Source organism: Anaeromyxobacter sp. K, from assembly GCF_000020805.1.
Taxonomy (GTDB): domain Bacteria; phylum Myxococcota; class Myxococcia; order Myxococcales; family Anaeromyxobacteraceae; genus Anaeromyxobacter; species Anaeromyxobacter dehalogenans.
This window is the reverse complement of the sequence record NC_011145.1, coordinates 2,298,797-2,409,703: the sequence shown is the minus strand read 5'-3', so window position 1 is coordinate 2,409,703 and position 110,907 is coordinate 2,298,797. Positions and strand designations below refer to the sequence as shown.

Annotated in this window: 101 protein-coding genes and 2 tRNA genes (1 of these 103 running past the window's edge); 37 read left to right on the top strand and 66 right to left on the bottom strand. The window is 74.6% G+C overall.

The window, feature by feature from the left end:
- Position 1: 1 nt before the first annotated feature.
- Together ANAEK_RS10750 and ANAEK_RS10745 are read right to left on the bottom strand one after the other, a co-directional pair.
- Positions 2 to 808, bottom strand: coding sequence for a metallophosphoesterase (locus tag ANAEK_RS10750; RefSeq protein ID WP_012526172.1), 807 nt, complete (start codon positions 806 to 808; stop codon positions 2 to 4).
- Positions 809 to 913: 105 nt separating this feature from the next.
- On the bottom strand, positions 914 to 2,026 hold the full coding sequence (locus ANAEK_RS10745) for a hypothetical protein (protein WP_232288428.1): 1,113 nt from the start codon (positions 2,024 to 2,026) through the stop codon (positions 914 to 916).
- 56 nt (positions 2,027 to 2,082) lie between these two features.
- On the opposite strand from ANAEK_RS10745, the gene ANAEK_RS22785 reads away from it, so the two are divergent.
- The 7 genes from ANAEK_RS22785 to ANAEK_RS10715 all read left to right on the top strand — a co-directional run bounded on the left by ANAEK_RS22785 (position 2,083) and on the right by ANAEK_RS10715 (position 11,383).
- Positions 2,083 to 2,307, top strand: coding sequence for a hypothetical protein (locus ANAEK_RS22785; RefSeq protein WP_012526170.1), 225 nt, complete (start codon positions 2,083 to 2,085; stop codon positions 2,305 to 2,307).
- Positions 2,308 to 2,466: 159 nt separating this feature from the next.
- Complete coding sequence (gene lon, locus ANAEK_RS10740) at positions 2,467 to 4,974, top strand: endopeptidase La (protein WP_012526169.1); 2,508 nt, start codon at positions 2,467 to 2,469, stop codon at positions 4,972 to 4,974.
- A gap of 96 nt (positions 4,975 to 5,070) precedes the next feature.
- On the top strand, positions 5,071 to 6,123 hold the full coding sequence (locus ANAEK_RS10735) for an NAD(P)-dependent oxidoreductase (protein WP_012526168.1): 1,053 nt from the start codon (positions 5,071 to 5,073) through the stop codon (positions 6,121 to 6,123).
- Positions 6,124 to 6,344: 221 nt separating this feature from the next.
- A complete protein-coding gene (locus tag ANAEK_RS10730; protein WP_012526167.1) occupies positions 6,345 to 8,129 on the top strand; it encodes a serine/threonine-protein kinase in 1,785 nt (594 codons plus the stop codon).
- Positions 8,126 to 8,980, top strand: a complete 855-nt coding sequence (locus tag ANAEK_RS10725) for a tetratricopeptide repeat protein (RefSeq protein ID WP_012526166.1) — start codon at positions 8,126 to 8,128, stop codon at positions 8,978 to 8,980. The genes ANAEK_RS10730 and ANAEK_RS10725 overlap by 4 nt, the downstream gene beginning before the upstream one ends.
- A gap of 7 nt (positions 8,981 to 8,987) precedes the next feature.
- Positions 8,988 to 10,814: a sigma-54-dependent Fis family transcriptional regulator gene (locus tag ANAEK_RS10720; RefSeq protein ID WP_012526165.1), complete on the top strand. Its 1,827-nt coding sequence runs from the start codon at positions 8,988 to 8,990 to the stop codon at positions 10,812 to 10,814.
- Entirely contained in the window at positions 10,811 to 11,383 is a 573-nt protein-coding gene (locus tag ANAEK_RS10715) for a hypothetical protein (RefSeq protein ID WP_012526164.1), read from the top strand. The genes ANAEK_RS10720 and ANAEK_RS10715 overlap by 4 nt, the downstream gene beginning before the upstream one ends.
- Here the strand turns inward: ANAEK_RS10715 and ANAEK_RS10710 are convergent.
- The 3 genes from ANAEK_RS10710 to mutL form a co-directional block, all read right to left on the bottom strand.
- Positions 11,380 to 11,913 carry a hypothetical protein gene (locus tag ANAEK_RS10710; protein WP_012526163.1) on the bottom strand — a complete coding sequence of 178 codons (534 nt, stop codon included), beginning with the start codon at positions 11,911 to 11,913 and terminating at the stop codon, positions 11,380 to 11,382. The genes ANAEK_RS10715 and ANAEK_RS10710 overlap by 4 nt on opposite strands.
- A 129-nt stretch (positions 11,914 to 12,042) precedes the next feature.
- On the bottom strand, positions 12,043 to 12,213 hold the full coding sequence (locus ANAEK_RS23015; RefSeq protein WP_012526162.1) for a hypothetical protein: 171 nt from the start codon (positions 12,211 to 12,213) through the stop codon (positions 12,043 to 12,045).
- 461 nt (positions 12,214 to 12,674) lie between these two features.
- Complete coding sequence (gene mutL / locus ANAEK_RS10705; RefSeq protein ID WP_012526161.1) at positions 12,675 to 14,498, bottom strand: DNA mismatch repair endonuclease MutL; 1,824 nt, start codon at positions 14,496 to 14,498, stop codon at positions 12,675 to 12,677.
- Between the two features lie 88 nt (positions 14,499 to 14,586).
- On the opposite strand from mutL, the gene ANAEK_RS23620 reads away from it, so the two are divergent.
- Positions 14,587 to 15,894 (top strand): lysophospholipid acyltransferase family protein, encoded by a 1,308-nt coding sequence (locus ANAEK_RS23620; protein ID WP_049778385.1) that lies wholly within the window; start codon positions 14,587 to 14,589, stop codon positions 15,892 to 15,894.
- A 19-nt stretch (positions 15,895 to 15,913) separates the two neighbouring features.
- On the opposite strand, the gene ANAEK_RS23615 is transcribed toward ANAEK_RS23620, so the two are convergent.
- Complete coding sequence (locus ANAEK_RS23615) at positions 15,914 to 16,777, bottom strand: acyl-CoA desaturase (RefSeq protein ID WP_012526159.1); 864 nt, start codon at positions 16,775 to 16,777, stop codon at positions 15,914 to 15,916.
- 160 nt (positions 16,778 to 16,937) lie between these two features.
- On the opposite strand from ANAEK_RS23615, the gene ANAEK_RS10690 reads away from it, so the two are divergent.
- Entirely contained in the window at positions 16,938 to 17,336 is a 399-nt protein-coding gene (locus tag ANAEK_RS10690) for a hypothetical protein (protein ID WP_012526158.1), read from the top strand.
- Here ANAEK_RS10690 and ANAEK_RS10685 read toward each other — a convergent pair.
- Positions 17,333 to 18,181: a c-type cytochrome gene (locus ANAEK_RS10685; RefSeq protein WP_012526157.1), complete on the bottom strand. Its 849-nt coding sequence runs from the start codon at positions 18,179 to 18,181 to the stop codon at positions 17,333 to 17,335. The genes ANAEK_RS10690 and ANAEK_RS10685 overlap by 4 nt on opposite strands.
- Positions 18,182 to 18,278: 97 nt before the next feature.
- Here ANAEK_RS10685 and ANAEK_RS10680 point away from each other — a divergent pair, with 97 nt between their 5' ends.
- Complete coding sequence (locus ANAEK_RS10680) at positions 18,279 to 18,452, top strand: hypothetical protein (RefSeq protein ID WP_232288427.1); 174 nt, start codon at positions 18,279 to 18,281, stop codon at positions 18,450 to 18,452.
- Positions 18,453 to 18,462: 10 nt separating this feature from the next.
- On the opposite strand, the gene ANAEK_RS10675 is transcribed toward ANAEK_RS10680, so the two are convergent.
- The 15 genes from ANAEK_RS10675 to ANAEK_RS10605 form a co-directional block, all read right to left on the bottom strand.
- Positions 18,463 to 19,215 (bottom strand): molybdopterin-binding protein, encoded by a 753-nt coding sequence (locus tag ANAEK_RS10675; protein ID WP_012526155.1) that lies wholly within the window; start codon positions 19,213 to 19,215, stop codon positions 18,463 to 18,465.
- A 42-nt stretch (positions 19,216 to 19,257) separates the two neighbouring features.
- Positions 19,258 to 19,917, bottom strand: a complete 660-nt coding sequence (gene tmk, locus ANAEK_RS10670) for a dTMP kinase (protein ID WP_012526154.1) — start codon at positions 19,915 to 19,917, stop codon at positions 19,258 to 19,260.
- Positions 19,914 to 20,294, bottom strand: a complete 381-nt coding sequence (locus ANAEK_RS10665) for a hypothetical protein (protein WP_012526153.1) — start codon at positions 20,292 to 20,294, stop codon at positions 19,914 to 19,916. The genes tmk and ANAEK_RS10665 overlap by 4 nt, the downstream gene beginning before the upstream one ends.
- Before the next feature lie 10 nt (positions 20,295 to 20,304).
- Positions 20,305 to 21,663: a threonine synthase gene (thrC, locus tag ANAEK_RS10660; protein WP_012526152.1), complete on the bottom strand. Its 1,359-nt coding sequence runs from the start codon at positions 21,661 to 21,663 to the stop codon at positions 20,305 to 20,307.
- Positions 21,664 to 21,665: 2 nt separating this feature from the next.
- Positions 21,666 to 22,871 carry an aminotransferase class I/II-fold pyridoxal phosphate-dependent enzyme gene (locus ANAEK_RS10655; protein WP_012526151.1) on the bottom strand — a complete coding sequence of 402 codons (1,206 nt, stop codon included), beginning with the start codon at positions 22,869 to 22,871 and terminating at the stop codon, positions 21,666 to 21,668.
- A 50-nt stretch (positions 22,872 to 22,921) separates the two neighbouring features.
- A complete protein-coding gene (locus tag ANAEK_RS10650) occupies positions 22,922 to 23,467 on the bottom strand; it encodes a hypothetical protein (protein WP_012526150.1) in 546 nt (181 codons plus the stop codon).
- Between the two features lie 10 nt (positions 23,468 to 23,477).
- Positions 23,478 to 24,074, bottom strand: a complete 597-nt coding sequence (locus tag ANAEK_RS10645; RefSeq protein WP_049778447.1) for a protein-L-isoaspartate(D-aspartate) O-methyltransferase — start codon at positions 24,072 to 24,074, stop codon at positions 23,478 to 23,480.
- A 122-nt stretch (positions 24,075 to 24,196) separates the two neighbouring features.
- The gene (gene recG, locus ANAEK_RS10640; RefSeq protein WP_012526148.1) at positions 24,197 to 26,911 is read right to left on the bottom strand and encodes an ATP-dependent DNA helicase RecG; all 2,715 of its coding nucleotides are present in this window, start codon (positions 26,909 to 26,911) and stop codon (positions 24,197 to 24,199) included.
- Between the two features lie 27 nt (positions 26,912 to 26,938).
- The gene (greA, locus tag ANAEK_RS10635; protein ID WP_012526147.1) at positions 26,939 to 27,439 is read right to left on the bottom strand and encodes a transcription elongation factor GreA; all 501 of its coding nucleotides are present in this window, start codon (positions 27,437 to 27,439) and stop codon (positions 26,939 to 26,941) included.
- 128 nt (positions 27,440 to 27,567) lie between these two features.
- Positions 27,568 to 30,801, bottom strand: a complete 3,234-nt coding sequence (gene carB, locus ANAEK_RS10630) for a carbamoyl-phosphate synthase large subunit (RefSeq protein WP_012526146.1) — start codon at positions 30,799 to 30,801, stop codon at positions 27,568 to 27,570.
- Positions 30,802 to 30,892: 91 nt separating this feature from the next.
- Positions 30,893 to 31,318 (bottom strand): cyclic nucleotide-binding domain-containing protein, encoded by a 426-nt coding sequence (locus ANAEK_RS10625; protein ID WP_012526145.1) that lies wholly within the window; start codon positions 31,316 to 31,318, stop codon positions 30,893 to 30,895.
- 123 nt (positions 31,319 to 31,441) lie between these two features.
- A complete protein-coding gene (locus ANAEK_RS10620; protein ID WP_012526144.1) occupies positions 31,442 to 32,644 on the bottom strand; it encodes a pyridoxal phosphate-dependent aminotransferase in 1,203 nt (400 codons plus the stop codon).
- 147 nt (positions 32,645 to 32,791) lie between these two features.
- Positions 32,792 to 33,286, bottom strand: coding sequence for a pantetheine-phosphate adenylyltransferase (gene coaD, locus ANAEK_RS10615; protein ID WP_012526143.1), 495 nt, complete (start codon positions 33,284 to 33,286; stop codon positions 32,792 to 32,794).
- Between the two features lie 19 nt (positions 33,287 to 33,305).
- Complete coding sequence (gene rsmD / locus ANAEK_RS10610; RefSeq protein ID WP_012526142.1) at positions 33,306 to 33,845, bottom strand: 16S rRNA (guanine(966)-N(2))-methyltransferase RsmD; 540 nt, start codon at positions 33,843 to 33,845, stop codon at positions 33,306 to 33,308.
- Positions 33,842 to 34,771, bottom strand: coding sequence for a hypothetical protein (locus ANAEK_RS10605; RefSeq protein WP_012526141.1), 930 nt, complete (start codon positions 34,769 to 34,771; stop codon positions 33,842 to 33,844). Before ANAEK_RS10605 ends, rsmD begins: the two co-directional genes overlap by 4 nt.
- A 97-nt stretch (positions 34,772 to 34,868) precedes the next feature.
- Between ANAEK_RS10605 and cysD the strand changes: the two genes are divergently transcribed.
- Genes cysD through ANAEK_RS10575 form a run of 6 tightly spaced genes read left to right on the top strand, consistent with a single transcriptional unit; the run spans position 34,869 to position 40,701 of the window.
- A complete protein-coding gene (gene cysD, locus ANAEK_RS10600) occupies positions 34,869 to 35,795 on the top strand; it encodes a sulfate adenylyltransferase subunit CysD (protein ID WP_012526140.1) in 927 nt (308 codons plus the stop codon).
- Positions 35,795 to 37,108, top strand: coding sequence for a sulfate adenylyltransferase subunit 1 (locus ANAEK_RS10595; protein ID WP_012526139.1), 1,314 nt, complete (start codon positions 35,795 to 35,797; stop codon positions 37,106 to 37,108). Before cysD ends, ANAEK_RS10595 begins: the two co-directional genes overlap by 1 nt.
- The gene (locus ANAEK_RS10590) at positions 37,105 to 37,827 is read left to right on the top strand and encodes a phosphoadenylyl-sulfate reductase (protein WP_012526138.1); all 723 of its coding nucleotides are present in this window, start codon (positions 37,105 to 37,107) and stop codon (positions 37,825 to 37,827) included. Before ANAEK_RS10595 ends, ANAEK_RS10590 begins: the two co-directional genes overlap by 4 nt.
- Entirely contained in the window at positions 37,824 to 38,678 is an 855-nt protein-coding gene (gene cysT / locus ANAEK_RS10585) for a sulfate ABC transporter permease subunit CysT (RefSeq protein ID WP_012526137.1), read from the top strand. Before ANAEK_RS10590 ends, cysT begins: the two co-directional genes overlap by 4 nt.
- Positions 38,675 to 39,613: a sulfate ABC transporter permease subunit CysW gene (cysW, locus tag ANAEK_RS10580; protein ID WP_012526136.1), complete on the top strand. Its 939-nt coding sequence runs from the start codon at positions 38,675 to 38,677 to the stop codon at positions 39,611 to 39,613. The genes cysT and cysW overlap by 4 nt, the downstream gene beginning before the upstream one ends.
- Positions 39,610 to 40,701 carry a sulfate/molybdate ABC transporter ATP-binding protein gene (locus tag ANAEK_RS10575; RefSeq protein ID WP_012526135.1) on the top strand — a complete coding sequence of 364 codons (1,092 nt, stop codon included), beginning with the start codon at positions 39,610 to 39,612 and terminating at the stop codon, positions 40,699 to 40,701. Before cysW ends, ANAEK_RS10575 begins: the two co-directional genes overlap by 4 nt.
- Before the next feature lie 7 nt (positions 40,702 to 40,708).
- Here the strand turns inward: ANAEK_RS10575 and ANAEK_RS10570 are convergent, their stop codons facing one another.
- The 3 genes from ANAEK_RS10570 to ANAEK_RS10560 all read right to left on the bottom strand — a co-directional run bounded on the left by ANAEK_RS10570 (position 40,709) and on the right by ANAEK_RS10560 (position 44,152).
- A complete protein-coding gene (locus ANAEK_RS10570; protein WP_012526134.1) occupies positions 40,709 to 41,887 on the bottom strand; it encodes a porin in 1,179 nt (392 codons plus the stop codon).
- A 43-nt stretch (positions 41,888 to 41,930) separates the two neighbouring features.
- Entirely contained in the window at positions 41,931 to 42,956 is a 1,026-nt protein-coding gene (locus ANAEK_RS10565; RefSeq protein WP_012526133.1) for a sulfate ABC transporter substrate-binding protein, read from the bottom strand.
- Between the two features lie 167 nt (positions 42,957 to 43,123).
- Positions 43,124 to 44,152: a cation diffusion facilitator family transporter gene (locus ANAEK_RS10560; RefSeq protein WP_012526132.1), complete on the bottom strand. Its 1,029-nt coding sequence runs from the start codon at positions 44,150 to 44,152 to the stop codon at positions 43,124 to 43,126.
- Positions 44,153 to 44,280: 128 nt separating this feature from the next.
- Here ANAEK_RS10560 and ANAEK_RS10555 point away from each other — a divergent pair, with 128 nt between their 5' ends.
- Positions 44,281 to 45,252 carry an alpha/beta fold hydrolase gene (locus ANAEK_RS10555; protein ID WP_041454214.1) on the top strand — a complete coding sequence of 324 codons (972 nt, stop codon included), beginning with the start codon at positions 44,281 to 44,283 and terminating at the stop codon, positions 45,250 to 45,252.
- Positions 45,249 to 48,485 carry a BamA/TamA family outer membrane protein gene (locus tag ANAEK_RS10550; protein ID WP_012526130.1) on the top strand — a complete coding sequence of 1,079 codons (3,237 nt, stop codon included), beginning with the start codon at positions 45,249 to 45,251 and terminating at the stop codon, positions 48,483 to 48,485. Before ANAEK_RS10555 ends, ANAEK_RS10550 begins: the two co-directional genes overlap by 4 nt.
- Here the strand turns inward: ANAEK_RS10550 and ANAEK_RS10545 are convergent.
- Positions 48,482 to 50,212: an HNH endonuclease signature motif containing protein gene (locus tag ANAEK_RS10545; protein ID WP_012526129.1), complete on the bottom strand. Its 1,731-nt coding sequence runs from the start codon at positions 50,210 to 50,212 to the stop codon at positions 48,482 to 48,484. The genes ANAEK_RS10550 and ANAEK_RS10545 overlap by 4 nt on opposite strands.
- A gap of 61 nt (positions 50,213 to 50,273) precedes the next feature.
- Positions 50,274 to 50,612: a hypothetical protein gene (locus ANAEK_RS10540; protein ID WP_012526128.1), complete on the bottom strand. Its 339-nt coding sequence runs from the start codon at positions 50,610 to 50,612 to the stop codon at positions 50,274 to 50,276.
- Positions 50,613 to 50,723: 111 nt separating this feature from the next.
- On the opposite strand from ANAEK_RS10540, the gene ANAEK_RS10535 reads away from it, so the two are divergent.
- A tRNA-Thr gene (locus ANAEK_RS10535) sits at positions 50,724 to 50,796 on the top strand.
- 226 nt (positions 50,797 to 51,022) lie between these two features.
- Positions 51,023 to 51,307 carry a hypothetical protein gene (locus tag ANAEK_RS23010; protein ID WP_012526127.1) on the top strand — a complete coding sequence of 95 codons (285 nt, stop codon included), beginning with the start codon at positions 51,023 to 51,025 and terminating at the stop codon, positions 51,305 to 51,307.
- Between the two features lie 109 nt (positions 51,308 to 51,416).
- On the opposite strand, the gene ANAEK_RS10530 is transcribed toward ANAEK_RS23010, so the two are convergent.
- The 3 genes from ANAEK_RS10530 to ANAEK_RS22780 form a co-directional block, all read right to left on the bottom strand.
- Positions 51,417 to 53,651 (bottom strand): S8 family peptidase, encoded by a 2,235-nt coding sequence (locus ANAEK_RS10530; RefSeq protein ID WP_012526126.1) that lies wholly within the window; start codon positions 53,649 to 53,651, stop codon positions 51,417 to 51,419.
- Between the two features lie 6 nt (positions 53,652 to 53,657).
- Positions 53,658 to 54,767: an AAA family ATPase gene (locus tag ANAEK_RS10525; RefSeq protein WP_012526125.1), complete on the bottom strand. Its 1,110-nt coding sequence runs from the start codon at positions 54,765 to 54,767 to the stop codon at positions 53,658 to 53,660.
- A gap of 593 nt (positions 54,768 to 55,360) precedes the next feature.
- Positions 55,361 to 55,798 carry a LysR substrate-binding domain-containing protein gene (locus ANAEK_RS22780; RefSeq protein ID WP_232288444.1) on the bottom strand — a complete coding sequence of 146 codons (438 nt, stop codon included), beginning with the start codon at positions 55,796 to 55,798 and terminating at the stop codon, positions 55,361 to 55,363.
- Between ANAEK_RS22780 and ANAEK_RS23325 the strand changes: the two genes are divergently transcribed.
- Positions 55,746 to 55,964, top strand: a complete 219-nt coding sequence (locus tag ANAEK_RS23325; RefSeq protein ID WP_049778382.1) for a hypothetical protein — start codon at positions 55,746 to 55,748, stop codon at positions 55,962 to 55,964. The genes ANAEK_RS22780 and ANAEK_RS23325 overlap by 53 nt on opposite strands.
- 51 nt (positions 55,965 to 56,015) lie before the next feature.
- Here ANAEK_RS23325 and ANAEK_RS22625 read toward each other — a convergent pair whose 3' ends face one another.
- Positions 56,016 to 56,594 (bottom strand): DMP19 family protein, encoded by a 579-nt coding sequence (locus tag ANAEK_RS22625; protein ID WP_012526124.1) that lies wholly within the window; start codon positions 56,592 to 56,594, stop codon positions 56,016 to 56,018.
- Between the two features lie 205 nt (positions 56,595 to 56,799).
- Between ANAEK_RS22625 and ANAEK_RS10510 the strand changes: the two genes are divergently transcribed.
- The 5 genes from ANAEK_RS10510 (at position 56,800) to ANAEK_RS10490 (ending at position 60,457) form a co-directional block, all read left to right on the top strand.
- The gene (locus tag ANAEK_RS10510) at positions 56,800 to 57,321 is read left to right on the top strand and encodes an NAD(P)H-dependent oxidoreductase (protein ID WP_012526123.1); all 522 of its coding nucleotides are present in this window, start codon (positions 56,800 to 56,802) and stop codon (positions 57,319 to 57,321) included.
- Between the two features lie 119 nt (positions 57,322 to 57,440).
- The gene (locus tag ANAEK_RS23610; RefSeq protein ID WP_304411954.1) at positions 57,441 to 58,940 is read left to right on the top strand and encodes a serine hydrolase; all 1,500 of its coding nucleotides are present in this window, start codon (positions 57,441 to 57,443) and stop codon (positions 58,938 to 58,940) included.
- Between the two features lie 94 nt (positions 58,941 to 59,034).
- The gene (locus ANAEK_RS10500; RefSeq protein WP_012526121.1) at positions 59,035 to 59,565 is read left to right on the top strand and encodes an antitoxin Xre/MbcA/ParS toxin-binding domain-containing protein; all 531 of its coding nucleotides are present in this window, start codon (positions 59,035 to 59,037) and stop codon (positions 59,563 to 59,565) included.
- A 1-nt stretch (position 59,566) separates the two neighbouring features.
- Positions 59,567 to 60,040, top strand: a complete 474-nt coding sequence (locus tag ANAEK_RS10495) for an RES family NAD+ phosphorylase (protein WP_012526120.1) — start codon at positions 59,567 to 59,569, stop codon at positions 60,038 to 60,040.
- A 168-nt stretch (positions 60,041 to 60,208) separates the two neighbouring features.
- On the top strand, positions 60,209 to 60,457 hold the full coding sequence (locus ANAEK_RS10490) for a hypothetical protein (RefSeq protein ID WP_012526119.1): 249 nt from the start codon (positions 60,209 to 60,211) through the stop codon (positions 60,455 to 60,457).
- Between the two features lie 33 nt (positions 60,458 to 60,490).
- Here the strand turns inward: ANAEK_RS10490 and ANAEK_RS10485 are convergent, their stop codons facing one another.
- Entirely contained in the window at positions 60,491 to 60,757 is a 267-nt protein-coding gene (locus ANAEK_RS10485; protein WP_012526118.1) for a hypothetical protein, read from the bottom strand.
- A gap of 228 nt (positions 60,758 to 60,985) precedes the next feature.
- A complete protein-coding gene (locus ANAEK_RS23315) occupies positions 60,986 to 61,189 on the bottom strand; it encodes a hypothetical protein (protein WP_232288426.1) in 204 nt (67 codons plus the stop codon).
- 594 nt (positions 61,190 to 61,783) lie between these two features.
- Between ANAEK_RS23315 and ANAEK_RS10475 the strand changes: the two genes are divergently transcribed.
- Together ANAEK_RS10475 and ANAEK_RS10470 are read left to right on the top strand one after the other, a co-directional pair.
- Positions 61,784 to 62,242: a GNAT family N-acetyltransferase gene (locus ANAEK_RS10475; RefSeq protein WP_012526116.1), complete on the top strand. Its 459-nt coding sequence runs from the start codon at positions 61,784 to 61,786 to the stop codon at positions 62,240 to 62,242.
- 119 nt (positions 62,243 to 62,361) lie between these two features.
- The gene (locus ANAEK_RS10470) at positions 62,362 to 62,763 is read left to right on the top strand and encodes a group 1 truncated hemoglobin (protein WP_012526115.1); all 402 of its coding nucleotides are present in this window, start codon (positions 62,362 to 62,364) and stop codon (positions 62,761 to 62,763) included.
- A 116-nt stretch (positions 62,764 to 62,879) separates the two neighbouring features.
- Here ANAEK_RS10470 and ANAEK_RS10465 read toward each other — a convergent pair whose 3' ends face one another.
- The 11 genes from ANAEK_RS10465 to ANAEK_RS10415 all read right to left on the bottom strand — a co-directional run bounded on the left by ANAEK_RS10465 (position 62,880) and on the right by ANAEK_RS10415 (position 76,794).
- Complete coding sequence (locus ANAEK_RS10465; protein ID WP_012526114.1) at positions 62,880 to 63,914, bottom strand: porin; 1,035 nt, start codon at positions 63,912 to 63,914, stop codon at positions 62,880 to 62,882.
- A 36-nt stretch (positions 63,915 to 63,950) separates the two neighbouring features.
- Positions 63,951 to 65,312, bottom strand: coding sequence for an anaerobic C4-dicarboxylate transporter family protein (locus tag ANAEK_RS10460; protein ID WP_012526113.1), 1,362 nt, complete (start codon positions 65,310 to 65,312; stop codon positions 63,951 to 63,953).
- Between the two features lie 9 nt (positions 65,313 to 65,321).
- Positions 65,322 to 66,749, bottom strand: a complete 1,428-nt coding sequence (aspA, locus tag ANAEK_RS10455; protein WP_012526112.1) for an aspartate ammonia-lyase — start codon at positions 66,747 to 66,749, stop codon at positions 65,322 to 65,324.
- A 239-nt stretch (positions 66,750 to 66,988) separates the two neighbouring features.
- Complete coding sequence (locus ANAEK_RS10450) at positions 66,989 to 68,425, bottom strand: sigma-54 dependent transcriptional regulator (RefSeq protein ID WP_012526111.1); 1,437 nt, start codon at positions 68,423 to 68,425, stop codon at positions 66,989 to 66,991.
- The gene (locus ANAEK_RS10445; protein WP_012526110.1) at positions 68,422 to 70,215 is read right to left on the bottom strand and encodes a transporter substrate-binding domain-containing protein; all 1,794 of its coding nucleotides are present in this window, start codon (positions 70,213 to 70,215) and stop codon (positions 68,422 to 68,424) included. Before ANAEK_RS10445 ends, ANAEK_RS10450 begins: the two co-directional genes overlap by 4 nt.
- Before the next feature lie 106 nt (positions 70,216 to 70,321).
- Positions 70,322 to 70,687 carry a hypothetical protein gene (locus ANAEK_RS10440; protein ID WP_012526109.1) on the bottom strand — a complete coding sequence of 122 codons (366 nt, stop codon included), beginning with the start codon at positions 70,685 to 70,687 and terminating at the stop codon, positions 70,322 to 70,324.
- Positions 70,684 to 71,835: a tellurite resistance/C4-dicarboxylate transporter family protein gene (locus ANAEK_RS10435; RefSeq protein ID WP_232288425.1), complete on the bottom strand. Its 1,152-nt coding sequence runs from the start codon at positions 71,833 to 71,835 to the stop codon at positions 70,684 to 70,686. The genes ANAEK_RS10440 and ANAEK_RS10435 overlap by 4 nt, the downstream gene beginning before the upstream one ends.
- Positions 71,836 to 71,954: 119 nt before the next feature.
- Positions 71,955 to 72,587 (bottom strand): response regulator transcription factor, encoded by a 633-nt coding sequence (locus ANAEK_RS10430; RefSeq protein WP_012526107.1) that lies wholly within the window; start codon positions 72,585 to 72,587, stop codon positions 71,955 to 71,957.
- Positions 72,565 to 74,349 carry an ATP-binding protein gene (locus ANAEK_RS10425; RefSeq protein ID WP_012526106.1) on the bottom strand — a complete coding sequence of 595 codons (1,785 nt, stop codon included), beginning with the start codon at positions 74,347 to 74,349 and terminating at the stop codon, positions 72,565 to 72,567. Before ANAEK_RS10425 ends, ANAEK_RS10430 begins: the two co-directional genes overlap by 23 nt.
- Positions 74,350 to 74,425: 76 nt before the next feature.
- Complete coding sequence (locus tag ANAEK_RS10420) at positions 74,426 to 76,015, bottom strand: multiheme c-type cytochrome (protein WP_012526105.1); 1,590 nt, start codon at positions 76,013 to 76,015, stop codon at positions 74,426 to 74,428.
- A gap of 191 nt (positions 76,016 to 76,206) precedes the next feature.
- Entirely contained in the window at positions 76,207 to 76,794 is a 588-nt protein-coding gene (locus tag ANAEK_RS10415) for a GNAT family N-acetyltransferase (protein WP_012526104.1), read from the bottom strand.
- A gap of 321 nt (positions 76,795 to 77,115) precedes the next feature.
- On the opposite strand from ANAEK_RS10415, the gene ANAEK_RS10410 reads away from it, so the two are divergent.
- Positions 77,116 to 78,642 carry a Glu/Leu/Phe/Val dehydrogenase gene (locus ANAEK_RS10410; RefSeq protein WP_012526103.1) on the top strand — a complete coding sequence of 509 codons (1,527 nt, stop codon included), beginning with the start codon at positions 77,116 to 77,118 and terminating at the stop codon, positions 78,640 to 78,642.
- Positions 78,643 to 78,694: 52 nt separating this feature from the next.
- Here the strand turns inward: ANAEK_RS10410 and ANAEK_RS10405 are convergent, their stop codons facing one another.
- From ANAEK_RS10405 to ANAEK_RS10395, 3 genes are all read right to left on the bottom strand, one after another.
- Positions 78,695 to 80,308 (bottom strand): hypothetical protein, encoded by a 1,614-nt coding sequence (locus tag ANAEK_RS10405; protein ID WP_012526102.1) that lies wholly within the window; start codon positions 80,306 to 80,308, stop codon positions 78,695 to 78,697.
- Positions 80,305 to 81,072, bottom strand: a complete 768-nt coding sequence (locus ANAEK_RS10400; RefSeq protein ID WP_012526101.1) for an ABC transporter ATP-binding protein — start codon at positions 81,070 to 81,072, stop codon at positions 80,305 to 80,307. Before ANAEK_RS10400 ends, ANAEK_RS10405 begins: the two co-directional genes overlap by 4 nt.
- A gap of 93 nt (positions 81,073 to 81,165) precedes the next feature.
- A complete protein-coding gene (locus ANAEK_RS10395; RefSeq protein ID WP_012526100.1) occupies positions 81,166 to 81,537 on the bottom strand; it encodes a PilZ domain-containing protein in 372 nt (123 codons plus the stop codon).
- Between the two features lie 203 nt (positions 81,538 to 81,740).
- Between ANAEK_RS10395 and ANAEK_RS10390 the strand changes: the two genes are divergently transcribed.
- Positions 81,741 to 82,346, top strand: a complete 606-nt coding sequence (locus tag ANAEK_RS10390; protein WP_012526099.1) for a DUF6066 family protein — start codon at positions 81,741 to 81,743, stop codon at positions 82,344 to 82,346.
- 66 nt (positions 82,347 to 82,412) lie between these two features.
- On the opposite strand, the gene ANAEK_RS10385 is transcribed toward ANAEK_RS10390, so the two are convergent.
- The 5 genes from ANAEK_RS10385 to ANAEK_RS10365 form a co-directional block, all read right to left on the bottom strand.
- The gene (locus ANAEK_RS10385) at positions 82,413 to 83,984 is read right to left on the bottom strand and encodes a trypsin-like peptidase domain-containing protein (protein WP_012526098.1); all 1,572 of its coding nucleotides are present in this window, start codon (positions 83,982 to 83,984) and stop codon (positions 82,413 to 82,415) included.
- Positions 83,985 to 84,098: 114 nt separating this feature from the next.
- Positions 84,099 to 84,737: a nucleotide exchange factor GrpE gene (locus tag ANAEK_RS10380; protein ID WP_012526097.1), complete on the bottom strand. Its 639-nt coding sequence runs from the start codon at positions 84,735 to 84,737 to the stop codon at positions 84,099 to 84,101.
- Between the two features lie 90 nt (positions 84,738 to 84,827).
- Positions 84,828 to 85,055 (bottom strand): RNA polymerase sigma factor region1.1 domain-containing protein, encoded by a 228-nt coding sequence (locus tag ANAEK_RS10375; protein WP_012526096.1) that lies wholly within the window; start codon positions 85,053 to 85,055, stop codon positions 84,828 to 84,830.
- Between the two features lie 15 nt (positions 85,056 to 85,070).
- Complete coding sequence (gene ftsH, locus ANAEK_RS10370) at positions 85,071 to 87,188, bottom strand: ATP-dependent zinc metalloprotease FtsH (protein ID WP_012526095.1); 2,118 nt, start codon at positions 87,186 to 87,188, stop codon at positions 85,071 to 85,073.
- Positions 87,189 to 87,366: 178 nt separating this feature from the next.
- Positions 87,367 to 87,756, bottom strand: coding sequence for a (deoxy)nucleoside triphosphate pyrophosphohydrolase (locus ANAEK_RS10365; protein WP_012526094.1), 390 nt, complete (start codon positions 87,754 to 87,756; stop codon positions 87,367 to 87,369).
- 91 nt (positions 87,757 to 87,847) lie between these two features.
- Here ANAEK_RS10365 and ANAEK_RS10360 point away from each other — a divergent pair, with 91 nt between their 5' ends.
- Genes ANAEK_RS10360 through ANAEK_RS10350 form a run of 3 tightly spaced genes read left to right on the top strand, consistent with a single transcriptional unit; the run spans position 87,848 to position 91,343 of the window.
- Positions 87,848 to 89,230 (top strand): MBL fold metallo-hydrolase RNA specificity domain-containing protein, encoded by a 1,383-nt coding sequence (locus tag ANAEK_RS10360; RefSeq protein WP_012526093.1) that lies wholly within the window; start codon positions 87,848 to 87,850, stop codon positions 89,228 to 89,230.
- Positions 89,227 to 90,486 carry a patatin-like phospholipase family protein gene (locus ANAEK_RS10355; RefSeq protein ID WP_012526092.1) on the top strand — a complete coding sequence of 420 codons (1,260 nt, stop codon included), beginning with the start codon at positions 89,227 to 89,229 and terminating at the stop codon, positions 90,484 to 90,486. Before ANAEK_RS10360 ends, ANAEK_RS10355 begins: the two co-directional genes overlap by 4 nt.
- Positions 90,483 to 91,343: a homocysteine S-methyltransferase family protein gene (locus tag ANAEK_RS10350; protein ID WP_012526091.1), complete on the top strand. Its 861-nt coding sequence runs from the start codon at positions 90,483 to 90,485 to the stop codon at positions 91,341 to 91,343. Before ANAEK_RS10355 ends, ANAEK_RS10350 begins: the two co-directional genes overlap by 4 nt.
- On the opposite strand, the gene pheA is transcribed toward ANAEK_RS10350, so the two are convergent.
- Both pheA and ANAEK_RS10340 read right to left on the bottom strand, forming a co-directional pair.
- Positions 91,340 to 92,173, bottom strand: coding sequence for a prephenate dehydratase (gene pheA, locus ANAEK_RS10345; RefSeq protein WP_012526090.1), 834 nt, complete (start codon positions 92,171 to 92,173; stop codon positions 91,340 to 91,342). The two genes, ANAEK_RS10350 and pheA, sit on opposite strands and share 4 nt — an antisense overlap.
- 40 nt (positions 92,174 to 92,213) lie before the next feature.
- A complete protein-coding gene (locus ANAEK_RS10340) occupies positions 92,214 to 92,888 on the bottom strand; it encodes an HAD family hydrolase (RefSeq protein WP_232288424.1) in 675 nt (224 codons plus the stop codon).
- Between the two features lie 54 nt (positions 92,889 to 92,942).
- Here ANAEK_RS10340 and ANAEK_RS10335 point away from each other — a divergent pair, with 54 nt between their 5' ends.
- Positions 92,943 to 93,332, top strand: a complete 390-nt coding sequence (locus ANAEK_RS10335; protein ID WP_012526088.1) for a hypothetical protein — start codon at positions 92,943 to 92,945, stop codon at positions 93,330 to 93,332.
- A gap of 154 nt (positions 93,333 to 93,486) precedes the next feature.
- Complete coding sequence (locus ANAEK_RS10330; protein WP_232288423.1) at positions 93,487 to 95,238, top strand: ATP-binding protein; 1,752 nt, start codon at positions 93,487 to 93,489, stop codon at positions 95,236 to 95,238.
- Positions 95,239 to 95,241: 3 nt separating this feature from the next.
- Here ANAEK_RS10330 and ANAEK_RS10325 read toward each other — a convergent pair whose 3' ends face one another.
- The 7 genes from ANAEK_RS10325 to ANAEK_RS10290 all read right to left on the bottom strand — a co-directional run bounded on the left by ANAEK_RS10325 (position 95,242) and on the right by ANAEK_RS10290 (position 101,953).
- Positions 95,242 to 96,072, bottom strand: a complete 831-nt coding sequence (locus ANAEK_RS10325) for a hypothetical protein (RefSeq protein WP_012526086.1) — start codon at positions 96,070 to 96,072, stop codon at positions 95,242 to 95,244.
- Between the two features lie 156 nt (positions 96,073 to 96,228).
- The gene (locus ANAEK_RS10320) at positions 96,229 to 96,756 is read right to left on the bottom strand and encodes a hypothetical protein (protein WP_012526085.1); all 528 of its coding nucleotides are present in this window, start codon (positions 96,754 to 96,756) and stop codon (positions 96,229 to 96,231) included.
- A 437-nt stretch (positions 96,757 to 97,193) separates the two neighbouring features.
- Positions 97,194 to 97,265, bottom strand: a tRNA-Val gene (locus tag ANAEK_RS10310).
- Between the two features lie 53 nt (positions 97,266 to 97,318).
- Positions 97,319 to 97,654, bottom strand: a complete 336-nt coding sequence (locus tag ANAEK_RS10305) for a hypothetical protein (protein WP_012526084.1) — start codon at positions 97,652 to 97,654, stop codon at positions 97,319 to 97,321.
- Positions 97,655 to 97,663: 9 nt separating this feature from the next.
- The gene (locus ANAEK_RS10300; protein ID WP_012526083.1) at positions 97,664 to 98,074 is read right to left on the bottom strand and encodes an SCP2 sterol-binding domain-containing protein; all 411 of its coding nucleotides are present in this window, start codon (positions 98,072 to 98,074) and stop codon (positions 97,664 to 97,666) included.
- 3 nt (positions 98,075 to 98,077) lie between these two features.
- Positions 98,078 to 99,700, bottom strand: coding sequence for an Hsp70 family protein (locus ANAEK_RS10295; RefSeq protein ID WP_012526082.1), 1,623 nt, complete (start codon positions 99,698 to 99,700; stop codon positions 98,078 to 98,080).
- A gap of 72 nt (positions 99,701 to 99,772) precedes the next feature.
- Entirely contained in the window at positions 99,773 to 101,953 is a 2,181-nt protein-coding gene (locus ANAEK_RS10290) for an ATP-dependent helicase (protein ID WP_012526081.1), read from the bottom strand.
- A gap of 138 nt (positions 101,954 to 102,091) precedes the next feature.
- On the opposite strand from ANAEK_RS10290, the gene ANAEK_RS10285 reads away from it, so the two are divergent.
- The gene (locus ANAEK_RS10285; protein WP_012526080.1) at positions 102,092 to 102,757 is read left to right on the top strand and encodes a CHAP domain-containing protein; all 666 of its coding nucleotides are present in this window, start codon (positions 102,092 to 102,094) and stop codon (positions 102,755 to 102,757) included.
- A 336-nt stretch (positions 102,758 to 103,093) separates the two neighbouring features.
- Here the strand turns inward: ANAEK_RS10285 and ANAEK_RS10280 are convergent, their stop codons facing one another.
- The 4 genes from ANAEK_RS10280 to ANAEK_RS10265 all read right to left on the bottom strand — a co-directional run bounded on the left by ANAEK_RS10280 (position 103,094) and on the right by ANAEK_RS10265 (position 108,197).
- Entirely contained in the window at positions 103,094 to 104,704 is a 1,611-nt protein-coding gene (locus tag ANAEK_RS10280) for an amidohydrolase (RefSeq protein WP_012526079.1), read from the bottom strand.
- A gap of 171 nt (positions 104,705 to 104,875) precedes the next feature.
- Complete coding sequence (locus ANAEK_RS10275) at positions 104,876 to 106,084, bottom strand: glycosyltransferase family 2 protein (RefSeq protein WP_012526078.1); 1,209 nt, start codon at positions 106,082 to 106,084, stop codon at positions 104,876 to 104,878.
- 51 nt (positions 106,085 to 106,135) lie between these two features.
- A complete protein-coding gene (locus tag ANAEK_RS10270; protein WP_012526077.1) occupies positions 106,136 to 107,734 on the bottom strand; it encodes a zinc-ribbon domain-containing protein in 1,599 nt (532 codons plus the stop codon).
- Positions 107,735 to 107,789: 55 nt separating this feature from the next.
- Positions 107,790 to 108,197, bottom strand: a complete 408-nt coding sequence (locus ANAEK_RS10265; protein WP_012526076.1) for a helix-hairpin-helix domain-containing protein — start codon at positions 108,195 to 108,197, stop codon at positions 107,790 to 107,792.
- Between the two features lie 139 nt (positions 108,198 to 108,336).
- On the opposite strand from ANAEK_RS10265, the gene hutH reads away from it, so the two are divergent.
- Entirely contained in the window at positions 108,337 to 109,863 is a 1,527-nt protein-coding gene (gene hutH, locus ANAEK_RS10260) for a histidine ammonia-lyase (protein ID WP_012526075.1), read from the top strand.
- A 49-nt stretch (positions 109,864 to 109,912) separates the two neighbouring features.
- Here the strand turns inward: hutH and ANAEK_RS10255 are convergent, their stop codons facing one another.
- Positions 109,913 to 110,907: the 3' portion of an aspartate kinase gene (locus tag ANAEK_RS10255; protein ID WP_012526074.1), read on the bottom strand. 403 nt of this gene lie beyond the right edge of the window; the window shows 995 of its 1,398 coding nt (coding positions 404-1,398); its start codon lies off the right edge, out of view; it ends in the stop codon at positions 109,913 to 109,915.

Here is a 110,907-nt window from a genome sequence, read left to right as displayed (position 1 = left end):
TTCACTCCGTGCCGGCGACCAGGGCCTCGACGCTGCGGACCCCGGTGCGATCGACCTCGTACAGGTAGGCGCGGGCCCTGCGGACCGGCTCGTCGGCGGTCCGCGACGCCGACCCCGCGCACAGGACGGGCGTCGGCCCGGCCGCGCCGGGGAGGTCCACCCGGAACGCGGTGTGGCGGTGCCCGTGCAGGACCGCCGCCACCGGGACCTCGGCCACCAGCCGGACCACCTGGTCCGCGTCGGCGAGCGGCATGCGGCACACGTGCGCGTCGGACGGCACGCGCTCGGGCGGGAGCACCACGTGGTGGTGGAACGCGAGCAGCACCGCCCGCCCCAGCCGCGCGTGCTCGCGGGCCAGCTCGCGCGCGGCGCGGAGCTGCTCGCCGCCCAGGCGGCCGGGGGTGGTCCAGGGATCGTCGCCGTAGCGTGCGCTGTCGAGCGCGACGAGCACCGCCTCGTCGCCGAGCGGGACCACGTGCGGATACGACGGCGCCGCCTTCTTCATGCCCTTGCCGTCGGGGCCGAGCGCGCGCAGGAACCGGCCGGTCTCCACCGACTCCTCCGTCCACACGTCGTGGTTGCCGGGCACCACCGTGAGCTTGCCCGCCTCGGCGAACGGCCGGAGCAGCTCGGCCGCGCGCTCGAACTCGCGCGGCTCGCCGGAGAACGTGAGGTCCCCGGTGACCACCAGGTGGTCCACCCCGATCTCCCGCAGGGCGTCGAGCAGGCCCTTCGCCAGCCGCGTCGAGTGGCGCTCGCAGTCGCGCGCGGTGAAGCCGTTCCGCGGGTAGCGGCTGCGGTCGGCCACGTGCAGGTCGCTGATGTGACCGAGGCGGAGGATGCGGGCTCCTGGGAGGGGTGCGCGGAACCGGACGGAACGCGCGGTGGATGCTATCGACCCCTCCCCCGTGCGTCAAACGAAGCGCGGGCCGGTCGCACCCGCGGTGGGAGCGTGCGCGGGGGCCGCCGGCGGCGCAGCGAGCGGAAGGACGAGGCGAAGCACGCGTCCACGCCCGGGTGCGGTCTCCTCCTCCACCCTCGCACCCTCGGGGCCGAGCGCCGCACGTGCCAGCGCCGCCGCGCCCGCCTCGCCCGCACCCCGCCCGCCGGCGCGCCCGAGCTCCAGCACCGCCGCGCCCCGCCGCACCGACACGGTGGCGGTGAGCTCGCCGCCGGACGGCAGCGCCTCGCACACGGCGCGCAGCAGCTCGCGCAGCATCGCCCGGAGCCGCGCCTCGTCGGCCAGCACCGGCGCGGGCTCGAGCGCCGCGCGCACCCGCACGCCGGGCGGGAGCTGGGCGGCGATCTCGCCGAAGGCGGCCGCGAGGTCGACCGGCCGGACCGCGCCCGCGCCGGACGTCGCCGCCAGCGCGCCGAGGCGCCGCTCCAGATCGCCGAGCGCGCCCTCCAGCCGCGCCAGCTCCCCGGCGCCGAGCGCCAGCCTGGGCGCGAGGAGCCGCAGCATGGAGGCCGCGGTGCAGGCCCGCGCCAGCGGCTCCCGGAGCGCCGCGGCGATCGCGCCCAGGTCCGCCGGGCACGGCCCCGCGCCCGGGCGCACCGGCGGCAGCGGGAGCGGCGGCGGCGTGGGGCGCGCGACCATCGGCTCGGGGCGCAGCACCGCGAGGTCGCGCGGCGGCCGCGAGGACACCCGCACCACCACCGCGCGCGCCGGCGCCGCGCCGCCGGGCGTGCGCAGGTGGACGCGCGCCGCGCTCGGGCCGCGCGCCGCGCCCCGCTGCAGCACCGCCAGGTCCTCCCCCAGGATCACGGAGGCCCGGGCGCCGCGCAGCCGGTCCGGGGCGAGCCCGGCCAGCGCCGCCGCCTCCGCGTTCCCGGCCACCACGAAGCCCTCCGGGTCGAGCAGCAGCGCCGCGTCGCCGAGCGCCCCCGGGACCTGGGCGAGGAGCGCCCGCGCCTCGGCGGGCACCCCCGGCCGGCGCGCGCGGAGCAGCAGGACGAGCAGCGCCACCGCCAGGGCGGCGAGCGTTCCCGCGCCGATCGCGAGCGCGGTCTGACCCGGCTGCACGGGTGCGAAATTGCCCACGCGCTTGCCCTTCGGGAAGTCGGTCTTATCCAGAGGGCATGACTGCCAAGCGCGCGTGGTCGCCCGCCGATGGACCCGGGGTGGCACCCGAGCAGCTGCCCGCCCGGAGCCGGTACGTGTCGGGCTCGGGCGACGACGAGCGCCGCACCGGCCTGTGGGCGCCCAGCGAGGGCCCGGTCCGACGGGATCCCGGGGGCCCCGGCGGCGAGCCCGACGGGAAGACCCTGTCTCGCCCCGGACGGACGGCCCTGAACGAGCGCTGAGGGGCGCGCGGCCCCTGCGGCTGGACGGGTCGCCGCGCGCGGCGGATCGCGCGCGCGGAAAACGGGCGCAAGCGCTCGGAAGACCACTTGCTTCTTGTTGATAACGGCGCAGTCGACGGGTATCCCTGATCGGTGCGCGAGCGGCGGAAGGAGACGGCGATGTCCGACAAGGAAAAGAAGGGCGCGGGGGCAGGGGCGCAGGTCGCCCCGGCCATGGGACCTCCGGTCCTCATCAACAAGGAGGACATCCCGGCGGTGCTGCCGATCCTCCCGCTGCGGAACTCGGTGTTCTTCCCCGGGGGCGTGCTGCCCCTGGCGGTGGGCCGCCAGAAGACCATCGCGCTCATCAAGGACGCGGTCCGCGACGAGCAGGTGATCGGCGTGGTCACCCAGCGCCGGGCCGAGGAGGAGGACCCGGGCGCGGCCGACCTGTACACGGTCGGGACCGTGGCGCGGGTGGTGAAGCTCCTGAAGATGGGCGAGGACAACTACTCGCTCGTCGTGCAGGGGCTCGCCCGGTTCAAGGTGCTCGAGCTGGTGCAGGAGAGCCCGTACCTCAAGGCGCGCATCGAGCCGGTCGAGGATCGCTCGGTGGTGGACGACGTCGAGGTGGAGGCGCTCGCCATCAACCTGAAGAAGCTGGCGCGCGAGGTCATCGAGCTCATGCCCGAGCTCCCGGCCGCCGCGACCGAGCTGGTCGAGTCCATCACGCACCCGGGCCACCTCGCCGACCTCATCGCGGCGAACGTGGACGTGCCCATCGAGGAGAAGCAGCAGGTCCTCGAGACCGTCGAGCTCAAGGCGCGCATGAAGCTCGTGCTCGAGCTGCTCAACCGCAAGCGCGAGATCCTGAAGCTCTCGAACAAGATCGACTCCGCCGTGAAGGGCGAGATGTCGAAGACGCAGCGCGAGTACTACCTGCGCCAGCAGCTCAAGGCCATCAAGGAGGAGCTGGGCGAGCTGGGCGAGGAGGAGGAGGAGCTCGACGAGCTGCAGGAGCGCCTGAAGAAGGCCGGGCTCCCGCCCGAGGTCGAGAAGGTCGCGCAGAAGGAGCTGAACCGGCTGAAGTCGATCCCGACCGCCAGCTCCGAGTACACGGTCGCGCGGACATACCTCGACTGGATCGCCGACCTGCCCTGGGCCAAGCGCACCGACGACAACCTCGACATCGAGAACGCGCGGCAGATCCTCGACTCCGACCACTACGCGCTGGAGAAGATCAAGAAGCGCATCCTCGAGTACCTGGCGGTCCGCAAGCTGAAGAACGACATGCGCGGGCCGATCCTGTGCTTCGTGGGCCCGCCGGGCGTCGGCAAGACCTCGCTCGGGCAGTCCATCGCGCGCGCCACCGGCCGCAAGTTCGTGCGGCTCTCGCTGGGCGGCGTCCGCGACGAGGCCGAGATCCGCGGGCACCGGCGCACCTACGTGGGCGCCCTCCCCGGCCGCATCATCCAGTCGATGAAGAAGGCCGGGACCGTGAACCCGGTGATGATGCTCGACGAGATCGACAAGCTCGGGGCGGACTTCCGGGGCGATCCCTCGGCGGCCCTGCTCGAGGTGCTCGACCCCGAGCAGAACCACGCGTTCTCCGACCACTACCTCGACCTGTCCTACGACCTGTCGAAGGTGATGTTCATCGGCACCGCGAACCTGCTCGATCCCATCCCCGGCCCGCTCAAGGACCGCATGGAGATCCTGGAGCTGCCGGGCTACACGTTCGAGGAGAAGGTGCACATCGCGCAGAACCACCTGATCCCGAAGCAGCTCAAGGAGCACGGGCTCAGCGCCGACGCCATCGCCATCACCGAGAAGGCGCTCATCAAGATCATCATGGCGTACACGCGCGAGGCCGGCGTCCGCAACCTCGAGCGGCGCATCGCCGACGTGTGCCGCGCCATCGCGGTGGAGGTGGCGAGCGGCAAGATCGGCGCCGCCGCCAAGCGCGCCATCGAGGAGGCCGACGTCCTCGAGATCCTCGGGCCGGAGAAGTTCTACAACGAGACCGCCGAGCGGACCGAGATCGCGGGCGTCGCGACCGGCCTCGCCTGGACCGCCGCGGGCGGCGACATCCTGTTCATCGAGGCCACCAAGATGCCGGGCAAGGGGGCGCTGACCCTCACCGGCCAGCTCGGCGACGTGATGAAGGAGTCGGCGCAGGCCGCGCTCTCGTACCTGCGCTCGAAGTCCGACTCGCTCGGCATCCCGGTCAACTTCCTCGAGAAGACCGACCTGCACATCCACTTCCCGGCGGGCGCGATCCCGAAGGACGGCCCCAGCGCCGGCGTCACCATCCTCACCGCGCTCGTGTCGCTGCTCACCGGCATCCGGGTGCGCTCCGACGTCGCCATGACCGGCGAGGTCACGCTGCGCGGCCTGGTGCTCCCGGTGGGCGGCATCAAGGAGAAGGTGCTCGCCGCGCACCGGGCCGGCATCAAGCGGATCATCATCCCGGCCCGCAACGAGAAGGACCTGCTGGACGTGCCCGAGCAGGCGCGCAAGGAGGTCGAGTTCGTCTTCGCGGCGCACATGGACGAGGTGCTGGCGGCGGCGCTGGAGGAGAACCCGGTCGGCCGCAAGCCGCCGGCGGCGCCCGAGCCCGAGGGCGAGAAGAAGCCCGGGGCGACGCCCACGCCTCCCGCCAAGAAGCCGGACGAGATCCGGGTCTAGGTCCAGGTCCCGCCGGCAGGCCCCCGGGCATGCTTCGACGGGGCCACGGCGCTCGGGGCGGCGCGGTCCGCCCCGGGCGCCTGCTACACTCGCGGCATGGCGGGGGTGGCGCTCATCACGGGCTCCGGCGGCGCCGTGGCCGACGCGGTCGCGGCCGAGCTCGCGCGCGCCGGCTGGACCCCGCGCCCGGTGGCGCTCTCGGCCGAGGGCTTCCGCGGCGCGGGCGAGACGTCCGCCGGCGCGGTGGTCCACCTCGGCGTGCGGACCCCCCGCGACCTGCCCGAGCCCGCGCGCATCGCGGTGGAGGCCGGCGCCGCGCGCGCCGCCGCCGAGCTGGCGCGCCGCGCCGGCGCCTTGCGGCTGGTCCACGTCTCCACCGCCGGCGTGTACGGGCGCCCGCGCAACCTGCCCTGCCGCGAGGGCGAGCTGAAGGCGCCGCGCACCGCGCACGAGCGGGTCCGCTGGGCGGCGGAGCAGGCCAGCTGGGCCGCCTTCCGCAAGGGGGCGCCGCTCACGGTGCTCCGCCCCACCGTCCTCTACGGCCCATCGCTGCGCGGCGGCCCGCTGCGCGTGCTCGCGCTGGTGGCGCTCTTCAACCAGCGGCGGCGGCGCGTGCCCATCATCCGCCGCGGGCCGGTGGCGCACCTGCTCCACCTCGACGACCTCGCCCGGGCGGTGGTCCACGTGCTCGACCACCCGGACGCGGAGGCGGTGCGGGGTCGCGCCTTCAACGTGGCCGACGAGGCGCCGCTCCCGCTCGCCGAGCACCTCGCCGCCGCGCTCACCGCCCTCGGCTACGAGCCGGGCCGCATCCTCCCGACCGCCCCGCGGCTCACCTCGGCGCTGCTCTGGCTGGTGCGCCACGTGCCGGATCGCGCGCTGCTCGCCCGCATCAACGGGCGGCTGGCGCGCGGATGGGGGCGGCTCTCGTCCCGCACCGGCGTGGCGCCGGCGCTCGTCCCGCGCATCGAGCGCGAGGCGCTCCACTGGATGAGCGCGGACCACTACTACGACACCTCGCGCCTCGAGGCCCTCGGCTGGCGCCCGCGCCATCCGATCTCGACCGCCGCCATGCCGGAGACGGTGCGCGCCCTGGTGTCGGATCACCTGCTCCCCGGCTCAGGAGCGGGTGCCCTGCCCGCCTGGTAGGGGGCACGTCCCACCCGCCCCTGACCGCGGTGGACGACTTGTGGCCGGGCCCGGGCGGCCGTGTCATAGTGGCGCCCCTCACCCCGCCACGGATGTCGTGATCCGGCCCTCGAGGCGGGCGCCCAGGAACCCTCTCAGATGCACGTGGTCGCAGGCAACGCGCTCCCGCTCCGCCCGGACCGGCGCTCCCCCACCGTCGGGGGGACGCCGCGGTGATCCGGATGCTGGGCCGGTACGAGCTCCTCGAGCAGGTGGGGAGCGGCGGCATGGCCGTGGTGTACCGCGGCCGCGACACCGCGCTCGACCGCGAGGTGGCGGTGAAGCTGCTCCACCCGCACCTCGCGTCGGCGCCGGACTCGCGCGCCCGCTTCTCGCGCGAGGCGCGCGCGGTCGCGCGCCTGTCGCACCCTGCCATCGTCGAGATCTACGACTACGCCGGCGACGCGGCGGTCGAGAGCTACCTCGTCACCGAGTTCGTGCGCGGCCGCACGCTGCGCGCCTGGGCGGCCGGCGTCGGCTTCGGCTTCCCCGAGCTCGGCATGCTGGTGGGGCGCACGCTCGCCGACGCGCTCGCGCACGCGCACGCGGCCGGGGTCATCCACCGCGACCTGAAGCCCGAGAACGTGCTGGTCCACGAGGACGAGCCGCCCTCGGTGAAGCTCGCCGACTTCGGCATCGCCCGGATCCTCGCCTCCGACGAGCGCATGACCATGACCGGCGCGCTGGTGGGCTCGCCGCACCACATGGCGCCGGAGATCGTGGAGGGGCACGACGCCGACGCGCGCAGCGACGTCTTCTCGCTCGGCACCATCCTGTACTGGCTCGCCACCGGCAAGCTGCCGTTCGCCGCCTCGAACCCGACCGCCATCCTGCGCCGCGTCCTGGAGGGCGACTTCGAGGACCCGCGCCAGGCCGACCCGCGCGTGCCCGGCGCGCTCGCCGCGCTGATCCGGCGCTGCCTGCAGGTCGACCCGGCGAAGCGCCCGGCCACCATGGTCGAGGTGCGCGACGCGCTGGACCGGCTCCTCGCCGAGGTCGGGATCGACCGGCCCGACGAGGCGCTCCTCGCGTTCCTGCGCGACCCCGCCGCGGCGAAGGCCGCCTTCCCGGCCCGCGCCGCCGCCGCGCTCGTCGCGCTCGGCGACGCCGCCGCCGCGGACGGCGCGGCCGCGCGCGCGCTGGCCTACTACGACCGCGTGCTCGCCATCGACCCGGGCAACGCCGAGGTCCCGGCCAAGCTGGCGCGCCTGGCGCGGCGCCGCCGCCTCCGCCGGGCCGCCGCCGTGGCCGGCGCGGCGCTGGCGGTGCTGGCCGCGGTGGGCGCGCTCGCGCTCACCGTCGGGCCGCGGCTGCGGGCCGCCCTCGCCCCCGCGCCCCGGCGCCCGCCCCCGGCGGTGGTCCGCGCCGCGCCGGATCCCGCGCCCGCCCCGGCGCCCGAGGCCCCCGCCGCCCCGGCGCGCGCGCCCGCCGGCGCCCAGGGCACCCCCGCGACCGGCGCCGCCACCCCGGCCGTCGCCGCGCCGCACCCGGCGGCCGCCGCCGTCCCGTTCACCGTCCACGTCCGCCCCTACGCGCAGCGCGCGCTCCTCGACGGCGTCGAGGTCGCGCACGACCAGCAGCTCGTCCGCTTCGAGCTCCCGCCCGGCCCGCACGTCATCCAGGTCGAGCACGCCTGCTGCTCGCCGTTCGTGCGGCGCATCTCCGCCGAGGAGGCCGCGCGCCAGGGCGAGCTGCGCGTGCCGCTCGAGCCGCGCCCGGCCCGGCTGCGCGTCGAGGGCGATCCCGCCACCCGGGTCTACCTGGACGGCCGGCTGGTGGGCACCGCCGGCGAGTCGCAGCGGGCCCCGTTCCTGGTCGCGGTCCCGGCCGGCGGCGAGAGCCCCTACGAGGCGCCCGCCCGCATCCTGCTCGACCTGGCGGGCGCGCCCGCCCGCACGCTCGACGTGAAGCTGCGCGCCGGCGGCGAGGTGACCGTGGCGGCGACCCAGGCCCAGGAGTCCCCGTGAACGCGATCCCCCTGCTGCTGGCGCTCTCGCTGCTCGCGCCCCCGGAGCTGAAGCGGGCCAAGGACCGCTTCGAGTTCGGCGCGTACGGCGACGCCGCCGGCGCGCTCCGCCAGATGCTGGCGGGCGACCCGGCGCTCACCGACGACGAGGCGGTGGAGGCGTACCGGATGCTCGGCATCTCCGAGTTCAACCTGGGCGACCTCCCCGCGGCGCGGGCCGCGTTCGTGAACCTGCTCTCGCACGACCCGGACTACGCGCTCGACCCGTTCCTGGTGCCGCCCGCCATCGTGGAGTTCTTCGACCGGGTGAAGAAGGAGCACGAGCCCGCGCTGGCGCCGCTCCGCGAGCGGCGCCGGGCGCTCCGCGAGCAGCAGCGGCTGGCCGACGAGGCGAAGCGGCGGCTGCTCACCGAGGAGCAGGCGCGCACCGGGCCGCCGACGAAGGTGGTGCGCGTGCAGGAGCGGCTCTACCTGTTCAACTGGATGCCGTTCGGCGCCGGGCAGTTCCAGAACGGCGACCGGGCCAAGGGCACCGCCATCGCGGCCGGCCAGATCGCGCTCGGCGCGGTGAACATCGCGGCCATCGTCATCCACAACCAGCTCGCCGACGACCGGACCCGCACCTGCACCTCCGGCCAGCCCGGCTGCTCCAACCCGCCCTACAGCGACTCCGACCGCCGGGTGCTCCGGAACGTGGAGGTGGTGAAGTACGTCTCGGCCGCCATGTTCTGGGCGCTCTACGGCTACGGCGTGTGGGACGCCCATCGCCACTTCGTCCCCATCGTCGAGACGGAGATGGGGCCGGGCGGCGAGCCGGCCGGCGCGTCGCTGAAGCTCGAGTGGAGGTACTAGGGGACCCGTGGCCACGCTCATCGTGAGAGGACCGGACGGCTCCGAGCGCGAGGTCGCGCTGGTGAAGCGCATCACCAGCGTGGGCCGCGATCCGGAGAACGACGTGCCGGTGGAGGACCCGGCGCTGCCCGCCACCGCGCTGCACATCCACTTCGACGGGAAGGACTACAACGCCGCCGCCCACGACCGCTCCGACATGACGGTGAACGGGAAGCGGCGGGGCGCCTGGCGCCTGGGGCCGGGCGACCGGATCCGGGTGGCGGGCACCGAGCTCACCTTCGAGGCCGTGGCGCGCACGCCGCTGCCCTCGGCGCGGCCCATCGCCGGCCAGCGGCTGCAGGCGCTCGAGACGCTGGTGCGCTTCTCCGAGCGGCTCCTCGGGGCGACCGACCTGAACCGGCTGCTCGACGAGCTGATGGACGCGCTGCTCGAGGTCACCCACGCCGACAAGGGGTTCCTGATCCTGCTCGAGGACGGGGAGATGAGCGTCCGCGCCGCGCGCAACGTGGCGCGCGAGACCATCGAGGGCGCGGTGGAGCGGGTCTCCGACTCGATCATCCGGCGCGTGGTGGAGACCCGCCGCGCGCTGGTGGTGGCCGACGCGCTGCACGACTCGGAGTGGTCGGGCTCGACGTCGGTGGTGAACCTGAAGCTCTGCTCGGTGATGTGCGCCCCGCTCATGCAGAAGGGCGAGGTCTTCGGCGTCATCTACCTCGGCAACGACAACGTGGTCTCGCTGTTCGACGAGCGCGCCCTCGAGCTGCTCGCGCCGTTCGCCGCGCAGGCGTCGCTGCTGGTGCAGAACGCCATGCTGCTCGACTCGCTGCGCCGCGAGAACCTCTCCCTCAAGGAGGCGGTGGCGTCCCGGCAGTACGGCGACCTCATCGGCGCCGGCGCCTCGATGCGCGAGGTCTACCGGCGCATCGACAAGGTGGCCGGGACCGACATCTCGGTGCTGGTGTCCGGCGAGACCGGCACCGGCAAGGAGGTGGTGGCCCGCGAGATCCACCGGCGCTCCACGCGCGCCACCGGGCCGTTCGTGGCGGTGAACTGCGGCGCCATCCCGGAGGCGCTGCTCGAGTCCGAGCTGTTCGGCCACGTGAAGGGCGCGTTCACCGGGGCGGTGGCCACCCGCATCGGCAAGTTCCAGGCGGCCCACGGCGGCACGCTGTTCCTCGACGAGATCGGCGACATGCCGCTCGCGCTCCAGGTGAAGATCCTGCGGGCGCTGCAGGATCGCGCCGTCACCAAGGTGGGCGACAACCGCCCGGAGGCGGTGGACCTGCGGGTGGTGGCCGCCACGAACCGCGTGCTCGAGGACGAGATCCGCAAGGGCACGTTCCGCGAGGACCTGTACTACCGGCTGAACGTGGTCGCCATCCACCTGCCCCCGCTCCGCGATCGCGGCGAGGACGTGGTGGTGATCGGCAAGTACTTCCTGCAGAAGTACGCGAAGGAGTTCGGCGCGCGGGTGCGCGGGTTCACCCCCGGCGCGCTCGTCGCGATGCGCAAGTACGCCTGGCCGGGCAACATCCGCGAGCTCGAGAACCGGGTGAAGAAGGCGGTGGTGCTGGCCGACCGCGCGCTGGTCTCGGCGGAGGACCTCGACCTGCGCCCGGAGATCCTCGAGCCCATCCTCCCGCTGGCCCAGGCCAAGGAGGAGTTCCAGAAGCGGTACATCAACGAGGTGCTGGAGCGGAACGCCGGGAACCGCACCAAGACCGCGAAGGACCTGGGCGTGGACCCGCGCACCGTGTTCCGCCACCTCGAGAAGCTCGAGGCCGAGCGGCGCGGCCAGGTCCTGCCGCCCGACGACGAGGAGACCGAGGCGTGAACCGTCCCCTCCTGCCCGCGGCCCTGGGCGCGCTCGCGCTCGCGCTGGCCGGCTGCCCGCTCCCGCAGCCGCTCCCCGACTATCCCAAGGGCGGCACCATCACGCCGCCGCGCATCCTGGCCGACGGCATCACCGTGAACGGCGTGGCCGCGGCGGGCGTGCCGCTCGTGACCGTGCCCGCGGACTGCGCCGGCGCCGAGCCGCGCTACGAGCTCGCCGCGCAGCTCCTCGACACGAACACGCTCGAGCAGGTCGAGGTCCGCTGGTTCGTGGACTACCAGCCGACGCAGGGCGGCGCCTCGTGGGTGCGGCAGGAGTCGGTGCCGGCGAGCGCCGACCAGACCGTCCTCACCCGCGATCCGTCGCCGTTCACGTTCCTGCCCTACCAGCACGCGCCGCGGACCGCCGGCGCGGTCCACGTGGTGGAGCTGGTGGTGTCGAACAACTTCTTCGCGCCGGCCGACGAGGCCGCGCTGCCGAACCGGAGCGCCGCGTCGGGCTTCGAGACGCAGGTGTACCGCTGGACGTTCCTGCTGGTGCCGGGGACGGACGGCTGCCCCGCGACCTAGCCGCGCTCCGGCGGCCTCGAGACCGCCTCCTGCGCCCGGCGCAGCGCCTGCGCCGCGCGCCGGGCCAGGTCCGCCTCCTCCTGCGCGAAGCGGTTCACCTGGGCCCGGTAGGCCCGGTGCACCTGCAGCACCGCCTCGCGGGCCTGCGCCAGCTCCTCGCGCCCGCCGAAGCCCTGCGGGTCGGGGTCGCGGGCGTCCAGCCGGCAGCGATCCGCGAGGTCGTCCACCCGCTGCTCCCACTCGCGCGCCCAGATCTCCCAGCGCGCGATCGCGTCGCCCTCGCCCACCTCGTCGGCGAGGCGCCAGGCCCGGTGGTTCTGCTCGGCGTGCAGCGCCTCGAGCTCGGTCACGCACACGCGCAGCGCCGCGCGGGTGGGGAGCGCGCCGGTGGCGGAGGGGCGGTGCGGCCCGCGCAGGTTCCGCACGATGCTGGTGAGGACCACCGCCAGCGCGACCGCGATGACGGTGAAGTAGAGCGCCCAGAGGGCCAGCCGGAACGGGCGGTAGCGCGGATCACGCGGGGGCGGCACGCGCCGGACTCTGCCAAAGGGACGGGGGGGCGTCCACCCGGTTCTTCCGCGCGAGCGCGGGACGCCGCGCAGCCCGAGGGTCCGCCGCGCCGGCGCGCGCCCCGCGCAGCGCGAGGGCGCGAGGGTCCGCTAGGCGGCCGGCGGCGCGTGCGGCGGCTCACCGGCGACGACGCCGAGGAACGTGCACTGGCGCCCGCTCACCATGGCGCGGAGGCACCGCAGGTACACCGTCGGCCCCCAGAGCCGGAGGATGGTGAAGGAGTGACGGATCACGTCCTTGCCTGTGATGGTGCCCTGCACGCCGCCGACGTTTGCATCCGCAGTGCCGAGACCGCGCGCGTGGATTTTCCCGCCGTTACGGGCGATCGCGCGTGCGCGCCGGCGCACACCTCGCGCGAGACGGAGCTTTCTTCAGCCCTCCAGCGCAAGGGATGCTGCCGCACCCGATCCGGCCCCCGATCATTTCATTCATGCAATCCGCACTGCACATTTGAAAGGTCCAACCGCCCGCAGGGACGGCGCCCGCCCGGTAAAGTCGCCTGAATTCCTCGACTTCTAGGCACCCGTTCCGGGGCACGGCGATTGCGTAAGGAGCGCGCGGTAACGCTGCGGCGGTGCCTGGATACCCCCCCCTTTCCAGGTTCCGATCGCGCGGTTCACCGCTGGGACGCTCTCGGCGCGGTTCGCTCGTTCATCTCGGATCCGACTTCAGCCGCGCCGAGAGCAGCCCTCTTCCTCGACCCTCCGGACCCTGCGGCGCCCTAGCGGCGGCCGACTCGACGCTCGAGATCGGCGAGCGAGAGCTCGAAGACCACCGGCCGGCCGTGCGGGCAGCGCGCCTTGAAGTCGATGGCGTCGAGCCCGTCGAGGAGCGCGCGCGCCTCCTCCGGCGAGACGTCCTGGTTGGCGCGCACCGCCGCGTGGCAAGCCATGGTGGCGAGCAGGTCGTGGAACGCGTCGTCCACCGCGCTGCCGCGCTCCACCTCCGCGAGCTGGCTGCCGAGGTCGGTGAGCAGCGCGGTGAGGTCCACCCCGGCCAGCGCTGCCGGCGCGCCCTTCACGGCGAACGCCTCGCCGCCGAACGGCTCCGCGTCGAACCCGAGCCGGCCCAGCTCCGCGAGCCCGGCCTCCAGCGCGCGCGCCGCGGCGGGCGGGAGCGTCACCACCTGCGGCAGCAGGAACGGCTGCACCGGGATGCGGCGCGCCCGGAACGCCTCCCGGAGCCGGTGGAACAGCATCCGCTCGTGGCTGGCGTGCTGGTCGATCACCACCAGCGTCCCGCCGGGCGCCTCGCAGAGCAGGTACGTCCGCGCGTGCTGCCCGACGTAGCGCAGCCCGGCGAAGTATCCCTCCGGCCGCGGGCCCGCCTCCGGCCCCGCGCCGGGCGCGGGCACGACCGGGAACGCGAGCCGGCCGGTGGCCCAGGCGCCCGGGGCGGGCTGGACGAGCGTCGCCCCGCTCCCCTCCGGCGGCCGCGCCGCGCGCGCCCAGGCCAGCACCTCGGCGGCCTCCTCGCCGGCCACCGGCACCGGGGCCGGCCCGCCGCCGTCCCCCACCGGAACGCCGTCGCCCGGCTGCGGGCGCGCGCGCAGCCAGGGGGCGGTGCGGAGGGCGCCGGCCACGGTGTGGAACAGCGCGTCGAACACCTCGCGCCCCTCCGCGAACCGGACCTCCAGCTTCTGCGGGTGCACGTTCACGTCCACGCGGTGGAGCGGCAGCTCCACGAACAGGACGCCGGCGGGATGCCGCCCGGGCGGCAGCGTCCCCGCGAACGCGCGCAGCACCGCGTGGGCGGCGGCGCGATCGCGCACGTAGCGCCCGTTCACGAACAGGTAGAGCGCCCGCCCGGTGGCCTCCGAGTGATCGGGCGAGCAGATGAGCCCGTGGACGCGCACCTCGCCGCGGCGGGCGTCCACCGGGAGCAGGTGCCGGTGCGCCTCCCGCCCCAGCGCCTGCCCGGCCCGGTCGGCCAGGCCGCCGCCCGCGCGCGCGCCCAGCACCAGCCGTCCGCCGGAGCGGAGCGTGAACCCCACGTCCGGCCGCGCCAGCGCCAGCCGGATCACCGCCTCGGACACGTGCCCCGCCTCGGTGGAGGCGGCGCGCATGAACTTGCGGCGCGCGGGCGTGTTGAAGAACAGGTCCCGGACCTCGACGGTGGTGCCGCGGGGCCGGGCCACCGGAGCCACCTCGCCCAGCACGCCCCCCTCGATCTCCACCCGCGTGCCCGCGCCGTCCTCGCCGGCCGAGGTGTCGAGGCGGAAGCGCGAGACCGACGCGATGGCCGGCACCGCCTCGCCCCGGAACCCCATGGTCCCGATGGCGGCGAGCCCCTCGGCGTCGCGCAGCTTGCTGGTGGCGTGGCGCTCGAGCGCGAGCAGCGCGTCGTCGCGGTCCATGCCCGAGCCGTCGTCCGCCACCCGGACCAGCGCGAGCCCGCCCTCCTCCACGTCCACGCCGACGGAGGTGGCGCCGGCGTCGAGCGCGTTCTCGACCAGCTCCTTGACGATCGAGGCCGGCCGCTCGACCACCTCGCCCGCGGCGATCTGGTTGACGAGCCCGGGCGGGAGGACGTGGATGCGCGGCATGGCGCCCGTTCGTACCACGGCGATCCGACGCGGCGGCTCCCCCAGCGAACGTTTGACGCCCGCCGCCGCGTGCGTCTATGTGGACGCGATGGCGGGAGGGACCGGCAAGAGGAAGGCCGCGGGTCGGCGCGGGGCCGCGCGCCCGCCCGGCGCCGCGCGGCCGGCCCCGCGCCCGGTGCTCGGCAACGACCCGTTCACCCGCGGTGCGGCGCCGCGCCCGCCCGCTTCGCCGCCCTCCCCGGCGCCTTCGTCCGGACCGCCGCCCGCGCCCGCCGTCGCCACGGTCGCTGCCGTCGCGCCGGCGCCCCCGGCGCCCTCCCCGGCCCCCGCGCCGGCTGCGGCCGCCGGCGCCTCGCCCCCGGCGGCCGAGGCGCCGGCCCGCGCGCCGGAGCGCACCCGGACGCTCCCGGCCGACCGCACCGGCGCGCAGGCGCGGCTCGCCGACGTGGAGCGGCGGCTGGACTCGGCGCTCGACGGCCTGGAGGCGCGCGTGGGCGATCTCGCCGCGCGCGCCGGGCTGGCCGGGGCGCGCCGCGAGGTGACCGAGGCGGTGGCGCGGCTCGCCCCGGCGGTGGCGGCGAAGCTGGGCGCGGCGCTGGACCTGGCGCGGCTGCTCGAGCCGCCCGAGCGGCTGGACCGCCACGGGATGGACCCGCGGCTGGTGGAGCGGGCCGAGCCGCTGGTCGAGCTGCTGTACGCCACCTGGTGGCGCACCACCGTGCGCGACGCGGAGCACGTCCCGGCGACCGGGCCGGTGATGGTGGTCGCGAACCACGCCGGCGTCGTCCCGTGGGACGCGCTGGTCCTGCGGCACGCGCTCCGCCGCGATCACCCCGCGCGGCGGGAGCTCCGCCCGCTGCTCGACGACCGCGAGTGCGACCTGCCGGTGGTGGGCGGCCTGGCGGTGCGGCTGGGCGCCGTGCGCGCCACGCCCGAGGCGGCGGGGCGCATCCTGGCGGAGGGCGGCGCGCTGGGCGTGTTCCCGGAGGGCAGCGCCGGCGCCCGCAAGCCCTGGGGCGAGCGCTACCGCCTGCAGCGGTTCGGCCGCGGCGGCTTCGTCAAGGTGGCGCTGCGCGCCGGCGCGACGCTCGTCCCCTGCGCCATCGTCGGCAGCGAGGAGGCGGCGCCCGGCATCTCGCGCACCGGCTGGCTGGCGGACCGGCTCGGGCTGCCGCTGCTCACGGCGAGCCCGCTGCTCCGGCTCGCGCCCGCGGCGCTGCTGCCCCTGCCCTCGCGCTGGTCGCTCCGCTTCGGCCCGCCCATCCCGCTGGCCGGCCGCTCGCCGGCCGAGGCGGAGGACCCGGCGCGCGTGGGCGAGCTGGCGGAGACGGTCCGCGCCACGCTGCAGGGCATGCTGGACGAGGACGTGTCCGCGCGCGGCTCGGTGTTCCTCTAGCGCGGCGCGGCCGGCGCCGTCAGAGCGCCTCGGCGCGCGCCGCGGCGGGCGGGATGGCCGTCCGGAGGTGCGCCAGGCGGACCTGCGGCGGCGGGACCTTCAGGTCGCGGACCAGGCGCACCGCCGCGAGCGCGCGCAGCGCGTACCAGGACAGGTCGATCTCCCACCAGAAGAAGCCCTGCCGCGCGCTGGCCGCGTAGAAGTGGTGGTTGTTGTGCCACCCCTCGCCCAGCGTCACGAGCGCGAGGACCAGGCTGTTGCGCGAGCCGTCGTCGGTGGCGTAGCGGCGGCGGCCGAACACGTGCGCGAGCGAGTTGATGACGAACGTGCCGTGCCAGAGCGCGACGGTGGAGACGAAGAACCCCCACAGCAGCGCCGGCAGCCCGCCCGCCAGGAACAGCCCGGTGGCGAGCGCCGCCGGCGGCACCAGGTGGTGGCGGTCGATCCACCGCAGCTCCGGGAAGCGCGCGAGGTCGCGCACGCGGTCGAGCTTCGTCTCGTGGTGGCGGCGGGAGAGGATCCAGCCCACGTGGCTCCACCAGAACCCCCGCTCCAGCGGCGAGTGGACGTCCTCCGGTCCGTCGGAGTGGCGGTGGTGGTCGCGGTGGTGGGCGGCCCACCAGAGCGGGCCCTTCTGCGCCGCGCTCGCGCCGAGCACCGCGAGCAGGAGCTGGAACGCGCGCGAGGTCCGGTAGCTGCGGTGCGAGAAGTACCGGTGGTACCCGGCCGTCACCGCGAACATGCGCAGCGCGTACAGCCCGGCCGCGAGCGCGCCCCAGCGCCACTCGAGCGGCGCCAGCCACGGGGTGGCCAGCGCCACGAGGTGCGCGGCGAAGAACGGGAGCGAGGGCAGCCAGTCGATGCGGTCGGGGTCGCGCGGCATGAGCCCGGGAGCTTGGCGGGCCGCTGTCACCGGTGCGTCACCGCGGTTCGTGCGCTCGCCCGGCGGCGGGGGATGCCCCCCGCGACGCGCGGCCCCAGAGTGTGATCCGGGCGGTGGGCGCGCGTCTCCGGCGGCCGGCCGTCCGGACGGGGGATCCGCCATGCTGGAGCAGACCGTCGAGCCGGTGGTCGATGTGCAGAAGGAGGCGTTCATCCGGCTGATGGCGGAGACGCTCCCGCTCGCGGGCTACGCCGGCGTCCGCGCCGATCTGCCGGGCTGGGACACGCCCGACGTGATCCACGGCGCCATGCGCGATCACCGCCCCAGCCTGTTCTGCGAGGCGCCGAAGCCGGTGTTCCTCGACGTCCTCTCGCCCGGCCCGGTGGCGCTCGAGGAGGTGGCGAGCCGCTGGCAGCTCTTCTCCTCCGCCGCCGAGCTGGCCGGCGGCGAGTTCCACGTGGTGCTGCCGCGGTGGGTCGCGGGGCGCGACGGGCGCCAGGTCGCGAAGCAGATCGCCGAGCTCGTCGGCGTCCGCATCGGCTACATCTGGGCGGTCTAGGGCCGGGACGATCGGTCTCGCCGGCGCTCCTCCTCCACCGGGTCCTTCTCGGCCGCCGCGGGCTCGTCGCCGGCGCCCTCGAACGCGGCCACCGCCCGCAGGAAGCTCCACACCTGCCGCGCCGCCGACGGGCCGGGATCCTCGGGCCCGTCCGACCAGCCCGGGTGGCCGGTCCGCATCCGCGCATAGAGCGCGTCCGCGGTCATCCGGTCGGTGAGGCGCGAGAGGTTCGGCCCCGCCTCGCCGCCCGCCTTGCGCACGCGGTGGCAGCCGATGCAGCGCGCGCCGAAGCGATCCGCGCCGAGGCGCGCGCCGTCCGGGGCGCCGTCCGGGACCGCCAGGGCGCGGCCGTAGGTGGTGAACGAGTTCGCGAGCTCGAGCGCCACCACGCCGCGCGCCCACCACAGCCGGGCGCGCGGGTCGGTCTCGAGGCCGCGCTGGTCGAACGTGGGCCAGGCGATGACGCGCTCCGGGAGCGGCTGGCCGTCGGCGCGATCCGCCAGCACCGGCTGGAGCTGCCGGATCAGCGTGAGCGGGATGGGGATGGCGCGGCGGTCCCGGGTCCGGACGATCACCACGTCCGCGCCCCGGGTCCGCTCCACGCGGTCGCTCACCAGCGCCGCGAGCGCGGTGCCCTCCCAGGTCGCCGCCCGGCCCGACTCCGGGTCGAGGCCGTGCACCGTCCGCTGCGGCAGCGCCGCCAGCTCGGCGCGGCCGAGCGGGTACGGCCCGCCCTTCACGGCGCCGCGCACCTCGACCTCGGTCTCACTCGGCGTGACGTGCGGGAGGCGGGGTCCGGACGAGCATGCGGCGAGGACGAGGAGCAGAACGGTCGGCTTTCTCATGGGGCTCGTTTGGGCTATGTTCCCGGCTCCCGACGACCTCTCGGAGCGACTCAGCATGGCACGCGCGTTCATCGGAAGCACGGAATGCCGGGTACACGTGGACAAGGATCTCGGCGACACCTGGGCGGTGACGGTCTACCCGCCCCCGACGCAGGCCGGTCCGGCCGCCCCACTGGTGGTGAAGCTCCAGGGGACGGACAAGGAGAAGGCCACCAAGGGCGCGCTGGAGATCCTCCAGGGCGCCGGCAAGATCGACAAGTACGAACTGTAGGCCGGGGCCTTCACGGGCCCTCGGTCCGCAGGACGGAGCCCGCCGGCAGCGCCGCCAGCAGCGCGCGCAGGGCCGCCTCCACCCGGGCCGCGTCCTTCGCCTCCAGCGTGACCTTCACCCGGTGGTCGGCCCCGGCGTCGAAGCGCGGGTAGCTGCCGATCTCGACCGCCGGGTGCGCCGCCGCCACCGCATCGAGCGCGGGCGCGATCTCGCCCTCGCCCGCCGACAGGTACACGCAGGCGAGGCGGAACGGCGGCGCCTGGAGCAGGTGCGCGATGCGCTCGAACTGGTGCCGGTAGAACTGCGGCACGCCCGGCAGCATCACCACGTTCTCGAGCGCGAGCGTCGGGTAGCCCTCGTCCCCGAGCAGCCGCGTCCCCTCGGGCACGTCGGCCATGCGCAGCGCCGCCTCGGGCGGCTCGGCGCCCGGGTGGCCGCGCCGGTGCAGCGCGCGGAGGGTCTCGACCAGCGCCGGCGAGCGGTGCATGGGCCTGCCGAGCGCCTCCGCCACGGCGCGGACGGTGATGTCGTCGTGCGTGGGGCCCACCCCACCCGAGGTGAACACCCAGTCCACCTCCCGGCACAGGGCCAGGACCGCGGCGGAGACCTCGTCCACCCGGTCGCGCACGGTCCGGATGGTGACCAGCTCCACGCCCAGCTCCCGGAGCCGGCGCGCGGTGAACGGCCCGTTCTCGTCCTGGACCTTGGCGGAGAGGACCTCGTTGCCGACGACGACGAGGGCGGCGGTGGGCGTGCGGGGCATCGCCCCCTCCCGTAACCCGTCCCGCGCGCGGACGCCAGCCGGCTACAGGGTCGAGACGGCCGCCCACACCGCGGCGGCCACGGCCTCGACCGGGCGCTCACCGTCGATCTCGATCACGCTCTCGCCCGCCTGGCGCAGCAGCGCGATGGCGCGATCGTACTCGGCGGCCACCTTCCGCTGGAACGCGCCCACCTCGTAGATCTCGCGGTCGAGCGACGCGGCGCGCCGGCGCCGCAGCGCGACCTCGGGCCGCACCCGGAGGAACAGCGTCGCGTCCGGCGGGCCCGCCGCCCCGTTCACCTGGCGGACCCACTCCATCTCCCCGAGCGCCGCGCCCTGGTAGGCGAGCGACGACAGCGTGTAGCGGTCGGAGACGACGTCGATCCCCGCGGCCAGCTTCGGGTCGATCTCGACGGCCCGGTGATCGCGGCGATCCGCCGCGAACAGCAGCGCGAGCGCGTGCGGGTCGAAGTCCGCGCCCGCGGCGCCGGTCACGCGGCGCGTCAGCACCTGGCGGACGAGCGCGCCCACCGGGCCGCCGGACGGCTCGGCGGTGACGTGGGCGGTGCGGCCGTCCGCGCGGAGCCGCTCGCCGAGCAGCCGCGCCTGCGTGGTGGTCCCGGCGCCGTCGAGCCCCTCGAGGACGACGAAGCGGCCGCGAGCGGCCGGACGTCCGCGTCCGCCGCCCCCCGCCGCGCTCACGGATCCAGCCTCAGCGTCTCGCGCAGCGCGCGGAACCGCGCGTACAGCGCGTCCTCCTCGCGCATGAGCCGGCGGGCGCGCAGGAAGGAACGGACGGCGAGCCCGAGCAGCACCACCGCCGCCGCGACCGCGAGGTACAGGAACACCGGCGGGCCCTTCGCCACCTTGCGGACCATGCCGGGCTTGAGCGTGCCCCAGCGATCCCAGGCGAGCGCGACGGACGCGCCCACGCCGATGAGCCCGGCGAAGATCTCGTAGGCCCCGCGCCGGGCCACGTCGATGGAGCGGCGCACCTCGAGCCGCTTCGCGAGCGCGTCGTGCTCGGCGCGGAGCGCGCCGGTCTCGGCGCCGGGATGGGTGGGCGTGGGGGTGCTCATGGGCCGCGTTCTACCCTCGCCCGAAGCGGCCGGCAATCGCGTCCTGGACCGCGCCGAGCGTGGCGGGGAGCTGGACGGCCGGGTTGGGCAGCCCGGCGCGGATCCCGGGCAAGGTCTGGTCGTGGTAGCCGACCTTGAAGTCGGAGAACTTGAGGCCGTGCGCGGTGGAGATCACCACCACCCGCTCACCCCGCTTCACCACCCCGCGGGCGGCGAGCTTCTCGAGCGCGGCGAGCGCCACGCCGGTGTGCGGACAGGTGAACATGCCGGCCCGGTCCGCGCGCGCGGCCGCGTCGGCGAGCTCCTGCTCGCTGGCCTGCTCGACCACGCCGTCGAGCGCCTCCAGCGCGCGCAGCGCGCGGCGCGCCGACACCGGGGCGCCGATCTGGATGGCGGAGGCGAGCGTCTTCCGGGCGGCGAGCGGCGCGACCTCGACCGCGGCGGTGGGCCTCACCCCGGCGCCGGTGGTGGCCCGCCAGAGCGGGTTCGCGTGCTCCGCCTGCGCGACCACCAGGCGCGGGAGCCGGTCCACCAGGCCGAGCTCCTTCATGAGCAGGAAGCCCTTCCCGACCGCGCTCGCGTTCCCCAGGTTGCCGCCCGGGATCACGATCCAGTCCGGCGAGGTCCAGCCGAGCTGCTGCGCGATCTCGATGGAGGCGGTCTTCTGCCCCTCGATGCGCAGCGAGTTCATCGAGTTCGCGAGGTAGATGTCCTTCGTGCGGCTGAGCTGCTTCACCACCTGCATGCAGCCGTCGAAGTCGGTGTCGAGCTCGAGCACCAGCGCGCCGTTCGAGATGGGCTGGACGAGCTGCGCCGTGGAGATCTTGCCGCGCGGCAGCAGCACCACGCTGGGGATGCCGGCGGCGGCGCAGTAGGCCGAGAGCGCGGCCGAGGTGTCGCCGGTGGAGGCGCAGGCGACCGCGCGCACGGCGGCGCCGCGGGCCCGCATCTCCTTCACCGCGGAGACGAGCACGGTCATGCCCAGGTCCTTGAACGACCCGGTGTGCGTGACCCCGCACTCCTTCAGCCACACGTCGTCGAGGCCGAGCTCGCGGGCGTAGCGATCGATGCGGAGCAGCGGGCTGCCGCCCTCGAACATCGAGACCACGCTGGCGTCGGCGATGCCGGGGTAGACCCACTCCTTCTTGCCCCACACCCCCGAGCCGTACGGCCAGGCGCCGAGCTTGAAGCGCCCGTCGAACAGCGCCTTCCACTCGGCGGCGCTCCGGGTGGCGAGCGCGGCGCGGTCGTGCTCGACCTCGAGGAGCCCGCCGCAGCGCGGGCACTCGTAGACCACCTCGGTGAGCTCGGCGCGGAAGTCGCAACCGTCCGCGCAGCGGAACCAGGACGAGAACGTGGGCGCGGCCATCGCTACCGCCCGCCCGGGCCCTTCTTGAGGAACTTCTCGATCCGCTCCGCGGCGAGCTGGACGCGCGGCTCGTCCACGATGAGCGCGATGCGGACGCTGCCCTCGCCGGCCGGCCCGAAGCCGATGCCCGGGGCGACCGCGACGCCGGCCTCGTCGATGAGCCGCTTGCAGAACTCCAGCGAGCCGAGCGGGCGGAACGGCTCGGGGATGGGCGCCCACGCGAACATCGAGGCGGCCGGCGCCGGCACCTGCCACCCGGCCGCGCCGAAGTGGCGGACGAGCGCGTCGCGGCGGACCCGGTACTTCTCGCGGATCTTCACCACCTCGTCGTCGCACTCGTCGAGCGCGGTGATCGCGGCCGCCTGCACGGCGCCGAACAGGCCGTAGTCGAGGTAGCTCTTCACCCGCGCCGCCGCGGCGACCAGCGCCGGGTTGCCCGCGCAGAAGCCCACGCGCCAGCCCGGCATGTTGTAGCTCTTCGACAGCGACATGAACTCGAGGGTGCGGTCGCGCGCGCCCGGCACGGCCAGCATCGACGGCGCCTTCGGGCCGTCGAACACGATGTCGCAGTAGGCCAGGTCGGACACGATGAACATGTCCCGCGCCTCGGCGAACCGGACGATCTTCTCGAACAGCTCCTGCGTGGCCACCGCCGCGGTCGGGTTGGCGGGGAAGTTCACCACCAGGCCCTTCGGCCGCTTCTCGGCGCGCTCCGCGGCGGCCACCAGCGACTCGAAGAAGTCCACGCCCGGGCCGACCGCCACCGGCAGGGACTCCGCGCCCGCCAGCACCGCGCCGAACGCGTGGATGGGATAGGTCGGCGCGGGCGCGAGGACCGTGTCGCCCTCGGCGAGCATGGCGATGAGGGCGTGCCCGATGCCCTCCTTCGAGCCGATGGTGACGAGCACCTCGCGCTCGGGATCGACCTCGACGCCCTGGCGCCGCTTCCACCAGCGCGACACCGCCGCGCGCAGCTCCGGCTGGCCGCGCGGGTTCAGGTACCGGTGCAGCTTCGGGTCTCCCACGGCGCTGCGCAGCCGCTCCACGATCCGCTCCGGCGTGGCGCCGTCCGGATTGCCCATGGAGAAGTCCACCACGTCCACCCCGCGCGCGATGGCCTCGTCGCGCAGGCGGTCGGTGACGGTGAAGACGTACGGCGGCAGGCGCTTGACGCGCGCAAAGGCCTCGGGGTCGTTGAAGGTCTTCATGGCGGGACCCGCCAATTTGCCGGGACGCGCGCCGAATGGCAAGCGCCGAGCTACCCCGCCGTGACGGGCGCGCGTGCCCCGCAAGCGGGGCATGGCCCGGAGACCACCCACGCGCCGCAGCCGCAGCGCCAGCCCGCGGGACCGGCCTCGGCGGGCGTGGCGCCGGCGAGCGGCAGGCGCATCCCGCAGCGACCGCAGAGCCGCTCCCCGGGCATCGCCGGCGTCCGGCAGTAGCGGCAGGTCACGAACACCGGCAGCGGCGTGCGCTCCGAGGCGGGGAGCTCCGCCCCGGTCCGCTCCACGTCCGGCGTCGGGGCCACGTCCACCTCGACCGGCGCGGCGAGCGTCGGCTCCAGCGCCTCCGCCAGCCCGTCCGGCGGCGACGTCGGGCCGAGCTCGGCCTCGCCCACCCGCGTCGGCTCCAGGCCGGGCACGGTCTCGCCCGGCGCCTGGACGGCCGCGAACCGCGTGGGCTCGAGACCGTCGATCGGGGACACCTCGTCGCCCGGCACGCCGTGGACGGCGAGGCGCTTGCCGCAGACCTCGCACTCGGAGCCGAGGGCCTGGGGATGGTCGCACACGGGGCAGACGATCATGCGCGCGGGATCATACCGCAGGCGGGAGGTGCGTGAGCGGGACGAAGCGGACGGGGAGGACGTCCTCGATCTCCTCGATCCCGTCCGCGCCGCGCTCCAGCACGCGGAGCACCTGGTCCGACTCCGCCTCACCCACCGGCAGCACCATCCGTCCGCCCGGCGCGAGCTGCGCCCGGAGCGCCGGCGGGACCCGCGGCGCGGCGGCGGTGACGAGGATGCGCTCGAACGGCGCAGCCTCCGGCCACCCCAGCGCGCCGTCGCCCTCGCGCAGGTGGACGTTGCCGAGGCCGAGCTCCTCGAGCAGCAGCGCCCGCGCCCGCCGCGCCAGCCCCGGGACGATCTCCACCGACCACACCTCGCCGGCGAGCCGCGCCAGCAGCGCGGTCTGGTAGCCGGAGCCGGTGCCGACCTCCAGCACGCGCTCGCGGCCCTCGAGCGCGAGCGCCTCGGTCATGAACGCGACCACGTACGGCTGCGAGATGGTCTGGCCGAAGCCGATGGGCAGCGGCCGGTCGGCGTAGGCCTCGGCCGAGAGGTCGGGCGGCACGAAGCGCGCGCGATCGAGCGTCGCGATCGCGTCGAGGACGCGCCGGTCGCGGATGCCCATGTGGCCGAGCCAGGCGGCGAGCTCCGTGCTCACGCCCGATGCTAGGCACTCCCGCGCCACGGCCGCGAGGTGGCGCGCCGCCGCCGTCCGCCAGGGCGAGCCCGCCGGGGGCGGCCGCGGCGCTAGCCCACCTGCGCCAGCGAGAGCCGCCCGGCCCAGCGGCCGGCGAGCGCCTCGCGCGCCGCGGCGTGCTCGGGGCGGGCCAGGTCGCCGTCGCGCTCCACCAGGCCGAACGCCTCCTCGCGCGCCTCCTCCAGGATGGCCTCGTCGCGGTAGAGGTCGGCGACGTCGAGCAGCTTCTGCCCGGACTGCCGGGTCCCGAGCAGCTCGCCGGGGCCGCGGATGCGCAGGTCCACCCGCGCGATCTCGAACCCATCCTGCGTCTCCTCCATGGCCCGCAGCCGCTCGCGCGCGTCGTCGCCGGCGCGGCGGAAGTGGGCGAGCAGCAGGCAGTGGCTCTTCGCCGCGCCGCGCCCCACCCGCCCCCGGAGCTGGTGCAGCTGCGAGAGGCCGAAGCGCTCGGCGTGCTCGACGATCATGACGCTCGCGTTGGGCACGTCCACGCCCACCTCGATGACGGTGGTCGCGACCAGCACGTGGACCTCGCCGGCGCGGAAGCGGTCCATGACCCGCTGCTTCTCCTCCGGCTTCATCCGCCCGTGCAGCAGCCCGATCTCGTGGCCCGGGAACACCTTCGCCAGGTCCGCCGCGCCGGTGGTGGCGTCGGCGAGGTCGGTCTTCTCCGACTCCTCCACCAGCGGGTAGACCACGTACACCTGCCGGCCCGCGTCCAGCTCGCCGCGCGCGAGCGCGTAGGCCGCCTTGCGCTGCGAGTCGCCGAACAGCCGCGTGGTCACCGGGGTGCGGCCCGGCGGCAGCTCGGAGATCTTGGACTGGTCGAGGTCGCCGTAGAACGCGAGCGCCAGCGTGCGGGGGATGGGCGTCGCGGTCATCACCAGCACGTCGGGGCGGCGTCCCTTGGAGATGAGCCCGGCCCGCTGCATCACGCCGAACCGGTGCTGCTCGTCCACCACCACCAGCCCGAGCCGCTCGAACCCCACCGCCTGCTCCAGCAGCGCGTGGGTCCCGACCGCGATGCGCGCCCTGCCCTCCGCCACCGCCGCGCGCGCCTCGCGCTGCCCCTTGCCGCGCGCGCTCGCGCCCACCAGCGCCACCTCGACCCCGCGCCCCTCCAGCCAGCGCGACAGCGTGCGCGCGTGCTGCTCGGCCAGGATCTCGGTCGGCACCATCAGCGCCGCCTGCCAGCCGGACTGGACCGCCAGCATCATCGCGGCGAACGCGACCGCGGTCTTGCCGCTGCCGACGTCGCCCTGCAGCAGCCGGTTCATGGGCTCGGGGTCGGCCATGTCCCGGGCGATCTCGGCGAGCGCGCGCTCCTGGGCGCCGGTGAGCCGGAAGGGCAGCGGCTCGACCGCGCGCGCGAGCGCCGCCGGCGAGGCGTCGAACGCGATCCCGGCCTCGGCCCGGACCCCGCGCCGCCGCAGGGCGAGCGCGAGCTGCAGGAAGAACAGCTCCTCGAACACGAGCCGCCGGAAGGCCGGCGTCACCCGCTCGGCGGCGCGGAGCGGGTCGGTGCCGGCGGGCGGGAAGTGCGCCTCGCGCAGCGCCTCGGCGCGGCCGACCAGGTCGCGGCGGGCGCGGATCTCCGCCGGCAGGTCGTCCACCGCCGCGGGCACGAGCTCGTCCACCAGGCGCTTCATCAGCTTGCGCAGCGCCGGGTGCTGGTAGTCGGCCGGGCCCGGGTAGACGGGCACGATGCGCCCGAAGTTCGCGGAGTCGCCCGCCTGGACCTTCTCCACCTCCGGCTGGCTCATCTGGCGCCGCGCGCCGAAGCCCTCGGTGACCTTGCCAGAGCAGAGCAGCGACTCTCCCGCCGCGAACTGCTTCAGGCGCCAGGGCGGCGGGTTGAAGAAGACGAGCTCGAGCGCGGAGCCGCCCTCCTGCACGCCGACCTTGAGCAGGGGCTTCCCGCTGCGCATGCGCTGGATGCGCACGTGGCTCACGGTCCCGAGCACGGTCGCCTCGTCCCCCACCCGCAGCTCGGAGATGCGGCGCAGCGCGGTGCGGTCCTGGTACGCGCGCGGCCACAGCTCCAGCGCAGCCTCGACCGTCTCGCGCCCGCGCTCCTCCAGCAGCGCCCGCGGCGCCGGGTGGACCCGCGGCAGGTCGGCGAGGCGCGTGGCGAGGCGGCGGCGGCGGGCGGCGCGCTCCTCCGGCGTGCGCGCGTCGGGGAGCGCGTGCCAGGGCGGATCCGGCGCGAGCGGGACCCGCGGGGCGGGCGCGTCCACCGGCGGCGGGGCGCTCGCGGCGGGCGGCGGCGCGGCCTGGCGTCCCGGGCGCGCGGCGGATCCCTGCGCCGCGCGCGGCTGGGCCGGCGCCGCTCGCGGCCGGGGCGACGCCGGAGACGCCGCCTGCGCGGCGGGCGGGGGCGCGCCGCCGGGGCGCGCCTCGGCCTCGACGCGCGCGGCCCGCGCCAGCGCGCGCAGCTCCTCGGGGACCGGGATGAGCGCCGCGACATCGGCGGCGATGCGCGCCAGCGCCTTGCGGCGCGCGCCGAGCGGGAGCGCGTCGAAGCCCTCCGCCTCCAGCTCCAGCCGGCGCAGCGCGGGCGAGTCGCCGGCCCCGGCCGCGCGGGCGCGCGCGACCGCGCCGCGCACCGTCTCGCCGAAGCCGGTGAGCCGGGGCGCGCCGGCGAAGCCGTCCTTCACCGCGAAGCGGAGCGGCGGCAGCAGCGCCTCGAGCGCGCGCGCGGCGGCGGCGCCGGGGAGGTCTCCCTCCTGGCGCGGATCCGCCGGGCCGCCCTGCTTGCGCTCCACGGCGGCGAGGCTACCAGCCGGGTCCGACTACTCGGACTCCGTCGGCAGCTCCTCCTCCACGAACGCGACCGACTGGATCTCGTACTCCTTCTCGCCGCCGGGCGAGCGCACCACCACCGTGTCGCCCTCGCTGCGCCCGATGAGCGCGCGCGCGATCGGGCTCGTGACCGAGATCTTGCCCTGCTTCAGGTCGGCCTCCAGCTCGCCCACGATGCGGTACGTCACCTGGTCGCCGGACTCGGCGTCCTCGAGCGAGACGGTCGCGCCGAACACCACGCGGTCGCCGGCGTGCTTGGTCACGTCGATGACCTCGGCGCTGGCGATCCAGTGCTCCACCTGCGCGATCCGGCCCTCGATGTGGCTCTGCTTCTCCTTGGCCGCGTGGTACTCGGCGTTCTCGGAGAGATCCCCGTGCGCGCGCGCCTCCGCGATCTCCTTCACGATCTTGGGACGCTCGACGCTCTTGAGCCGCCTCAGCTCATCCTTCAGCCGGACGAGGCCGCCCTTGGTCATGGGGACGCGTTGCATCGTTTCACCTTCCCGAAAAACGAGGACGGCCGACCCCGGGGATGCCCGGAGCGGCCGCGTTCCTCTTCCTTCACTAGAGCGCCTCGGAGGCGCTGTCAACGTCCCATCGGCCGGGCCCGGCCTCGCCGTCAGCCCCCGTGGTACTCCTGGATGGTGCGCACCGAGGGCGCGCCGCCCCGCGCGACCTCCATGGCGCCGACCGCCGCGCGCGCGCCGGTGAGCGTGGTGAAGTACGGCAGCCCCTTCATCAGCGTCTCGCGGCGGATCGAGTAGCTGTCCGCGATCTCCTGCTTGCCGGCGGTGGTGTTCACCACGAAGTGCACGTCGCCGTCGATGATGCGGTCCACGATCGACGGCCGGCCCTCGTTCACCTTGCGCACGCGGGTGGTCTCGATGCCGTGCCCGGCCAGGAACGCCGCCGTGCCGGTGGTCGCGAGCACCTCGAACCCGAGCTTCGCGAGCCGCCGCACGATGTCCACCACCGCGGGCTTGTCCGCGTCGCGCACCGACACGAACGCGCGCCGCCCCTCCCCGGCCACCGGCAGCGCGTTGCCCGCGGCCGCCTGCGCCTTGAAGAACGCGCGGTAGAAGTCGTCGGAGACGCCCATCACCTCGCCGGTGGACTTCATCTCCGGGCCGAGGACGGTGTCCACCCCGCGGAAGCGCGCGAACGGGAACACCGCCTCCTTCACCGAGGTGTGCCGCGGCCGCCGCGGGCCCGCCACGCCCGCCTCGGCGAGCGTCTTGCCCACCATGCAGAGCGCGCCCGCCTTCGCGAGCGGCAGGCCGGTGGCCTTGCCCACGAACGGCACGGTGCGGCTCGCGCGCGGGTTCACCTCGAGGACGTAGATGTCGTCGCCCTGGATGGCGAACTGCACGTTCATGAGGCCGATCACGCCCAGCTCGCGCGCCATCGCCACCGACTGGCGCTCGATCTCGGCGACGTGCGCGGGCGAGAGGCTGTAGGGCGGGAGCGCGCAGGCCGAGTCGCCGGAGTGGATGCCGGCCTCCTCGATGTGCTCCATCACCCCGCCCACGGTGACGTCGCGGCCGTCCGAGACCACGTCCACGTCCACCTCGGCCGCGTCCTTGAGGAAGCGGTCGATGAGCACCGGGCGCTCGTTGGAGGCCTGCACCGCCTCGCGCAGGTAGGTCTCGAGGTCGCGGTCGTCGTAGACGACCTCCATGGCGCGGCCGCCCAGCACGTAGGACGGGCGGACCATGGCCGGGTAGCCGATGCGGTGCGCCACCGCGAACGCCTCGTCGGCGCTGCGGGCCACCCCGTTGCGCGGCTGGCGCAGCCCGAGCTTCTCGATGAGCGCGGCGAAGCGCTCGCGGTCCTCGGCGCGGTCGATGGCGTCGGGGGCGGTGCCGAAGATGGGCACGCCGAGCGCGTGCAGCGGCACCGCCAGCTTGAGCGGCGTCTGGCCGCCGTACTGGACGATGAGCCCCTTCGGCTTCTCCACGTGCACGATCTCGAGCACGTCCTCGAGCGTGAGCGGCTCGAAGTAGAGGCGGTCGGAGGTGTCGTAGTCGGTGGAGACCGTCTCCGGGTTGCAGTTGACCATGATGGTCTCGAACCCGGCCTTCGACAGCGCGAACGACGCGTGCACGCAGCAGTAGTCGAACTCGATGCCCTGCCCGATGCGGTTCGGGCCGCCGCCCAGGATCATCACCTTGGGCCGGTCGGTCGGCGCCGCCTCGCACTCCTCCTCGTACGTGGAGTAGAGGTAGGGCGTGTAGGCCTCGAACTCGGCCGCGCAGGTGTCCACCCGCTTGAACACCGGGCGGACGCCGAGCGCGTGGCGCGCGTCGCGGACCTCCGCCTCCTTGCGGCCGGCGAGCTGCGCGATGCGCTTGTCCGAGAACCCCATCCGCTTCACCGCGCGGAACGCGTCGGCGCTGGCGGGGACGCCCCGGGCCAGCGTCCGCTCGGTGGCGACGAGCTCCTCCACCTCGCGCAGGAACCACGGGTCCACGTGCGTGATCGCGTGCACCTCGTCCACGCCCAGGCCGGCGCGGAAGCACTCCGCCAGCCAGAACAGCCGGTGCGCGCGCGGCACGCGCGCCTCGGCGCGGACGCGCTCCAGCTCGTCGGGCGCGTAGGCGTCGCCCGGCGCCTTGCCGAGCGGCGACTCCAGGCCGCAGCGGTCGATCTCCAGGCCGCGGATGGCCTTCTGCAGCGACTCCTGGAACGTCCGGCCGATGGCCATGACCTCGCCCACCGACTTCATCTGCGTGGTGAGGGTGTCGTCGGCGCCGCGGAACTTCTCGAACGCGAAGCGCGGCACCTTCGTGACCACGTAGTCGATGGTCGGCTCGAAGGAGGCCGGCGTGTAGCGGGTGATGTCGTTCTTGATCTCGTCGAGCGTGTAGCCCACCGCGAGCTTCGCCGCGATCTTGGCGATGGGGAAGCCGGTGGCCTTGGACGCGAGCGCGGACGAGCGCGACACGCGCGGGTTCATCTCGATGACCACCATGCGGCCGGTCTTCGGGTGGACGCCGAACTGGATGTTCGACCCGCCGGTCTCGACCCCGATCTCGCGGATGATGCGCAGGCCCGCCTCGCGCATCCGCTGGTACTCCTTGTCGGTGAGCGTCTGGGCCGGCGCGACCGTGATCGAGTCGCCGGTGTGCACGCCCATCGGGTCGAAGTTCTCGATCGAGCAGATGATGACGACGTTGTCCTTCCGGTCGCGCATCACCTCGAGCTCGTACTCCTTCCACCCGATGATCGACTCCTCGCAGAGGATCGTGTGCGTCGGGGAGAGCGTGAGCGCGCGCCGCGCCAGCGGCTCGAACTCCTCGAGGTTGTAGGCGACGCCGCCGCCCTCCCCGCCCATGGTGAAGCTCGGGCGGATGATGATGGGGAAGCCGATGTCGCGGGCGATGGCCCGCGCCTCCTCCCAGCTCGTGGCGTAGCCGCTCTTGGGCAGCTCCACGCCGACGCGCTCCATCGCCTCCTTGAACAGGAGCCGGTCCTCGGCCTTCTCGATGGCCTCGAGCGAGGCGCCGATGAGCTCGACCCCGTGCCGCGCCAGCGCGCCGTTGCGGGCGAGCGCCACCGCCAGGTTGAGCGCCGTCTGGCCGCCCAGCGTGGGGAGCAGCACGTCCGGCTTCTCGCGCGCCAGGATCAGCTCGGCGGTCTCCGGGGTGATGGGCTCGACGTAGGTGCGGTCGGCGAACCCCGGGTCGGTCATGATGGTGGCCGGGTTGGAGTTGAGGAGCACGACCTCGTACCCCTCCTCCTTCAAGGCCTTGCACGCCTGGGTGCCCGAGTAGTCGAACTCGCAGGCCTGGCCGATGACGATCGGCCCGGAGCCCACGATCATGATCTTCTTGATGTCCGTACGGCGCGCCATGGGACGCGGAACCTAGCACACACCGCCCCGCCGATGGGACCCCGCCGCGCGCCCGCGCCGCACCCGCCCGCCCGCCCGCCAGGACGGCCGGCTAGGCCCCGTGGGCCGCCTTCTCGCGGGCGGCCCGGGCCGCCTCCAGCAGCTTGCGCAGGCGCGGGAAGCGCTCGGCCATCGCCGCCACCATGGGCGCCGGGAACGCGACCGCCGTCACCGCGGTGCGCGCCACCAGGGCGGCGGGGCGGGCGCCCCCGAGCACCCGCCCCTCGCCGAAGCAGGCGCCCCGCTCGAGCTGGCCCAGGGCCTCGCCGCCGGCGAGCACCTCCGCCCGGCCGTCCATCATCAGATAGAAGCCGTCGTCGCCCTCGGCGGAGACCGTCTCGCCCGCCGCGGCGTCCACCGCGCGGGCGAGCTGGACGAGATCCCGGAGCGCGTCCGGGTCGAGCGACCGGAACAGCAGGCTCGACTCCACGAAGGCGGTGGTCGCGAGGTCTCCCCACACCTCCCGAGGCGCGTCCATGGCCGGCAGGCTAGCACACGCCCCCTCGTTCGGCGGGTCCGGATTCCGGCCGTACCCCCCCCCGAAAGCACGACGCCCCGCCCGGCCCGAGGCCGGCGGGGCGCCCGGTGCGTGTCCGCGCGGCTACTTCAGGCTCTTCGCCATCTCCGCGATGCGGTCGCAGCCCTTGTCGATCTGCTCCATGGAGGTGGCGAACGACAGGCGCATGTAGCCGGGCGCGCCGAACGCGGAGCCCGGGACCGCGGCCACCAGGTGCTTCTCGAGGAGCAGGTCGATGAGCTTGTCGTCGGTGCCGAGCGGCGCGCTCGCGCCGGGGGCGGTCCGCTTCAGCAGCTCGCCGACGTAGGGGAACGCGTAGAACGCGCCGCCCGGGTCGAAGCAGCGGACGCCGTCGATGGCGTTCAGGCGGCCGACGATGTGCTTGCGCCGCTCGTCGAACGTCCTGCGCATCTTCTCGACCTCGTCGCCCACCCCGGGGGCCGTCAGCGCGCCGAGCGCCGCCTTCTGCGAGATCGAGGCGGGGTTGGAGGTCGAGTTGTCCTGGAGCTTCTGCATGGCCGAGATGAGCGCCTGCGGGCCGGCGGTCCAGCCGATGCGCCACCCGGTCATGGAGAACGTCTTCGAGGCGCCGTTCACCAGCGCGACCTGTCCCTGCAGCGACGGGTCGAGGTCGAGGACGTTCTCGAACTTCCCGCGGTAGACGAGCTTGTCGTAGATGTCGTCGGAGACGACGAGGATCTCGGTGCCCTTCACGCAGGAGATCACCGTCTCGAGCGTGCGCCGGGAGAGCATCGCGCCGGTCGGGTTGGACGGGCTGTTCACGATGACGGCCCGGGTCCTCGGCCCGATCGCCTTGCGGATCTGCTCCGGGGAGGGATCGAAGCCGGTGTCCATGCTGGTCTCGACCAGCACCGGGACGCCGCCCGCCACCCGCACCATGTCCGCGTAGGAGACCCAGTACGGCGTGAAGATGACGACCTCGTCACCGTCGTTCAGCAGCGCCTGGAACAGGTTGTAGAGCGCGTGCTTGCCGCCGCAGGAGACCAGCACCTCGCTCGCCTTGTACGAGACGCGGTGCTCCTGCTGGATGCGGGCCGCGATCGCCTCGCGCAGCTCGACGATGCCGTTCGTGGGCGTGTACTTCGTGAAGCCGGCGTCGATCGCCTTCTTCGCAGCGTCCTTGATCATCGACGGCGTGTCGAAGTCCGGCTCGCCGGCGCCGAACCCCACCACGTCGATGCCCTTCGACTTCATCTCCCGCGCCTTCGCGGTGATGGCCAGGGTGGGCGACGGCTTGACCACGTCCAGCCGCTTCGCGAGCTTCATGGTTCCGTTCCCTCGGAGAGAAGGTGACCGCCGCCGTGCCTCCGCGGCGTGAAAAAAAGGGAATCGAGAATACCAGAACGGGTGCTCGCCGCCAGGGGCGTGCTGCGCGGCCGGCGGGCTTCCCCCGTGGGCGGCGGGCGCCGCGGATCAGCTGCGCGGCGGGCGGCCCAGCTTGCGCTGGAGCGCCTCGAGCACGTTCGCCGGCACCAGGCCCTCGACGTTGCCGCCGAACTGCGCCACCTCGCGAACCAGCCGCGCCGAGACGAAGAAGTAGTCCTCGCCGGTCATCACGAACACCGACTCGAACTCCGGCAGCAGCTTCTTGTTCATGTTCGCGAGCTGGAACTCGTACTCGAAGTCCGAGACCGCCCGCAGCCCGCGCAGCACCTTGGGGATGCCGCGCGTGCGGGCGTAGTCCACCATCAGGCCGTCGAAGGAGTCCACCTCGACCCGCGGATCGTTGCCCACGGCCTCGCGGATGAGCGCCTTGCGCTCGTCGACCGTGAACATGGGCGACTTCTGCGGGTTGTTCGCGACCGCGACGACGAGCCGGTCGAACAGGTTCAGCCCGCGCTGGATGATCGCGAGGTGCCCGTTGGTGAGCGGATCGAACGAGCCAGGGTAGATGGCGGCGCGGTTCATGAGGGGTGCGCAGTATCGCTCAGTCGCGCTGGTAGATCGAGATTCCCGTGCCGCCGTACGTGCGCCGATCCACCAGCGAGAGTGGACCGATCCGGTCCACGGGCGGCCGGCGGGCGTCGTGCTCGGCGACCGCCCGTCCCCCCGGCGCGAGCAGCGGGCCCAGCGCCGCCAGCGCCGCGTCCGGACCCTCCGCGTAGGGCGGGTCGACGAACGCCAGCGCGAAGCGGCCCGGCGCGAGCCGCGCCAGCGCCTCCGGCACCCGGCCGCGGACGACCTCGACGCGATCGGCCCAGCCGCAGGTCTCCGCGTTCCGGCGCAGCAGCTCCGCCGTGGGGCGATCCGCCTCGACGCACACGGCGCGCGCGCAGCCGCGCGAGAGCGCCTCGAGCGCCAGCGCGCCGGTGCCGGCGTAGAGGTCGAGCACGTCGCCGCCCTCGAAGAACTGGCCGAGCAGGTTGAACACCGCGCCGCGGACCTTGTCGCTGGTGGGCCGCGTCCCCTGCCCCTTCGGCACGGCCAGCCGCCGGCCGCGCGCGGTCCCGGCGATGATGCGCGTCACGCGCCGCCCTCGGTGAGCCGCGCCTCCAGCGCCCGCGCCAGCCCGCGCGCGCTGCCCGCCGCGCCGAGCCGCTCCAGGAAGTCCATCACCTCGACGTAGACCCGGGCCTCGCGCCGGTCCGCCTCGTCGGCGCCGCCGCCGAGCGGCGCCCGCGCGCGCGCCGCGGCCGCGCCCCCGTCCTCGCAGGCCTTCACCGGCGAGCCCGCGAGCAGCCCGAGCAGCGGGCGGGACACCGGCCCGCGGCGCACGACGGGCACGCCGGCGAGCGCCGCCGAGAGCCGCGCCAGCGCGCCCACCTGGGCGCGCGCGTCCTCCGGGCCCGAGGGCGCCGGGCAGCGCACGCTCGCCACGTCGGGCGGGGCGCCGCACGCCGCGAGCGCCTCGAACAGCACCGCGGCCTGCCGCGCCGCCGGGACGCCCGGGTCGATCGGCACCACGCAGTCCACGCACACCCCGCGCTCCAGCGCCCCCGCCGCGACCTCGGCGAGCACGCGCGCGCGCTCCTCCGCGGCCACCTCCGCCGCGTCGATCGCGAGGTGCGTGAGCCCCGCGTCCACCAGGCGCCACGCCTCCTCGCAGGCGCGGTCCACCTGCATGGCCGCCTCGCCCTCCACCCGCACCTCGGCGGACAGGAAGATGGGCAGCCCCGCCGCGACCTCGTCGGCCGCGGCGGTGACGGTCGCGAACCAGGGCTCCGGCGCCGTGCCGGCCGGCAGCGCCAGGCCGAGCGCGCTGCCCAGCTCCTTCGCGGCGACCAGCGCGGCCCGGGCCACCGCGGCGGAGGGCGCGGCCACGAGCGGGAGCGCCGTCCCGAGCTCCACCGCCGGGCCCATCAGCTCGCGCAGCGAGAGCGGGCAGGCGCCGCTGCGCGGCGGCAGGCGTCCGAGCACGCCGGGCGGACGGAACGCGAGGATCCGCGAGAGCACGCCCGGTTCATAGCACGCGAGCGCCCGGCCGGCGGGTCGCGGACGGCGCGTCCGCTTGACGGGATGCTCATCCGTTAACTAGGATGCGCATTCCGTTATGACGGACATCCATCCAGCAGAGCTCCGGCGCCCCCTGGCGCACCTCGACTGGCTCGAGGCCGAGGCGATCCACGTGCTGCGCGAGGTGGCCGGGCAGTGCGCGAACCCCGCGCTGCTGTTCTCCGGCGGCAAGGACTCGGTCTGCCTGCTGCGCCTCGCCGAGAAGGCGTTCCGACCCGCGCGCTTCCCCTTCCCGCTGCTCCACATCGACACCGGCCACAACTACGCCGAGGTGATCGCGTTCCGCGACCGCCGCGCCGCGGAGCTCGGCGAGCGGCTGGTGGTGCGGTCGGTGGAGGACTCGATCCGCGAGGGCAAGGTGGTGCTGGCCCGGCCGGACGAGCCGCGCAACCGGCACCAGTCGGTCACGCTGCTCGACGCGATCGCCGAGCACGGGTTCGACGCCTGCATCGGCGGGGCGCGCCGCGACGAGGAGAAGGCCCGCGCGAAGGAGCGGGTCTTCTCGTTCCGCGACGACCTCGGCCAGTGGGATCCCAAGCACCAGCGGCCCGAGCTGTGGAGCCTCTACAACGCGCGGATCCGCAAGGGCGAGCACATCCGGGCGTTCCCCATCTCCAACTGGACCGAGCTCGACGTCTGGCAGTACATCGCGCGCGAGCGGCTGGAGCTGCCTTCGATCTACTTCGCGCACCGCCGCCCGGCGGTGCGGCGGGGCGGCGCGCTGGTCCCGGTGACCGACGTCACGCCGCCGCGCCCGGGCGAGCGGGTCGAGGTCGTCTCGGTCCGGTTCCGCACCGTCGGCGACATCACCTGCACCGCGCCGGTCGAGTCCACCGCCGCGACGCTGGAGGAGATCGTCGCCGAGACCGCCACCACCACCGTCACCGAGCGCGGCGCGACGCGCCTCGACGACCAGACCTCGGACGCCTCGATGGAGCAGCGCAAGAAGGAGGGCTACTTCTAGTGTCCACCGCCACCGCCGCCGCGGCCGGCCCCGCGAACGTCCCCTCCCCCGCCCCGGCGGCCGCCCTCCGCGAGGAGGGGCTGCTGCGCTTCCTCACCTGCGGGAGCGTGGACGACGGGAAGAGCACGCTCATCGGCCGCCTGCTGCACGACACCCGCTCGATCCTGGCCGACGCGCTGAGCGCCATCGAGCGCACCTCGCGCCGCCGCGGCCTGGAGGCGGTGGACCTGTCGCTGCTCACCGACGGCCTGCAGGCCGAGCGCGAGCAGGGCATCACCATCGACGTCGCATACCGCTACTTCTCCACCGGCGCGCGCAAGTACATCATCGCCGACGCGCCCGGTCACGAGCAGTACACGCGCAACATGGTGACCGCCGCGTCCACCGCCCACCTCGCGCTGGTGCTGGTGGACGCGCGCAAGGGCGTGGTCACGCAGACGCGCCGCCACGCGGTCATCGCGCACCTGGTGGGCATCCGCCACCTCGTGTTCGTGGTGAACAAGCTCGACCTGGTGGGCTGGTCCGAGGAGGTGTTCGCGCGCATCGAGGCGGACGCCCGCGCCTTCGCCGCCCGCCTCGGCATCCCCGACGTCCGCTTCGTCCCCATCTCCGCGCTGCACGGCGACATGGTGGTGGAGCGCGGCGCGAACCTCGGCTGGTACCGCGGCCCGACGCTGCTCGAGGTGCTGGAGCGGGCGCCCGCGGCGCACGACGCGCCCGGCGAGCGCTTCCGCTTCCCGGTGCAGTGGGTCTGCCGCCCGCACACGCGCGAGCACCACGACTTCCGCGGCTTCGCCGGCCGGGTGGAGTCCGGCGCGGTCGCCGTCGGCGACGCGGTGCAGGTGCTCCCGTCCGGCCGCACCACCCGCGTGAAGGGGATCCGGGTGGGCGACGAGCGGCTCGCCTCGGCGCGGGCCGAGCAGTCGGTGATGCTCACGCTGGAGGACGAGGTGGACGTCTCGCGCGGCGACCTGCTGGTCCACGCTGGCGAGGGGCCGGAGCCCACCCGCACCGTGGACGCCCTGGTGTGCTGGCTCTCCGAGCGGCCGCTCTCGCCGGCGCGGCGCTACCTGGTCCGGCACACCACCCGCGAGACGCGGGCGCAGGTGAGCGAGATCGCCTGGCGCCTCGACCTCTCCGCGCTGGAGCGGGTGCCCGCCGACGGGCTCGCCATGAACGACATCGGCCGGGTGACGCTGCGGCTCGCGCACCCGGTCGCGCCCGACCGCTACGCCGACGCCCGCGCCACCGGCGCGTTCGTGGTGATCGACGAGGCGACCAACGACACAGTGGGCGCGGGGATGATCCAGTGAGCGAGCCGATCGCGCAGGAGCTGGCGGCGCTGGCGGCGCGCCACGAGGGCGGCCAGCCGGAGGCGATCCTGGCCGCCGCGGCGGAGCGGTTCCCCGGGCGCGTCGCGCTCGCGTGCAGCTTCGGCGTCGAGGACTGCGTGCTGGTGGACGCGGTCGGCCGCGCGCGGCTGCCCATCGAGATCTTCACCATCGACACCGGCTTCCTGTTCGCCGAGACCTATGCGCTGTGGAGCCGGCTGGAGGAGCGCCACGGGGTCCGGATCCGCGCGGTGAAGGGCGACGCGCCGGCGGTGGTTCCGGCCGGCGAGCCGCCGCCGTGGGAGCGCGACCCGGACGCCTGCTGCGACGTCCGCAAGGTGCGGCCGCTGCGGGCGACGCTCGCCGCGCTCGCCCCCACCGGCGCGTGGGTCACCGGCATCCGCCGCGACCAGACGCCGGATCGCGCCGGCGCGCGGGTGTTCGAGTGGGACGCGCGGTTCGGCCTCGCGAAGGTGAACCCGCTCGTCGCCTGGACGTCCGAAGACGTGTGGCGCCACGCGCGCGCGCACCAGGTCCCCACCAACCCGCTGCACGACCAGGGCTACCCGTCCATCGGCTGCGCCCCCTGCACCAGCCCGGTCCGCCCCGGCGAGGATCCGCGGGCCGGCCGCTGGCGCGGGCGCGAGAAGACCGAGTGCGGGCTGCACGTCCGCCCCGCCGGCGGGGAGCCGCGGCGGTGACTCCCGTCGCGGCGGCGGTCCCGGCGCGCCGGCGGCGGCACGTGCTGCCCGGCTTCGGCCTCTCCACCGGGTTCACCGTCGCCTACCTCTCGGCGGTGGTGCTGATCCCGCTCTCCACCCTGGCGCTCCGCGCGTCCACGCTCAGCTGGGCGCAGGCGTGGGCGGTGGCCGCCTCCCCGCGCGCGCTCGCGTCCTATCGCCTGAGCTTCGGCGCCTCGCTCGCCGGCGCCGCGGTGAACGTGGTGTTCGGCGTGCTGGTGGCGTGGGTGCTGGCGCGGTACCGCTTCCCCGGCCGCTCGCTGGTGGACGCGGTGGTGGACCTGCCGTTCGCGCTGCCCACCGCGGTGAGCGGCATCGCGCTCACCGCCGTGTACGCGCGGAACGGCTGGCTGGGCGGGATCCTCGAGCCGCTCGGCGTGAAGGCGACGTTCTCGCCGCTCGGCGTCGCCATCGCGCTGACGTTCATCGGGCTCCCGTTCGTGATCCGGACCGTCCAGCCGGTGCTGGAGGATCTCGACGCCGACGTGGAGGAGGCGGCGGCCACGCTCGGCGCGGGCCGCTGGGCCACGTTCCGTCACGTGATCCTCCCGGCGCTCCTCCCCGCCGCGCTGACCGGCTTCGCGCTCTCGTTCGCGCGCGGGCTCGGCGAGTACGGGTCGGTGGCGTTCATCTCCGGGAACATGCCGCTGCGCACCGAGATCGCGCCCCTGCTCATCATGACGCGCCTCGAGCAGTACGACTACGCCGGGGCCTCGGCGATCGCGTGCGTGCTGCTGGCCGCCTCCTTCGCGCTGCTCCTCGCCATCAACCGGCTGCAGGCCTGGACCCGCGCGCGCACGGGAGAGGCATGAGCCCGGCGCTCGCCCGCGCGGCGGATCCGGCCCGGACCCCCGCGCCCGCCCCCCCGGCCCCCCGGCTCGCCGCGCCGCGCCCCGCCCGGCCGCGGCGCGCGACCGAGGACCCGCCGCTCGTCAAGTGGACGCTGATCGTCGCCGCGCTCGCGTTCCTGGCCGCGTTCGTGCTCGTGCCGGCCGCGGCGGTGCTGTGGGAGGCGCTGCGCGGCGGCGCCGAGGTGTGGTGGAGCGCGGTGTCGGATCCGGACGCGCTCGCCGCCATCCGCCTCACGCTGCTGGTGGCCGCCATCGCGGTCCCGCTGAACGCGATCTTCGGCATCGCCGCCGCCTGGTCGGTGACCCGCTTCCGGTTCCGCGGCAAGAGCGTGCTGGTGTCGCTGGTGGACCTGCCGTTCGGCGTCTCGCCGGTGATCTCCGGGATGGTGACGGTGCTGCTGTTCGGGGCGCAGGGCTGGCTCGGCCCGTGGCTCGACGCGCACGGCCTGAAGGTGGTGTTCGCGGTCCCCGGCATCGCGCTCGCGACGGTGTTCGTGACGTTCCCGTTCGTGGCCCGCGAGCTCATCCCGTTCATGGAGGCGCAGGGCGTCGAGGAGGAGGAGGCGGCGCTCGTGCTCGGCGCGAGGGGCTGGCAGATCCTCCGGCACGTCACGCTGCCGAACGTGAAGTGGAGCCTGCTCTACGGCCTGATCCTCTGCAACGCCCGGGCGATGGGCGAGTTCGGGGCCGTGTCGGTGGTCTCCGGGCACATCCGCGGGGTGACCAACACCCTCCCGCTCCACGTCGAGATCCTCTACAACGAGTACGCCTTCCGCGCCTCGTTCGCGGTCGCGTCGCTCCTGTTCCTCCTCGCGCTGATCACGCTCGTCGCCAAGAAGGCGCTCGAGTGGAAGCAGCGGTCTGCGCGGGCCACGGCCCGCCGGAGCCACGCATGAGCATCCAGATCACCGGCCTCTCGAAGTCGTTCGACGCGAACCCCGTCCTCCGCGACGTCGACCTGGAGATCCCCGAGGGCGAGCTGGTCGCGCTGCTCGGCCCGTCCGGCTGCGGCAAGACCACGCTGCTGCGCATCCTGGCCGGCCTCGAGTCGCCGGACGCCGGCGAGGTGCGCCACGCCGGCGAGGACGTCGGCGCGCGCTCGGCCCGCGAGCGCAACGTGGGGCTCGTGTTCCAGCACTACGCCCTGTTCCGCCACATGACCGTCGCCGAGAACGTCGGCTTCGCGCTGCGCGTCCGCAAGCGGCCGCGGGCCGAGGTGACGGCGCGGGTGGACGAGCTGCTCTCGCTGGTGCAGCTCGACGGGCTCCGCGGGCGCTACCCGCACCAGCTCTCCGGCGGGCAGCGGCAGCGCGTCGCGCTGGCCCGCGCGCTCGCCACCGCGCCGCGCATCCTGCTCCTCGACGAGCCGTTCGGCGCGCTCGACGCGCGCGTGCGGCAGGAGCTGCGCCGCTGGCTGCGCCGCCTCCACGACGAGCTGCACGTGACGAGCGTGTTCGTCACGCACGACCAGGAGGAGGCGTTCGAGGTCTCGGACCGGGTGGTGCTGATGAACGCCGGCCGCATCGAGCAGGTGGGCACCCCGGCGCAGGTCTTCGAGGAGCCGGCCAGCCCGTTCGTCATGCGGTTCCTCGGGGCGGTGAACGTGTTCCAGGGCCGGGTGGACGGCAACCGGACCTGGGTGAACGACCTCGAGTTCGCGGCGCCCGGCACCTCCGGCGGCGCCGGCGCCGTCCGCACGAGCGCGCACGTCTACGTCCGGCCCCACGAGCTGGAGATCCACCGGGCCCGGATCCCGGGCAGTTTCGAGGCGCGGGTGGTCCGCCTGGTGCCGCTCGGCGCCGCGGTCCGCGTGGAGCTGAGCGCACCCGGCTTCGGCAAGGCGGTCGAGGCCGAGCTGGACGTCCGCAAGAGCGAGGCGCTCGGGCTCGCGCCCGGCGACCCGGTCCACCTCTCGCCGCGGCGCGTGCGGGTGTTCCCGGCCGCGGACGGCGAGGCGGACAGCCTCACCGCCAGCGGCCTGTAGGAGGGGCCTAGAAGATGAGCTGCGCGAAGGCGATGGCCCGGTTGCCGGTGCGCACCGGCCGGTCCGACCGGTCGATCTCGTAGTTGAGGATGAGCCGCGCGTTCACCGGGACGATGTCGGCGTAGGCGCCGACGGTATACCGCTCGTTCAGGTTGTCGCCGGTGCCGCGATCGCGGTCGTAGCGCTCGGCGCGGAAGATGGGCCCGACGTTCCAGGGGCTCTTGCCGTACAGCCCGGCGTACCAGCCGCGGGCCGTCACGTCGCGGCGGGTGAAGGCCTGGGTGCCGGCGTGGACCTGCAGGTCGCGCTCGGACTGGATGAGCTCCGCCGCCACGAACAGCCAGGGCGAGTCGAGCGTGACGTCGGCGCCGTAGGTCTGGAACCAGAAGTAGGTGTCGTCGTTGGTGGCGGACACCGCCCCGCCGTTCGTCGCCCCCGCGCCGTCGAACCGCGCGTTCGTCCCGGTGGAGGAGACCTGGTGCCCGTAGCCGTAAGAGCCGCCCACCCGCAGCGCCGCCGGCCCGAGCTTCGCGCTCGCGCCGCCGCGCGCCCAGACGTTCTTCTCGTCGAGGTCGTCCTTCTTGTTCGGGCCGGCGCCGTTCACGAGCGACGCCGCCACCTCGACCCCCACGCCGCCCCCGACCGCCCACTTGCCGTTGATGCCGACGCCGAGGTCGCGCGAGTCCGGCCCGCGCGCCAGGCTCGCCACGGCGTAGGAGCTGTTCACCCAGAGGAGCTTCGTGTCGCTCTCCGGCTGCTCGTAGCCGAACGGGGTCTTCCACTGGCCGAAGCGGAGCTCGAGGCCGGGCAGCCAGGCGAGCTTCTTCAGCGCGCCGTACGCGTCCTTGAGCGAGCTGTCGGCGCCGTCCCACAGCACGGCGTAGCCGACCTGCGGGAGCAGGTCACCGCGGGCGCCGATGCGGGCGCGGCGCAGCTCGAAGCTGGACGTGTCCTTCGCCGGGGACGGCGCGTCGGTGCGGGAGTACTGGATGTTGAGGAAGCCCCAGAACGTGGGGCCGGACGCCGGCTTCGCGGCCGGCTTCGGGGCCTCGGCGGACGGCCTCGGGGCCTCCGCCGCGGGCGCGGACGAGGCCGCGGGCTGCTCGGGAGCCTGCTGCTGGGCCGCCGCGGGCACCGCGACGGCGACGGCGGCGGCGAGGGCGGGGATCAGGATGCGTGCGTTCATGGCGTTCCTTCTGCGGTGTACGTGCGGGGTCGGGGGCGGACGCTCAGGTCCCGGGGACGTAGATCTGGTCGAAGGTGCCGCCGTCGGCGAAGTGCGTCGCCTGGGCCTTCTGCCAGCCGCCGAACACCTCGTCGACGGTCACGAGCTTCACCTTGGGGAAACGGGCAGCGTGGCGCGCGGCCACCTTCGGATCGCGCGGCCGGTAGAAGTTGCTCGCCGCGATCTCCTGCCCCTCCGGCCCGTACAGGAACCGGAGGTACGCCTCGGCGAGCGCGCGGGTGCCGTGGCGGTCCACGTTGCGATCCACCACCGCCACCGGCGGCTCGGCGAGGATGCTGGTGCGCGGGACCACGATCTCGAACTGGCCCTTGCCGAGCCGCTCCACCGCCAGGAACGCCTCGTTCTCCCAGGCGAGCAGCACGTCCCCGATGCCGCGCTCGACGAACGTGGTGGTCGCGCCGCGCGCGCCGGAGTCCAGCACCGGCACGTTGCGGAACAGCGCCTTCACGAACGCCTTCGCGCTCGCCTCGCTCCCGCCCGGCTTGCGGAGCGCGTGGGCCCACGCCGCGAGGTAGTTCCAGCGCGCGCCGCCCGAGGTCTTCGGGTTCGGCGTGATGACCTGCACCCCCGGCTTCACCAGGTCGTCCCAGTCGGCGAGGTGCTTCGGGTTGCCCTTGCGCACCAGGAACACGATGGTGGACGTGTACGGCGAGGCGTTCTGCGGCAGCCGCTGCTGCCAGCCCGGCGCGACCAGCCCGGCCTTCGCGATCGCGTCCACGTCGTAGGCGAGCGCCAGCGTCACCACGTCCGCCTCGAGCCCGTCGATGACGGCGCGCGCCTGCTTGCCGGAGCCGCCGTGGGACTGCTTCACCACCAGCTCCTGCCCGGCCTGCGCCCTCCACTGCGCCGCGAACGCCCGGTTCACCGCCTCGTACAGCTCGCGGGTCGGGTCGTACGAGACGTTGAGGAGCTTCACCTCGGCGGCGCGCGCGGGCGCCGCGGCCGCGACGAGCGCGGCGACGGCGAGCGCGGCGGCACGCCGGACCCACTGCTTCACACGATGAGACATGGCCTTCCTCCCTGGCGGCGAGTGGCGCCGCATCCGTTTTAACGGATGACCATCCTAGGGAGCGTCGCCCGTCCGGTCAAGCGAACGCATGTCCGTTATGACGGCGGTCCGGGGGGAGTTGCGCGTTGCAGCGGGATCGACGCGCGACGCCGCGGCCCGAGGCGGGATCAGTGCCGGTGCACGTCGTCCACGTGCGCGTACTCGGCCGACTCGATCTGCAGCGTGGTGTGGTCGATCCCGTAGCGCCGCCGCAGGTCGCGCTTCACCGCGGTGAGGATCTCGTCGTTGCGGCCCACGCTCCCCGGCTCGACCACCAGGTGCGCCGAGAGCGAGAGCATGCCGCTCGAGATGGTCCAGATGTGCAGGTCGTGCACCGCGACCACGCCCGGGCAGCACTCCATCTGCGAGCCGATCGCCCCGGCGTCGAGGTGCGCGGGCACGCTCTCCATCAGGATGTCGGTGATCTCGAGGATGAGCCGCACCGCGCCCCAGAGGATGAGGAGCGCGATCGCGAGCGAGAGCACCGGGTCGATCCAGCGGAGGTCGGGCCGGATGCCCATCACCACCGCGCCCGCCAGGATGGCCACCGACGAGATGGTGTCGGAGAGGACGTGCAGGAACGCCGAGCGCGCGTTCAGCGAGTGCTCGCCGTGCAGGAACCAGAGGATGGCGAGGTTCGCGGCGAGGCCGATGCCCGCCACGAACGCCATGAGCTCGAGCCGGATGGGCGGGCCCGGGTCGCGCAGCCGCTGGACCGCCTCCCAGGCGATCCAGACCGAGAGCACCACCAGCGCGCCCACGTTGAGCTGCGCCCCGAGCACCTCGGCGCGGCGGTAGCCGAAGGTGCGCTTGTCGTCGGCGGGCCGGGTGGACAGCCAGGCCGCGACGAGCGCGAGCCCCAGCGCGCCCGCGTCGGTGAGCATGTGGCCGGCGTCGGAGACGAGCGCCAGCGAGCCGGACAGCCAGCCGCCCACCGCCTCGGCGACCATGAACGCGGCGGTGAGCACGAGCGAGATGCCGAGGCGCCGCAGGCTCGCCCCCGCGCCGTGCGCGCCGTGCTGGTGCGCCCGCTCGTGCTCCGCGTGATGCAGGCCGCACGCGCCCTGCTGCTCGCCGGACCAGTGCCCCGCCCCTCCCGTCCCGGCCGTGGCCGAGGGCTCGTGCGCTCCGTGGACGTGCGGGTGGCCGTGCGACATTCCGCTTGAACCTCCGGGCCGTGCAGTCTACGCCATGCTCCATGGACGCGCACGCGCGGGCGGCGCGGCAAGGCCCCGCCGCATCGCGCGCGGGCGCGCCCGCCGCCGGCGCCACGCACGGGGACCCGATGGAACGCATCGAGCCGCAGGAGGCCATCGCCCGGGACGGCACCCGCCTCCACTGGACCAACCACGGCTCCGGCGAGCCCGCGGTGGTGCTGACCGACGGCATCGGCTGCGCCGGCTACGTCTGGCGGGCGATCGAGCCCGCGCTCGCCGGCCGGCACCGGACCATCCACTGGAACTACCGCGGCCACGGCCGGAGCGCCCCGCCCGCGGACCCGGCCCGGGTCGGCCTGGAGGACTGCGTGGACGACCTGCTGGCGGTGCTCGACGCCGCCGGCGAGCGGTCGGCCGTGATCGCCGGGCACTCCATGGGCGTGCAGGTGGCGCTCGAGCTGCACCGGCGCGCGCCCGAGCGCGTGCGGGGGCTGGTGCTGGTGTGCGGCGCGCCCGGCCGGCCCATCGACACGTTCCACGACTCGCCCGTGCTCCGGCTGGCGTTCCCGTTCGCGCGGGCGCTGGTGGAGCGGTTCCCCGAGGCGGTGCGGACCGGGTTCCGGGTGCTGCTCCCGAGCGAGCTCGCCATGCAGTACGCGCTGCAGTTCGAGGTGGACCGCGACCGCGTGCAGCGCGCCGACCTCACCCGCTACTTCGACGACCTCTCGCGCGTGGAGCCGACGCTGTTCGTGCGCATGCTCGCCTCCGCCGCCGAGCACGACTGCCTCCCCCACCTCCACGAGGTCGAGGTGCCGACGCTGGTCGTGGCCGGCGAGCGCGACTCGTTCACGCCGCTCCGCCTCTCCGAGCGCATGCACGCGGAGATCCCCGGGAGCGAGATCCTGGTCGTGCCCGGCGGCACGCACGTCGCGCCGCTCGAGGCGCCCGACCTGGTGGCGGAGCGCGTGCTCGGGTTCCTCGAGGCGCGCGTGCCGTCGGCCCCACCCCGCAAGCCGCGCAAGCCCCGCGCAGCCGCGACGAAGCGCGGCCGCCCCGCCGGCAAGCGCCGCCGCCCCGCCGCCACCCGGCGCCCCGAGTGACCGCCCCCGCTCGACGCGACGCCCGCCCCGCGGGCCGCGCCCCGCGACGCCGAGCGCCCTGCACCGCGCTCGCGCTCGCGTTCACGCTCTCCTGCGCCTGCGCCTCCGGCACCGGCGTGGCCGCCCTGCTCGCGCTCGCGCTCGCCCCCGCCCCGGCGCGCGCCCAGCTCTACGACCCCGGCTTCAGCTGGCGGACGATCGAGACCCCGCACTTCCGCGTCCACCACCACCAGGGCGAGGAGGCGCTCGCGCAGGAGGTGGCCCGCGCCGCCGAGCGCGCGCACGCGATCCTGTCGCCCGTGCTCGGCTTCGCGCCGCGCGAGCGCACCGAGATCGTCCTCTCCGACGACACCGACGACGCGAACGGCCTCGCCACGCCGCTGCCGTACGACACCATCCGGCTCTACGCCGTCCCGCCGCCCGGGCTCTCCGAGCTGAACGACTACCGGGACTGGGTCTCCAGCCTGGTGTTCCACGAGTACGTCCACATCCTGCACCTCGACCACGTGGGCGGGCTCCCCGCGCTCGCCAACGCCGTGTTCGGGAAGCTCTTCGTGCCGAACGGCCTCACGCCGAGCTGGATGGCCGAGGGGCTCGCGGTGCTGCACGAGGCCGACGGCGAGGCCGTGCCCGGCGCCGGCCGCAACGCCAGCGCCATCCACGACATGTACGCGCGGGCGCTCGCGCTCGACGGCCCGTTCCCGCGGCTCGACCAGATCTCGAACCCGCTGCTGGAGTGGCCGCTCGGCACCGCGCCCTACCTGCTCGGCGGTCGCTTCATGGCGTTCCTGCGCGCCCGGTACGGCGACGCCGCCATCGCCGCGTTCGTCGCCGACCAGGGCTCGCAGGTGTGGCCCTACGCGCCGAGCTGGGCCGGCGCGCGCGCGTTCGGCGGGCGGGACTTCCCGTCGCTGTGGGCCGAGTACGCGGAGGAGGAGCGCCGCCACGCCGAGGCCGTCCGGGCCCGGGTCCGCGAGCGCCCCGTCACCGCGCCCACCCGCCTCACCCGCGCCGGCGGGCGGGTGGAGACGCCGCGCTGGTCACCCGACGGGAGCTTCCTCGCGTACCAGAAGCGCGACCTCGACCGCCGGCCCGGCACCTACCGCGTGACGCCCGGCGGCGCCGACCTCGGCCTCGCCCTCACCGTGGACGCGAACGGCGCGCTCTCGATGGCCTCGCCGCGGGAGGCCGTGGTCGCCATCGGCGAGGTCTGGCGGCTGCACCGGACCTACGACGACCTGTGGGCCGTGGACCTCGCGCGCGGCGCGCGGCGCCGCCTCACCGACGGCGAGCGGGCCGGCGACCCCGCCGTCGTGCCCGGCGGCGGCGCGGTGGTGTACGTGCGCCACGAGCCCGGCGGGCGGATGGCGCTGGTGCGCCGGACGCTGCCCCCCGCGCCCATGGTCCCCGCCGACGTGACGATCCGTGAACGCCGCGCCGAGCTGGCCGTCCCGCCGCCCGCGCAGGTCGAGGTGCTGTTCGCCCGCCCCGGCGCGCAGGTCTACGGCCCCGCGCCGTCGCCCGACGGCCGGCGGATCGCATTCGAGCTGCAGGAGGGCGGGCGGCGCGACGTCGCGCTGTGGGAGGACGGCGCCGTCCGGCGCGTCACCGACGACGACGCCCTCGACACCGGGCCCGCCTGGACGCCCGACGGCCGGTACCTCCTGTTCGCCTCCGACCGCGGCGGCGTCTACGACCTGTACGCGTGGGAGGCCGCCACCGGCGCGCTGCGCCAGGTGACCAACGTGGAGTCCGGCGCGTTCCAGCCCGCCGTGTCGCCCGACGGGCGGACCATCGCGTTCGTCACGTTCGGCCGCGAAGGCTACGACGTCGCCACCCTCCCGTTCGATCCCGCCGCCTGGCTCGAGCCCACGCCGGCGCCGCCCGCGCCTGCCGTCGCGGGCACCGCGCCCGCCACGCCCCCCGGCATCCCCGTCACGACGCCCGGCGCGACCGCGGCCCAGCCTGCAACCGCCGCTCCGTCTCCGGCCGCGGGCGCCCCCGCGGCTCCCACCGAGCCCCTCACCGAGCCCCCCGCCGCCATTGCTTCCACGACGACGTCCCCGCCCTCGCCGTCGCCCACGCCCCTGCCCTCGCGTCCGTACCGCGCGCTCGACACCGTCGGCCCGCGCTGGTGGCTGCCGCTGTGGGGCAGCGACGGTGCCGGCAGCATCTACGGCGCCATGACCGGCGGCGTGGACGTGCTGGCCCGGCACGCGTGGGCGCTGCAGGCGTGGTGGAGCGAGGGCGGGCGCGAGCCCGGGTACGCGTTCTCGTACCAGGGCGGCTGGTCGTGGCCCACGCTCGATCTCGCGTCGGTGCGCTACTTCGACTCCGCCCCCGGCGGCCGCGGCGTCGAGTCGGTGTGGACCCCCGTCGCCGCCGGGCTCGGCTTCTCGTTCCCCGGGCTCGCCGAGACGCTCAGCTTCCGGATCGGCTGGGCCGGCACCTCGTACGACGTGCTCGGCGAGACGCGCCGCGCGCCCACGTCGGACTGGCTCGAGTGGCGCGACGGGGTCCTCTCCGAGGCGTCGTTCCGGGCCGTGTACACGGACGCGCGCCGGTACGTGCGCTCCATCTCGCCCGAGGAGGGCCGGACGGTGGCGCTGTCGCTGCGCGCCGCCGACCCCACCATCGGCAGCGACTTCGGCCTCGCGCGCGCGCGGCTCAGCGTCGCCCAGTACCTGCGCGTCCCCGGGACCCGCCACACCGTGCTCGCGCTGCGGCTCAGCGGCGGCGTGGCGGAAGGCTCCATCGGCGGGCGGGCGCCGTACGAGCTCGGCGGGGCCGCCACCGTGGACCCCGTCGCCGTGGTGATGCAGACCGCCGGCGTCGCGCCCGACCAGCTCCGTGGCTATCCGTACGGCTGGCTCGCCGGCACCGCGTTCGCGCTCGGCAACCTCGAGCTGCGCTTCCCGCTGCTCGCGCCCGTGCGCGGGTACTCCACCTGGCCCGTGTTCCTGCGGCGCGTGCACGGCAGCGTGTTCGTGGACGCCGGCGACGCGTTCGACCTCCCCGGCGAGCTGCCGTTCGCCGGCCACCCGTTCTCGTGGAACGAGGTGCGGTTCGCCGCCGGCGCCGAGCTCCGCGCCGAGCTGGTGCTCGGGTACTGGCTGCGCACCGACCTGCGCCTCGGCCTCGCCCACGGGTTCGGCCGGCTGCTGGCCGGAGAGTGGCGCGAGCCCGGCGTGGACCCCGTCACCGCGTACGTGACCGTGGGTCAGTCGTTCTAGCCGGACCCGACGCCTCCGCCGCGCCCGCTCCCCACCGGCGCCGACCCCGCGAACTTCCACTCCAGCGCGTGCGGCGCCCTCCCGCGCACGCGCAGGAAGCCCCCGTGGATCGCGACGAGGTGGTGCGGCGCGCACAGCGAGGCGAGGTTCCACGGAACGTCCGGTCCACCGTGCGCGCGCTGCCACAGGTGATGCGCGTGGTCCGCCGCGCGGGTGCACCCCGGCGCAAGGCAGAGCCCGCCGTCGCGTTCCAGGACCCGGTGGGCCAGCGTGCGCCGGCCGCGCAACGACGGTTTCCAGGTGTCGATGAAGTGCCGCGCGATGATCCCCAGGCACTCGCCGTCCCGGACCGGCCTCCCCGCGGCCAGGCGGGCCGCGCCCAGGGCGGCGTCGAGCAGGTTCACCACCCGCGCGGGCAGCCGGGCCTTCCACGCGCGCCGCGCACACATCTGCGCGTCCTCCGCCGACTCCGCCTCGCGCCGGAGCGCCGCGCACGGCGTGGTCTCCGCGCGCGCGATCCAGGCCTCGACCGTGTCCTCGTCCGCAGCCGCCGCCACCACGACCGCCTTGCCGTAGGAGACCCGCCCCGACGCCAGCGCCGCGCGGAGCGGCGGCAGCTCGTGAAGGCGTCGCTCCAGCGCGATGCGCTGCTCGACCGCCCGGAGCGAGAGGCCCAGGCGCTCGGCGCAGTAGTGGCCGAAGGAGGCGAAGCCCGCCTCCCGCCAGAGGCCAAGGGAGCGCATGAGCAGGCCCAGGTGGCCCACCAGCTCGTCCCAGCGCGCGCGCATCGCGGCGAGCTCGCACAGACGCGCATCGAGGGCCTGCAGGTCGCCTGGCGCGAGCCCGCCCGCCGGATCCGGCGCCGGGAGCGGCTCGAGCCGCTCGAGGTAGCTCCAGCGCTCCGTCTCCTCCTCCAGCGCGAGCCGCGCCGCGTCCCACCACTCGCTGCCCCGCCCCCGCGGCGCGCCCTCCAGCGCGCCCGCGGCCGTCGCCGCGTCCGCGTCGAGGTCCTCGAGCCGGAGCCGCTCCGGCTCCGGGTGCGAGGCGAGGTACTCCTGGCAGAGCGCCTCGAGCCGCTGCCAGGGCGGCGCCGTCGCGCCCAGCGTCGTGCCCGCCAGCGACAGCGCCTCGCGCAGCGCCACCCGATCGTCCTCGGAGATCTCCAGCTCGAGCGGCACCAGCGGCTCGGCGCCCTCGCCCGCGTCCGCCGTCCCGCCATCGCCGCCCCGCTCCGCGCGCACCGCGGCGGCGAGCGCCCGGACCGTCGCGTCCCGCGCCTGCGCCACCCAGCGCGCCTCGTCCGCCCCCCGGGCCACGCCGAGGATGACCTGCGCCTTCCGCAGGCTCACCTCGCCCGCCCGGACCGCCGCATCGAGCAGCGGCCGCTCGTCCAGACCCGCCGAGAGCCGCGCCAGCCGCCGGGAGGTCGATTCCGGGAGCCCCAGCCGCTCGCGCGCGTAGTCGCCCAGGCTCGAGTACCCCAGGCGAAGCGGACCGCCGGCCTTCTCGACCGCGCGCAGGCCACGGCCCAGCGCCACGTCCAGTGCCCCCGCGCCGCGGGCCACCCGGGCCAGCAGCCCGTCCACCAGCTCCGCCGCCTCCGGCCGCAGGATGAACCGCCGCTCGGTCGGCCGGGGCACCTCCAGCACCCAGGCCTGCGCCGCGAGCGCCTCCAGCCCTGACGGGGCGTCAAGCGGCTGGATTTGCTGGCGAACGAGCGCGTCCACGTTCCGAGGCGTAGCACACGCCTCTGACACTCGGAGCGAAGGCGAAGAGGTCGCGGATGGGTCAGGCCGGCCGCGGCGCGCGGATCGCCCGGACGATGCGGAACGGGGCCGAGACGAGCGTGCGGGCGAGCTGCCAGGTGTCGCGGACCAGGTCGGAGAGGATGTCGGAGAGCGCCTCCTCGTGGATCTCCTCCAGGCGCTCCTGCTCCACGGCCTCCGCCCGCTCCATCGCGTTCTCGGCGGCCATCTGCCCGACCCGCTCCCGCTCCGCCTCCCTGGCCTCCCGCGACTGGGCCGCCGCGTCGCCCACGAAGCGCTTGCCCGGCGCGGAACGCCGCACCTCCGCGCGCTGCTGCGCCAGCACCTGCTTCGCCGCCCCCGGCCGATTCTTCACCGTCATGGACGGAAGCTAGGCGCGCCGCCGCCCCCGCGCGACGGCCCCCGGTCCAGGCCTGCGAGCCCTTGCGGCCCGGCGTGGGCGATGCTAGAAAACGCGCGCTTCAGCAGGGCCGCCGACATAGCTCAGCTGGTAGAGCAGCTGATTCGTAATCAGCAGGTCCCCAGTTCAAGTCTGGGTGTCGGCTCTTAAATTTCGGCGCACTTTCGAGCAGTTACCGACGGCCCGCGGGCACCTGCTCGTGGGCCGTCTGCTTTCACCACGACGTAGCCACGCCACAACGAGCGCCTGCACGGGAGCCGGACCCGTCAGTTAGCCAGTCGTGCATCGCTAGTGACTGGTAATTCGTTGGTCCTCGCCAGCGGGAAGGCCGCCGAGGAGGCGAGGCGATCCCGTTCCAGGAGTGCGCCCGGATGGCTGAACAACTCGACGAACTTCTAGAGCAGGTCTGCGATGAGGCTTCGTTCCTGCGCTTTGTCCGAGCACTCGGAGATGACTTCGCCGCAGGGCGCGTGGAAGACGGTCGCAACCCGCAGTTGTACTGGGGCTCCGTCGGACCTCGTGGCTGGAAACACTTAACTGTCGATGCGTTCCTCCACAGCGCCGCGACGTCGGGCGAGACGTCGGCCAGGCAGCAGCCCGCCGCAGCGAATCCGTGGCGGCGCTGCGCCGAGATGCTGCACGCGGGCAAGCACTAGGTGTTGACGCCGAGGTGCGGAGCGATCGCACGCGAGCCGTACACCCTGCTACTCCAGGCCGGGAGGACTGTCTCTGTGCGCGTTGCGTGGGCGCAACGGGCGGCACTGGCTACGTCCGGATCTGGATATTCACCTGCGGGCGGAGAGGTACGAGAATCTTCGCGTATGTCCGCACGACGCGGTTGTAGAAGTCTCGAATGCTCGGGGCCTTGAGCCCCACGACGAGGGCGTATCGGATCGGCTTCGGCTTCCACTGGACCGCGGCCGCGCCGTCGCGGTGGTGGTAGTAGATGTCGAAACACGGGTCCTTCAGCCCGGACGCTTTGAATTTGGCGGAGTGGCGGCGGCAGGGCTCCCACTTCCCTCCGTCGTCGCGAAGGACGTACTCAGCGGCGCTGTAGAGATTCGTGGCGGAGAAGAAGGGCTTCGTCTCCGCGTGCGCCGACGCCTTCCCGTTCCTCACCTTGATCTTCGCGCTGTTCGGCCGGAAGGCGACCTCGAACCCAGCACGCGTGTACGCGCCAACATTCTTCGCGTCAACTTGGGGTGAAATCAGCAACGTCGCCGAAACCGTGACGGACCCTGCGATCTCGCCCGATGGCATCGGCAGGCGCGCGCGCAGGTGCTGTCCCACTGGAAGATCGCCCTGGTAGAGCACCAGCGCCTCGTCGTCCTCGCACGTCAGGAGGGACACTGCGTCGTCGTGAAATCGACCCCAGCCGACGTGAGGCAACGGATGGTCGCCGTCGTCGGCGCGGTGGATGAGCAGAGCACGCGTGGCGAGCGGGCTGATCGTGTTGCCGAGTTGAACGCCGACGCCAGCGCCGGTTCGAAGCGTAAACGGCGCAGCGAAGCTCGTACCGGCTTCGGGCCGCGCATGCGTGCGCGACGCGAGAACCATGAACGGGTCGGCTTCAGAACCCCCGAACGCGACCCCGTCAGGCTTCACAATCCCTGGGCTGCGACCGGGGCCAATGCAGCTGTAAGCGGCACGCTGCCAGGGGCCATGCAGCGTGTCGCACGCCCCGACGGCCAGCACGTTCACGCCATCAGCCGGAGGCTGAATCCGGTTGAGCCCCGCCGCCGCGTCAAGTTCGCCGTCGTTTCCCGCTGCGACGGTCGCGAGCAGATCGGCTCGGGAGAAGCACTCATCCAGCCGCGCCGTCCACGCGGTGATGTCGTCATCCTCCATCGCGAGCCTCGGCCCGAGGCTGATGTTCACGTACTGGTAGAAGTCGCCGTGTGCGTCGAGGTGATCCACGATGCGATCGAGCACGTCGAGGTACAGCATCTGCTCATCGTCGCGTCCGGTCCGCTCATCGAGGACACGGACGTGGTCTGCGGAGCAGTAGGGGATCGACGGTGGAACGCCTCTCAACAGAGGCCCGAACAGGAAGGCGGTGGTTACGGCAAGCCCGTGCTCCTGAAAGGCCGGCACGGGGTTCCCGATGCCCTTCGGCTCGATCACCTTCACCCACGGCGCCAAGTCCACTGCGGCCGGGATTCCCCCGTCGAAAATCGCCGCGCGAGTGCCAAGCGCGATCGGTCCGCCCCGCGGGAGAGCGACAGGAAAACCAGCTGCGCGACGAATGATCCCGGGACGAAACGGTCGCAGGGTGGGCATGCCGCGCAGCACGCGCACGAACGAGAACGCCGCCAGCTTCTTGAGCGATGACGCAGACGAACGAACGGGGACGAAGGCGAGACCGCGCACCTTCCGGACTCGATCGAGCAGCGGCTGGGCGTTCAGCTTGCCCGCGTATGCGGCGAACGCCTCGACCAAGTCGGGGTCGCCATCCGTGTGCAGAACCACCTCGAGCAGAAGCTCTTTGGCATCGGCCGGGATACCCCTAATCTTTCGGTCAACGGAGTACGGAGCGAGGTCCTCCACCTGCGCAAGCTGGGCCGCGCCGGTCGTCGTCGCCGTCCAACGAGGCAGGAACTGCTCGAACGCAGCGAACGCGCGCCGCTCACCCGCAACGAAGATGTCGTCTGTGAGTGCGGCGGCGGGCGGCTTCTCGATTCCCCACTGCTCGGGAGAAACCGTCCGCGGGCGGCTGCCGACGGGCCGGAGGCCAGCGACGCTGAGCAACTCGGCCGGAAAGTCACTCTTCGACAGGTATCTCGGATGCATCGTGAGAACCGCCACTGCCTCGTCGTGGGGACAGGCGTCCTTCGGAAGAGCGCGCAACTCGCGATTTACCGCTCCGAGCTTGGCCACGATCCTGCGCTGAGCTTCCGGGAACGAGTACGGCGGATTCTTCGGACCACTCGCCTTCTTCACGGTGACCTTCTCGGAGAGAAGTTCGCCGCGACCTAGCAGGAAGTTCTTCTCACGAGCCATCGCGTGCTACCCCTTTCTCTTCGCGTTGGATCTGACGCCGAGGTGTTTACGGATGGTATCCCGGGACAGCCCCGTGGCCGAAGCGATTTCACGCTGCGAGAGCCCTCTCTCCGCGAGCGCTCGCGCAAGTGCGAGCCGCTCGTTCGTGGGCTTCTCACGCGAGAGCTGAGCGGCCAGCCTCCCGAGGAGGTCACTGAGTTGTTCGCCGCGCACGATCGAAGCGCGGCGCTCCTGGTTCAATCGCGTGACGACGTCCGCGAATGACAGCCCCGTCATCGCCGCCGCAAGCACGCGGAGAATCGCTTCATCGATATGCTGGTGAGCGACGAGCTGGCGACGAAGCGTGGTCCGGATCTCCTCGGCCGAAGGCGGAGGAAACGGCACGACCCGTTCGAAACGGCGCCACACTGCTGGATCGAGCAGCTCGGGGTGATTCGTCGCGGCGATCAAGATGCCATCGGGCGGCCATCCATCCACTTCCTGCAACAGGACGGTGACGAGCCTCTTCAGTTCCCCGACTTCCGCCGCGTCGTCCCGCCGTTTCGCGATCGCATCGAACTCATCGAGCAGAAGCACGGCGCGACTACGCTTCGCGTATTCGAGGACGACGCGAATGTTGGTGCCTGTCCGTCCAAGAAAGCTGCTCATGACTGCCGAGAGATCGAGCGTGAGCAGCGGACGCCGGAGATGATGCGCCACCCACCGAGCGGCGAGGGTCTTGCCGACCCCGGGTGGCCCCACAAACAGCAGCGAGCGACTCGGGGCGAGCCCTGCAGCAGCAAGCTCCGGTTCCCGACGACGCTCTTCTATAACCGCGTTCAACTCCGTGGCGACCGAAGTCGGCCATACCGGCTCGATCTCCATTGCGAGATCGTGCTCACGACGCAGGAGTTCGAACCGCGTGTCGGAGTCAACCGGCAGCGGGTCCGGATACTCCGAGCGAGTCGCGGAAACGCTGTTCGCTAGCGAGAGAACCGCCGTAGCTGCATCGGCCAAGTCTGGACGGCGCTCTGCTATACCCCGCAGCGCTCTGCGGGCCAGCGCCGCCACGTCGTCCTGCTTCCCGCCCAGCGCGAGCCGGGCCATGTGGACGAAATCGGACTCTATGTCAGCCATTTAGTCCACCACCACCACGCCGCCGCTCATGTGTTGATTCTCCATCACTGGACTACTTTACGCAACAGGTCCGACATCTAGTCCACCCGCCTCCCGCGCGCAACGGAGCGGCGCCCGGCGGGATTCCGCCACGCCACAGCACCACCAGCCCTCGTCAAAAGGCCCCTGATCAGCTACCTCGCGTAGATGAACGCTGTGACATTTCAGGATTTTCAACGCACCCGCTGATTGTAATCAGCACGTCCACAGTTCAACTCTGGGTGTCGGCCCTCCCAAACCAAAAGAATTGCGGGCGCTTGGGAACGAATCCCGAGCGCCCGCTCTCGTTCGGACGGACCGCCGCCTTTCCTGTCACGGGCCACAGTGCCTCACCCAGGGTCACGAAGCATCGCGGCCGGCCGGTCCATCTGCAGCCACCTACCTCCTCCGCAACGTCTCCCTCGCCTCCGCGATGACCGCCGGCGTGAGCCGCTCCAGGGCCGGCGGCGTGAGGCGAGCGTGCTGCCAGTGCAGCGGGACCTTCAGCGCGGTCCCCGGGACTAGCTCGACCAGGCGCCGCGCTGCGAGGTGCGGTCTCGCGAGTTGCTCCGGGTTCATGCCCCAGGCCATGCCGGCGACGTGGCGTCGAGGAAGGCCTGGCTGGCTGGGAGCACGTGCGCGGGCGGATCGATCTCGCGGCCGCACACCTTCCGGATCCAGCGGCGCTGGAGCGCGTCCTTGGGCCGGAAGCGGAGCGTGGGCGCGCGCGCGAGGGTCGCGGCGTCGACGCCGGTGCGAAGGTGGCGGGCCGCGTAGGCAGGGCTGGCGGTGGCGACGTAGCGCAGCCGCCCGAGCGCGACGCTCCGGCACCCCGGCACGGGCTCGGCGCGCGCGGCGACGGCCGCGAGCACCTGGCCGGTGCGGAGCCACTCGGCCGTGTGCGCCTCGTCGTCGAGCGACACGTCGAGGAGCGTCGCGTCCTCGGCCGCAAAGCGGGCCATGGCGCCGGGGAACCAGGTGGCGAGGCTGTCGGCGTTGACCGCGACGCGCAGCGCCGCGGTGGCGCCGCGCTCCTTCCCGGCGGCGACGCCGGGCGGCCTGGCGGCCCACGCGCTCGCGCCGGTCCTCGCCCGCCCCGCGGCATGGCGGGTCCTCGACCTCGCCACGGGCCTCACGATGTGCGCGTTCGCGGTGCGGCTCGCGCTCGGGGCGCGCTGACGGCCGTGCTCGACCCGCGCGCCGACCTACGCCCTTCGACGGGCGCCGCCCTCACCGCGCGAACGCCTCCCGGTGCGCACGGCAGTGTCGCTCCATGAGCTCGGCGAGAGGATCGGGGTACGCGTAGAACTCCTGATCGAGCGCCTCCAGCGTCGCCTCGACCTCGGGGTTCCAGCTGTCCATCTGCTTCTGGCGGGCCTCTTGCGAGGGCGCCGGCCCCCGAGGCCCGAAGACCGCCAGCGCCCGCCGCGTGATCGCGGCCGCCTTCTCGGCGCCGATGAGCTCCAGGCCCGCCAGCGCACCGCGGGCCCGGTCGCCCGACGCGTTCAGGAAGTACTGATCGAAGCCGCCGTTGTTCACCTCGGCCTCGAGCGCCCAGACGTCGAGGAGCGCAGCCTCGCTCGGGCTCAGCTCGTCGAAGCCGACGCGGTCCGCGCGCAGGGACGTTCGCTCCTCCAGCGCGGCGACGAAGTCCTCGCCCCGGAGCTTGAAGATGTCGTCCAGCGACCTCGGCTTCTGGATGGCCATGTGGGGGGACCTCGCGGCGACGGGGTGGCGGTACGGGAGCGGGAGCAGCAGCAAGCCGAGCCCGAGCGCCACCGCGAGCACGACTTCTGGTGTCCGGCGCACGCAGCCTCCCGCACCGACAGTGTCGGGTCGGGACGCCCGCGTCAAGCTCGCCCCCGGTGCGTGGACGCGCGCGCGCCGACCATCGGGGCGCGCGGCGTCATCCCGTCGCCGGCCTTCGGGCCACCCCGTACGACCGCGTCCCTGCCCGCTCGCGGCCCCACCGTGCCGGTCCCCCGGCGCGACACTGGCGCGGGAGGTGACCACCATGGATCGCCCGAAGGTGCTCGTCGCCTACTACTCGCGGTCGGGGCACACCCGGCGGATCGCCCGCGCCGTCGCGGCCGCGCTGGACGCGGATCTCGAGGCGCTGCGCGATCCGACCGACCGGGCCGGCGTGCTCGGGTTCCTCCGCAGCGGCGCGGAGGCGCTCTCGGGCGTGCTCGTCCCGCTGGAGCGCCCGCGCCGCGATCCCGCCACCTACGACGCCGTGGTGATCGCGACGCCGGTCTGGGCCCTGTCGGTGAGCTCGCCGGTCCGGACGTACCTGTGGCTCGAGCGCGAGCGGCTCCCACCGGTCGCGTTCGTGGCCACGATGAGCGGCCGCGGCGGGGAGCGCGCCTTCGCGCAGATGGCCGCGGTCGCGGGTCGGACGCCGGTCGCCACGCTCGCGGTGATCGACCGGCGCACCGGGGGCGCCGAGGCGCGACAGGGGATCGCCCGCCTCACCACCGCGGTCCTGGTCCGGGCGCGCAGACCCTTCCGCCGCCGCAGGGCGCGCGCCGCCTGAAGGCGCCCGGGCCTCTCCCGGTCCGGTGCCAGGTGCCCCTCCAGCCGGACCGCCATCCCGCCTCGGCACGCATCATCGGAGCCGTTGCGGCCCACTCCCCCGCCGCCTACGAGCGGGAGATGCAGATGCCCAGCCTCTCGGTGAACCCGCCGAGGTCCGCCGCCCACGGGTGGCCCCGCGCGGTCACCCTCCTCGCCCACGCCGCCCTCCTCGCCTCCGCGATGTCGTGCGCCAGCGCCCATCCCCCCGCCGCCAGACCGACCGCGGCGGCCGCTGCTTCGGACCCCGGCCCCGCCGCCCGCGATGCCCGGTCCCTCGCCGCTGCCGGCCACGCCAGCGTCATCTGCACCGGGGTCTTCCTGCAGGGGCGCGAGCCCGACGAGGTGAGGCGCGACTCCACCTACTTCGTCGTGAACGACGGCGATCGCGACGGCGTGGACCGCCTGGACGTGGACCGGACGCGCCGCGAGGTGCGGGTCTCGGTCCGCGGCGGGCCCGCGCGGACGGCGCGCCTGGTGGAGGGGCTCGGGTGCGTCACGCTCCCGGAGGACGGCAGGCTGCACCTCGACCCGGCGCGCCTCGGCGCCGCGCGCATCGCGCGGACCACGGCGCCCTGGCCGGACGACCTCGGCCCGGCGGGCTGGGCGGTCTCGCGCGAGGAGCAGGACGCGACCGCCCGCGCCATCGCGCCCTGGTTCGACGATGCCGCCGCGCTGACGGCCGCGGTCGTGGTGGTCCACCGGGGCAGGATCGTCGCCGAGCGGTACGCGAACGGCGCCACGGCCGATACGCTCCTCGACACCTCCGCCATCGGCAAGAGCGTCCTCGCCACGCTGGCCGGTCGGCTCGCGCAGGAGCACGCGCTCGCGCTCGACGCGCCGACGGGGCTGCCGGAATGGTCCCGCGACGAGCGGCGCGCACTCCGTCCGATCGACCTCATGCGGATGAGCAGCGGCCTCGCCTGCACCTCGCCGTTCGACGACGACTGGGAGGAGTCGAAGGGCTACACCGAGAGTCAGTACGTCTACACCGGCGGGGTGGACGCCGTCGGCTACGCGCTCTCCCGTCCGCTCGCGAAGCCGCCCGGGACCGAGGGTCGGTACGCCAACTGCGATCCGCTCGCGCTCGTCGGCCTTCTCGAGCGCGTCTCGGCGACCCGCGGCGAGCCGCTCCTCGCGTACGCTCGGCGGGGCCTGTACGCGCCGCTCGGCGCGACGCGCTCGCTGACGGAGCCGGACGCGTACGGCCACCCGCTGTTCATCGGCTACCACTTCGCCGCGGCGCGCGACCTGGCCCGGCTCGGCGTCCTCTACGCCCGCGACGGCGTCTGGAAGGGCGAGCGGCTCCTGCCCGAGGCCTTCGTGAGGCTGGTGAGCGGACCGGCCCCGGCGTGGAAGGCGCCCGTGTACGGCGCCGGGTTCTGGCGCTTCCCACCGGGGAGCCCGATGCCGGACGACGCCTTCTCGATGGTCGGGTTCGGCGGCCAGACGGTGCTGGTGGTGCCGTCGCTCGACCTCGTGGTGGTCCGGATCGGCCACCCGCGCGGCGGCGACGCGGCGGCGCGGATCCGCAAGGCGGCCTACCCGGCCATCCTGGCGGCGGTGCGCGCGGCGCGCTGAGGTCGAGGCGGCCGCGAACGTGCCGGCCGGGCGCCGGGGCCGCTGCGCCGGAGTCCACCTGGCGCCGCGCCATCTGGCGCGATATACCTGCCACATGGCAGAGGGCGAGGCGAAGGCGATCGAGATCCTGGGCGGCCGGGCGCTCCTGCGAGGGCGCGCGCCCACGGCGCGGAAGGCGGGCGCGGCGCGCTCCGCCTCGCCCGCGAAGGGCTCCCGCCCGGCCGCCAAGGGCGCGGCGAAGGCGCGGCTCGCGCCCGGCGACCTCCGCTGGACCGGCCTCATCCGCGCCGGGCTCCCGGCCCGCTCCACGCAGACGCTCGCGTCGTCGCTCGACATGTCGGTGAAGGACCTCGCGGTGAGCCTGCGCCTCCCGGTGCGCACGGTGCACCGCCGGCTGGAGAAGGGCGAGCCGCTCACGCCCGAGGAGAGCGAGCGCGCGGTCCGCGCGGCGCGGGTCCTCGCGAAGGCGGAGGACCTGCTCGGCGAGGCGCACGGCCGCGGCTGGGTGCGCGCCCCCTGCCGCGCGCTGGGCGGCGAGATCCCCATCACCCTGCTCGACACCGCCGACGGCTTCACCGCGGTGATGGACGAGCTGGGCCGCCTCGAGCACGGCGTCCTCTCCTGACGTGGACGCCTGGCGCATCACCTTCGCGCGCCACGCGCCGGACGGCCGCCGCGCCTTCTCCGGCGAGGGCGCGCGCCTGTACGGCGGCCGCTGGAACTCGAAGGGCGTGGCCGTGTCGTACGCGAGCGCGACGCTCTCCCTCGCCGCGCTCGAGCTGCTCACCCACGCCGACCAGCGCCTCCTCGCCGACGCGCCGCTCGCCGCCTGCCGGGCGACCTGGCCGGACGACCTCGCGGTCGAGACCGCCCCGCCCTCGGTCTACGTCCGCGGCTGGCGCCACAGCCCGGCGCCGGCGACGCTCGCGACGTTCGGCGACCGCTGGATCGCGGAGCGGCGCACGGCGATCCTGCTGGTGCGCTCGGCGGTGATCCCCTCCGAGCGGAACGTGCTGCTCAACCCCGCCCACCCCGACGCGGCGCGGGTCGCCTACGACGCGCCCGAGCCGTTCTCGTTCGATCCCAGGCTCGTCCGGTAGGCGCCGGCAGCCGCTCCACCTTCGCGTCGCACCCACACCGGCTCGACGCCGGCGCGGCGCGCGGCCGTCGCCGCGGTTACGTCCTGCCTCCGCCCTGCGTCGCCGGGCAGGCACGGACCGCTGCGTCCGCGCCGACGGCGAGCGCCTCACGGCGATGGAGGAGCGTTCATGCACAAGCCCGACGGCCGGTCACGCGACCCGCAGCCGCGACGCCCGGCCGTGGCGGAGCGCGCCTCGCGCGTCGTCCACGAGCTCTCGACGCCGGGCGGCCGGCCGCTCTGCGGCGCGGACGCCGTCGTGGCGCCGCCCGACCGGCCGCTGCGCGTCACGTGCACCTCCTGCCTGCGGCTGCTCGCGGACGACACGCGGCGTGCCGCGCACGCGGGCAGCCCGCGCGCGGACGAGTCCGAGGACTGACGTCCCGCGCCGCGTCCCAATGCTCCGCGACGGCTAGCGCGCCGACCCGGCGTCGTTCGCCGGAGCGGAGGGCTGCAGGTACGGGAGCCCGTCCATCCGCTCGATGGCGAAGAGCCCGTGCCGGGCGCCCCAGGTCGCCCATGCCAGCTCCGGCCCCCGGACCCAGACGACCTTTCCGCCCGAGCCGACCAGGGCGCGCTGCTGGCGGATGCACCAGACGAGCCTCCCCCACCCGCGCCACTCCGGCACGATCAGGGACAGCCGCCCCCGGAGCACGTCCACCCAGCGTCGCTTGCCCATCGTTTCCGCTCCTGTGCGTGCGAGTTCGTCACCCCGCGCGGAGGCGGGATGACCGCGAGCCCCACCCACGGGTGGACGCGTGCGTTCGTTCGTGGCGGACGGGGGACCGAGCAGCCGCTGCGCCACTGCTGCGGGGCGGAGCGCCGGAGACTCGTACCGTCCTGACATCTATCACGCCCGCGACCCGCGCGCCGCGGGACGAGCCCCGAGAGCCCCGTCCAGCCGCCATCACTGCTTCGTGATCGTCCCGTGGTACTGGCCGGAGCACCCGACCACGCGCTCGCCCATGGGGTCGCGCCGGAAGTCGATCGCGAAGGTGATGCGCGTGGCCGACTCCTGGTGGAACTCCTCGACGAGGTGGAGCGTGACGTCGCCGCCGCCGGTGAGGCACTCCCGGCTGATGTTCTTCTGGCAGCGGTCGGACGAGACCACGTTCGAGAGCGTTCGACATTCCGTGTACGGCGAGGTGTCGATCGGACCCGACGGCCAGAACGAGGTGCCGGGCGCCATGTTGCTCGAGAAGTCGGTGCCGGGACCGCAGTCCCCCGAGAAGTCGGTGAAGTGATAGAGCCACTCGCCGTGCCCGCCCTCCTCGAGGAAGCACGCGGTCGGCTGCGGCTCCGGGGGCGGCGGGGGCGGCTCAGGCTGTGGCGCCGGCGGCTGCGGCTGCGGCTGCGGCTGCGGCTGCGGCGCTGGTGGTTGCGGCTGCGGCTGGGGCTGCGGCGTCGGTTGCGGCTGGGGTTGAGGCTGGGGCTGCGGCGGTTGCGGCTCCGGCTGCGGCGCCGGCTGGGGCTGCGGCCCGGGCGCCGGCGGCGAAGGGTCGCTTCCCCCGCACGCGAGCATCAGGATGACCGCCACCGCGATCGAACCCCTCATGGCTTCCCCCACGGCGCGGACCTCGGCCTCTGTATTCATGCGCGCTGCTTCACGGGACGCGTAGGAGGGACGATGGGGAAGCGAGCGCCCCGGATGGCGCTTGCCCGCGCCGCTGCCCAGCGTGACGAGAGCGATCGAGGAGGCGACGCCATGCTCCCATCGACGCAGGCGACGACCGGCGGGACCGAGCTGCGCCGCGGCGGCTACGAGATCAGCACGCGCCGTGACCGGCTCGACCTCGACCTCGTCCACCGGTTCCTCTCCACCGAGCTCTGGGACACGCTCGGCATGGCGCGCGAGGTGCTGGAGCGCGCCGTCGAGCGGTCGCTCTGCTTCGGCGTGTACGAGGGCGATCGCCAGGTCGGGTTCGCGCGCGTCGTCACCGACGGCGCCACGTTCGCGTTCATCACCGACGACTTCATCCTCCCGGCGCACCGCGGCCAGGGCCTCGGCGCGTGGATGATGCGCTCGGTCCTCGCGCACCCGACGCTCCAGGGGCTGCACCGGGTGCTGCTCGTGACGCACGATCCGCGGCTCTATCTCAGGTCCGGGTTCACTCCGCTGGTGGACCCCGAGAACTACATGGAGCTCGCCGCCTCCGGGGCGTGACCGCCCGCGGGCCGCGGCGGCGGCGTCCCGGGCAAACCTGGCGGACGCGCGCGCAAGGCTCCGGCTTGCACGCCCCTGCACAACTCCTCGGCCGGCGGTGCCCGGCGAAGGAGCATGTCATGGCGGCGTCCCTGTACGAGCGGCTCGGCGGCGAGGAGAAGATCGCCCAGATCGTGAACGACGTCCTCGAGCTCCACCTGAAGAACCCGATCATCGGCACGCGCTTCCGGCTCGCGCTCGCGCGCGGCGCCGAGGCCTTCGGCGGCGACGAGGCGGCGGCCGCGGCGCGGCTGAAGCGCGTCACGGTGGAGTTCTTCGCGTCCGGGAGCGGCGGCCCCCAGTCGTACACGGGCCGCGACCTGCGCGCGGTGCACACCGGGATGAACGTGAACGAGCAGGAGCTGGTCGCCGCGATCGACGACATCGTGCTCGCCCTGGAGCGGAACGGGATCGGCGCGCCCGAGCGCAACGAGGTGGTGGCGATCCTGTACTCGCTGAAGGGCGAGGTGCTGCGGATCTGAGCCGGCGAGACGAAAAGAGGGCGCCTGGACCATCCAGGCGCCCTCCCCCGCTGCGAGGCCCCACCTCTCGGCGGAAACAGGCGGTGCTCGCGGACCGGGGACGACCGTTCGCGCGGCTAGAACGCGTACCGCAGGCCGGCAGAGACGCCGTCCACCCCGCCCGCCTTCGCGATGGCGTCGGTGATGTCGAACGTCTTGGTGCCGTTCCGCTCGTTCTCGATGTGCGCGAAGACCAGGTACACGTCGGTCTTCTTCGCGAGGGGACGGATGTAGCCGACCGCGACCTTGGAGGCGCCCGCGTCGTCCGCGGCGTCCTCCCACATCTGCGAGTACGAGGCGCGCACGCTGCCGCCGAGCACCGGCACGGGCACCGTCAGGCCGGCGAGCGCGCTGCTCTGCTGGACCGTGTCGTCGCTCAGCCGGTAGAAGCCGCCCGACGCGTGCAGCTTCAGGAAGCCGAGGTCCCAGGTCGCGCCGGCGTTGCCGATGCGGGTGATGACGTCGGTCACCTTGCTCTTGTCCTGGTAGTACGCGACCGCGGCGAGCACCGGGCCGTACCGCCAGCGCAGGCCGCCGGAGAAGCCGGGCGTGTCGTCGCCGTTCCCCTCGGTCTCCGGTCCGGCGCGGTTCTGCGCCCAGAGCGCGGTCAGCTCGAGGCCCGCGAACGTGGGCGTGACGTACTGGACCGAGTTGTCGGTGCGCGACTGCCGCTTGAGCAGGTTCTCGATGTTGCCGACGGTGCCGATCTCGAACGGGTCGACGTCGCACTGGACCCAGTAGCCCGGGGTCTGGTGGCGGCCCACGGTGACCTTCCCCCAGGCGCCGGTCAGCCCGGCGTAGGCCTGGCGGCCCCAGAACTGCGCGCTGGTCGAGCTGCCGGTGTCGAGGCTGACGCCGGTCTCCACCAGGAACAGGGCGCTGACGCCGTTGCCGAGGTCCTCGGTGGCCTTGAAGCCGAGGCGGCTGCCGGAGAGCTGGCCGGACTCGACGAGGTCGGTGGGGGTCTGGTGCGGGACGGCGCCGTTCGCGCCCTGCACGTGGGCGTAGCCGACGTCCATCTTGCCGTAGATGGTGATGGCGGGCGGCTCCGCGGCGGCGGGGCGGGCGGCGACGAGGCAGGCGAAGAGCGCTGCCGAGACGAGCTGTCTCATGGCTTCCTCTCTCTCGGGTGTCGGTGCGAGCTGCGGTCAGAACAAGAAGCGGACGATGACGAACCCCGTCGCGACGGCGACCACCGTCGAGATCAGCCCGGGGACCATGAAGCTGTGGTTCAGCACCCAGCGGCCGATGCGCGTGGTCCCGGTGCGGTCGAAGTTGATGGCCGCGACGATGGTCGGGTAGTTGGGGATGAAGAAGTACCCGTTCACCGCGGGGAACATCGCCATCAGCGCCGGCGCCGGGATGCCGAGGCCGATGCCGAGCGGCATGAGCGCGCGCACCGTGGCGGCCTGGCTGTAGAGCAGCACCGAGAGCGCGAACAGCGCGGCGGCGAACAGCCACGGGGCCGCGGTGACCATGCCCTTGATGCTGCCGCCCAGCACCTCCATGTTGCCCGCGAAGAAGGTGTCACCCATCCACGCGATGCCGAAGATGGCGATGACCGCCTGGACGCCGGCGCCGAACACGCTGCCGGTCGCGACCTTCGAGACGTCCACGCGGCAGAGCATCAGCATGAGCGCGGCGGCCGAGAGCATCACCATCTCGATGGTGTGCGGCATGCCGAGCCGCGTGGCGCCCGCGGCGGTGGTCCACTGAGGGCGCATCGCCGCGAACGAGCCGAACAGCACCACCGCGAGCGCCGCCGCGAGGAAGATCCCCACCGCGATCTTCGCGGTCACCGGTGCCGCGACGCGGACGGGCGTGCCGCCGTCGGCGCCGGCGAGGGCCTGGTGGCCGCTGGGCGCGGCCACGCCGCGGGCCACCCGGTCCTGGTACTCGGGGTCCCGGTCCAGGTCCTTGCCCATCCGGTTCGCGACGAACGCGGCCACCAGCACGCCGAGCAGCGTGGACGGGATGCACACCTTCAGGATGTCGATGAGCTCGATGTGGAACGCCGCGCCGGCCGCGCCGGTGGACAGCATGCCCAGCAGCGCCACGGTGGCGGCGGAGATGGGGCTGGCGGTGATGGCCTGCTGCGAGGCGATCACCGAGATGGACATGGGGCGCTCCGGGCGGACCCCGGTCTCGCGCGCCACCTCGGAGATCACCGGCAGCACCGAGTAGGCGACGTGGCCGGTGCCTGCGAACAGCGTGAACACGTAGGTGACGAGCGGCCCGAGGAACGTGATCCGGTCCGGGTTGCTGCGGAGGATGCGCTCCGCCACCGAGACCAGGTAGTCGAGCCCGCCCGCCGCCTGCAGCACGCCGGCGGCGGTGACCACCGCGGCGATCATGAGCAGCACGTCGATCGGCGGCGAGGTGGGCTGCAGGTGGAAGACGAAGGTGAGGACGCCGAGGCCGAGGCCGCCCATCACGCCCAGGCCGATGCCTCCGAGCCGGGCGCCGATGAAGATGGCGGCGAGGACCACCACGAGCTGGAGCCAGATCATGGCGGGCGCCTACGCGACCTTCTGCAGGCGCGGGTTGATGTAGCGCGGGCGGAGCAGGTTCTCGGTGGAGAGCACCTCGTCGAGCAGCTCCTTCGAGACCAGCTGCTTCTCCAGCACCAGCTCGGCGACCGACCGGCCCGTGACCAGCGCCTCGCGGGCGACCGCGGCGGAGGCCTCGTAGCCGATGATGGGGTTGAGCGCGGTGACGATGCCGATGCTGTTCACCACCAGCTCGCGGCAGCGCTCGCGGTTCGCGGTGATCCCGTCCACGCACTTCTCGCGCAGGACGCGGAAGCCGTTCACCATGAAGGAGATGGAGGTGAACAGGCCGTACCCGATCACCGGCTCCATCACGTTCAGCTCGAGCTGCCCGTTCTCCGCCGCCAGCGTGACGGTCAGGTCGGCGCCGATCGCGTAGTAGCAGATCTGGTTCACCACCTCCGGCATGACCGGGTTCACCTTGCCCGGCATGATCGAGGAGCCGGGCTGGAGCGGCGGCAGGTTGATCTCGCCCAGGCCGGTGCGGGGGCCGGACGAGAGCAGGCGGAGGTCGCTGCAGATCTTGGAGGTCTTCACCGCGACGCGCTTCAGCACGCCCGCGATCTGCACGTAGGCGCCGGTGTCCCAGGTCGCCTCGATGAGGTTCTCCGAGGAGACGAGCGGCGTGCCCACGATCTCGCGCAGGCGGCGGGTGACGAGCTCGGTGTAGCGGGGCGGCGCGTTGATGCCGGTGCCGATGGCGGTGGCGCCCATGTTGACCTCGAGCACCAGGGCGCGCGCCTCCTCCAGCCGCTGCACGTCCTCGCCCAGCGTGGTCGCGTACGCCTCGAACTCCTGGCCGAGCGACATGGGGACCGCGTCCTGGAGCTGGGTGCGCCCCATCTTCAGCACGTCGGCGAACTCGCGGCCCTTCGCGGCGAACGCCTGCTGCAGCCGGCGCAGCTCGGCGATGAGCTGGCCGAGCTTGGCGTGCAGCGCGATGCGGAACGCGGTCGGGTAGGCGTCGTTGGTGGACTGGGAGCAGTTGACGTGGTTGTTCGGGTGCACGAACTGGTACTCGCCCTTGCGCTTGCCCAGGATCTCGAGCGCGCGGTTCGCGATGACCTCGTTCGCGTTCATGTTGGTGGAGGTGCCGGCGCCGCCCTGGATGACGTCCACCGGGAACTGGTCGTGCAGCGCGCCCGCGGCGATCTCGTCGCAGGCCGCGCAGATGGCGCGCGACACGTCGGCCGGGATGACGCCCAGCTCGCCGTTCGCGAGCGCGGCCGCCTTCTTCACCTGCGCCAGCGCGCGCACCAGCTCGGGGACGCTGGAGATGGCGACCCCGGTGATCGGGAAGTTCTCGAGCGCGCGCAGCGTCTGGACGCCGTAGTAGCGGTCGTCCGGGAGCTCGCGCTCGCCCAGGAAGTCGTGCTCCAGCCTCGTCTTCGTCGTCATGCGGTCTCCTCGCCGCCTCCGGGCGGCTCACGGAGGACGCCATTGGCAACCGCGGTGCCAGCCGGGCGCGCGCGCCGGAACGCGAGCGGCGTCGCCGGGTTCGACTCCGGGTGCGGCGCGCCCGCGCAGGCCGAAGGGGGTTGAGCGGAGGAAACGCGCGCGCCGCCCGGCGGGCGCACCCCGAGGAATCCGGCGGGGTTGGCCCGCCGTGACGGATCTCACAGGGTTGAGGGATCTCCCTACCCTTCGCGCTGGCCCTCGGCCTCGCGCCGCGCCTTCAGGCGCTTCGAGAGCGCCGAGGGCGTGATGCCGAGCAGGCGCGCGGCGAGCGACTGGTTCCCGTCGGCGCGCCGCAGCGCCTCCTGCACCAGCAGCTCGTCGGCCTCGTCCAGCGTCGGGATGCGCTCCAGCGCCGCGAACGGGCTGGCGGGCGCCTCGCCCCGCCGGTCGGCCTCGTGCGCCACCTCGGCCTCGCCGATGGCGCGCCGGAACGCCTCCATCGACAGCACGCGCCCCTGGTGCGCGCCCACCGCGTCGAGCACCATGGCGCGCAGCTCGCGCACGTTGCCCGGGAACGCGTAGCTCGCGAGCAGGCCGGCGAGCTGCTTCGGCGGGGTGGGCTTCTTCTTGCCGAGCTCGCGGGCCGCCTCGTCGAGGAAGTGCTCGAGCAGTAGCGGGATGTCGCCCCGGCGCTCCCGGAGCGGCGGCAGGTGCACGTGGTGGGCGCGCAGGCGGTAGTACAGGTCGGGGCGGAACGTGCCCGCCGCCTGGCGGGCGGCGAGGTCGTGGTGGGTGGCGACCACCACCCGCGCGCGCATCCACCGCGGCCGATCGGCGCCGAGCGGGTAGTACTCGCCCTCCTGCAGCAGCCGCAGCAGCTTCACCTGCGACGCCGGGCTGAGATCGCCGATCTCGTCGAGGAACAGCGTGCCCTCGGCCGCGCGCTCCACCATCCCGCTGCGCGCCTCGTTCGCGCCGGTGAAGGCGCCGCGCACGTGCCCGAACAGCGTGTCGGCGAACACCGTGTCGTCGAGGCCGGCCACGTTCACCGGCACCAGCTCGCCGGCGCGGCCCGACACCTGGTGCACCGCGCGCGCGATGAGCTCCTTGCCGGTGCCGCTCTCGCCGGTGACCAGCACCGGCTGGCGGCTGCGGCTCACCGCCTCGACGTAGCGGAAGACCGCGTGCATGCGCGGGTCGGCCGTGACGATCCGGTCGAACGCCTCCGGGTGCTCGAGCTGGTCGTCGAGGAAGCGCCGGCGGATCTCGCGGTTCTCGCGCTGCAGCTCCTGCATGCGGACGGCGCGCCCGACGCCCTTGACGATCCGGTCCTCCTCGCTGGTCTTCACGAAGTAGTCGAACGCGCCCGCCTGCATGCAGCGCACCGCGGTCTCGAGCTGGTTGAGCCCGCTCACCACGATGACCGAGACCTCGGGGTGGGCCTCGACGATCCGCCGGAGCAGCTCCTCGCCCGGCAGGTGCGGCATGGTGAGGTCGAGCAGCACCAGCCCCACCTCGTGCCGCTCCAGCAGGCCCATGACCTCCCGCGGATCCTGGCAGGTGAGCAGGTTCGTGACGCCCAGCGAGCGCTCCAGGCTGAGCGACATGGTCCGGAGCCAGCCCGGCTCGTCGTCCACGAGCAGCACGGCGAACGGCGGGTACGCGATCTCGCTCACGCGGCCTCCTTGCGGGCGACGGGCAGGACCACGCGCGCCGCGGTGCCCTGCCCCGGCGCCGACTCGAACTCCAGCGTGCCGCCGTGCTCCTTCACGATGCCCGCGGAGACCGCCAGGCCGAGGCCGGTGCCGCCGTGGTCGCGCTTGGTGGTGAAGAACGGATCGGTGAGGCGGGGCAGGTGCTGCGGATCGATCCCCACGCCCTCGTCGCGGACCTCGACGCACACCGCGCCCCGGCCGGCGTCGAGGAACGTTCGCAGGCGGATGCCGTGGGAGCGGTCCGGGAGCGCCTGGCAGGCGTTGACGAGCAGGTTCACGAGGACCTGCTCCAGCCGCTGCGGGTTGCCGCGGACCGGCGGCAGCCCGCGCTCCAGCGCCACCTCGAACCGCTCGGTGCTCTTCTTGACGAGCGCCTCCACCAGCCGCGCGGCGGTCCGCGCCACCTCGTCGATGGAGACCCCGTCGCGCAGCTCGGGCGACTCCTGCCGGGCGAAGTCCTTCAGGTCCTCCACGATCCGCTTCACGCGGCGCGAGGCGTCGAGCGCGTCGGACACCATGCTCGGCATCGCCTCGCGGAGCCGCGACCAGCGCAGGCTGCCGAGCGTGTAGTCCCCGTTCGCGCGCGCGTGGGCGTCGAGGATGGGCGTCGCGTCGCGCAGCACGTCGTCGAGGACCTGCAGGTCGAGCAGGATCAGGCCGTTCGGGTTGTTGATCTCGTGCGCCACGCCGGACACCAGCACGCCGAGCGCCGCCATCTTGTCGGCCTGCAGGAGCTGCTGCTGGTTCGAGCGCAGCTCCTCCTCCTTCTGCCGGCGCTCGGCGATCTCGCGGGTGAGGTCCGCGGTCCGGAGCGTCACCTGCCGGTGCAGCGTGCGGGACCACGCGGCCATGGTGGCGAGCAGGAGCACGAGCGGGACGAGCACGAACGCGCCCCAGCGCAGGACCTGCTGCACCGTCGGGCCGCGCGGCTCGAGCACGCCCAGCCACGCCTCGGACATCGACTGGTACTCGCCGGTGTTGCGCACGATGGCGAGCCCCTCGGCGAGCCGCGCCGCGAGCGCCTCGTTGCCGCGGCGGACCGCATAACCGTAGCGCTCCACCGCCGCCGGCTGGTCCATCGCGGTCAGGTTGGACAGGCCCAGCTCGCGGACCAGGTACAGGCCCGGCAGCTTCGCCATCACCGCGTAGTCGTGCTTGCCCGCCGCGAGCTGCCGCAGCACGTCCGCGTGCGTGTCGGCGGGGACGACCTTCACGTCGGGGTGCTCGCGCCGGAGGGTGTCGTGCATGATGCCGCTGCGCAGCACGAGCACCTCCTTGCCGGCGAGGTCGGCGAGCGAGCGGACCGGCCGGTCGCCGCGCCGCGCGAAGATCGCGTGGTGGACGATCAGGCTCGGGGGCGTGAAGTCGACCTCCTTCGCGCGCTGCTCCGAGAAGGACATGCCCTGCAGGGCGTCGATCTCGCCGGTCTCGAGCGCGCGCCGCATGTCGGCCCAGCGGCCCAGGCGGAACTCGACCTCGAGCCCGACCGTGCGCGCGACGGCCCGGGTGAGATCCACGTTGAACCCCGCGGGCCTGCCCTGCTGATCCAGGAACTCGTAGGGCGGGTAGCTCTGGTCGCCGCCGACGATCACCCGCTGCCGCGCCGGCGCCCGCCCTCCCGGCGCGGCGCGGTCGTCGGCCACCGTGGGCAGGGCGAGCGCGAGCGCGCAGCCCAGCGCGACCGCGAGGCGGAGCAGGTGCTGGCCGGAGGCGGCGCGGCGCCCGGGGGAGTCGGCGTCGGCGTGGTGCATGCGTGCTGCCCGGCGGCCCTCGCTGCGGCCGCCGCGGCAGGCCCAGCATGGTACGGCCGGCCCCCCGCGGCCACAAGGATCGCCGCGGCGCAGCGCCGCGGGCAGATCAGCGCTCGCCCGGCCCGTCCCGCTCCGCATCCGCCGCGTCGAGCGACGCGTTCAGGTGCAGGATCGAGCCGACCACCCAGGTGAGCGTGCCGATCCCCACCACCGCGAGGCCGCCCCGCGCCGCGGGGATGGCGCCGTCGAGCAGGATCGCCGCGAGGTCCGCGTCCGCGCCGGCGGCGAAGCTCGCCACGCAGTAGATGCCGACGCCCACCAGCGCGACGATCCAGCCCGCCACCACGAGGACCTTGCCGATCCGCTGCCGCGCCTCGACGCGCGCGCGGGCGGACCCGGCGCCGGAGGGATCGCGCCGCCGCGGCCGGAGCGGGATGCTGCCAGGGGACGTGAGGACGCCGGGTCGGTTCATGATCTCCTCGCCATTCGCTCGAGACTGCCGGGTTGCGGCCCGGCGGCGCCCCGCTCCGCGTGGAGCGATCGCACCGCCAGGAGGATGAGGTGGAGGAGGCGGCCCGCCAGGCCGAGCGCCGTGAGCAGCCACGCGGCCAGCGCGACCGTCGCGAACGCGCGCGCCACCCAGGGCAGGACCGGCATCGCGAACAGCTCCCCCAGCCGGTAGGTGCACAGGGCGTACATGCCCAGCGGGAACACCAGCCCCCAGTACAGCGGGTCGTAGGCGATCCGTATGCGGGACCGGCCGCCGTGGCGCCAGATCCCGAGCAGGACCAGCATCGGGATCCACCAGGTCGCGGTGGCCCAGAACATGAGCGTCAACCCCTTCACGAACGGGAGGAGCGCGCCGAGAAACGCTGAGCCGGGCGCGAGCGCGGCGAGCGAGGTCCCCGCCACCACCGAGATCGCGACCGCGCCCATGTTGATCCAGTAGGGCGGCATGAGGTCGGACGGCGAGAAGCGGAAGAACATGTAGCGGTAGAAGATGAGCGAGATCATCCAGACGTAGAGCATCCCGCCGCACAGCCAGAGCGAGGTGAGGAAGAACAGCACCGCCTCGCTGCCGGGATGGCGCGGGACGAGCGCCCGGGTCCCGAGCACCACCACCGACTGCGTCGCCACCACCGCGACCAGCCACCCGCCGTTGATGCCCTCGCCCAGCGTCGGCTTGGGGTCGCGCACCGCGAGCACCACGAACACCGCGTAGGTGCAGGCGCACCAGAGCAGCATCCCCACCCACCACAGGACCAGGGCCGCGGCCGCGTCGCCGCGCAGCAGCACGAGCTGCAGCCCGAGCACGCAGGTGGCGGCCACGGAGGTGAAGAAGCCGGGCCCGCGCTGGTGGCTGGCGAGGTCCGCGGCGAGGGCGCGCGGGTACCGCAGCGCGCGCGCCGCGACCAGCGCCCAGAGCACCGCGTAGGCGGGGACGTTCAGCCAGAACAGGAACGCTGCCGCCTCGCGCAGGCCGAGGAGGTCGGAGACGATCGACACGATCCCCGTGGCCATCACCAGCGCGAAGTACGCTGGGTGAAGCCCCTTCAGCCCGGCGGCGAGGTGCTCGCGCAGCGGGTGGGTGGCGGGCGCGGCGAGGTCTGCCGTCTCCATGCCCGACAGCATGGCGAGCGCGCGGCGCCGCGTGCATCGGCCGGCGTCCGACGCGCGCGTAGGACGCGAGGCGGTCCGCGTGTCGGCGTCCGTCCGACGCCCGGGCGGGCCGCGCCGCCCTACCCGACCAGCCCGTGGCGGACGGCGTACTGCATCAGCTCGGCGTTCGACCGCAGGGCCATCTTCTCCAGGATGCGGCTGCGGTAGGTGCTGACCGTCTTGACGCTGAGCTGCAGCCGCCCGGCGATCTCCGACACCGACCGGGCCGCGGCGAGCTGGAGGAAGATCTCCAGCTCGCGCGGCGAGAGCTGCTCGTGCGGGCTCCCGGTGCCGCCGCCGGCCAGGTGGTCGGCGAGCTGCTCGGCCAGCTCGTCGCCGACGTAGCGCCGGCCGGCGAGCACGCTCCGGATGGCCCGGATCAGCTCCTCGGGCGCGCGCTCCTTGGTGAGGTACGCCGACGCGCCGGCGCGGAGCGCCTGGATGACGAACTGGCGATCGCCGTACATGCTGAGCACCACCACCGGCAGGCGCGGGTGCCGCTCCTTCAGCGGCGGGAGCGCGTTCAGGCTGTTCTGCCCGGCCATGGAGATGTCGAGCAGGAGCACGTCCCACGGCTGCGCCCCGAGCCGCTCCTGCACCTCGGCGATGGTGGCCGCCTCGCCCACCGACGCGCCCGGGAACTCGGCCTCGAGGATGCGCCGCAGCCCGGACCGGAACATCGCGTGATCGTCAGCCAGCAGGATGCGCAGCATCGGGCCCGCCCGTCCTCGTCCGAGGGATCGTTACCACGATGGTGGTCCCGCCGCCCGGCGTCCCGGAGATCTCGAAGGTGCCGTCCACCAGCAGGGCGCGCTCCTGCATGCCCTGGATCCCGAGCGCGCGCCGGTCGTCGGCCGCCCACGGGCCGATCCCCTTGCCGTCGTCGCGCACCGTGAGGACCCGCGCGGCCGGGGTGGCGCGCAGCTCGATCCAGACCTCGGTCGCCCCGGCGTGCCGCACCACGTTGGTGAGCGCCTCCCGCACGATCCGGAACAGCGTGATGGCCGGGAGCCACTCGACCGGCTCGACCGAGGGGTCCACGTCCAGGATCACCGCGAGCCGGGTGCGCTGCTCGAGGTCGCGGACCAGCCCCTCGAGCGCGGCGGCGAGACCGAGCCGGTCGAGCACCGGCGGGCGGAGGTCGGAGGAGACCCGCCGCACGAACCCCACCGCCTCGTCGAGCCGCTGGCCGAGCTCGGCGACCCGCGCGCGCCGTGCCTGCGGGTCCTCGCCCTCCGCGCCCGCCCGCTGGAGCGCCGCGAGGTCCACCTTCACGCTGGTGAGCACCTGCCCCAGCTCGTCGTGCAGGTCGCGCGCGATGGCGGCCGCCTCGGCCTCCCGCGCCGCCGCCAGCCGGTGCGACATGGCGCGGAGCCGCCCCTGGATGTCGGCCGCCTCGCGCTGGCGCGCCGCGAGCGCGTCCGCCATGGCGTTGAACGCCCGCGTCAGCTCGGCCAGCTCGCCGTGCGCCGCCGGCGTCTCGGCGCGCGCGGCGAGGTCGCCCTCGCCGAAGCGGCGGGCGGTGCGCGCGAGGTGCCGGAGCACGCGGAGCACCGACACCTCGGCCGCGAGCAGCACGCAGCCGATGGTGAACAGCGTGAGCAGCGCCAGCCCCGCGACGGTCCGGTAGAAGGCGCGGTTCGCCTGCGCGGCGACCCGGGTGTACGGCAAGCTCGCCACCACCGAGACGCCCGGCACCGCCGCCACCGGCGCCGCCACCAGGAAGCGCCGGTCCGCCCCGGGCACCTCGGCCACGGTGCCCTGACCGGCCGCGTCCACCGCCCGCGCCAGCGCGGGATCCCGCGCCGCCCGGGCCGGCCAGGCGTCGTCGCCGGAGCGGCCGAGCGCGGTGCCGTTCCGGTCCGCGAGCACGAGCGCGTAGCCGGCCGGCAGCTCGGCCTGGTGCGCGAGCTGCTCCAGCCACTGCAGGTCGAGGCCGACGAACAGCACCTCCACCGGCGCGCCGCCCGCGGCCCGCACCGCGTAGGCGAGGTGGAGCACCGGGCGGCCCACCACCGGGCCGACGGCGTACTCGCCCACCTCGACGTCGGAGGACCGGAGCGCGCGGTCGAGCGCCGCGTTGCCGGCGAAGCTCACCCCGGGCGGCGCGGCCCGGGCGCTGCAGCGGAGCCGGCCCTCCGGCGAGAGGATCCCGATGGTGGTGAACTGCGGGTAGCCGGCGAGCAGCGCCGGGAGCAGCTCCGGGCAGCGCGCCGCGTCCCCCGCCTCGGGCGCGGCCCGCAGCAGCCCGGCGAGCCGGCGCAGCAGCGTGCGCGCGCCCTCGAGCTGGTGGCCGTGCTCGCGCGAGGCGAGCTGCGCGAGCAGGAGCGCCTCCTGCTCGATGCGCCGCAGCACCGCGGTGCGCTCCGCGCTCGCCGCGTAGAACGTGAACAGCATCGCGGGCAGCGTCGCGAAGCAGACCAGCAGCACCAGCCTGCCGCGGAGCGTCCCGAGGACGGCGAGGAGCCTGCGCATGCAGCGATCACCCTAGCGCGCCGGCGGCGTCCGCGCGGACGCCGCCGGCAGCCAGGACGGGGCGCGACCGTCGCGCCTACGGGGCAGCCTGCACCCGCGACGCCTTCTCCTGCAGGTACCAGGCGTGCTCGGGGCGGGCGAGGATCCCCTCGAGCACCGCGGTGGCGGCGCGGGCCTGCGTCCTGCGGCCGGCCGCCTCGGCGTGCGCGATGGCCTCGCGCGCCTCGGGGACCACGCCCTCGTAGAAGCGCTTCGCGACCTCGTACATCCCGTGCCAGTGGGCGTAGTCGGGCGACATCATGGCGGCGCCGTGGCGCGCGCGGCGGCCCTCGTGGTGGTGCAGCTCGAACCACTCCCACTCGATCTTCTCGTCGAACGGCGTGCGCGTCAGGATCCCCTGCGCGTACAGCGCGTCCATGAGCGCCTGGCCGGGCTTCGCGAACTTCTCGTTGTAGAGCGCGACGAGGTCGTCGTACTGCCGGTACGCCGCGTCCACCGTGGAGGTCGCGTGGCACACGTTGCACGCCGTCTTCATGCGGTCGCGCTTCTGCGCGGCGGTGTCCACCACGGCGGCCTTCCGGCGGGCCGGGTCGGACGCGGTGACCACCCGGTGCTCCGCGTCGGTGTCCATCGGGAGCGAGACCGGCGGGCGGTTCGTCCAGGAGAGCCGCTCGCCCGGATCGTGCGTGACCTTGCCGCCGTTCACGTTCGCGGACATGTGGCAGGTGGCGCAGGTCGGCGCGGCCGCGTAGTCCTTGCCGAGCACCCAGCTCTTGCCGTCGAGGTTCATCCGCTCGCGCGCGTCGCGGTAGGCGACGCCGTGCTTGGAGGACTCGTAGATCTCCTTCTGCGGGTGGTCCGGGCCGAGGTGGCAGGTACCGCACGCCTCCGGCTGGCGCGCGCGCCGGGCGGAGAAGTCGTGGCGGCTGTGGCAGGCGGCGCAGGAGCCGAGCGAGCCGTCCAGGTTGACCCGGCCGATGCCGGTGTTGGGCCAGGTGCCCTCCACGAACTCCGGCTTGCCCTCGGCGTCCCGCAGGACGCGGGCCAGCACCTCGGGCCGGGTGGGCTTGCCGTCCGGGCCGGGCTTCAGGTCGTCCACCGTGATGGGCGCGCCGGTCCTCGCCTTCAGCGCCGTCTTGTTGCCGTGGCACTGCTGGCAGCCGGCCTGCGCGCTGGCGAGCCCGTTCACCGGGCCGGCCGCGGCTCCGGCCGCCGACGGGGCGAACGGCGCGAACGGCTCGCGGGCGCCCTCGATCGTCTCGGCGATCTGGTTGTCGAGCGAGGCGAGGATGTTGCCGGCCTTGGCGTGGTGGCTCTTGCCGAACTCGGCGCTCTCGGTGGCGTGGCAGCGGGCGCAGTCGCGCGGCGTGACGATGGTCGCGACCAGCTCGCCGTTGTGCTCGAACGCGTCGGCCTCGCCCTTCGCGGCCTGGTGGCACTCGAGGCACCCCACGCCCTTCTTCGCGTGGGCGCTCTCGTGCCACTGCTCGACGATGCCGGCGTTCGCGTCGGCGTGGCAGTCGAGGCAGGCCTGCGAGCGCGCGGAGAGCGCGGCGGGGCGGGCGGTGGAGGCGGGCTTCGCGGCCGGCTTCGCGGCCCGCGACGCGGCGAGCGCGGCGGGGGCGAGGCAGAGGGCGGCGAGCAGCACGAGGCGGCGTGGGTGCATGGATCCTCTCGGATGCGCGTTCGAGGTTGGCGCGCGGCGGTCGCCGCGCGGCGCGCGCCACGAGAGCAAGCCGCCTGCCAGCACCTGCACCTCGTGCTCTCGCGCCCTTGCGCGATCAGCCCCCCTCGGCGGCACCGCGATTTGGGTACCCCGAACCGATCCTTCGGTGCGCCAACGTTCCGCCTGCACCGTCACGCGCCGCGGCGGCCACGCGACGCCGCGCGGTGAGCCCGGCCGCGGTGTCGCCGCCGCCACTCGGCCGCGGTGAGCTCCCACACCTCGGCCGGCAGCCTGCCCGACACGAACGCGCGCTCCTCCACCCCGACGCACCGCATCCCGGAGCGCTCGGAGATGCGCCGCGAGGGCGCGTTCGCCGCCGCCTTCCCGACGCGGAGCACCGGGAACCCGAGCACCTCGAACCAGTACGCCGTCACCGCCGCACACGCCTCGGTCGCGTAGCCACGCCCCTGCCACGGCACCCCGATCCAGAAGCCGCGGTGCTCGTCCTTCCCGGCGTTCAGGTTGATCACGCCGATCAGCCGGCCGGGCGCTTCCTTCCGTCGGATGGTCCAGTGCCAGGCCTCTCCGCGCGCCACCGCCGGCAGCGCCACGTCGCGGAAGAACGTGAGCGCCCCGTCGGGCGGGTACGGCCACGGGACGACGGCGGCCATGTACCGCACGATCTCCCATCGCGGGAACAGCGCCTGGACCTGCACGGCGTCGGAGAGCTCCAGGGGGCGGAGCAGCAGGCGCGCGGTCTCCAGCGTGGGCACGGCCATGGCGCGATCCTAGGCGCCGCGGCGCCGCCCGCGCCGGCCACGTCGTCGCGCCTTCGCGATGCGTGCGGGTGGTCGCGCCGCGCTGCGGCATGGGCGCCCTTCACAAGGGGCGCAGGAACCGGCGCGGCGGGCTGCTAGATTCCGCGCGCCGAAAGTCCCTCCGCCGGGGGTGAGCAGGGCTGGCAGGCGAGCCGACGCTTGACGACATCACCGCGTAAGCACTGGCGTTTTCGGGCAAGACGGAACATTGATTAACGGGGAATCGAAGGCTACCATTCGCCCGCCTTCGGAACTCCCTCACGACGCGAGGCAATCACCGACATGGCCGGACGCAACGGGAAGACGAGCTTCTACGACGAGGCGATGGAGACGTTTCACCGGGCCGCGGACCTCATCAAGATGGACCCGCGCGTCCGCATGGAGCTGGAGGAGCCGGACTTCGAGCACATCTTCTACGTCACCGTCGAGACGAGGGACCGGCTGGTCCCGCTGTCGCCGGAGGAGCAGGCGAAGTTCCGCGATCTCCCCGCGTCCGACGTCAAGGCGGCGGACGCGTTCGAGCCGCTCGCGAACGGGAACTACGTCCTGCACCGCCGCGCGCTGCTCAAGGCGGACATCACCATGCGCTCGGGCGTGATGAACATCCCGGGCAAGGGCTTCTTCCGGATCGAGAAGGGCGGGCCGAAGAAGTTCAAGGCGTACCGGATCCAGCACAACCAGGTCCGCGGGCCGTACAAGGGCGGCATCCGCTACCACAAGGACGTCTCGCTCGACCTGTTCAAGACGCTCGCGGCCGACATGACGTGGAAGACGGCCATCGCCGAGATCCCGTTCGGCGGCGCCAAGGGCGGCATCAAGATCGACCCCTTCAACTACTCGAAGGAGGAGATCGAGCACCTCACGCTGCGCTTCATCTACAAGATGAAGGGGCTCATCGGGCCCTACATCGACATCCCGGCGCCGGACGTGAACACGAACGGCGAGATCATGGCGATGATGATGCGCCAGTTCACGGACGGTGAGCGCGAGCACCACCGCCTCCGCGGCGTGGTCACCGGCAAGGACGTGCGCATCGGCGGCTCGGAGGGGCGCGTCCGCGCCACCGGCCAGGGCGTCGTCTACTGCATCGAGGAGTGGGCGCGCGAGCACAAGTTCGACCTGAAGGGCGCGCGCGTCATCGTGCAGGGCTTCGGCAACGTGGGCTCGAACGCGGCCGAGATCCTCGCCGCCATGGGCGCGAAGATCGTCGCGGTGAACGACGCGTTCGGCACCATCCACGCCGACGCGGGCCTCGACGTCCATGCGCTGGCCCAGCACGTCCACCAGAACCCGAAGAACCTGAAGAAGACGGTGGCCGGGTTCACCGGCGGCACCGCCATCTCCAAGGACGACTTCTGGGGCGTGGACGCCGACATCTGCATCCCGGCCGCGCTCGGCGAGGAGATCGACGGCCCGGTCGCGGAGCGGCTCAAGGTGCGCCTCGTGGCCGAGGCCGCGAACGGCCCGACCACGCGCGAGGGCGACCGCGTGCTCGCCTCGCGCAAGATCGAGGTCATCCCCGACATCATCTGCAACGCGGGCGGCGTGACCGTCTCGTACTACGAGTGGCTGCAGAACCAGCGCCTCGAGCACTGGTCGGAGGCCGAGGTGAACGCCCGCCTCGAGCAGGCCATCAAGAAGAACTACGCCATCATCCGCGACATCTCGCTGAACCGCCCGCAGCGCACGCCGCTCTACGACTCGCGGCCGTACTGCGTCGGCCAGCAGGTGGACGTGCGCACCGCCGCCATGGTGCTCGCGCTGAAGCGCATCGAGGCGCACTACCTGCTGGAGGGCTTCTCGCAGTAGCGCCCTGCCCCGCCCTGCCCGCTCCCCCGGCGCGTCCGCGGGAGCGGGCGGGTCACTCCTCGTCCCCCGCCACCGCCGCGAGCAGCGCCTCGCGCCGCGCCGACAGCAGGCGCGCGGTCCGCGGCAGCGCCCAGCGGTACAGCCAGAAGCCGAGCGCGCCCAGCACGGCCCAGGACGCCGCCACCAGCCAGGGCGACTCGAGGCGCAGCGCCGCCAGGACCGGCAGCGCGAACACGGCGCTCACGGCCGAGACGAGCGCCATCCCTGCGAGCGCGGTGAGCGGCGAGAGCCGGCCGCCGCGCTGGATCGAGGTCGAGGCCGCCCGCGGCACCAGCACCGAGACCACGTTGCCGGCCGCCAGGAACCACGGCGCGCTGCCCGCGTGCAGCGTCACCGCGGCCGCGATAGCCCACGCCGGCGGCAGACCGGCGGTGCCGATCAGGGCGGCCGCGCTCGCGGCGAACAGCGTCAGGGCGAGCGCGTAGACCGCCGCGTTCTTGGCGGCGAACGCGTCCTCGAGGCGGACCGGGGCGAGGAACCACGCCCGCGCGCCGCCGCGGTCGCCGCCGAACGCGTTCAGCCAGAACACCTCGGTGGCGAGGTGCGTGTAGACCGCCAGCCCCACCAGCGGCAGGAGGCGCACCACCTCCCCCGCGTCCGCCGGCAGGTGCGGCGCCACCTTCCAGCCGAAGAACGCCGAGAGCGCCGGGACGATGAGCGCGAGCACGGTGGCGAGCGGGTGGCGCGCCAGGTACTTCAGCTCCTTCTCGACGAGCGGCGCGAGCCGGCCGGGGAGCCGCCACCCGCGCCCGGCCGCGCGCGCCGCCCCGCCGGCACCCTCCCCGCCCGAGCGCGCGTCGGCGAGCGCGAGCCGGTAGGCCGCCCAGCCGGAGAGCGCACCCGCGGCGAGCAGCGCCGCGATCCAGGGGAGCGCCGCGCCGCTGCGCGCGGTGAACAGCGCCGCGCCCGCCTCGCTCGCCAGCGCCGCGGGGTAGGCCAGCCAGCGGAACCGGGCCAGCGCCCGGATGGCCTGGAACACCCCGGGCCGCGGGCCGCCGCTCGAGGACAGCAGCAGGAACGCCAGGCCGAGGTAGATCGCCGCGATGCCGAGCTCGCGCACCCGTCGCCCGCGCAGCAGCCGGCCCAGGAGCTCCTGCACCAGCGCGGCCATGGCCGCGGTGGCCGCCACGAAGCCGAGGCTCACCAGCGCGAGCAGCAGCAGCCACGCTCCCGGCCGCGCCAGCGCGGCGCCCGCGAACGCGCCGGCCAGCAGCAGGCACCAGCACCAGGTGAACGGGTCGCCCAGGACCGACGCGGCCAGCCCGTAGCCGTAGGCCCGGGCCGGCGGCAGCGGGTAGACGAGGAAGCGGCGCAGGTCGAGCTGCGAGCGGTCCGAGACCGAGAGCGACACCGCCATCCAGGTCTGCCACACGCCGAAGTAGAGCGCCGCCACCGGGATCGACGAGCGCAGGCCCGGCCCGGCCCGCGCCGCCTGGTACGCGCCGGCGCCGGTGAGGCCTGCGAAGACCAGGCCGGCCGGGATCGCGAACGCGAAGGTCGCGATGCGCGCCACCAGCTCCGGCACGCCCGAGCCGCCGCGCAGCCGCCGCCAGAGGATCCGCAGCCGGAGCTCGGCCAGCGCGCGCAGCGGTCCGCCCGCGCTCACGCGGCGCCGCCCTCGCCCAGCCAGGACAGCCCGGGCCGCGGCCGCTCCTCGCCGACGGTGCGGATGAAGACCTCCTCGAGCGTCTCCGCCGCGCCGCGCACCTCCTCCAGCGTCCCCTGCGCCACGAGCCGTCCCTCGCGCACGATGCCGACGTGCGTGACCAGCCGCTCCACCACCTCGAGCACGTGGCTGGTGAGGAAGATCGTCATGGCCCCGCGCGCCACCAGGTCCTGCAGCAGGCCGCGGATCCCCGAGACCGCCACCGCGTCGATGCCCTCGAACGGCTCGTCGAGGAACAGCAGGCGCGGGCCGTGGATGAGCGCGCAGCCCAGCGCGAGCTTCTTCTTCATGCCGTGGCTGTACTCGCCCACCAGCTTCCCGGCCTGGTCCGCGAGCTCGAGCGCCCCGAGCAGCTCGTCGGCGCGCCGGGCCGCCTCGGCGCGCGGCAGGCCGTAGAGCTGGCCGTGGATGCGGAGCTGCTCCGCGCCGGTGAGGCGCTCGAACAGCCCGAGCCCGTCCGGCACCACCCCCACCTGCCGCTTCACGGTGAGCGGATCCCGCGCGAGGTCCGTCCCCAGCACGGCGGCCCGCCCGGAGGTGGGCGCGAGCAGGCCGGTCAGCATCTTGATGGTGGTGCTCTTCCCCGCGCCGTTGGGCCCGAGGAAGCCGTAGAAGGCGCCGGCCGGGACGGCGAGCGAGAGATCCTGGACCGCCGGCCGCCCGTCGAACAGCCGGGTGAGCCCGTGCGTCTCGATGGCGAGCATCCCGGTCCGGGTAACACGGCGACCGGGGGGCGGCAAGGCGCCGCCGGCCACGGACGGTGAACCGGAGGGGCGCGCGGGCGCGCACCCCGCGCCTCACTGCAGGAGGGAGGGGACGGCTGCGTCCAGCTCGAAGTACAGGAACCGCATGCCCATGCCGCGCATGGTGAGCGGACCCCGCGCGCCCGTGCCGCGCCCGAGCAGGTGGCAGACGTACCGCACCTCCGCCACCGCGATCATGTCGCCGTTCTCGGAGGGGAACGTGATCCGCACCTGCGAGCCGATCGGCTGCGGGGAGCGGGTCTCCACGAACAGGCCGCCCTCGGAGATGTTCCGGGCGATCCCCAGGCCGCAGCCGGTCTCGCCCTCGAGGTACACGCGGAACACCTTGTCGAGCCGCGGCGCCGCGCGCCGATCCGGTCCCGCCGCCGCCACCACCTTCTGCGCCTCTCGCCGGCTCCAGAGCATCCCGTCCTCCTCGGAACGGAGCAGAGCCTACGGTGGTGGGGCGATGTAGTCAAGAAGAGCACCTGCGCTCACCTGCCCCGCTACGGGTCCCACCTGCGCGGGATCACTGGGTTCCTTCGGGGTACCCGCGACACGGTACACTCGCGGCCCCTCGGCGGGCCCGCAGCACCCCCGTCCCCCTCCCCGCCACCGAGGTCATCGACATGCGTGCACTCCTGGGCTCCGTCCTCCTGGCCGCCGCGCTCGCGCAGGCCCCCGCCCGCGCCGCGGACTTCGACGCCGTCGCGCGCGCCGCCGAGCGGCTCGACGCGCTCGAGCCGTTCCTGGTCCGCTACGTGGGCCACTGCGTGGACGTCTACGAGCGGCGCACCTGCGAGGCGAACGTCGCCGCGACCCGCCGCAGCGCCGACGGGAAGACGTTCGCGGTCCGGGTGCAGGACGCGGCGCCGCTGGTGAAGCCCGAGGTGCGCGGCGACGGCCGGTTCCTGCTGCTGCTCACGCCGTTCGTGGACGGCGGCGGCGTGGCGCTGACGCACGGCGCGCCGCTGCGCCAGGACGCGCAGGGCCACCCGCTGGTCGGGCTCCTGCCGATCCAGGGCACGCTGCCCGACGGCACGATGGAGATGGAGTTCGAGAGCCCGTTCCGCACCGGCGCGATCGAGCTCGAGATCGTCTTCCGGCCCGAGAAGCCGTGGAAGCTGAAGCGCAAGGGCGAGGCGGGCAGCTACGAGGGCGTCGCCGCGCGCTTCCTCGCGGTGCGCGTGCTGGACGCCCGCACCGGCGCGCCCATCGCCTCGAAGGTGTTCTGAGCCCCGCACGACCGCGCCGCCCCCCGGATCCGGAGGGCGGCGCGGGAGCGATCGCGGGGGTGCCGGCTACTTGCCGCCGCCCACCGGCACCGCGATGAACACGGCGGCGTCGCCGCGGCGAACGCGCAGAAGCGCCATGTCGCCCTCCTTCAGCTTCGCCACCGCCGACCGCATGTCCTCCGGCCGCGCCACCTTCTGGCGGTTCGCCTCGAGGATGACGTCGCCGCGGCGGATGCCGGCGCGATCGGCCGGGCCACCTTCGGTGACGTCCACCACCACCACGCCCTCGCCCGGCTCGACGCCGAACTGGCGCGCGACGTCCGGGGTGATGGGCGCGATCGAGACGCCGAGCTTCGGCGACTGATCGCGGGCGCCCTGCCCGCCGCCTTCGTCGCCGCCGCCCTGCTCGTTGCGGCCGACGGCCTCCCCGTCCTCGGGCCGCTGCACGACCTTCACCGCGAACTGCTTCTTCTGGCCGCCGCGCAGCACGGTCAGGTTCGCGGTCTGGCCCGGCGCGACCAGCGCGACGCCGCGGGTGAGCGCGCCGGCGGTCTCGACCGTCTTGTCGTTCAGCGCGACGACCACGTCGCCGGGCTGCAGCCCCGCCTTGTCGGCCGGCGAGCGCGGGACCACGTTCTGGACCAGCGCGCCCTTGGTGCCGGACTGCAGGCCGAAGCCCTGGATGAGATCCGGCGAGAGGTCGGACACCGACACGCCCAGGAAGCCGCGCGTGACCTTGCCCTTCTCCTTGAGCTGCGGCAGCAGCGCCTTCGCCATGTTGATGGGCACCGCGAAGCCGATGCCCTGGCCGATCTGCGGCGACACGATGGCGGTGTTGATGCCGACCACCTCGCCGCGGAGGTTGAACAGCGGGCCGCCCGAGTTGCCGGGGTTGATGGCGGCGTCGGTCTGGATGAAGTCGTCGTAGGTGCCGCCGGGGTTGATGCCGGGGCGGTGCTTCGCCGACACGATGCCGAGCGTGGCCGTGTCGCGCAGGCCGAACGGGCTGCCCAGCGCGAGCACGAAGTCGCCCTGGCGGAGCGCGTCGGAGTCGCCGAGCACCACCGTCGGCAGGTTCTTCGGAGGGTTCACGAGCTGGATGAGCGCCACGTCGGTGAGCGGATCGCGGCCGACGATCCTGGCGCCGAACTCGCGGTCGTCCGAGAGGCGCACGCGGATGTCGGTGGCGTCCTTCACCACGTGGTTGTTGGTGAGGATGTAGCCCTCGGTGTTGAGCAGGAACCCGGAGCCGAGCGACGAGCCCTTGAACTCCTCGGGCATCTCCGGCGCGGGGCGGCCGAAGTAGCGCTCGAAGAAGTCCTCGAAGCCCTCGTCCGGCGTGCCGCCGCCGTGCGGGTTCTGGCCGCGTGGGCCGCGCTGGACGCGCGGGTGCTTGGTGACGGTGGTGGTGGAGATGTTCACCACCGCCGGGCGGAGCTTGTCGATGAGCGGCGCGAGCGAGGTCTGCACCGGGATGGCGGCCTCGGGGCCGGGCGCGGCCGCCGCGGCGTCGCGGAACAGCTGGGCCGGCGCCGCCGCGGGCGCGGCGGATGCGGTCGCCGCGCTGCCGTCCCGCGTGCACGCGAAGATCGCTGCGGCTGCGAGAGAGACGGTGACGATTCGGGTGATGAGGCGCATGGCCCCTCTCCTGGGGTTGGTCATGTAGAGACGGTCAGTCACGTTCCAAGGACGCTCGGGCCCGGATTCTATTCCCCGCGCCGGCGCCCGGCGGGCACGGCGTGGGGCGCGGCATCACGCGCGCGCCACCTTCCCCACGCGGACCCTGGCGGGGCGGAGCACGCGCTCGCCGACGCGATATCCGGCGCGGATCTCCTGCACCACCACGCCGTCCTGCGACGCATCGCCGACCGGCACCGTGTCCACCGCCTCGGCCACGTGCGGGTCGAACGGCTGCCCCAGCGTCGGGATCCGCTCCGCCCCGAGCGCGGCGATGCGTCGATGCAGCACGCTCAGTGAAAGGCGCACGCCCTCCAGCAGGTGCCCCAGGCGCTCGTCGGTGGGCTCACCGGGCGCGGACGCGGCCGCGAGGGCGCGCTCCAGGTCGTCGGTGGCCTCGAGCAGCGTCTGCGCCACCGCGGCCCGCTCGGCGTCCACGACGCGGGTCCGCTCGCGCTCGAGGCGCTGCCGGAAGGCCTTGTTGTCCTCGACCAGGGCGGCGTACGCGCGCGTCAGCTCGTCGATGCGGGCCGCCTGCTCGGCGAGGCGCGCCTCCACGGCCGCGGCCGGGGGCGGCCCACCCTCCTCCTCCGGCGGCGCGCCGGCGCCGGGCGGGTCGAGGGGCTCCCCGTCCTGCCGGAACCGGCGTCGATCCACCACCTTCACCTGACCCTCCGCGCCCGGCGCAGAGGTGTCGCGGCGTTCGTCTGCCATGTCACGACCTCCGGCAGGCAAGCTAACCAGCGGAAAGGTCGTGTCAAACGAGCAAGGGCCCGGGGGCGCCCGAGCCTGCGGCACCCGCCCTCAGGGCGGTGGGGGCTCGCCGGGCAGCGCGTCCACCTGCTCGCCACGCTCGTCGCGGATGTCCACCCCGGCCGCGCGCAGGCTGTAGAACAGCAGCCAGCGCTCCGCCGGCGAGAGGCTGCCGGGCGGCAGCGCCCGGTCGATCTCGGCGATGGTCAGGCTGCCCCGCCGGATCCCGATCTGGAAGAGCGCCTTGCGCGCCTCGTGGCTCTCGCTCCCGTGCCTCACCGCCGCGACGCCTCCTCACGATTCGGGATCCGGGTCGCCGCCGGCGTGGCGCGCGAGCGCCTGCGGCGGCTGCGGCCCCGACCTCCCGAAGCCCGCGCTCGCGTCCGCCGAGGCCGCGACCGGACGGTTCGGCGTCTCGGGCGGCGACTCCTCGTGGCCGCGCCCCTCGATCGTCCCGGGCCGCACCACCTTCGGCCCCCACAGGCGCGTGATCTCGTCCTCCTCGACCACCTCGATCGTGAGCAGGCGCGCCGCGAGCGCGTCGAGCCGCTCGCGGTGCTCGCGCACCACCGTCCGCGCGCGATCCTGCGCCTCCTCCACCAGCGCCTGGACCTCGCGATCGACCGCCAGCGCGGTGTGGTCGGAGTACGACCGGGCCTCGAACCCCTTCACCCCCAGGAAGCTCGGGCCGTTCTGGTCGCCCAGCGACACCGGCCCGAGCGCCGGGCTCATGCCGTAGTCGCGCACCATCATCCGGGCCACCGCGGTGGCGTGCTGCAGGTCGTTCGAGGCGCCGGTGGACGGCTCGCCGAACACCTCCTCCTCGGCGACGCGCCCGCCCATCAGGCCCGCCATCCGGTCGCGCAGCTCGCTGCGGGTAAGCAGGTACCGGTCCTCGAGCGGGAGCTGGAGCGTGTAGCCCAGCGCCCCCAGGCCGCGCGGGATGATCGAGACCTTCGAGACGCGGTCCGCGAACGGCAGCATCCAGGACACCAGCGCGTGCCCGGCCTCGTGGAACGCGACGATCTCCTTCTCGCGCTCGTTGATGCGCCGGCTCTTCTTCTCGAGGCCCGCCACCACCCGCTCGATGGCCTCCTCGAACTCGGCGCGGGTCACGTGGTTCTTGTTGCGGCGCGCGGCCAGCAGCGCGGCCTCGTTCACCACGTTGGCGAGGTCGGCGCCGGCGAACCCGGGGGTGCGCGCGGCCACCGAGCGGAGGTCCACGTCCGGCCCGAGCTTCACGTTGCGCGCGTGGATCCGGAGGATCTGCTCGCGGCCGCGCTTGTCGGGCCGGTCCACCAGCACCTGGCGATCGAAGCGGCCCGGGCGCAGCAGCGCCGGATCGAGGATCTCCGGCCGGTTGGTGGCGCCCATGATGATGAGGCCGGCGCGCGCGTCGAAGCCGTCCATCTCGGCGAGGAGCTGGTTCAGCGTCTGCTCGCGCTCGTCGTGCCCGCCCATGATGCCGGCGTTGCGCGACTTGCCGAGCGCGTCCAGCTCGTCGATGAACACGATGCAGGGCGCCTTCTGCGTGGCCTGCGCGAACAGGTCGCGCACGCGCGCCGCGCCCACGCCCACGAACATCTCCACGAACTCCGAGCCGGAGAGCGAGAAGAACGGCACGCCGGCCTCGCCCGCGGTGGCGCGCGCGAGCAGCGTCTTGCCGGTGCCGGGAGGCCCGACCAGCAGCACGCCCTTCGGGATCCGGCCGCCGAGCCGCCGGTACTTCTCCGGCGTCTTCAGGAACTCGACGATCTCCTGCAGCTCCTCCACCGCCTCGTCGATGCCGGCCGCGTCCTGGAACGTGACGCCGGTGTCCGGCTCCATGTGGATGCGGGCCCGCGACTTCCCGAACGCCATCACCCCCGGCGGCCCCTGCCCGAGCTGCCCGGACATGCGCCGCATCACCCAGGCCCAGAACAGCAGCCCGATCGCGATCGGCGCGATCCAGACCCAGAACAGGTCGCCCATGCCGCCTCCGGCCACCGCGTCGTAGGGCACGCCCGCCTTCTCCACCGCCTGCACCAGGTCGTCGCCGCCGCCCGGGATGCGGGTCGCGACGTACGGCAGCGCCTGGCCGTTGCGCTCACCGTCGCCCTGCGCCTGCTGCGGCTGCGCGCCCCCGCCCTGCGCCGCGCCGGCCTCCACCGGCTTCGGCACGCCACGGACCCAGTCCGGCCCGATCACGACGCGCTCGAACGCGCTCTGGCGCACCATCTCCTTGAACTGCGAGTATGGGATGCGCCGCACGCCCACGTCCTGGAACGCGCGGAACAGGAAGATGGCGAGCGCGATGAGGACCAGCCACGCCGCCGGCGAGGCCAGCGGGATCCGGGGCTGGGTGCCAGGACCGCCCGGCCCGCGCCCCCGCTCGCTGCGCTGCCCGTGGCCCTTCTTCTCGTCTGCGGACACCGAGGCCTCCTGCCCCCTTCGCAGGCAATCTGCGCACGTCCGGGGATCGGGCAATCCGGGTAAGCGCGGAAGGCCCCGGCAGGCTGCTCGCCGGTGGGGGCCTGCGGTCGGGTCAGGCGGAGCGGGAGCCTGCGCGCCCATGCGGGCGGCGCGGCGCGGGCGGCCGGGGCGGGCCGGCCTACAGGCCGAGCAGCTTCGCGATGCTCTTCTCGTCGGCCGGCGGGAACTCGTACTGATCGAGCTCGTCGGGCCGGACCCAGCGGTGGTCGTGCACCCGGATGTGCTGGATGGGCCCGCGGACCAGGCGGCAGCGGTAGACGCAGAAGTCGATGTCGTAGGCCTCGTACGCGTGCTCCACGTGGATCACGCGGCCGCCGACCTCGACGCCGATGCCCATCTCCTCCGCGAGCTCGCGCGCCAGCGCGGCGGGATCGGTCTCGCCCGCCTCGACGCGCCCGCCGGGGAACTCCCACAGCAGCGGCAGCGAGGCGGTGGGCGGGCGCTGGGTGATGAGGTAGCGCGCGTCCTGCTCGATCATCGCTCCCACCACGCGGATCTTCCGGCGCATGTCGTGAACGCTCCGTCTGCGGTCCCGTGGTGCCCACCGCGCGCGGGAGGGCCGCGCCGCGCGCGTCCAGGGATTGTAGAATTCGCTCACGATGACGTCCATCCGCTTCCTCGGCGCGGCCGGCACGGTGACGGGCTCTCGGTTCCTGGTGGAGACCGGCTCGGTCCGGGTCCTGGTCGACGCGGGCCTGTTCCAGGGCCACAAGGAGCTGCGCCTCCGCAACCGCGCCCCCTGGCCGGTCTCGCCCCGAGACCTGGCCGCGGTGGTCCTGACGCACGCGCACGTGGACCACAGCGGGGCGCTGCCGCTGCTGGCGCGCCAGGGCTTCCGCGGGCCGGTCCACTGCACCCCGGCCACCGGCGACCTGGCCGGCCTGCTCCTCCCCGACTCGGGGAGGCTCCAGGAAGAGGAGGCCCGCTACGCGAACCGGAAGGGCTACTCGAAGCATGCGCCCGCCCTCCCGCTCTACACCGAGCAGGACGCGCTCGCCGTGCTGCCCCGGCTGGCGCCGCTCCGGTACGCCGAGCCCCGCCAGATCGCGCCCGGCGTGACCATCCGCTTCCACCGGGCCGGCCACATCCTGGGCAGCGCGCTGGTGGAGCTGAGCGTCGGGGGCGCGCGCGGGGCGCGGATCCTGTTCAGCGGGGACCTGGGCCGCTACGGCGCCCCCATCCTCCCGGACCCCGAGCCCGGCCCCGCCGCCGACGCGCTGGTGCTGGAGAGCACCTACGCCGGCCGGCGCCACGAGGCGGCCTCGCCCGCCGCCGCGCTCGCGGCCGAGGTCCACGCCGTGGTCCGCTCCGGCGGCGCGCTGGTGGTGCCGGCGTTCGCGGTGGGGCGCACGCAGGAGATCCTGTTCACGCTCCGTGAGCTGGAGGACCGCGGAGAGATCCCGGCCATCCCGGTGTTCGTGGACTCGCCCATGGCGGTGGACGCGACCCCGATCTACCTCGCGCACCGCGAGGACCACGACGACGAGACCCTCCGGCGGATCGCCGCCGGCGAGGAGCCGCTCCGGCCCGCGAAGCTGACGTTCTGCCGCAGCCCGGACCAGTCGAAGGCCATCAACGACGTGCGCGGCCCGTGCGTCATCCTGTCGGCCTCGGGCATGGCCACCGGCGGGCGCGTCCTCCACCACCTCGCGCGCCGGCTCCCCGACCCGCGCAACACGGTGCTGCTGGTGGGCTTCCAGGCCGGCGGCACCCGCGGCTGGCGCCTGCAGAACGGCGCCGAGACGCTGCGCATCCATGGCGAGGACGTGCCGGTGAAGGCGCGCGTCGCGACGCTGGGCGGGTTCTCGGCGCACGCCGACGAGGCGGAGATCCGGCGCTGGCTCGCCACGCTCCCGGCGCAGCCGCGCCGGACGTTCCTGGTGCACGGCGAGCCCACCGCGCTCGCGGCGGCGAAGGCGCGCATGGACGAGCTGGGCTGGGCCGCGCTCGTCCCCTCGCACCTCGAGGAGGTCCGGCTGTGACGGCCGCGGGCGGGGGGCGCACCGCGCTGGTGCTGTCCGGCGGCGGGGCCCGCGGCGCCTACGAGGCCGGCGTGGTCCGCTACCTGCGCGAGGAGCTCGCGCCCGAGCTCGGCCGCCAGCCGCGCTTCGACGTCCTCTCCGGGACGAGCATCGGCGCGGTGAACGCCTGCGTGATGGCGTCGACCGCGGACGTCCCCGAGCGGCAGGGGGCCGCGCTGGCCGCCGCCTGGCGCAGCCTCAAGCTGGAGCAGGTGTTCCACTGGAGCGCCCTCAACCTCGCCGCCCTGCCCGGCTACGTGGTCCGCCAGCTCCGCGCCACGCGGATGCGCCACCTGAGCTGGCGCCTCTCCGACTTCGTGTTCCCCGAGGCGCTGGCGCGCCTGGTCCACGACCGGATCGACTGGGCGCGCCTCCACCGCAACGTGCGCGACGGCCACGTCGGCGCGCTCACCGTGAGCGCCACCGACCTCGGCACCGGCCGCGCGGTCGTGTTCGTGGAGAGCATGCGCGAGCTGCCGGCGTGGAGCCGCGACCCGCTCGTCGAGGCCCGCGGCTGCGCCATCGGGCCCGCCCACGCGCTCGCCTCGGGCGCGATCCCGCTGCTGTTCCGCCCGGTGCGCATCGAGGACTCCTGGTTCGTGGACGGCAGCGTCCGCCAGAACACCCCGCTCGCGCCCGCGCTCCGCCTCGGCGCCGACCGCGTGCTCGTGATCGCGCTCCGCGCCGAGGGGCGCGAGGCGGACCGCGCGCCGCGGCTCCACCCCGAGGAGGCGCCCACCACCGCGGCGCAGCTCGGGCGCCTGCTCAACGCCCTGCTGCTCGATCACGCCGACTACGACATCGACCGCCTCCGCCACGTGAACGCGATGATGGACCGCGCCGAGCAGGTGTTCGGCCCGGGGTTCGCCGAGCAGCTCGCCGCGCTCTCCGCGCGCGAGCTGGCGGCGCCGTTCCGCCGCGTGCGCGAGCTGGTGATCCGGCCGTCCCGCGACATCGGCCGGCTCGCGCACGAGCACGCCATCCGCCGGGTCCGGCACCTGCGCCCCGGCACGCTGGCGGCGCGCCTGCTGCGTCGGGCCGCCGCCGACGTGGAGGCCGCCGCGGACGGCGCCGCCGACCTCGCCAGCTTCCTCCTGTTCGACGGCGAGTTCGCCGACGAGCTCATCGCGCTCGGCCACGCCGACGCGCGGCAGAGCCGCGACGCCCTGCTCGCCTTCTTCGCCGAGCCCGTCGCCGCCGGCGCGCGCACCGCATGACGCCCGCCTCGCCGCGCCCCTTCGACGGCCCCACCCTGCTCGACGGGGCCATGGGCACCGCGCTCCTCGCCGGCGGCCTCCCCGCCGGCGCCCTGCCCGAGGCCTGGGTGCTGGAGCGGCCCGAGGCGATCGCCGCGGTCCACGCCGCGCACGCGGCGGCGGGCGCGCAGGTGGTGCTCACCTGCACGTTCAACGCGGCCGGTCCGCGCCTCGACCCGCTCGTCCCGCCGGACCGGGTCGGCGCGCTCTGCGCCGCCGCGGTGCGCCTCGCGCGCCGGGCCGCCCCCGGCGCGCGCGTCGCCGGCGACCTCGGGCCCACCGCGCTGTACGGCCCCGGACGGCCGCCCCCCGACGGCGCGGCGGTGCGCGCCCGGTACGCCCGCGCCGCGGGCGCGCTCGCGGCGGCCGGCGCGGACCTGCTGTGGGCCGAGTCGCAGTGGGACCTCGCCGAGGCGCGGCTCGCGCTCGACGCCGCGCGCGCCGCCGGCCTCCCGGTGGTGGTGACGTTCGCGCTGCGCGCGGAGGCCGGCCGGCTCGCGGCGCCGGACGGCACGCCGGCCGAGGCGCTCCTCGAGGCGGTGGCGGACGCCGGCGCCGCGGCGGCGGGGGTGAACTGCGTGCCGCCGGGACCGGCGCTCGCCGCGCTCGCGGCCTGGGCCGCGCGGCGGCTGGCGGTGCGGTTCGTGGCGAAGCCCAGCCCCGGGCTGCCCGGCGAGGTGCTCGGGCCGGACGCGTTCGCGGAGGCGCTCCGCCCCGCCGTCCAGGCGGGCCTGGGGGTCGCCGGCGGCTGCTGCGGCGCCGGGCCCGGGCACCTCGCGGCGCTGCGGCGGCTGCTCGCGGCCGCCCGGGCCGGCTAGACCGGCGCGCCGGTGCGCGGGTACGAGCCCAGGAGGTGCAGCTCGTGCACCTGCTCGCGCACGCCCTCGAGCGCGCTCGCGCCGGCGGGGTCCGCGCGGTGCCCCTCGAAGTCCAGGTAGAACACGTAGTGGCCCATGGCCTGCTTGGTGGGCCGGCTCTCAATCTTGGACAGGTTGATCCCGCGGCGGGCGAACTCGCCCATCACCTCGTACAGCCCGCCCGGCCGGTCGCGATCGAGCGTGAAGGCGATGCTGGTCCGGTCGGCGCCGCTCGGCGGGGCGTCCTCGCGCGCCAGCAGCACGAACCGCGTCACGTTCTCGTCCGAGTCCTGGACGTTCTCCGCCAGCACCTCGAGGCCGTAGCGCTCGGCGGCGCGGCGCGGGCCGAGCGCCGCCGCGTCCGGCTCGCCGGCGGCCACCTTGCGCGCGGCCTCCGCGGTCGAGAGCGCCGGCTCGAGCGCCGCCGCGGGCAGCCGTGCCCGCAGGAAGCGGGCGCACTGCCCGAGCGGCTGCGGGTGCGAGAGCACGCGCCGCACCTGCTCCAGCCGCGTGCCGGGCCGGGCCAGCAGGTGCTGGCGGACCTGCAGCAGCAGCTCGGCCCGGATGCGGGCGCCGGGCCGGTGCACGAGCAGATCGAGCACCGCGCTCACCGCGCCCTCGATGGAGTTCTCGATGGGCAGCAGCGCCGCGTCGAGCTCCCCGCGCAGCAGCGCCTCGTGCGCGTCGGCGAAGGTGGGGAACGGCACCGCCTCCGCGCCGCGGACCGCCTCGCAGCGCGCGACCGCCTCCTCGCTGAAGGTGCCCGGGGGACCGAGGTATCCGACGCGCATGCTCGCGACTCCTATCACGGAACGGCGCGGGGGCGCCGCCTCATTCACCTCGGGTGATGGCCTCGAGCAGCGCGGGGAGCGCCGCGATGTCCTCGAGGAGGTGATCGGGGGAGGCGGCGCGGAGCACCGCCGGCGTGCAGGCGCCCCACAGCGCGGCCACCGTCCGCACGCCCGCCGCGCGGCCGGCCGCCAGGTCGTGCGGCGAGTCGCCCACCATCACCGCCCGGTCCGCCTCGGCCCCGAGCCGCGACAGCGCCAGCCGCACCGGCTCGGGGTCGGGCTTCGAGCGCGCGCAGCTGTCCGCGCCGATGACCGCCCCCATCCGCTCGAGCAGCCCCACGTGCCGGAGCGTCCGGAAGGCGCCCTCCTCGTTCTTGGCCGTCACCACGCCGAGGGGATGGCCGCGGGCGGCGAGCGTCAGCACCGTCTCGCGCGCCGAGGGGAAGCAGCGCGTCCAGCGATCGTGCTCCGCGATCCAGAAGGAGCGGTAGCGCGCGAGCAAGGGCTCGACGTCCTCGGCGCAGCGGGCGAACGAGGCGAGCTGGGTGCGGAGCGGCGTCCCGATCCCGGCGATCCACTCGGCGTCGGTCGGGCAGCTCCCATACCCGTCGAAGGCGTGGCGCACGGAGGCGAGGATGAACGGAACGGTGTCGACCAGCGTCCCGTCCAGATCGAACAGGATCGCCATCCGGCGGTGTTCTGGCACGTCCGCCATCATAGTGAAAATTCCCCATCCCCTCCCGACGATCGTGCCTAATTTCGGTGCGCGATGACGGGCGCGGCGATCGTTCGGCGGTCGGATGGGGCGGCGGAGGTGCTCACGGTGTACGGCGCGTTCGACGGCGCCTCCGCCTGGGCGCTCCGGGTCCAGATGGACGAATCCGCAGCGGACGCGTTCGTGATCGACCTCGCGCACGCCGAGGAGGCGTGCGAGTTCGCGGCGTGCGTCCTCGCCGGATGGGTGCGCGAGCACCGGCGCGAGAAGCGCGTGCGCTTCCGGGCGGGCACGCGCGAGCAGGCGCGGCTGCTCTCGGCGTTCGGCCTCGACCTCGAGGAGAGCGAGCCCACGGTCGTGGAGCCGGATGAAGCTGGCGCGCCCGGCCTCGATGGCTTCCCGCTCGGGCTCCGCTCTCCGGAGGGGACCGGGGTGCCCGCATGAGGCGGCGGCGCTGCCGCGCGTCTTCGGCTGCCGCATCCTCCAGCGGACCGTGTCGCGCGCGCCCTCACCCATTGCCGATCTGATCCAGTCCCACCGCGATGAGGTCGCGCGGCGCTTCGTGGAGCGCGCCCGCCGGGAGCTGCGCGAGTCGCGGATGCCCGATCCGCAGCTGCTCGACTCGTTCCCGGCCCTCCTGGACGCCCTGGTCGACGCGCTGCGCCACGGGCCCGCGCCGAGCGCGCCGGCCGAGCCGCCGCGGGTGGCGGCGGTCGCGACCGAGCACGGAGAGCAGCGCGCGGCCATGCCGGTGGACGTGGTGCAGCTCGTCTGGGAGTACGGCGTCGTCAGCGACGTGATCCTGGAGCTCGCCGAGGAGCAGGGGCTCCGGCCGGAGATCGCCGACCTGCGCGTGCTCGAGGCCGCGCTCAAGGCCGCCATCGCCGAGTCGGTGCGCCGGTTCGTCCAGGCGCGCGAGGGCGCCTCCCGGCGCGCGGACGCGCGGCTGCGGGCGGTCGCCGATCACGCGCCCGCGGCCCTGGTGCTGCGCGACCGGGAGGGACGGTTCCGGTTCGTGAACCGCTTCGCGGCCCAGGCGCTCGGGCGACCGCAGGCGGAGCTGCTGGGCCGCAGGTTCGAGGACGTCCTCCCCCCGGCGGTGGCCCGCCGCCTGGCCGGGGCGGACGCGCGCGCCGGGCGCGGCACCACCGTGGAGCAGCGCGAGACGCTCGACACCCCGCGCGGCCTGCGGACGTTCCACACCGTGACGTTTGCGCTCGCGGGGGCGAGCGCGCCCGAGGATCCCGCCGTCGTGTCGATCGGCCTCGACGTCACCGACGCCCAGACCGCGCTGGAGCGCCTGCGGCACGCCGACGAGCTGCTCGAGCTCGGCGACGCGTTCCTGGAGCTGGATCGCGCCTGGCGGATCGTCCGGGTGAACCGGAACCAGGAGCGGCTCTCGCAGCGCAGCCGGGACACCACGCTGGGCCGGGTGTTCTGGGAGGTCTGGCCGGAGCTGGCGCGGCCGGAGTCGGCGTACTGGGTCGAGTACCACCGGGTCATGAACGAGCGCGAGCCGCGCGAGTTCGAGGCGTACTTCGAGCCGCTCGACATGTGGACCGCGGTGGCGGCCTACCCGGTGACCGACGGCGGCGTGGCGGTGTTCTTCCGCGACGCCACCCGGCGCATGCGCGACGAGCAGCGGCTCCGCCAGGCCCAGGCGTTCGAGCAGCAGCTCATCGGGATCGTCTCGCACGACCTGCGCAACCCGCTGAACGCGATCCTGCTGGGCGCGTCGTCGCTGCTCGCGCGCGAGGACCTCTCCGACCGGAACGTCGCGTCGATCGCGCGCATCCGCTCCGCCGCGGAGCGCGCCGCCCGGCTCATCCGCGACCTGCTCGACCTCACCCGCGCGCGCCTCGGCGGCGGCATCCCCGTCCAGCCCCGCCCGGCCGATCTGCGCCAGGTCGCCCAGCAGGTGGTGGACGAGCTGGAGCCGTCGTACCCCGACCGCCCGATCTCGGTGGAGGCCGCGGGCGACACGCACGGGCAGTGGGACCCGGACCGCATCGCGCAGGTGATCGGGAACCTGGTGACGAACGCGCTCAAGTACGGGGCGCGCGGCACGCCGGTCGCGGTCCGGATCGCCGCGGAGGACGGGGAGGTCCGGCTCTCGGTGCACAACCAGGGCACTCCCATCCCCGCCGAGACCGTCCGGACGATCTTCGAGGCGGGCGGCCGGGCCGCGCCGGATCCGACCGGGAGGAGCGTGGGCCTGGGCCTCTTCATCGTGGAGCGCATCGCCGACGCGCACGGCGGCCGCGTGGAGGTCCACTCCTCCGAGGAGGACGGGACCACGTTCACGGTCTGGCTTCCGCGGAAGCCGCGCGGGGGCGGCGAGCAGGCCTAGACGTCAGGCGGCCAGCGACGACGCGCGCTCCGCGGCCCGGCGCGAGACGTCGCGCAGCGCGATCCGCTGCGCGAACCCGGCCGAGCCGACCACCACGCAGGCCACGCAGAGCACCGCCTCCGCGACCAGCGTCCCGCCGTCCACGTGGCCGGTGATGCGCGCGGTGGTGGTGATCAGATCGTAGAACAGCCACCCGAGGTTGTAGACCGCGAGCAGCGTCCAGGTGCGCTGCAGCGCCCCGCCGACGAGGCCGCGCGCCACCAGCGCCAGCGGGCCCACCGCGGAGAAGCAGATCATGTCGCCGGTCACCGACACCGCGGCGGCCAGCGCGTCCGAGGACAGGCCACCGCCGAGCGCGTCGCGCAGGTCGAGCGCGAGCACCGGGATGCCGATCACCAGGGCGCCGATCACCGTCGCCGCGCTGGTGCGGACGCTGCGCCGGTCGGTGAGCCCGAGCCCGGTCGCGGTGCGGCGGAAGGCGGCCAGGAAGAGGACCGCGCCCGCCACCGAGAACGCGTTGATGGCGACCAGGGTGCCGAGGCGGACCCACGGATCCGACAGCGCCGGCACGAGATTCCAGCTCCGCGCCGGGCCGTTCATGAACCGCACCAGCGTGGGCAGCGCCAGGGAACCGCCCGTGCATGCCCAGGCCTTCCAGAGCAGGTCGCCGGGGCGGAACGCGAGCGCCGCCGCCATGCATCCGGCCGCGCCGATCACCTGCCACCCCACCTGCAGGGACCACCAGACCTGGTCGGTCGGCCCGAGCGCCGCCACCACCGCCACGTGGATCGCGAGCGCCAGCAGCGGGAGCGCACCGAGCCAGCCCAGCCTCACCGGAGCGCCTCCTGCTGGCGCGCCGGGGCCGGTGTCGCCGGTGGGACGGTCGCGGGTGAGCCGGTCATGAGCGCGCATCTTCGCACGAGTCCGGGGACGCGCGCGAGCAGCCGTCGCCGATCGGGGCGGCCTGCCCCGCGCGAGACGCGGTCAGGGTCAGTTCAGCAGCCCGCTCACGTTGACGTCCACCCGGATGGTCGCCGTGACCTTCACCGTGGTGTTCACGTCCGGCGCGCTGCCGGTCGCCTCCACGGTGAGCGGCGCCGAGGCCGCGGTCAGGTACGGCTTCAGGTCCACGCCCGGGTTCACGTCGAGGTCCACCAGGGTGGTGCCCGCAGGCAGCGCCGAGATCCCCGACTTCGAGGCGAGCAGGATCCGCGGCTGGCCGGCCGTCTCGACGTAGATCGAGACCGAGTCCACCCAGGCCTCCAGGCTGTCGCCGGCGGTCACCTCCAGGGTGAGGCGGCGGAGCTTGGCCGAGTCCACGTCGCCCGGGTCGATGCCCTCGGCGCGGAGCTGGTCGCCCCCGCCGATGTCGAGCGCCTGGATCGCCGGGATCGAGCCGGCCGGCGCGCCGGGGACGCCGGGCACGTTCACCGACGCGGAGCGGGTGATGTCCACCTGGTCGAGGCGACCGCAGGCAGCGAGGGCGAGGGCGGCGGCGGCGGCGAGGGTTCGGGTCATCCCGACAGTGTAGCGTGCTTCCCCGCGCGGCCGAGCCCGCGCGCGGGGCGGCGCCGGGGTCGGCGAAGCTGCGCGCGTGTGCGCCAGCGGTGCTCCGGCCTCACCGGCAGCCGCGAAGGACGGGCATGCCGCGCGAGCCACGGTCCTACCGCGCGGCGGGCGCGCCGGAGGGCCGCGGCTCGCAGCGCGTGGCCTGCATCGTCAGATAGCCGAGGGCGAACAGCATCGCGGCGAGCAGGATCTTGCGGACGGAGGGCACGGCGCGAGGTTAGCACGCGCCCCCCTCGTCCGCGCCGCCGGCGCGCGTCACCCGCCTGCCGCGGCCCCTTCACTTTCTGTTGAACGACAGCCGCGGAGGAGCGGCGACGTCGCGGCGCGCCAAAGGAAACGGGCCGGACCTCGGGGATCTCTCCCGGAGCTTCCGGCCCGTCTCGGAGTGGGCGCTGCAGGGTTCGAACCTGCGACCCCTGCCGTGTGAAGGCAGTGCTCTACCGCTGAGCCAAGCGCCCTGGTGTTGCGAGGCGGCGAAGTATGCCGTCGGTCCCCGGGAGTGTCAACGGGATCAGCGCGAGCCGTCGCCGGGGCTGCCGGGCGGCGCGCCGCCGTCGCCGCGCCCGGATTCCTGGAGCTTCTCCGAGAGCTCGCGCGCCTTGCGCTTGATGCGGGCGAGCTGCTTCGCGAGATCCTGGTAGTCCTGCCGGCCGGGGATCCCGGCGGCGGCCATGACCCGCTCCTGGATCGCCTCGACCTGCTTCCGCCCGCGCTGCGCCAGGCCCACCGCGCGCGCCACGGCGTCCTGGCCGCGCGGGTCCTTGATGACCGTCTCGGCGGCCCGCGCCACCAGCCTGGTCCCGGCGTCGAGGAGCGAGCCGGCGATGCCCTTCCCTTCCCGTGCCATGCGCCCTCCCTACGGAAGCTCCGTCTGCACCGCCGCCAGCGCCGCGTCCACCACCCCGCGGTGCTGCGCGCGGCGGATGAGCGCCTCGAGGTCGCCCTCGACCTTCACCCGCCCGGACAGCGCCGCCTGCACCGCGTCCGCGCCGCGCAGGATGGCCTTCACCGTCCCGTACGGCGCCCGGATGACGTAATCCGGCTCGAGCTCGAGGAGCTCGTCCTCGTCGGCGAGCAGCCGCCACCGCGCGATGCGCCCGCCCCGCTGCTCGGCCCAGGCGGCGACCGTGCGCGGCCAGGCGGGCGGATCCGCCTCGACCACCACCGCCGCGGTGATGCCCAGGCCGCGCAGCGCGGTGCCGAGGCCCGGCTGCGCGTTCAGCGCGGCCACCAGCGCCTCGATCCACTCGCGCGAGCCGAACCGCATCCGTCAGCCTCGCTTCAGCCAGCCGAACAGCCCGCCGCGCCGCTCCTCGCCCGCCGCGGCGGCCGCGGCCTGCTCGCCGGCCGCCTGGCGGCGCCGCGCCTCCTCGGCCAGCGCGCGCTTCATGGCCTCGGGGGTGTCGCGGGTGGCGAGGCCGATCTCGGTCATGCCCTTGACCGGATCGTCGAAGCTCACCTTCAGCAGGCACTCCTCGTCGAGCTTGAAGTCGATGCGGCGGCCGGTGGCCGCGGCCGGGAGGCGGATCGAGCCGAGGAACTCGTGGTCCACCAGGAAGTCGGAGTCGCCCTGGTAGATGTCGATCTCGATGGGCTGCCCGGGCTCGCGCGGCGGCGGCAGGCGGAAGCTCTTGCTCGCCGGGATGGGCGTGTTCTTCTCGAGCACCTTGCGGAAGTGGCCGGTCGGGGTGGCGATGCCGATGGGCATGGAGAGCACGTCCACCAGCGTCACCGAGTCGATCTGGTCGAGCGAGTCGCCGAGCAGCGCCGCGCCGAGCGCCACGCACTCGTCGGGGTGGACGCCCTTGCGCGGCGGCTTGCCGAAGTGCTCCTGGATCTTCTGCTGCACGAGCGGCATGCGGCTCTGCCCGCCGACCAGGATGATCTCGTCGATGTCCTGCGGGCGCAGCCCCTTCTCCTCCATCACCTGGTCGCAGATCTCGAACGTGCGCTCGACCAGGTCGAGCGTCAGCTCGTTGAGCTGCTGGCGCGAGAGCGGCATCCGCACGTCGAGCGGCCGCCCCTTGCGCTCCTCGATGAACGGCAGGTCGATGACGACGTTGGGGATGAGGGACAGGTCGATCTTGGCGGACTCCGCGCCCTTCTTCACCCGCTGCATCGCGATGGGCGACTGCGCCAGGTCGATCTTGTGCTGGCGCCAGAAGTCCTCGAGCACGTAGTCGATGATCCGGTTGTCGAAGTCCACGCCGCCCAGGAACGTGTCGCCGCCGGTGGCGAGCACCTCGAACACGTTGCCGGAGAGCTGCAGCACCGACACGTCGAACGTGCCGCCGCCGAGGTCGTAGACCAGCACCTTCTGGTCGAGCCCGCGCGAGAAGCCGTACGCGAGCGCCGCCGCCGTCGGCTCGTTGACGATGCGCTTCACCTCGAACCCCGCGATGCGCCCCGCCTCGCGCACCGCCTGGCGCTGCGCGTCGGAGTAGTAGGCCGGCACCGAGATGATCGCCCCGGCCAGCTCCTTCTGCAGGAACGCCTCGGCGATGGTGCGGATGTGCGCGAGCACGAGCGCGCTGATCTGCGGGAGCGTGTGGACCTGCCCGCCGAGCAGCACCGCCGCCTCGCCGCTCGGCCCCTCCACGATGTCGTAGGAGTAGTAGTTGCGCAGCTCCTGCACGACCTTGGAGTTCCACTTGCGGCCGATGAGCCGCTTCGCGCCGTAGATGGTGTTCTTGGGGTTGGTGACGAGCTGGTCCTTGGCCACCCCGCCCACCAGCACGTCGCCCTTCTCGCTCAGCGCCACCACGGTGGGCAGGATCAGGTTGCCGCGGTCGGTCGGGACGACCTTGGGGATCCGGTTCCGCACGTACGCGACGCACGCGTTGGTCGTGCCGAGGTCGATGCCGATGATGGGCTTTTCCCGCGCGCCTGCCATGGCCCCGAAACCTAGCACGGAACCGGCGACACCCGAACCCGGAGCGCGAGCCGGCCCGGACTCGCCGCCGCCCTAGAACGGCACGTCGTCGCCGCCGCCCGGGTCCCCGCCGTCCGCCTCCACCGGCGCGGCGGCGTCGGCGGGCCCGCGCCTCGGCGCAGGCTCGCCGAACAGCGCGGGGACGACGCTCGGATCGCGCGGCGGGAGCCCGGTCGCCGGCGGCGGCGCCGCGCCCAGCGCCGCCGGGAGGCCGGGATCGTCGAGCTGCCAGCGCTCGAACAGCTCCGGCTCGGCGGGCAGCTCCTCGAGGAAGCGCGAGGCCTTCATGACCACCCGCTCGCGGTCCCGCGGCGCGGCGACCACCGGGTAGGTGAGGTACAGCTCGTCCTTCGCGCGCGTCGAGGCGACGTAGAACAGCCGCCGCTCCTCCTCCTCGCCGTCGGTGTCCTTCAGCGCCTGCGCCGACGGGAAGCGGCCGTCGGCGAGCCACACCACGAACACCGCCCGCCACTCGAGCCCCTTCGCCTGGTGCACCGACGAGAGGATCATCTTCTCGTCCGGCTCGCCGCCCTCCGACACCGTCTCGGCCGAGATCTCGGTGAGCAGCGCGATCTCGGAGAGGAACGCCTCGGTGTCCTCGTAGCCGCGCGCGTACTGCGCGAGCTGCTGGACGTCCTCGACGCGCTGGTCGGCGTTCAGGAACTCGGCCCGCAGGTACTCCTCGTAGCCGCCGTCCAGCACCTTCTCGATGGCCTCGCCCGGCAGGTCGGAGGTGGGCGGGCGGCCCAGCGCGCGCAGGAGCTGGGCCAGCCGGGTGTAGCCGGCGCGGCCCTTGGCCGGCACGTGCGAGGCGACGTCGGGCGCGAGCAGCTCGTCCAGCGTGCCGCGCCCGCGGCTGCGCCGCAGCGAGAACGCGCTCCACACCGCGTCGGCGGTGGCGGTGCCGACGCCGGGGGTGATCTTGAGGCAGCGCTTCAGCGCCAGCTCGTCGCCGGGGTTCCGCGCGAAGCGCAGGTGCGCGAGCACGTCCTTCACGTGCGCGGCCTCGAAGAAGCGGACCCCGCTGCGGACCACGAACGGGATCCCGCGCCGCGCCAGCTCGAACTGGATCTCCATCGAGTGGTGGTGCGCGCGGTACAGCACCGCGATCTCCGGCAGCGGGATGCCCTCGTCGCGCAGCTCCAGCACCCGCTGCGCCACGAACGCGGCCTGCTGCTGCACGTCGCGGCAGGGCACCACCGCGGGCAGCGTCCCGTCGCGCCGGACGCTCGACAGCTCCTTCTCGAACTGGCGGACGTTCGCGGCAATGGACGCGTTCGCGAGCGAGAGGATCTGCGGGGTGGAGCGGTAGTTGACGGTGAGGTCGAAGCGCCGGGCGTCCGGGTAGCGCTTCTCGAACTCGAGGATGTTCGCGAAGTGCGCCCCGCGGAACGAGTAGATGCTCTGCGCGTCGTCGCCCACCACGCACAGGTTGCGGTGCTCGGCGGCGATGAGGTCCACCACGTCGCCCTGCAGCCGGTTCGTGTCCTGGTACTCGTCCACCAGCACGTGGCGGTAGCGCCCGGCCAGCGCGCGGCGCACGTGCTCGCGCTCGGCGAGCAGGATCTTCCAGTTGAGCAGCAGGTCGTCGAAGTCCATCGCGTTGAGCGCGTGCTTGCGCTCCGCGTAGCGGCGGGCCACCCGCAGCACGTCGTCGGTGAGCGGCACGAACTGCGGGCGCCGGTCGGCGACGACGTCGGCGAGCGGGGTCTGGGTGTTCACCGCCATCGAGACGAGATCGATGAGCACGTCCGCCTTCGGGAAGCGCCGCGCGCCCACCGCCAGCCCGCACTCCGCGATGGCGGCGGTCATCACGTCGCGCGAGTCCTCGCGGTCGAGGATGGAGTAGCCGCGCTGGTACCCCAGCTCCGCCGCGTGCTCGCGCAGCACCTCGTGCGCCACGTGGTGGAACGTGCCGCCGGAGATCCGGCGCGTGTCCACCCGGCAGACCTCCTCCACGCGGCGGAGCATCTCGCGCGCCGCCTTGTTGGTGAAGGTGAGGAGGAGGATGCCCTCCGGCGCGACGCCGTCGGCGACGAGCCGCGCCACGCGCCAGGTGAGCGTGCGCGTCTTGCCCGAGCCCGCGCCGGCGATCACCAGGATCGGGCCGTCGCCCGCCTCGACCACGGCGATCTGCTGGTCGTTGAGCAGCCCCTGGTAGTTGAGCGCGCGGGCGGGCGGGGAGGCCGCCTTGAGCTGGTAATGCCGGGACATGCGTTCAGGGCAGCCAAGCTAGCAGGCGATATCGGCCGGGTCAAACCGGCGGCCCGTCCGCCGGCGGCGACTTCACGTTCCGTCAATTGCGGCCGAAAAGTTGGAGGCGCTCACCCCGCCGCATAGCATCCCACCCCGATGTCGCCGCTGCGCACGCTGCCCGTCGCGCTGGCCGGCCTGCTGGCCGCCTGCGCGGGCCCGATGCGCGCCGCCCGCGACAACCCCCTGCCCCCGCCCGCCCAGGGCCGGGCCGGCATCCGTGAACCGGATGCCGGCCCGGCTCGAGGTGTCGCGCCGGTCCGTGCCCGGGCCGTCCCCCGCACGCTGCCGCGCACCCTGGCGGTGGAGCGCGCGGTCGCCACCGCGGCGCGGCTGGTGGGCGCCCGCGAGATCGCGGTGGACGGCGTCCGCTACGGCGACGGCTGCGCCGCGCTGGTCCGCGCCGCCTACGCCCAGGCCGGCGCCCCGCTCCCGGCGGACGCCGACCCGCGGGGCCTCCACGCCCTGGCCCGCGACCGCGGCGCCGCCCGGCGCTGGGCCCCGGCGGCCGGCGACCTCGCGTTCCTGGCGGATCGGCCGGGCGGGCCGGTCGAGCACGTGGGCTTGGTCGAGTCGGCCGCCGGCGACGGCACCGCCGTCGTGCTTCACCTCACCGACCACGGCGTGGCCCGGATCCGCGTGAACCTCGGCAAGGCCTGGAAGCTCAAGGGCGACGATGGCCGCACCGTGAACGACCTGCTGGTGGTCGGCGGCGGCCGGCTCCCCGCCGGGCGGCTCCTGGTGGGCTACGCCAGGCTGCTCTGAGAGCGCCGCCCATTCGCGTGGAGCCCTGCTGCGGCGCACGCTGGCTGCCTGCGCCGGGCAGACTCGTCCCTGCGCTGCTCGACGTGCCGACGGGCACGCCTGCGCTGCTCGGTCCTCGTGTGCCCGGCTCGGCGACGCCATCGTGTGCCTCGCGACGGGCCCCACGCGAACGGGAGGCGCTGTGAGAGCACGTGAAACAGTCCCCTCCCGTCGCCGCGGCGGCCGATCCGCGTCGCATCGCGTCGTTGCTCCTCCCTCACATGCCGACGGGCATGCTCGGTCGTCGCGCCTCGCGCTGCTCGCGTCTCGACCGCCTGGCTCGGTCCGGGGATTGATTCACGCGCTCGGAGCGCCGGCGACGGCTCCGGCCACCACCTGCCCGCCCACCAGCGTGGCGACGACGCCCAGCCCCGGCAGCGCCTCCGCCGGGACCGCGAGCACGTCGGCGTCGAACGCGGTGAGGTCGGCGTCCATGCCCTCGCGGATCATGCCGCGGCGCCCCTCGGCGAACGCGGCCCAGGACGCACCTAAGGTGAATGCCCGCAGCGCCGCCTCGCGCGAGACCGCCTCCTGCGGCTGGAACGGCGCGCCCTCCGGACCGCGGCGTGCCTCGGCGGCGAACAGGCCGGCGCGCGGGTCGGGCGACTCGATGGGGAAGTCCGAGCCGAACGCCAGGACCGCCCCGGCCTCCGCGACGCTGCGCCAGGCGTAGGCGCCGCGGAGCCGCTCCGTCCCCTCCCCCAGCCGCGCCGGCACCCAGCCCGCGTCGCTGGTGGCGTGGACGGGCTGCATCGAGGCCACCGCGCCGGTCTCGGCGAGGAGCGGCAGGTCCGACGGCTGGACGATCTGGAGGTGCTCGATGCGCGGGCGCAGGGCCCGGAGCGCGGTCCCCGCGTCCCGGAACGCGTGGAGGACCTCGCGCACGGCCCGGTCGCCGATGGCGTGCACCGCGGGCTGCAGGCCGGCCCGCACCACCGCCGCGAGCCGCGCCCGGAGCTCGTCCGGCGCGGTGAGCAGCAGCCCGCGGTTCCCCGGGTCGTCGGCGTAGTCCTCGAGCAGCGCCGCGCCGCGGCTGCCCAGGGCGCCGTCGGCGAACAGCTTCACCGCCCGCACCTCGAGCCGGCCGCCCAGCTCCGGCGTCCCGCGCCACCGGGCCAGCTCCGCGTCCAGCACCGGGCGCGGCGCCAGCCCGTCGATCATGGCGTACACGCGCAGCGGCAGCCGGCCCGCCGCGGCGAGGCGCCGGTACGCGTCGAGGACCTCCGGCTCGACGCCTGCGTCGTGCACGCCGGTGAGCCCGAGCCGCGCCAGCTCCTCCAGCCCGGCGAGCAGCAGCTCCTCCAGCTCCGCCGGCCCGGGACGCGGCAGCCGCGCGATGACGAGGTCCATGGCGGCGTCCACCAGCACGCCGGCCGGACGGCCGGCGCCGTCGCGGAGGATGCGTCCGCCCGGTGGATCCGCCGTCCCGGGGCCGATGCCCGCGGCCGCGAGCGCGGCGGCGTTGACCCAGCAGGCGTGCCCGTCCACGCGAAACAGCACCACCGGGTGATCCGGCGCCGCGCGCGTGAGGGGCGCCGCGTCCGGAAATCCGCCCCCGGGCCAGCGGTTCTGGTCCCAGCCGCGGCCCCGGATCCAGCGCCCGGCCGGCGTGGCGCGGGCGCGCTCCGCCACCCGCGCCGCGCAGGCCTCGGCGCTCGCGGTCCCCTCGCAGCGGACCTCCCGCCGCGCGCGGGCGAGGCCGAGCACGTGCCCGTGCGCGTCCACCAAGCCCGGCACCGCGCTGCCGCCGCCCAGCTCGATGCGCCGCGCCCCCGGGGCCGCGCGCGCGGCGCACTCCGCCGCCTCGCCCACGCACGCGAAACGACCGTCGCGCACGAGCGCGGCCCGGGCGCGCGGGCGCGCCGGGTCGAGCGTGTGCAGCGTCCCGATCACCAGCAGATCGTCCATGCGGCCCCCGGCGCCCGCCGCGGGGCGCAGCGCGCTGTGTAGCGCCGCCGGGACCGCCTGTCACCCCGCCGCGCGTCGAGGCGGGACGGGCTCGGGGCGAGCCGGACTGCCGGCGACTCGCGGAGCGCCCATCGAGCCCCGAGCAGAGGACGACCCGACCGCGCCCGGCCGTCAGGCGGCCGGGATGCTCGGGCCGGCGCGCTCGGTGCGCTGCCAGGCGGCGCGCTGGCTGCGGCGCAGGAACCGCCACAGCCCCACCGCCAGCGCCGCGTTCATGGCGACGAAGTAGTGCGCCAGCGAGGCGAGCCGGCGCACCGGCCCCCGCAGGCCGGCCGCGCCGTGCCGGCCCGCCAGCGCGAGCCCGTAGAACGCCGCCTGGGCGAGCAGCAGCGCCCGGTAGCCCCACGCGCCGGGGGCCGCCGCGAGCAGCCCGTTCGCCACCGCCGCCGCGGCGAGCAGGAACGGCGCGGACCACCGCAGCAGCTTGTGCGAGACGAACGCGAAGCACAGGAAGCCGGTGCGCGGGTCGAGCAGCTCCGGCACGCGCGCCAGCGCCTGCCAGTTCCCCGCGCCGATGCGCGCGCGCCGCCCGAACTCGTGCCCCGCGTCCTCGGTGGTCTCCTCGAACGCGACCGCCTCCGGCTCGAACGGCACCTCCCACCCGCGGGCCGCGATCCGCACCGGGATGACGAAGTCGTCCACGATGGTGTCGGGCGCGAGCGGCGAGAACAGGATGCGGCGGATGGCGTAGATGCCGCCGTTCGCGCCCAGCACGCAGCCGTGCTTGCCCTCGTAGAACTTGATGGCGGTCTCGTACTTCCAGTACAGGCTCTCCTCGAACTCGCGGCGGGTCGGGTTGAAGAGCCGCAGCCGCCCCACCACCGCGCCCACGCCGGGCTCGCGGAAGCGCCGCGCCAGCGCGCGCAGCGCGCCCCGCTCCAGCATCACGTTCGCGTCGGTGAGCACCACCAGGTCGCCGCGCGCCTGCGGCACCAGCCGCGAGAGGACGCTCGCCTTCCCGGCGCGGGGCGTGAGCGCGTGCACCTTCACCCGCCCGCCGCCCACCTCGCGCGCGATCTGGGCCGTGCGGTCGGTGCAGCCGTCGCAGCCGACCACGATCTCGAGGCGGTCCGGCGGGTAGTCGAGGGCGAGGCAGTTCTCGATCTTGCGCCGGATCCAGGCCTCCTCGTCGAAGGCCGAGAACAGCAGCGTCACCGAGGGCCAGCCCTCGGCGGCGCGCCCCCGGCGGTCGTCGCCGCCGGACACGAAGCGGACGGCGGCGAGGGCCTCGCGCGCCCCGTCCCAGACGGCGAGCACGAGCGGGTACCCGACGTAGCTGAACGCGACGAGGGCGAGCGCGAGCCAGAAGATCGCTTCCATGGCGGCAGCGGGCGAGCAACCCGCGCGCCAGCCATCGGCCGCCTCTCGGGGCTAGTGGCCCCCGCCGAACTCCACCGGCTCCGGGGACGGTGCCGGGCGGGGGCGCGGGCGGGGCGGAGCGCCCGCCGGCGGCGCGGACGGGGCGGTGGCAGGGCTCGCGGAGGGCGCCGCGCCCGTGGGAGCCGGCGCGCCCGGTGCCGGCGCGGGGGCCGTCGCGGGCCTGGGCGGGCCGGTGACGGGGGGCGCGGTGGCCGGCGGCGCCGCCGGGCCGGCCGGGCGCTGGGCAACGCCGTTCCGCGGCGCGGGCACGCCGTTCCCAGCCGCGGGCGCCCCCTGCCCGCCCGCCGCGCCGGCGCGCCCGGGCGCAGGCGCCGGGAGGAAGCCGGACGGGGTGGCCGGCTCCGGCACCGCCGCGGCCGCGAGCTTCGCGCGCAGCGTGAGCGCGCCCTCGTGCCGCGGGTTCGCGGCCAGCAAGCCGTCGAGCGTGCCGATCGCCTCCTGGCGTCGCCCGAGCGCGCCCTGGGTGCGCGCGAGCAGGAGCCGTGCCCGGAGGACCTCGGGGTCGTGCGCGAGCAGCGCCGAGAGCGCGACCGCCGCCCGCTCCTGCGTGGCCCGGTCCTGCGCGCGCGCGTCCAGCGCCGCCTCGGCCAGGGCGAGCCAGGGATCGCCGGGGAGCCGCTTCCGCGCCTCGGCCACGGCGCGCTCGAGCCCGGCGCGATCCCCGGACCACGCCGCCAGCAGCGCCTGGGCCCGCGCCACCTCGGCCGGCGCCGCGTGCGCCGCCTGCAACCGCCCGAGCGCCTCCGCCGCGCCGGCGGCGAGCGTGCGGGCCTGCTCGGCCTGCGCGCGGGCGTCGGCGGCGAGGCCGTCCGCCTCCGCGCGGGCGGCCTGCTCGGCGGCCTCCCAGCCGGGCTGCTGCTCGGCCCGCAGGCGATCCCGCTCGGCGGCGCGCGCGGCCGCGCGCAGCTGCATCGCGGAAGCGCCCTCGCTCAGCTCGGCGGCGCGCAGGATCTCCGCCGCGGCGCGGTCCGCCTCCGGCGCCCGGTCCCGCGGCGCCAGGCGCAGCGCCTCGTCGAAGCGCGCGCGCGCCTGATCCAGGCTGGTGGCGTCGTCGAGCGCCATGAGCGCGAGCCCCTCGGCGCGCAGCCGGCCGGCCTCGGGCGCGTGGCGGCGCGAGAGCAGCAGCCACCCCGCCGCGGCCACGGCGGCCACGGCCGCGACGACCAGCGGGATGAGCCACTTGCGCCGGGCGCTCCAGCGGAGCCGGGCCTCGAACGTGCCGACGGTGTCCTTGTGGAGCACGGGCGCCCGCGTCACCGCCGCCTGCGTCGGCTGGGGCTTGTACACCGTCGGCCCGGACCGGGCCGCGCGGGAGGGCTCGGGCGCGTACGCGCGCGTGGCGGGGCGCGGCGGCTCGACCTCGCGCTCCGGCTCGTCCTCGGGCTCCGGCGCGGGCGGCGGCGGCGGTGGCGGCGCGGCGGCCGGCGGCTCGGGGGTGGACGCGGGGGGCGCGGCCTGACGGGCGGCCTCCGGCGGACGCGCCGTGAACACGTGCTGGCACCGCGTGCACTGGACCGCGGAGCCCTCGGGCGCGAGCAGCGCCTCGTCGAGCTCGTAGAGCGTCGAGCAGCGTTCGCATCGGATCAGCAAAACGACGTTCCTCCGCCCCCGGGTGGAGGAGCCTACCCCAGGGCCGGGCGGGTCGCTACGGCGCAGCCGCCTCGAACTGGAGCGCGGCGCGCGCCTGCTCCAGGCGCCGCGGGCCGATACCGCGCACGCGGCGGAGGTCGTCCGCGCTGCGGAACGGCCCGTCCTGCTCCCGGCTGCGCACCACCGCCTCGGCCAGCCGCCGGGTGAGCCCGGGGACGTGGGCCAGCTCGCGCGCACCGGCGGTGTTCGGGTCGATGGGCAGGGCCAGGACCAGGCGCTCGTCCGCCGCGAGCGCGCGGCGGCCCCCGGGGTCCGCGGCGCAGCCGAGCCAGTGGCGCGGCGGCACGCCGCGGCCCTCGGGCGCGCAGGCCGGCGGGGACGGCGGGGACTCCACCTGGACGCGAAAGCGCGCCGGCAGCAGGGTGGCGGCGAGCACGAGGGCGAGCGCGACGCGGCGTGGCATGCGGCGCGCCCGCTGCAACCCGGGAGCCGGCCCGGGCCGGATCGCACACCACGGCGGGTGCCCCAGCCGGAAGCGACGGCGGCCGGCGCCCGGACGGTGTAGGAAGGCGGCCGCCGGTCCATCCCAGCACGGAGCGCCCATGGAAACCCTCCTCCTCGACGGCGAGACCCTCACGCTGGAGCAGGTCCGCGCGGTCGCGACCGGGGCCGCCCGCGCCGCGCTCGCCCCCGCGGCCCGCGAGCGCGTGCGGCGTTCCCGCGCGCTGGTGGACGCCCGGCTCGAGGACGGCGAGGCGCACTACGGCATCAACACCGGCTTCGGGACGCTCGCCGAGGTCCGCATCCCGCGGGCCGACCTCGAGCGGCTGCAGCGCAACCTGGTGCTCTCGCACGCCGCCGGCGTGGGCGCGCCGCTGCCCCTCCCGGAGGCGCGCGCGCTGGTGCTGCTGCGCGCCAACGTGCTCGCGAAGGGCGTCTCCGGGATCCGCGAGCGCACGCTGGACCTGCTGCTCGCGATGCTCGAGCGCGGGGTGGTGCCGGTGGTGCCGGAGCGCGGGTCGGTGGGCGCGTCGGGCGACCTCGCCCCGCTCGCGCACCTCGCGCTGGTGCTGATCGGCGACGGCGAGGCGTTCCTCGCGCCGCCCGGCGCGGCGGGCCGGCCCGAGCGGCTCCCCGGCGGCGAGGCGCTGCGGCGGGCCGGGCTCGAGCCGGTGGTGCTGCAGCCGAAGGAGGGGCTGGCGCTCGTGAACGGCACCCAGGCCATGGCCGCGGTCGGCACGCTCGCGCTGCTCCGCGCCGAGCGGCTGGCGGCGCTCGCCGATCTCGCGGGCGCCATGACGCTGGAGGGGCTGCTCGGCTCGCACCGGCCGTTCGCGCCGGAGATCCAGGCCGCCCGCGGGCAGCCCGGCCAGATCGCCGCGGCGGCGCACCTGCGCGCGCTGCTGGCCGGCTCCGAGCTGAACGCCTCGCACCAGGGCCCGGGCTGCCACAAGGTGCAGGACCCCTACTCGCTCCGCTGCATGCCGCAGGTGCACGGCGCCGCGCGCGACGGCATCGGCTTCTGCCGCGGGGTGCTGGCGCGCGAGGTGAACGCCGCCACCGACAACCCGCTGGTCTTCCCGGACACCGGGGAGATCGTCTCGGGCGGCAACTTCCACGGCCAGCCGGTGGCGCTCGCGCTCGACGTGCTCGCGGTGGCCGCCTCGCACCTCGCCGCCATCTCGGAGCGCCGCGTGGAGCAGCTCGTGAACCCGTCGCTCTCCGGGCTGCCGCCGTTCCTGGCGCCCCAGCACGGGCTCAACTCGGGGTTCATGATCGCGCAGGTGACCAGCGCGGCGCTCGTCTCGGAGAACAAGGTGCTCTGCCACCCGGCCTCGGTGGACTCGATCCCGTCCTCCGCCGGCCGCGAGGACCACGTGTCGATGGGCATGACCGCCGCGCTGAAGGCGCGCCAGGTGGTGGAGAACGTCCGCACCTGCCTCGCCATCGAGCTGCTGGTCGCGGCGCAGGCGCTCGATCTCCGGGCCCCGCTCCGCCCCGCCCAGCGCGTGGCCGAGGCGCACGCCCGCCTGCGCGAGCGCGTCCCGCACCTGTCGGAGGATCGGGCGCTGCACCGCGACATCGAGGCGGTGTCGAGCCTGGTGGACGAGGGCGGGCTGGAGCTGTGAGCCTGGCCCGGGCCGCTGCCCGCACGGGCGGCGACCCCGGGCAGCCTCCCTACGCCACCGCCTGCGTCGGCGGGTTCAGGCAGAGCGCCCGGTTGAGCGCGATCACCGCCTGCTTGTAGTCCTTGCGGTCGATCACGAACTGCATGTTGGTCTGCCGGAGCGACTGCGAGAACGCGTTCACGTTGATGCCGTTCTCGGCGAGCGCCTGGGTGGCGCGGGCCAGCACCCCCGGGAAGGCGATGTTGCTCCCGATGACGCAGACGATGGCTGACGGGACCACCGTCACCTTCTGGTACTGGTTCTCGAGCTCCTCCAGGAACGCCGAGGAGATCGACTTCTCCCAGACCACGTGCGTGATCGAGTTCGCGTTGGTGGCCTTCAGGATGTACGAGATCCCGTGGCGCTGGAAGATCTCCATCACCCCGAGATCGAAGCCCACCGTCCCGACCATCGACGGATCGTGGATCTCCACCGCGCTCACCTTCGGTGAGCCGGCGATCACCTCGATGCGGGCCTGGCTGCCCACGTAGTCCTTGGTGATGAGCGTGCCGGGGTGCTCCGGCTCGAACGTGTTCTTCAGGCGGATGGCGATGCCGGCGAGCTCCATCGGCTTCGCGGCCTTCGGGTGGATCGCCTCCATCCCGACGTCGGCGAGCTGGTCGGCCACGTCGTAGTTGGTCATCCCGACCACCACCGTGTTCTGCGCCCCGACCAGCTCCGGGTCGGCCGAGGACAGGTGGTACTCCTTGTGGATGACCGCCTCGTCGGCCTTCAGCTCGACGGCGACCTTGCTGAAGGTGACCTCGGAGTACCCGCGGTCGAACTCCCGCATGATCCCCTCGACGCCCTTCGTGTACCCGGTGACCACCACCACCTGGCGGGTCACGTCCACGCCGGTGAAGCACTTGTGGATGCGCTCGTCGATGGTGAGCGGGTCGTCATCGTCGAAGCCGGAGAGGTCCATCAGGGAGGCCTCGACGCCCTTCGCCCGGAGGAGCTCCACGCTGTTGAACGCGCTGTGCGCCTCGCCCACCGCCGCGAGCA

What these genes read in the sequence shown, in the direction of transcription:
- ANAEK_RS22785 (WP_012526170.1), top strand. Translation starts at nt 2,083, where the DNA reads ATGACTGCCAAGCGCGCGTGGTCGCCCGCCGATGGACCCGGGGTGGCA.
- lon (WP_012526169.1), top strand. Translation starts at nt 2,467, where the DNA reads ATGTCCGACAAGGAAAAGAAGGGCGCGGGGGCAGGGGCGCAGGTCGCC.
- ANAEK_RS10735 (WP_012526168.1), top strand. Translation starts at nt 5,071, where the DNA reads ATGGCGGGGGTGGCGCTCATCACGGGCTCCGGCGGCGCCGTGGCCGAC.
- ANAEK_RS10730 (WP_012526167.1), top strand. Translation starts at nt 6,345, where the DNA reads ATGCTGGGCCGGTACGAGCTCCTCGAGCAGGTGGGGAGCGGCGGCATG.
- mutL (WP_012526161.1), bottom strand. Translation starts at nt 14,498, where the DNA reads ATGCCGCGCATCCACGTCCTCCCGCCCGGGCTCGTCAACCAGATCGCC.
- ANAEK_RS23620 (WP_049778385.1), top strand. Translation starts at nt 14,587, where the DNA reads ATGGCGGGAGGGACCGGCAAGAGGAAGGCCGCGGGTCGGCGCGGGGCC.
- ANAEK_RS23615 (WP_012526159.1), bottom strand. Translation starts at nt 16,777, where the DNA reads ATGCCGCGCGACCCCGACCGCATCGACTGGCTGCCCTCGCTCCCGTTC.
- ANAEK_RS10690 (WP_012526158.1), top strand. Translation starts at nt 16,938, where the DNA reads ATGCTGGAGCAGACCGTCGAGCCGGTGGTCGATGTGCAGAAGGAGGCG.
- ANAEK_RS10685 (WP_012526157.1), bottom strand. Translation starts at nt 18,181, where the DNA reads ATGAGAAAGCCGACCGTTCTGCTCCTCGTCCTCGCCGCATGCTCGTCC.
- ANAEK_RS10675 (WP_012526155.1), bottom strand. Translation starts at nt 19,215, where the DNA reads ATGCCCCGCACGCCCACCGCCGCCCTCGTCGTCGTCGGCAACGAGGTC.
- ANAEK_RS10665 (WP_012526153.1), bottom strand. Translation starts at nt 20,294, where the DNA reads ATGAGCACCCCCACGCCCACCCATCCCGGCGCCGAGACCGGCGCGCTC.
- thrC (WP_012526152.1), bottom strand. Translation starts at nt 21,663, where the DNA reads ATGGCCGCGCCCACGTTCTCGTCCTGGTTCCGCTGCGCGGACGGTTGC.
- ANAEK_RS10655 (WP_012526151.1), bottom strand. Translation starts at nt 22,871, where the DNA reads ATGAAGACCTTCAACGACCCCGAGGCCTTTGCGCGCGTCAAGCGCCTG.
- ANAEK_RS10650 (WP_012526150.1), bottom strand. Translation starts at nt 23,467, where the DNA reads ATGATCGTCTGCCCCGTGTGCGACCATCCCCAGGCCCTCGGCTCCGAG.
- ANAEK_RS10645 (WP_049778447.1), bottom strand. Translation starts at nt 24,074, where the DNA reads ATGGGCATCCGCGACCGGCGCGTCCTCGACGCGATCGCGACGCTCGAT.
- greA (WP_012526147.1), bottom strand. Translation starts at nt 27,439, where the DNA reads ATGCAACGCGTCCCCATGACCAAGGGCGGCCTCGTCCGGCTGAAGGAT.
- carB (WP_012526146.1), bottom strand. Translation starts at nt 30,801, where the DNA reads ATGGCGCGCCGTACGGACATCAAGAAGATCATGATCGTGGGCTCCGGG.
- ANAEK_RS10625 (WP_012526145.1), bottom strand. Translation starts at nt 31,318, where the DNA reads ATGGACGCGCCTCGGGAGGTGTGGGGAGACCTCGCGACCACCGCCTTC.
- ANAEK_RS10620 (WP_012526144.1), bottom strand. Translation starts at nt 32,644, where the DNA reads ATGAAGCTCGCGAAGCGGCTGGACGTGGTCAAGCCGTCGCCCACCCTG.
- coaD (WP_012526143.1), bottom strand. Translation starts at nt 33,286, where the DNA reads ATGAACCGCGCCGCCATCTACCCTGGCTCGTTCGATCCGCTCACCAAC.
- cysD (WP_012526140.1), top strand. Translation starts at nt 34,869, where the DNA reads ATGACGGACATCCATCCAGCAGAGCTCCGGCGCCCCCTGGCGCACCTC.
- cysW (WP_012526136.1), top strand. Translation starts at nt 38,675, where the DNA reads ATGAGCCCGGCGCTCGCCCGCGCGGCGGATCCGGCCCGGACCCCCGCG.
- ANAEK_RS10575 (WP_012526135.1), top strand. Translation starts at nt 39,610, where the DNA reads ATGAGCATCCAGATCACCGGCCTCTCGAAGTCGTTCGACGCGAACCCC.
- ANAEK_RS10570 (WP_012526134.1), bottom strand. Translation starts at nt 41,887, where the DNA reads ATGAACGCACGCATCCTGATCCCCGCCCTCGCCGCCGCCGTCGCCGTC.
- ANAEK_RS10565 (WP_012526133.1), bottom strand. Translation starts at nt 42,956, where the DNA reads ATGTCTCATCGTGTGAAGCAGTGGGTCCGGCGTGCCGCCGCGCTCGCC.
- ANAEK_RS10560 (WP_012526132.1), bottom strand. Translation starts at nt 44,152, where the DNA reads ATGTCGCACGGCCACCCGCACGTCCACGGAGCGCACGAGCCCTCGGCC.
- ANAEK_RS10555 (WP_041454214.1), top strand. Translation starts at nt 44,281, where the DNA reads ATGGAACGCATCGAGCCGCAGGAGGCCATCGCCCGGGACGGCACCCGC.
- ANAEK_RS10540 (WP_012526128.1), bottom strand. Translation starts at nt 50,612, where the DNA reads ATGACGGTGAAGAATCGGCCGGGGGCGGCGAAGCAGGTGCTGGCGCAG.
- ANAEK_RS23010 (WP_012526127.1), top strand. Translation starts at nt 51,023, where the DNA reads ATGGCTGAACAACTCGACGAACTTCTAGAGCAGGTCTGCGATGAGGCT.
- ANAEK_RS10530 (WP_012526126.1), bottom strand. Translation starts at nt 53,651, where the DNA reads ATGGCTCGTGAGAAGAACTTCCTGCTAGGTCGCGGCGAACTTCTCTCC.
- ANAEK_RS10525 (WP_012526125.1), bottom strand. Translation starts at nt 54,767, where the DNA reads ATGGCTGACATAGAGTCCGATTTCGTCCACATGGCCCGGCTCGCGCTG.
- ANAEK_RS23325 (WP_049778382.1), top strand. Translation starts at nt 55,746, where the DNA reads ATGGCGCCGGGGAACCAGGTGGCGAGGCTGTCGGCGTTGACCGCGACG.
- ANAEK_RS10510 (WP_012526123.1), top strand. Translation starts at nt 56,800, where the DNA reads ATGGATCGCCCGAAGGTGCTCGTCGCCTACTACTCGCGGTCGGGGCAC.
- ANAEK_RS23610 (WP_304411954.1), top strand. Translation starts at nt 57,441, where the DNA reads ATGCAGATGCCCAGCCTCTCGGTGAACCCGCCGAGGTCCGCCGCCCAC.
- ANAEK_RS10500 (WP_012526121.1), top strand. Translation starts at nt 59,035, where the DNA reads ATGGCAGAGGGCGAGGCGAAGGCGATCGAGATCCTGGGCGGCCGGGCG.
- ANAEK_RS10490 (WP_012526119.1), top strand. Translation starts at nt 60,209, where the DNA reads ATGCACAAGCCCGACGGCCGGTCACGCGACCCGCAGCCGCGACGCCCG.
- ANAEK_RS10485 (WP_012526118.1), bottom strand. Translation starts at nt 60,757, where the DNA reads ATGGGCAAGCGACGCTGGGTGGACGTGCTCCGGGGGCGGCTGTCCCTG.
- ANAEK_RS10475 (WP_012526116.1), top strand. Translation starts at nt 61,784, where the DNA reads ATGCTCCCATCGACGCAGGCGACGACCGGCGGGACCGAGCTGCGCCGC.
- ANAEK_RS10470 (WP_012526115.1), top strand. Translation starts at nt 62,362, where the DNA reads ATGGCGGCGTCCCTGTACGAGCGGCTCGGCGGCGAGGAGAAGATCGCC.
- ANAEK_RS10465 (WP_012526114.1), bottom strand. Translation starts at nt 63,914, where the DNA reads ATGAGACAGCTCGTCTCGGCAGCGCTCTTCGCCTGCCTCGTCGCCGCC.
- ANAEK_RS10460 (WP_012526113.1), bottom strand. Translation starts at nt 65,312, where the DNA reads ATGATCTGGCTCCAGCTCGTGGTGGTCCTCGCCGCCATCTTCATCGGC.
- aspA (WP_012526112.1), bottom strand. Translation starts at nt 66,749, where the DNA reads ATGACGACGAAGACGAGGCTGGAGCACGACTTCCTGGGCGAGCGCGAG.
- ANAEK_RS10445 (WP_012526110.1), bottom strand. Translation starts at nt 70,215, where the DNA reads ATGCACCACGCCGACGCCGACTCCCCCGGGCGCCGCGCCGCCTCCGGC.
- ANAEK_RS10440 (WP_012526109.1), bottom strand. Translation starts at nt 70,687, where the DNA reads ATGAACCGACCCGGCGTCCTCACGTCCCCTGGCAGCATCCCGCTCCGG.
- ANAEK_RS10435 (WP_232288425.1), bottom strand. Translation starts at nt 71,835, where the DNA reads ATGGAGACGGCAGACCTCGCCGCGCCCGCCACCCACCCGCTGCGCGAG.
- ANAEK_RS10430 (WP_012526107.1), bottom strand. Translation starts at nt 72,587, where the DNA reads ATGCTGCGCATCCTGCTGGCTGACGATCACGCGATGTTCCGGTCCGGG.
- ANAEK_RS10425 (WP_012526106.1), bottom strand. Translation starts at nt 74,349, where the DNA reads ATGCGCAGGCTCCTCGCCGTCCTCGGGACGCTCCGCGGCAGGCTGGTG.
- ANAEK_RS10420 (WP_012526105.1), bottom strand. Translation starts at nt 76,015, where the DNA reads ATGCACCCACGCCGCCTCGTGCTGCTCGCCGCCCTCTGCCTCGCCCCC.
- ANAEK_RS10415 (WP_012526104.1), bottom strand. Translation starts at nt 76,794, where the DNA reads ATGGCCGTGCCCACGCTGGAGACCGCGCGCCTGCTGCTCCGCCCCCTG.
- ANAEK_RS10410 (WP_012526103.1), top strand. Translation starts at nt 77,116, where the DNA reads ATGGCCGGACGCAACGGGAAGACGAGCTTCTACGACGAGGCGATGGAG.
- ANAEK_RS10400 (WP_012526101.1), bottom strand. Translation starts at nt 81,072, where the DNA reads ATGCTCGCCATCGAGACGCACGGGCTCACCCGGCTGTTCGACGGGCGG.
- ANAEK_RS10395 (WP_012526100.1), bottom strand. Translation starts at nt 81,537, where the DNA reads ATGCTCTGGAGCCGGCGAGAGGCGCAGAAGGTGGTGGCGGCGGCGGGA.
- ANAEK_RS10390 (WP_012526099.1), top strand. Translation starts at nt 81,741, where the DNA reads ATGCGTGCACTCCTGGGCTCCGTCCTCCTGGCCGCCGCGCTCGCGCAG.
- ANAEK_RS10385 (WP_012526098.1), bottom strand. Translation starts at nt 83,984, where the DNA reads ATGCGCCTCATCACCCGAATCGTCACCGTCTCTCTCGCAGCCGCAGCG.
- ANAEK_RS10380 (WP_012526097.1), bottom strand. Translation starts at nt 84,737, where the DNA reads ATGGCAGACGAACGCCGCGACACCTCTGCGCCGGGCGCGGAGGGTCAG.
- ANAEK_RS10365 (WP_012526094.1), bottom strand. Translation starts at nt 87,756, where the DNA reads ATGCGCCGGAAGATCCGCGTGGTGGGAGCGATGATCGAGCAGGACGCG.
- ANAEK_RS10360 (WP_012526093.1), top strand. Translation starts at nt 87,848, where the DNA reads ATGACGTCCATCCGCTTCCTCGGCGCGGCCGGCACGGTGACGGGCTCT.
- ANAEK_RS10350 (WP_012526091.1), top strand. Translation starts at nt 90,483, where the DNA reads ATGACGCCCGCCTCGCCGCGCCCCTTCGACGGCCCCACCCTGCTCGAC.
- pheA (WP_012526090.1), bottom strand. Translation starts at nt 92,173, where the DNA reads ATGCGCGTCGGATACCTCGGTCCCCCGGGCACCTTCAGCGAGGAGGCG.
- ANAEK_RS10340 (WP_232288424.1), bottom strand. Translation starts at nt 92,888, where the DNA reads ATGGCGGACGTGCCAGAACACCGCCGGATGGCGATCCTGTTCGATCTG.
- ANAEK_RS10335 (WP_012526088.1), top strand. Translation starts at nt 92,943, where the DNA reads ATGACGGGCGCGGCGATCGTTCGGCGGTCGGATGGGGCGGCGGAGGTG.
- ANAEK_RS10330 (WP_232288423.1), top strand. Translation starts at nt 93,487, where the DNA reads ATGCCCGATCCGCAGCTGCTCGACTCGTTCCCGGCCCTCCTGGACGCC.
- ANAEK_RS10320 (WP_012526085.1), bottom strand. Translation starts at nt 96,756, where the DNA reads ATGACCCGAACCCTCGCCGCCGCCGCCGCCCTCGCCCTCGCTGCCTGC.
- ANAEK_RS10305 (WP_012526084.1), bottom strand. Translation starts at nt 97,654, where the DNA reads ATGGCACGGGAAGGGAAGGGCATCGCCGGCTCGCTCCTCGACGCCGGG.
- ANAEK_RS10300 (WP_012526083.1), bottom strand. Translation starts at nt 98,074, where the DNA reads ATGCGGTTCGGCTCGCGCGAGTGGATCGAGGCGCTGGTGGCCGCGCTG.
- ANAEK_RS10295 (WP_012526082.1), bottom strand. Translation starts at nt 99,700, where the DNA reads ATGGCAGGCGCGCGGGAAAAGCCCATCATCGGCATCGACCTCGGCACG.
- ANAEK_RS10290 (WP_012526081.1), bottom strand. Translation starts at nt 101,953, where the DNA reads ATGTCCCGGCATTACCAGCTCAAGGCGGCCTCCCCGCCCGCCCGCGCG.
- ANAEK_RS10285 (WP_012526080.1), top strand. Translation starts at nt 102,092, where the DNA reads ATGTCGCCGCTGCGCACGCTGCCCGTCGCGCTGGCCGGCCTGCTGGCC.
- ANAEK_RS10280 (WP_012526079.1), bottom strand. Translation starts at nt 104,704, where the DNA reads ATGGACGATCTGCTGGTGATCGGGACGCTGCACACGCTCGACCCGGCG.
- ANAEK_RS10275 (WP_012526078.1), bottom strand. Translation starts at nt 106,084, where the DNA reads ATGGAAGCGATCTTCTGGCTCGCGCTCGCCCTCGTCGCGTTCAGCTAC.
- ANAEK_RS10265 (WP_012526076.1), bottom strand. Translation starts at nt 108,197, where the DNA reads ATGCCACGCCGCGTCGCGCTCGCCCTCGTGCTCGCCGCCACCCTGCTG.
- hutH (WP_012526075.1), top strand. Translation starts at nt 108,337, where the DNA reads ATGGAAACCCTCCTCCTCGACGGCGAGACCCTCACGCTGGAGCAGGTC.